The sequence below is a fragment of the Klebsiella sp. GN_Kp190 genome (assembly GCF_040061795.1).
Lineage (GTDB): Bacteria > Pseudomonadota > Gammaproteobacteria > Enterobacterales > Enterobacteriaceae > Klebsiella > Klebsiella michiganensis.
The window spans coordinates 1-96,827 of sequence record NZ_JBEAFN010000072.1 but is presented as its reverse complement, the minus strand read 5'-3'; the positions used below and the strand labels follow the sequence as shown (position 1 = coordinate 96,827).

86 protein-coding genes and 5 tRNA genes are annotated in these 96,827 nt (G+C 56.6%); 63 read left to right on the top strand and 28 right to left on the bottom strand.

Going from position 1 to position 96,827, the window contains the following annotated elements; all coding sequences use genetic code 11:
• Positions 1-106: 106 nt before the first annotated feature.
• A tRNA-Trp gene (locus ABLU67_RS26485) sits at positions 107-182 on the top strand.
• Positions 183-263: 81 nt separating this feature from the next.
• On the opposite strand, the gene hdfR is transcribed toward ABLU67_RS26485, so the two are convergent.
• Positions 264-1,085 carry an HTH-type transcriptional regulator HdfR gene (gene hdfR / locus ABLU67_RS26480; RefSeq protein ID WP_004097454.1) on the bottom strand — a complete coding sequence of 274 codons (822 nt, stop codon included), beginning with the start codon at positions 1,083-1,085 and terminating at the stop codon, positions 264-266.
• 118 nt (positions 1,086-1,203) lie between these two features.
• On the opposite strand from hdfR, the gene ABLU67_RS26475 reads away from it, so the two are divergent.
• A complete protein-coding gene (locus tag ABLU67_RS26475; RefSeq protein WP_004097464.1) occupies positions 1,204-1,542 on the top strand; it encodes a DUF413 domain-containing protein in 339 nt (112 codons plus the stop codon).
• Between the two features lie 23 nt (positions 1,543-1,565).
• Here ABLU67_RS26475 and ABLU67_RS26470 read toward each other — a convergent pair whose 3' ends face one another.
• Complete coding sequence (locus tag ABLU67_RS26470) at positions 1,566-3,086, bottom strand: YifB family Mg chelatase-like AAA ATPase (RefSeq protein WP_025108421.1); 1,521 nt, start codon at positions 3,084-3,086, stop codon at positions 1,566-1,568.
• Positions 3,087-3,436: 350 nt separating this feature from the next.
• Here ABLU67_RS26470 and ilvL point away from each other — a divergent pair, with 350 nt between their 5' ends.
• The 6 genes from ilvL to ilvA all read left to right on the top strand — a co-directional run bounded on the left by ilvL (position 3,437) and on the right by ilvA (position 9,980).
• Entirely contained in the window at positions 3,437-3,535 is a 99-nt protein-coding gene (ilvL, locus tag ABLU67_RS26465; protein WP_001311244.1) for an ilv operon leader peptide, read from the top strand.
• Positions 3,536-3,674: 139 nt separating this feature from the next.
• Positions 3,675-5,321, top strand: coding sequence for an acetolactate synthase 2 catalytic subunit (ilvG, locus tag ABLU67_RS26460; protein WP_025108420.1), 1,647 nt, complete (start codon positions 3,675-3,677; stop codon positions 5,319-5,321).
• Positions 5,318-5,575 (top strand): acetolactate synthase 2 small subunit, encoded by a 258-nt coding sequence (gene ilvM, locus ABLU67_RS26455; RefSeq protein WP_004097471.1) that lies wholly within the window; start codon positions 5,318-5,320, stop codon positions 5,573-5,575. The genes ilvG and ilvM overlap by 4 nt, the downstream gene beginning before the upstream one ends.
• Before the next feature lie 16 nt (positions 5,576-5,591).
• On the top strand, positions 5,592-6,521 hold the full coding sequence (locus ABLU67_RS26450; protein WP_004097473.1) for a branched-chain amino acid transaminase: 930 nt from the start codon (positions 5,592-5,594) through the stop codon (positions 6,519-6,521).
• Positions 6,522-6,582: 61 nt separating this feature from the next.
• Positions 6,583-8,433 carry a dihydroxy-acid dehydratase gene (ilvD, locus tag ABLU67_RS26445; protein ID WP_004097475.1) on the top strand — a complete coding sequence of 617 codons (1,851 nt, stop codon included), beginning with the start codon at positions 6,583-6,585 and terminating at the stop codon, positions 8,431-8,433.
• Between the two features lie 2 nt (positions 8,434-8,435).
• Positions 8,436-9,980 (top strand): threonine ammonia-lyase, biosynthetic, encoded by a 1,545-nt coding sequence (ilvA, locus tag ABLU67_RS26440; protein ID WP_014227448.1) that lies wholly within the window; start codon positions 8,436-8,438, stop codon positions 9,978-9,980.
• Between the two features lie 56 nt (positions 9,981-10,036).
• Here the strand turns inward: ilvA and ilvY are convergent, their stop codons facing one another.
• The gene (gene ilvY / locus ABLU67_RS26435; protein ID WP_004097479.1) at positions 10,037-10,927 is read right to left on the bottom strand and encodes an HTH-type transcriptional activator IlvY; all 891 of its coding nucleotides are present in this window, start codon (positions 10,925-10,927) and stop codon (positions 10,037-10,039) included.
• A gap of 153 nt (positions 10,928-11,080) precedes the next feature.
• Between ilvY and ilvC the strand changes: the two genes are divergently transcribed.
• Positions 11,081-12,556 (top strand): ketol-acid reductoisomerase, encoded by a 1,476-nt coding sequence (gene ilvC, locus ABLU67_RS26430; protein WP_003018001.1) that lies wholly within the window; start codon positions 11,081-11,083, stop codon positions 12,554-12,556.
• A gap of 170 nt (positions 12,557-12,726) precedes the next feature.
• Here the strand turns inward: ilvC and ppiC (ABLU67_RS26425) are convergent, their stop codons facing one another.
• Positions 12,727-13,008, bottom strand: a complete 282-nt coding sequence (gene ppiC, locus ABLU67_RS26425; RefSeq protein ID WP_004097481.1) for a peptidylprolyl isomerase PpiC — start codon at positions 13,006-13,008, stop codon at positions 12,727-12,729.
• Positions 13,009-13,060: 52 nt separating this feature from the next.
• On the bottom strand, positions 13,061-13,342 hold the full coding sequence (gene ppiC, locus ABLU67_RS26420) for a peptidylprolyl isomerase PpiC (RefSeq protein WP_004127352.1): 282 nt from the start codon (positions 13,340-13,342) through the stop codon (positions 13,061-13,063).
• A 194-nt stretch (positions 13,343-13,536) separates the two neighbouring features.
• Here ppiC (ABLU67_RS26420) and ABLU67_RS26415 point away from each other — a divergent pair, with 194 nt between their 5' ends.
• The 4 genes from ABLU67_RS26415 (at position 13,537) to rep (ending at position 17,864) form a co-directional block, all read left to right on the top strand.
• Complete coding sequence (locus ABLU67_RS26415; protein WP_004097483.1) at positions 13,537-14,241, top strand: Crp/Fnr family transcriptional regulator; 705 nt, start codon at positions 13,537-13,539, stop codon at positions 14,239-14,241.
• A 24-nt stretch (positions 14,242-14,265) separates the two neighbouring features.
• Positions 14,266-15,015, top strand: a complete 750-nt coding sequence (locus ABLU67_RS26410) for a nucleoside phosphorylase (protein ID WP_004097486.1) — start codon at positions 14,266-14,268, stop codon at positions 15,013-15,015.
• Positions 15,015-15,743, top strand: a complete 729-nt coding sequence (pnuC, locus tag ABLU67_RS26405) for a nicotinamide riboside transporter PnuC (RefSeq protein WP_004097491.1) — start codon at positions 15,015-15,017, stop codon at positions 15,741-15,743. Before ABLU67_RS26410 ends, pnuC begins: the two co-directional genes overlap by 1 nt.
• Positions 15,744-15,845: 102 nt before the next feature.
• Positions 15,846-17,864, top strand: coding sequence for a DNA helicase Rep (gene rep / locus ABLU67_RS26400; RefSeq protein ID WP_014227450.1), 2,019 nt, complete (start codon positions 15,846-15,848; stop codon positions 17,862-17,864).
• Positions 17,865-17,867: 3 nt separating this feature from the next.
• Here the strand turns inward: rep and ABLU67_RS26395 are convergent, their stop codons facing one another.
• The 3 genes from ABLU67_RS26395 to ABLU67_RS26385 are packed head-to-tail and all read right to left on the bottom strand — an operon-like array spanning position 17,868 to position 21,264.
• A complete protein-coding gene (locus ABLU67_RS26395) occupies positions 17,868-18,830 on the bottom strand; it encodes a PfkB family carbohydrate kinase (protein ID WP_348852597.1) in 963 nt (320 codons plus the stop codon).
• The gene (locus tag ABLU67_RS26390; RefSeq protein WP_014837065.1) at positions 18,814-20,229 is read right to left on the bottom strand and encodes a cytosine permease; all 1,416 of its coding nucleotides are present in this window, start codon (positions 20,227-20,229) and stop codon (positions 18,814-18,816) included. Before ABLU67_RS26390 ends, ABLU67_RS26395 begins: the two co-directional genes overlap by 17 nt.
• Before the next feature lie 18 nt (positions 20,230-20,247).
• Complete coding sequence (locus tag ABLU67_RS26385) at positions 20,248-21,264, bottom strand: ADP-ribosylglycohydrolase family protein (protein WP_348852598.1); 1,017 nt, start codon at positions 21,262-21,264, stop codon at positions 20,248-20,250.
• Between the two features lie 221 nt (positions 21,265-21,485).
• Between ABLU67_RS26385 and ABLU67_RS26380 the strand changes: the two genes are divergently transcribed.
• Positions 21,486-22,226, top strand: coding sequence for a GntR family transcriptional regulator (locus ABLU67_RS26380; protein ID WP_032720758.1), 741 nt, complete (start codon positions 21,486-21,488; stop codon positions 22,224-22,226).
• 64 nt (positions 22,227-22,290) lie between these two features.
• Here ABLU67_RS26380 and gppA read toward each other — a convergent pair whose 3' ends face one another.
• Both gppA and rhlB read right to left on the bottom strand, forming a co-directional pair.
• The gene (gene gppA, locus ABLU67_RS26375; protein WP_160743202.1) at positions 22,291-23,787 is read right to left on the bottom strand and encodes a guanosine-5'-triphosphate,3'-diphosphate diphosphatase; all 1,497 of its coding nucleotides are present in this window, start codon (positions 23,785-23,787) and stop codon (positions 22,291-22,293) included.
• 125 nt (positions 23,788-23,912) lie between these two features.
• Entirely contained in the window at positions 23,913-25,178 is a 1,266-nt protein-coding gene (gene rhlB / locus ABLU67_RS26370; RefSeq protein ID WP_004127388.1) for an ATP-dependent RNA helicase RhlB, read from the bottom strand.
• 341 nt (positions 25,179-25,519) lie between these two features.
• On the opposite strand from rhlB, the gene trxA reads away from it, so the two are divergent.
• From trxA to ABLU67_RS26285, 17 genes are all read left to right on the top strand, one after another.
• On the top strand, positions 25,520-25,849 hold the full coding sequence (gene trxA, locus ABLU67_RS26365; RefSeq protein ID WP_004097507.1) for a thioredoxin TrxA: 330 nt from the start codon (positions 25,520-25,522) through the stop codon (positions 25,847-25,849).
• Positions 25,850-26,178: 329 nt separating this feature from the next.
• Positions 26,179-27,438 carry a transcription termination factor Rho gene (gene rho / locus ABLU67_RS26360; protein ID WP_002883293.1) on the top strand — a complete coding sequence of 420 codons (1,260 nt, stop codon included), beginning with the start codon at positions 26,179-26,181 and terminating at the stop codon, positions 27,436-27,438.
• Positions 27,439-27,680: 242 nt separating this feature from the next.
• Positions 27,681-28,775, top strand: a complete 1,095-nt coding sequence (wecA, locus tag ABLU67_RS26355; RefSeq protein WP_004097511.1) for a UDP-N-acetylglucosamine--undecaprenyl-phosphate N-acetylglucosaminephosphotransferase — start codon at positions 27,681-27,683, stop codon at positions 28,773-28,775.
• A 21-nt stretch (positions 28,776-28,796) separates the two neighbouring features.
• Entirely contained in the window at positions 28,797-29,843 is a 1,047-nt protein-coding gene (gene wzzE / locus ABLU67_RS26350; RefSeq protein WP_014227454.1) for an ECA polysaccharide chain length modulation protein, read from the top strand.
• 56 nt (positions 29,844-29,899) lie between these two features.
• On the top strand, positions 29,900-31,030 hold the full coding sequence (wecB, locus tag ABLU67_RS26345) for a UDP-N-acetylglucosamine 2-epimerase (non-hydrolyzing) (RefSeq protein WP_004097518.1): 1,131 nt from the start codon (positions 29,900-29,902) through the stop codon (positions 31,028-31,030).
• Complete coding sequence (gene wecC, locus ABLU67_RS26340; RefSeq protein ID WP_014837068.1) at positions 31,027-32,289, top strand: UDP-N-acetyl-D-mannosamine dehydrogenase; 1,263 nt, start codon at positions 31,027-31,029, stop codon at positions 32,287-32,289. The genes wecB and wecC overlap by 4 nt, the downstream gene beginning before the upstream one ends.
• Positions 32,290-32,367: 78 nt before the next feature.
• The gene (rffC, locus tag ABLU67_RS26335; protein WP_109241202.1) at positions 32,368-33,042 is read left to right on the top strand and encodes a dTDP-4-amino-4,6-dideoxy-D-galactose acyltransferase; all 675 of its coding nucleotides are present in this window, start codon (positions 32,368-32,370) and stop codon (positions 33,040-33,042) included.
• Positions 33,043-33,046: 4 nt separating this feature from the next.
• The gene (rffA, locus tag ABLU67_RS26330; protein WP_004097526.1) at positions 33,047-34,177 is read left to right on the top strand and encodes a dTDP-4-amino-4,6-dideoxygalactose transaminase; all 1,131 of its coding nucleotides are present in this window, start codon (positions 33,047-33,049) and stop codon (positions 34,175-34,177) included.
• Between the two features lies 1 nt (position 34,178).
• On the top strand, positions 34,179-35,429 hold the full coding sequence (gene wzxE, locus ABLU67_RS26325) for a lipid III flippase WzxE (RefSeq protein WP_014227457.1): 1,251 nt from the start codon (positions 34,179-34,181) through the stop codon (positions 35,427-35,429).
• Positions 35,426-36,505 carry a TDP-N-acetylfucosamine:lipid II N-acetylfucosaminyltransferase gene (locus ABLU67_RS26320; RefSeq protein WP_048263614.1) on the top strand — a complete coding sequence of 360 codons (1,080 nt, stop codon included), beginning with the start codon at positions 35,426-35,428 and terminating at the stop codon, positions 36,503-36,505. The genes wzxE and ABLU67_RS26320 overlap by 4 nt, the downstream gene beginning before the upstream one ends.
• On the top strand, positions 36,502-37,848 hold the full coding sequence (wzyE, locus tag ABLU67_RS26315) for an ECA oligosaccharide polymerase (RefSeq protein ID WP_014227459.1): 1,347 nt from the start codon (positions 36,502-36,504) through the stop codon (positions 37,846-37,848). Before ABLU67_RS26320 ends, wzyE begins: the two co-directional genes overlap by 4 nt.
• A gap of 11 nt (positions 37,849-37,859) precedes the next feature.
• On the top strand, positions 37,860-38,600 hold the full coding sequence (gene wecG, locus ABLU67_RS26310) for a lipopolysaccharide N-acetylmannosaminouronosyltransferase (RefSeq protein WP_049102520.1): 741 nt from the start codon (positions 37,860-37,862) through the stop codon (positions 38,598-38,600).
• Positions 38,601-38,831: 231 nt separating this feature from the next.
• Positions 38,832-40,217 (top strand): amino acid permease, encoded by a 1,386-nt coding sequence (locus ABLU67_RS26305; RefSeq protein ID WP_014227461.1) that lies wholly within the window; start codon positions 38,832-38,834, stop codon positions 40,215-40,217.
• A 102-nt stretch (positions 40,218-40,319) separates the two neighbouring features.
• Positions 40,320-40,396, top strand: a tRNA-Arg gene (locus tag ABLU67_RS26300).
• A 55-nt stretch (positions 40,397-40,451) separates the two neighbouring features.
• Positions 40,452-40,527, top strand: a tRNA-His gene (locus ABLU67_RS26295).
• 22 nt (positions 40,528-40,549) lie between these two features.
• Positions 40,550-40,636 (top strand) — tRNA-Leu (locus ABLU67_RS26290).
• Between the two features lie 45 nt (positions 40,637-40,681).
• Positions 40,682-40,758 (top strand) — tRNA-Pro (locus ABLU67_RS26285).
• Between the two features lie 584 nt (positions 40,759-41,342).
• On the opposite strand, the gene hemY is transcribed toward ABLU67_RS26285, so the two are convergent.
• Genes hemY through hemC form a run of 4 tightly spaced genes read right to left on the bottom strand, consistent with a single transcriptional unit; the run spans position 41,343 to position 45,433 of the window.
• Positions 41,343-42,539, bottom strand: a complete 1,197-nt coding sequence (gene hemY, locus ABLU67_RS26280; protein ID WP_004097533.1) for a protoheme IX biogenesis protein HemY — start codon at positions 42,537-42,539, stop codon at positions 41,343-41,345.
• Positions 42,540-42,542: 3 nt separating this feature from the next.
• Entirely contained in the window at positions 42,543-43,733 is a 1,191-nt protein-coding gene (gene hemX, locus ABLU67_RS26275) for a uroporphyrinogen-III C-methyltransferase (protein WP_004097536.1), read from the bottom strand.
• A gap of 21 nt (positions 43,734-43,754) precedes the next feature.
• Entirely contained in the window at positions 43,755-44,495 is a 741-nt protein-coding gene (gene hemD, locus ABLU67_RS26270) for a uroporphyrinogen-III synthase (RefSeq protein ID WP_004097542.1), read from the bottom strand.
• A complete protein-coding gene (hemC, locus tag ABLU67_RS26265; protein WP_025108409.1) occupies positions 44,492-45,433 on the bottom strand; it encodes a hydroxymethylbilane synthase in 942 nt (313 codons plus the stop codon). Before hemC ends, hemD begins: the two co-directional genes overlap by 4 nt.
• Before the next feature lie 346 nt (positions 45,434-45,779).
• Between hemC and cyaA the strand changes: the two genes are divergently transcribed.
• Positions 45,780-48,329 carry a class I adenylate cyclase gene (cyaA, locus tag ABLU67_RS26260; RefSeq protein WP_009651720.1) on the top strand — a complete coding sequence of 850 codons (2,550 nt, stop codon included), beginning with the start codon at positions 45,780-45,782 and terminating at the stop codon, positions 48,327-48,329.
• A gap of 136 nt (positions 48,330-48,465) precedes the next feature.
• On the opposite strand, the gene cyaY is transcribed toward cyaA, so the two are convergent.
• From cyaY to ABLU67_RS26240, 4 genes are all read right to left on the bottom strand, one after another.
• Complete coding sequence (cyaY, locus tag ABLU67_RS26255; protein WP_134898920.1) at positions 48,466-48,786, bottom strand: iron donor protein CyaY; 321 nt, start codon at positions 48,784-48,786, stop codon at positions 48,466-48,468.
• Between the two features lie 44 nt (positions 48,787-48,830).
• A complete protein-coding gene (locus ABLU67_RS26250; protein WP_134898922.1) occupies positions 48,831-50,414 on the bottom strand; it encodes an MFS transporter in 1,584 nt (527 codons plus the stop codon).
• A gap of 86 nt (positions 50,415-50,500) precedes the next feature.
• Positions 50,501-52,177: an MFS transporter gene (locus tag ABLU67_RS26245; protein ID WP_348852596.1), complete on the bottom strand. Its 1,677-nt coding sequence runs from the start codon at positions 52,175-52,177 to the stop codon at positions 50,501-50,503.
• 204 nt (positions 52,178-52,381) lie between these two features.
• Positions 52,382-54,028, bottom strand: coding sequence for an amidohydrolase (locus ABLU67_RS26240; RefSeq protein ID WP_049084467.1), 1,647 nt, complete (start codon positions 54,026-54,028; stop codon positions 52,382-52,384).
• Between the two features lie 132 nt (positions 54,029-54,160).
• On the opposite strand from ABLU67_RS26240, the gene ABLU67_RS26235 reads away from it, so the two are divergent.
• The 8 genes from ABLU67_RS26235 (at position 54,161) to corA (ending at position 62,702) form a co-directional block, all read left to right on the top strand.
• Entirely contained in the window at positions 54,161-55,621 is a 1,461-nt protein-coding gene (locus tag ABLU67_RS26235) for a PLP-dependent aminotransferase family protein (RefSeq protein WP_009651706.1), read from the top strand.
• 163 nt (positions 55,622-55,784) lie between these two features.
• Positions 55,785-55,988: a lipoprotein gene (locus ABLU67_RS26230; protein WP_009651708.1), complete on the top strand. Its 204-nt coding sequence runs from the start codon at positions 55,785-55,787 to the stop codon at positions 55,986-55,988.
• 25 nt (positions 55,989-56,013) lie between these two features.
• Positions 56,014-56,838, top strand: a complete 825-nt coding sequence (gene dapF, locus ABLU67_RS26225; RefSeq protein WP_004127458.1) for a diaminopimelate epimerase — start codon at positions 56,014-56,016, stop codon at positions 56,836-56,838.
• The gene (locus tag ABLU67_RS26220; RefSeq protein ID WP_224266160.1) at positions 56,835-57,542 is read left to right on the top strand and encodes a DUF484 domain-containing protein; all 708 of its coding nucleotides are present in this window, start codon (positions 56,835-56,837) and stop codon (positions 57,540-57,542) included. The genes dapF and ABLU67_RS26220 overlap by 4 nt, the downstream gene beginning before the upstream one ends.
• Positions 57,539-58,441, top strand: a complete 903-nt coding sequence (xerC, locus tag ABLU67_RS26215; protein WP_048263609.1) for a tyrosine recombinase XerC — start codon at positions 57,539-57,541, stop codon at positions 58,439-58,441. Before ABLU67_RS26220 ends, xerC begins: the two co-directional genes overlap by 4 nt.
• Positions 58,441-59,157 carry a 5-amino-6-(5-phospho-D-ribitylamino)uracil phosphatase YigB gene (yigB, locus tag ABLU67_RS26210; RefSeq protein WP_014227468.1) on the top strand — a complete coding sequence of 239 codons (717 nt, stop codon included), beginning with the start codon at positions 58,441-58,443 and terminating at the stop codon, positions 59,155-59,157. The genes xerC and yigB overlap by 1 nt, the downstream gene beginning before the upstream one ends.
• 77 nt (positions 59,158-59,234) lie before the next feature.
• On the top strand, positions 59,235-61,397 hold the full coding sequence (gene uvrD, locus ABLU67_RS26205) for a DNA helicase II (protein ID WP_064378206.1): 2,163 nt from the start codon (positions 59,235-59,237) through the stop codon (positions 61,395-61,397).
• 354 nt (positions 61,398-61,751) lie between these two features.
• Positions 61,752-62,702, top strand: coding sequence for a magnesium/cobalt transporter CorA (corA, locus tag ABLU67_RS26200; RefSeq protein ID WP_004097564.1), 951 nt, complete (start codon positions 61,752-61,754; stop codon positions 62,700-62,702).
• A gap of 40 nt (positions 62,703-62,742) precedes the next feature.
• On the opposite strand, the gene rarD is transcribed toward corA, so the two are convergent.
• Both rarD and yigI read right to left on the bottom strand, forming a co-directional pair.
• Positions 62,743-63,636, bottom strand: a complete 894-nt coding sequence (gene rarD, locus ABLU67_RS26195) for an EamA family transporter RarD (protein WP_014227470.1) — start codon at positions 63,634-63,636, stop codon at positions 62,743-62,745.
• Between the two features lie 49 nt (positions 63,637-63,685).
• The gene (gene yigI, locus ABLU67_RS26190; RefSeq protein ID WP_004097567.1) at positions 63,686-64,150 is read right to left on the bottom strand and encodes an acyl-CoA thioesterase YigI; all 465 of its coding nucleotides are present in this window, start codon (positions 64,148-64,150) and stop codon (positions 63,686-63,688) included.
• A 155-nt stretch (positions 64,151-64,305) separates the two neighbouring features.
• On the opposite strand from yigI, the gene pldA reads away from it, so the two are divergent.
• The 3 genes from pldA to rhtC all read left to right on the top strand — a co-directional run bounded on the left by pldA (position 64,306) and on the right by rhtC (position 67,757).
• Positions 64,306-65,178: a phospholipase A gene (pldA, locus tag ABLU67_RS26185; protein ID WP_004097569.1), complete on the top strand. Its 873-nt coding sequence runs from the start codon at positions 64,306-64,308 to the stop codon at positions 65,176-65,178.
• 67 nt (positions 65,179-65,245) lie between these two features.
• Positions 65,246-67,072 (top strand): ATP-dependent DNA helicase RecQ, encoded by a 1,827-nt coding sequence (recQ, locus tag ABLU67_RS26180; protein WP_004097570.1) that lies wholly within the window; start codon positions 65,246-65,248, stop codon positions 67,070-67,072.
• A gap of 61 nt (positions 67,073-67,133) precedes the next feature.
• Entirely contained in the window at positions 67,134-67,757 is a 624-nt protein-coding gene (gene rhtC / locus ABLU67_RS26175; RefSeq protein ID WP_004097571.1) for a threonine export protein RhtC, read from the top strand.
• Between the two features lie 41 nt (positions 67,758-67,798).
• On the opposite strand, the gene ABLU67_RS26170 is transcribed toward rhtC, so the two are convergent.
• Positions 67,799-68,707: an Rpn family recombination-promoting nuclease/putative transposase gene (locus tag ABLU67_RS26170; RefSeq protein ID WP_032747368.1), complete on the bottom strand. Its 909-nt coding sequence runs from the start codon at positions 68,705-68,707 to the stop codon at positions 67,799-67,801.
• Positions 68,708-68,869: 162 nt separating this feature from the next.
• Positions 68,870-69,490, bottom strand: a complete 621-nt coding sequence (gene rhtB, locus ABLU67_RS26165) for a homoserine/homoserine lactone efflux protein (RefSeq protein ID WP_049084468.1) — start codon at positions 69,488-69,490, stop codon at positions 68,870-68,872.
• A 109-nt stretch (positions 69,491-69,599) separates the two neighbouring features.
• On the opposite strand from rhtB, the gene pldB reads away from it, so the two are divergent.
• The 3 genes from pldB (at position 69,600) to ABLU67_RS26150 (ending at position 72,424) form a co-directional block, all read left to right on the top strand.
• Positions 69,600-70,592 carry a lysophospholipase L2 gene (pldB, locus tag ABLU67_RS26160; protein ID WP_004097574.1) on the top strand — a complete coding sequence of 331 codons (993 nt, stop codon included), beginning with the start codon at positions 69,600-69,602 and terminating at the stop codon, positions 70,590-70,592.
• Positions 70,593-70,635: 43 nt separating this feature from the next.
• A complete protein-coding gene (yigL, locus tag ABLU67_RS26155; protein ID WP_025108397.1) occupies positions 70,636-71,436 on the top strand; it encodes a sugar/pyridoxal phosphate phosphatase YigL in 801 nt (266 codons plus the stop codon).
• Between the two features lie 88 nt (positions 71,437-71,524).
• Positions 71,525-72,424 carry a carboxylate/amino acid/amine transporter gene (locus tag ABLU67_RS26150; protein WP_025108396.1) on the top strand — a complete coding sequence of 300 codons (900 nt, stop codon included), beginning with the start codon at positions 71,525-71,527 and terminating at the stop codon, positions 72,422-72,424.
• Here the strand turns inward: ABLU67_RS26150 and metR are convergent.
• Positions 72,312-73,265, bottom strand: a complete 954-nt coding sequence (gene metR, locus ABLU67_RS26145) for an HTH-type transcriptional regulator MetR (RefSeq protein WP_004097578.1) — start codon at positions 73,263-73,265, stop codon at positions 72,312-72,314. The two genes, ABLU67_RS26150 and metR, sit on opposite strands and share 113 nt — an antisense overlap.
• Positions 73,266-73,497: 232 nt before the next feature.
• On the opposite strand from metR, the gene metE reads away from it, so the two are divergent.
• A complete protein-coding gene (gene metE, locus ABLU67_RS26140) occupies positions 73,498-75,759 on the top strand; it encodes a 5-methyltetrahydropteroyltriglutamate--homocysteine S-methyltransferase (RefSeq protein ID WP_025108395.1) in 2,262 nt (753 codons plus the stop codon).
• A gap of 206 nt (positions 75,760-75,965) precedes the next feature.
• Positions 75,966-76,655 carry a transporter substrate-binding domain-containing protein gene (locus tag ABLU67_RS26135; RefSeq protein ID WP_025108394.1) on the top strand — a complete coding sequence of 230 codons (690 nt, stop codon included), beginning with the start codon at positions 75,966-75,968 and terminating at the stop codon, positions 76,653-76,655.
• Between the two features lie 3 nt (positions 76,656-76,658).
• Here ABLU67_RS26135 and ABLU67_RS26130 read toward each other — a convergent pair whose 3' ends face one another.
• Complete coding sequence (locus ABLU67_RS26130) at positions 76,659-77,471, bottom strand: dienelactone hydrolase family protein (RefSeq protein ID WP_004097582.1); 813 nt, start codon at positions 77,469-77,471, stop codon at positions 76,659-76,661.
• A 267-nt stretch (positions 77,472-77,738) separates the two neighbouring features.
• On the opposite strand from ABLU67_RS26130, the gene udp reads away from it, so the two are divergent.
• The 9 genes from udp to tatD all read left to right on the top strand — a co-directional run bounded on the left by udp (position 77,739) and on the right by tatD (position 85,645).
• The gene (udp, locus tag ABLU67_RS26125; RefSeq protein WP_004097583.1) at positions 77,739-78,500 is read left to right on the top strand and encodes a uridine phosphorylase; all 762 of its coding nucleotides are present in this window, start codon (positions 77,739-77,741) and stop codon (positions 78,498-78,500) included.
• Positions 78,501-78,638: 138 nt separating this feature from the next.
• The gene (gene rmuC / locus ABLU67_RS26120) at positions 78,639-80,087 is read left to right on the top strand and encodes a DNA recombination protein RmuC (protein ID WP_046878124.1); all 1,449 of its coding nucleotides are present in this window, start codon (positions 78,639-78,641) and stop codon (positions 80,085-80,087) included.
• A gap of 70 nt (positions 80,088-80,157) precedes the next feature.
• Positions 80,158-80,913: a bifunctional demethylmenaquinone methyltransferase/2-methoxy-6-polyprenyl-1,4-benzoquinol methylase UbiE gene (gene ubiE, locus ABLU67_RS26115; protein WP_004097585.1), complete on the top strand. Its 756-nt coding sequence runs from the start codon at positions 80,158-80,160 to the stop codon at positions 80,911-80,913.
• A 13-nt stretch (positions 80,914-80,926) separates the two neighbouring features.
• Entirely contained in the window at positions 80,927-81,532 is a 606-nt protein-coding gene (locus ABLU67_RS26110; protein WP_014227479.1) for an SCP2 domain-containing protein, read from the top strand.
• Positions 81,529-83,169 carry a ubiquinone biosynthesis regulatory protein kinase UbiB gene (ubiB, locus tag ABLU67_RS26105; protein WP_025108392.1) on the top strand — a complete coding sequence of 547 codons (1,641 nt, stop codon included), beginning with the start codon at positions 81,529-81,531 and terminating at the stop codon, positions 83,167-83,169. Before ABLU67_RS26110 ends, ubiB begins: the two co-directional genes overlap by 4 nt.
• Positions 83,170-83,246: 77 nt before the next feature.
• Complete coding sequence (gene tatA / locus ABLU67_RS26100; RefSeq protein ID WP_025108391.1) at positions 83,247-83,501, top strand: Sec-independent protein translocase subunit TatA; 255 nt, start codon at positions 83,247-83,249, stop codon at positions 83,499-83,501.
• Between the two features lie 3 nt (positions 83,502-83,504).
• On the top strand, positions 83,505-84,044 hold the full coding sequence (gene tatB / locus ABLU67_RS26095; protein ID WP_014227481.1) for a Sec-independent protein translocase protein TatB: 540 nt from the start codon (positions 83,505-83,507) through the stop codon (positions 84,042-84,044).
• 2 nt (positions 84,045-84,046) lie between these two features.
• Positions 84,047-84,820: a Sec-independent protein translocase subunit TatC gene (gene tatC, locus ABLU67_RS26090; protein ID WP_004097593.1), complete on the top strand. Its 774-nt coding sequence runs from the start codon at positions 84,047-84,049 to the stop codon at positions 84,818-84,820.
• A gap of 30 nt (positions 84,821-84,850) precedes the next feature.
• Positions 84,851-85,645: a 3'-5' ssDNA/RNA exonuclease TatD gene (gene tatD / locus ABLU67_RS26085; protein WP_162934418.1), complete on the top strand. Its 795-nt coding sequence runs from the start codon at positions 84,851-84,853 to the stop codon at positions 85,643-85,645.
• Positions 85,646-85,651: 6 nt separating this feature from the next.
• On the opposite strand, the gene rfaH is transcribed toward tatD, so the two are convergent.
• Positions 85,652-86,140: a transcription/translation regulatory transformer protein RfaH gene (rfaH, locus tag ABLU67_RS26080; protein ID WP_004097595.1), complete on the bottom strand. Its 489-nt coding sequence runs from the start codon at positions 86,138-86,140 to the stop codon at positions 85,652-85,654.
• Positions 86,141-86,317: 177 nt separating this feature from the next.
• Between rfaH and ubiD the strand changes: the two genes are divergently transcribed.
• Both ubiD and fre read left to right on the top strand, forming a co-directional pair.
• The gene (gene ubiD / locus ABLU67_RS26075) at positions 86,318-87,787 is read left to right on the top strand and encodes a 4-hydroxy-3-polyprenylbenzoate decarboxylase (protein ID WP_014227483.1); all 1,470 of its coding nucleotides are present in this window, start codon (positions 86,318-86,320) and stop codon (positions 87,785-87,787) included.
• A 54-nt stretch (positions 87,788-87,841) separates the two neighbouring features.
• Positions 87,842-88,543 (top strand): NAD(P)H-flavin reductase, encoded by a 702-nt coding sequence (fre, locus tag ABLU67_RS26070; protein WP_014227484.1) that lies wholly within the window; start codon positions 87,842-87,844, stop codon positions 88,541-88,543.
• Positions 88,544-88,587: 44 nt separating this feature from the next.
• On the opposite strand, the gene ABLU67_RS26065 is transcribed toward fre, so the two are convergent.
• From ABLU67_RS26065 to fadB, 3 genes are all read right to left on the bottom strand, one after another.
• The gene (locus ABLU67_RS26065; RefSeq protein WP_025108389.1) at positions 88,588-88,899 is read right to left on the bottom strand and encodes a hypothetical protein; all 312 of its coding nucleotides are present in this window, start codon (positions 88,897-88,899) and stop codon (positions 88,588-88,590) included.
• 240 nt (positions 88,900-89,139) lie between these two features.
• Positions 89,140-90,303: an acetyl-CoA C-acyltransferase FadA gene (gene fadA, locus ABLU67_RS26060; RefSeq protein ID WP_004097616.1), complete on the bottom strand. Its 1,164-nt coding sequence runs from the start codon at positions 90,301-90,303 to the stop codon at positions 89,140-89,142.
• Between the two features lie 9 nt (positions 90,304-90,312).
• On the bottom strand, positions 90,313-92,502 hold the full coding sequence (fadB, locus tag ABLU67_RS26055; RefSeq protein WP_064358790.1) for a fatty acid oxidation complex subunit alpha FadB: 2,190 nt from the start codon (positions 92,500-92,502) through the stop codon (positions 90,313-90,315).
• 191 nt (positions 92,503-92,693) lie between these two features.
• Here fadB and pepQ point away from each other — a divergent pair, with 191 nt between their 5' ends.
• The 4 genes from pepQ to hemG are packed head-to-tail and all read left to right on the top strand — an operon-like array spanning position 92,694 to position 96,677.
• Positions 92,694-94,025 carry a Xaa-Pro dipeptidase gene (gene pepQ / locus ABLU67_RS26050; RefSeq protein WP_009652560.1) on the top strand — a complete coding sequence of 444 codons (1,332 nt, stop codon included), beginning with the start codon at positions 92,694-92,696 and terminating at the stop codon, positions 94,023-94,025.
• A complete protein-coding gene (locus ABLU67_RS26045; RefSeq protein ID WP_014227487.1) occupies positions 94,025-94,639 on the top strand; it encodes an IMPACT family protein in 615 nt (204 codons plus the stop codon). The genes pepQ and ABLU67_RS26045 overlap by 1 nt, the downstream gene beginning before the upstream one ends.
• Positions 94,640-94,680: 41 nt before the next feature.
• Positions 94,681-96,132 (top strand): Trk system potassium transporter TrkH, encoded by a 1,452-nt coding sequence (trkH, locus tag ABLU67_RS26040; RefSeq protein ID WP_004097624.1) that lies wholly within the window; start codon positions 94,681-94,683, stop codon positions 96,130-96,132.
• 11 nt (positions 96,133-96,143) lie between these two features.
• Positions 96,144-96,677: a menaquinone-dependent protoporphyrinogen IX dehydrogenase gene (gene hemG, locus ABLU67_RS26035; RefSeq protein ID WP_025108385.1), complete on the top strand. Its 534-nt coding sequence runs from the start codon at positions 96,144-96,146 to the stop codon at positions 96,675-96,677.
• Positions 96,678-96,827 lie beyond the last annotated feature (150 nt).

Sequence of the window (96,827 nt, the reverse complement as noted above, 5' to 3'; positions counted from 1 at the left end):
ATACCTGCCTGTCACGCAGGGGGTCGCGGGTTCGAGTCCCGTCCGTTCCGCCACTTATTAAAAAATTAAGCCTGCTGATTAAGCAGGCTTAATGATAAGAAACTTTAGGGGCGTAGCTCAGTTGGTAGAGCACCGGTCTCCAAAACCGGGTGTCGCGAGTTCGAGTCTCTCCGCCCCTGCCATATATAATCCTTTGCTCAGGCAAAGGATTTTTTTTGCTTTAAATTTCCCGCCGATCGTCCTCCATCCCTGGAGGAGTGCGTTTATCCCAATATATTGTGCTTCAGGATCTCCCGAATCTGCGCTTGTTTATCGCTGTTCTGTAGCCAAATCGCATAGAGAGGCCTTGAAAGCGTCGCACTGTCGGTCACCGTATGCAGATTATTTTTCCCCTGTGCCCAGAGCACGGGCAGCCATGTACAGCCCTTAAGCGCGCTGAGCTGTTGGTAAGCTAACTCGGCAGAACTGGTGGTCAGCAGAGGAATATCATCATTTCCGATCAATCCCGCTTCGTTTTGTTGGAAATCGGGCCCCCATTCCAGGCGTAAATAATTCAATTCATTTGTGTATTTAGCCGGAGAGGCACAATAAAGCGCCAGGGTAAAATTACCCAGCAACTGGCTGCTTAGTTCATCCATCTTCGGCGATTCTGTCGTGATCAGGAGATCAAGCTGACGTTCGTGCAGCTGTTTGACCAGCGATTGCCGCTGCGCAATCCGCGCCTCAAACTGTAGGTTATAGGGCTCTGTATAGAGCTTTCCCAGCCATCCATTAAGCAGGCATTCCCACAGAGAAGCGCTGGCACCGATCGAAAATTCATTATGGCGGGAAGCATTCGCGACCTCCTTGCGCGCAGCTTGCCAGGTATTCATCAGGGTTTCGGCGTAGGGTAGCAGTTTCTCTCCGGCTGAGGTCAGACGGATATTATTACGATGACGGGTAAAAAGATTTACCCCCAGCTGGTTCTCCAGCTGACGAATACGAAAGCTAACTGCTGACTGCGTCAGATAAAGCGCCTCTGCGGCTCGGCCAAAGTGGCGAGTTCTGCTCACCTCAAGGAAAGTCTTGAGCAATTCCGTATCCACACTCTTCTCCGCAAAATTATTTGTCGTGATGATTTAAATGTTTTGTTTGACGCTCTGTCAAGCGTAACTAATACTCCGCGCCATAATTAGCTCGGCCAAAGAATCAGGAGCGTGTAGGATGGCGGAAAGCTTTACGACAACTAATCGTTTTTTCGACAATAAAAATTATCCGCGCGGGTTTTCCCGTCATGGAGATTTCACCATCAAAGAGGCGCAACTGCTGGAACGTCATGGTTATGCCTTTAATGAACTCGAACTAGGTAAACGCGAGCCTGTCACCGACGATGAAAAACAGTTTGTTTCGGTATGCCGTGGTGAACGTGAGCCCGCAACGGAAGCAGAACGCGTCTGGATTAAGTACATGGCGCGCATTAAGCGTCCGAAGCGTTTCCATACCCTGTCCGGCGGCAAGCCGCAGGTGGAAGGTACGGAAGATTACACAGAAAGCGATGATTAAGAAAAAGGGCGTAAGCCCTTTTTTTACGCCATCATTTTTTGTAGATGGCTCAACATTCTGTCTATTGCCCGATAGCCGAGAGCCTCCTGCAAATGATGACGTTCGATGCGTTCGACTGCCTCAATATCGGCAATAGTTCGGGAAACTTTAATCAGGCGCTGCCAGGCGCGGATTGAAAGACCGAGCTGTATTAGCGTCTGCTCCAGCCAGACAGCGTCATCTTTATGAAGCCGGCAGCAGATTTTCATCTCATCATTTCCCAGATGCGCGTTAAGTTTTTTCTGCCGCGATAGCTGCCTTTCGCGTGCGGCCAGAACACGTTGGCGTACGCAGGCGCTACTTTCCTCTTCGTTTGTTCCCTGGCTGAGCACCCCCGGCGGCGGAAGCGGGATCTCCAGGGAGAGATCGAATCGGTCAAGAAACGGGCCGGATAAACGACCCAGGTAGCGTAGCGTCTGTTCCGGTGAAGCGCGATTATGCTGGCCCTGATAGTGTCCTGTCGGGCTGGGATTCATCGCTGCAATAAGCTGGAAACGGGCTGGATAATCGATTTTGGCGCGCGTGCGTGAGATATGGATAACCCCTGACTCAATGGGTTCGCGTAACGCATCCAGCACCCTGCGTTCGAATTCAGGCAGCTCATCCAGGAACAGGACTCCGTTATGGGCAAGGGAGATCTCTCCCGGTGCCGGAATTGAGCCTCCGCCCACCATGGCCGCCAGGGAGGCGCTATGATGCGGGGCACGAAAGGGCCTGCGGCGCCAATTTTTCATGGCATGCCTGGAATCGACCAGGCTAAGTATTGCCGCGCTTTCCAGCGCTTCCTGATTACTCAGCGGCGGCAGTAGTCCCGGTAATCGACTGGCGAGCATCGTTTTTCCTGTGCCGGGCGGGCCTATCATCAGCAGGTTGTGACCACCTGCAGCGATGATTTCCAGCGCTCGTTTCCCCTGCCGCTGGCCAATAACATCACGCAGATCAACCGATGTTTCATCCGAATATTCCCCTTCTGGAAGGGGGTTAGCCAGGGTATGTCGACCTTCGAGAAAAGCGCAGACTTCCTGGAGATCGGTGGCGATAAGGCAGTCACTGCCGCCGATTAACCCCACCTCTGGAGAATTCTCATTAGAGATAACAATCTTCCGCCCCGCTTTTATGGCCTCCATGGCGCTGGATATGGCCCCAGGAACGCCACGCAGAGCGCCTGTAAGCGCCAGCTCGCCGACAAACTCATATTGATTTAGCCTGGGGGCCTTTAGCTGCTCTGAGGCCACCAGAAGCGCGAGAGCGATAGGTAAATCATATCTTCCCCCTTCTTTTGGTAGATCGGCCGGGGCCAGATTGATGGTGATTTTTTTCGCCGGATAAGCGTAACCGCTGTTGATAATCGCACTACGTACCCGGTCACGCGCTTCTCTAACCGTTGTTTCAGGCAGTCCTACCATTGTCAGGCCTGGGAGCCCGTTGCTGATATGAACTTCAACCGTGATAAGCGGGGCACCGATCCCGAGAGCGGCGCGGGTGTAAACAATGGCGAGTGACATAACACCTCCTGAGAACCGGGATTATGTCGGGGATTTGCTGTTGAGTAATTCGGCAATATTAAATTCTGCATGCTTGCTCCCAGCCAATTTTCCGGCAATTTCCGCTTTGCACTGGTGATGGATGCCGGCTCGTAAAATGCTGTCATCAGGCAACAAGATGAGAAAGAGCTGTGGAGTACGCCACAAATTGAAATATTTTCATTTCATATTTTCCCCATTAAAAACAATTGTTTTTTCTTAAATGGTTAGCAAGGTAAGAAATGAGGTCATAAAAAAATCTTGTGTTTAACGCGAAGTCTGTGGTAACTCTTTAGGTATTCCTTCGAACATGAAGCCAGAAAGAACATAAAATGACAGCCCTTCTACGAGTGATTAGCCTGGTCGTGATTAGCGTGGTGGTGATTATTATCCCACCGTGCGGGGCTGCACTTGGACGAGGAAAGGCTTAAAAAACAAGCCTTAACGAACTAAGACCCCCGCACCGAAAGGTCCGGGGGTTTTTTTATAACTTAAAAACAGAAAAGAGGAGCAGACGATGGCTGGTAGCATAAAATTCTGTTTCTCTCGATCTACGACGGGGAAGTAACTATGAATGGGGCGCGGTGGGTGGTACATGCTTTGCGAGCACAGGGAGTCGATACCGTTTTTGGCTATCCGGGTGGAGCAATTATGCCGGTTTACGATGCATTGTATGACGGCGGCGTGGAACACCTACTGTGCCGGCATGAACAGGGTGCGGCTATGGCGGCTATTGGCTATGCCAGGGCTACCGGCAAAACCGGGGTGTGTATCGCCACTTCGGGGCCTGGCGCAACCAACCTGATCACCGGCCTCGCCGACGCGCTGCTTGATTCCGTTCCCGTTGTTGCTATCACCGGCCAGGTTGCGGCCCCGTTCATTGGCACCGACGCATTCCAGGAAGTTGATGTCCTCGGTTTATCGCTGGCATGCACCAAGCATAGTTTCCTGGTGCAGTCGCTGGAAGAACTGCCGCGCATCATTGCCGAAGCTTTCCACGTAGCAAACTCCGGGCGTCCCGGTCCCGTGCTGGTCGATATCCCAAAGGATATCCAGCTGGCTCAGGGCGATCTCGATCCGCATTTTTCCATGGTAGCCGACGACGTTGATTTTCCATATGCGGATATCGAATACGCTTTGCAGATGCTGACCCAGTCGCAGAAGCCGATGTTATACGTTGGCGGCGGCGTGGGGATGGCGCAGGCGGTACCGGCGCTGCGCGAATTTCTTGCCGTTACGCAAATGCCCGTGACGTCTACCCTGAAAGGGCTGGGTGCGGTAGCGGCGGATTATCCCTACTATCTGGGCATGCTGGGGATGCACGGTACTAAAGCGGCCAACCTTGCAGTACAGGAATGTGACCTGCTGATCGCGGTAGGCGCCCGTTTTGACGATCGCGTCACCGGCAAGCTGAATACGTTTGCCCCGCACGCTAAAGTTATCCATATGGATATCGATCCGGCTGAACTGAACAAGCTCCGTCAGGCACATATCGGCCTGACCGGCGATTTGAATGTGATGCTGCCCGCGCTCCAGCAGCCGCTGTCTATCGACGCCTGGCGCCAACGTAATGCGCAGCTGCGCGCTGAGCATGCCTGGCGCTACGACCATCCGGGAGACGCTATCTATGCCCCGCTGCTACTGAAGCAGCTTTCCGATCGCAAACCCGCAGACTGCGTCGTGACAACCGATGTGGGCCAGCATCAGATGTGGTCAGCGCAGCATATGACCTATACGCGCCCGGAGAATTTCATCACTTCCAGCGGATTAGGCACTATGGGTTTCGGCTTGCCCGCAGCGGTAGGCGCGCAGGTGGCCCGTCCAGACGATACGGTTATCTGTATCTCCGGTGACGGCTCCTTCATGATGAACGTGCAGGAGCTGGGCACCGTAAAACGCAAGCAGCTGCCGCTGAAGATAGTCTTACTGGACAACCAGCGTTTAGGAATGGTTCGACAATGGCAACAGCTGTTTTTTCAGGAACGTTATAGCGAAACCACCCTTACCGATAACCCCGATTTCCTTACTCTGGCCAGCGCCTTCGGCATCCCTGGTCAACACATCACCCGTAAAGACCAGGTTGAAGCGGCACTCGACACCATGCTTTCGAGCCAGGGGCCTTACCTGCTTCATGTCTCAATCGACGAACTTGAGAACGTCTGGCCGTTGGTGCCGCCCGGTGCCAGTAATGCAGAAATGCTGGAGAAATTATCATGATGCAACATCAGGTCGCCTTGCAGGCTCGCTCTAATCCAGAAACGTTAGAACGCGTGCTGCGCGTCGTGCGCCATCGCGGGTTCCAGATTTGCGCGATGAATATGGCAACCGCCGCCGATGCCCGGAATATTAATATTGAACTGACCGTTGCCAGCCAGCGGCCCGTCGAATTACTGTTTAGTCAATTAAGCAAACTGGTGGACGTCGCCTGCGTCGAGATCCAGCAACCTACATCACAACAAATTCGCGCCTGAGCGCAAAGGAAGAACAATGACGACGAAAAAAGCTGATTACATTTGGTTCAATGGTGAGATGGTTCCGTGGGGCGAGGCGAAGGTTCACGTGATGTCCCATGCGCTGCACTACGGGACTTCCGTATTTGAAGGCATCCGTTGCTACGACTCTCACAAGGGACCGGTGGTGTTCCGTCACCGTGAACATATGCAGCGTTTGCATGACTCAGCAAAAATCTATCGTTTCCCGGTTTCTCAGAGCGTTGATGAGCTGATGGAAGCCTGCCGTGAAGTCATTCGTAAAAACAGTCTGACCAGCGCCTATATCCGCCCGTTAGTCTTCGTCGGCGACGTGGGCATGGGCGTCAACCCGCCTCCGGGCTATAACACTGACGTGATCATCGCGGCGTTCCCGTGGGGCGCCTACCTGGGCGCCGAAGCGCTGGATCAGGGGATCGATGCGATGGTTTCTTCCTGGAATCGCGCGGCGCCAAACACTATTCCGACCGCGGCTAAAGCCGGCGGTAACTATCTCTCTTCGCTGCTGGTCGGCAGCGAAGCGCGTCGCCATGGCTATCAGGAAGGTATCGCGCTGGACGTGAACGGCTACATCTCTGAAGGCGCCGGTGAAAACCTGTTTGAAGTGAAGGATGGCGTGCTGTTTACCCCGCCGTTCACCTCTTCCGCGCTGCCTGGCATCACCCGCGACGCTATCATCAAGCTGGCGAAAGATCTCGGCCTGGAAGTCCGCGAGCAGGTATTGTCCCGCGAGTCCCTGTACCTGGCCGACGAAGTGTTTATGTCCGGTACTGCCGCAGAGATCACGCCGGTACGCAGCGTTGATGGTATTCAGGTGGGTGAAGGCCGCTGCGGCCCGATCACCAAGCGCATTCAGCAAGCATTCTTTGGCCTCTTCACCGGTGAAACCGAGGATAAATGGGGCTGGTTGGATCAGGTTAATCAATAAGCATAAAAAAATGGGGCGACACGCAACGCCCCATTTCACCGAAACTGGGAGTAACTAAAGCATGCCTAAGTACCGTTCCGCCACAACCACTCACGGCCGTAATATGGCGGGTGCCCGCGCGCTGTGGCGCGCCACTGGAATGACCGACGATGATTTCGGTAAGCCGATTATCGCCGTGGTGAACTCTTTCACCCAGTTCGTGCCGGGCCACGTTCACCTGCGCGATCTCGGCAAACTGGTTGCTGAGCAAATTGAGGCCGCTGGCGGCGTCGCCAAAGAATTCAACACCATTGCGGTGGATGATGGGATCGCGATGGGCCACGGGGGTATGCTTTATTCACTGCCATCCCGCGAACTGATCGCCGACTCGGTTGAGTATATGGTTAACGCCCACTGTGCTGATGCGATGGTCTGTATCTCCAACTGCGACAAAATCACCCCGGGGATGTTAATGGCGTCTCTGCGCCTGAATATTCCGGTCATTTTTGTTTCCGGTGGCCCGATGGAAGCCGGGAAAACCAAACTGTCCGATCAAATCATTAAACTCGACCTCGTTGACGCGATGATTCAGGGCGCTGACCCGAAAGTCTCCGACGATCAGAGTAATCAGGTTGAGCGTTCCGCCTGCCCGACGTGCGGCTCTTGTTCGGGAATGTTCACCGCGAACTCCATGAACTGCCTGACCGAAGCGCTGGGCCTGTCGCAGCCGGGCAACGGCTCGCTGCTGGCGACTCACGCCGATCGTAAACAGCTGTTCCTCAATGCGGGCTCACGTATCGTTGAGCTGACTAAACGCTATTACGAGCAGGACGATGCCTCTGCGCTGCCGCGTAATATCGCCAATAAGGCGGCGTTTGAAAACGCCATGACGCTGGATATCGCCATGGGCGGTTCCACCAATACCGTACTGCATCTGCTGGCGGCGGCGCAGGAAGCGGAAATCGACTTCACCATGAGCGATATCGATAAACTTTCCCGCAAAGTGCCGCAGCTGTGTAAGGTCGCGCCAAGTACGCAGAAATATCATATGGAAGACGTGCATCGCGCGGGCGGCGTATTGGGTATTTTAGGTGAACTGGATCGTGCCGGGCTGCTGAACCGCGATGTGAAAAACGTGCTTGGTTTGTCCCTGCCGCAGACGCTGGAGCAGTACGATATCACCGTCACGCAGGATGAAGCGGTTAAGAAGATGTTCCGCGCTGGCCCTGCGGGTATCCGCACAACGCAGGCTTTCTCTCAGAACTGCCGTTGGGACACCCTGGATGACGATCGCGCAGAAGGCTGTATCCGCTCGCTGGAACATGCTTACAGCAAGGACGGCGGTCTGGCGGTTCTGTACGGCAACTTTGCCGAGAACGGCTGTATCGTGAAAACCGCCGGCGTTGACGACAGTATCCTCAAGTTTACCGGCCCGGCGAAGGTATACGAAAGCCAGGACGCGGCTGTGGATGCGATCCTCGGCGGCAAGGTGGTCGCCGGTGACGTAGTCGTCATCCGCTATGAAGGGCCGAAAGGCGGGCCGGGGATGCAGGAGATGCTCTACCCGACGACCTTCCTGAAATCAATGGGCTTGGGTAAAGCCTGTGCGCTGATTACCGACGGACGCTTCTCCGGCGGTACCTCGGGTCTCTCTATTGGTCACGTTTCTCCGGAAGCGGCCAGCGGTGGCAATATCGCGATCATTGAAGATGGCGATATGATTGCTATCGATATCCCGAACCGCGGCATTCAGCTGCAGCTAAGCGATGCCGAGATTGCGGCGCGCCGCGAAGCTCAGGAAGCGCGCGGTGATAAAGCATGGACGCCGAAAGATCGCGAGCGTCAGGTTTCCTTTGCCCTTCGCGCCTATGCCAGCCTGGCAACCAGCGCCGACAAAGGCGCGGTGCGCGATAAATCGAAACTTGGGGGTTAATGATGGCCGAGTCTCAACCCCTCTCCGCCGCCCCCGAGGGGGCGGAATACCTCAGAGCGGTACTGCGCGCGCCGGTATACGAAGCCGCGCAGATCACGCCGCTGCAAAAAATGGAAAAGCTCTCGTCGCGCCTCGATAACGTTGTGCTGGTGAAGCGTGAAGATCGTCAGCCGGTGCACAGCTTTAAGCTGCGCGGAGCCTACGCGATGATGGCGGGCCTGACGGAAGAGCAAAAATCGCATGGCGTGATTACCGCTTCGGCGGGTAATCATGCGCAGGGCGTGGCTTTCTCGGCATCTCGCCTGGGCGTGAAGGCGCTCATCGTCATGCCAACCGCCACCGCGGATATCAAAGTTGATGCGGTGCGCGGCTTCGGCGGCGAAGTGCTGCTGCACGGCGCGAACTTCGATGAAGCCAAGGCCAAAGCCATCGAGCTGGCGCAGCAGCAGGGGTTCACCTGGGTTCCGCCCTTCGACCATCCGATGGTGATTGCCGGGCAGGGGACGCTGGCGCTGGAACTGCTGCAGCAGGATGCCCATATCGATCGCGTATTTGTCCCGGTCGGCGGCGGCGGTCTCGCGGCCGGCGTGGCGGTGCTGATCAAACAGCTGATGCCGCAGATCAAAGTCATTGCGGTTGAGGCCGAGGATTCTGCCTGTCTGAAAGCCGCTCTGGATGCGGGTCATCCGGTCGATTTACCCCGCGTTGGGCTTTTTGCCGAAGGCGTGGCGGTGAAACGCATCGGCGATGAGACTTTCCGTCTGTGCCAGGAGTATCTCGACGACATCGTTACCGTCGATAGCGATGCCATCTGCGCGGCGATGAAAGACCTGTTTGAAGATGTGCGTGCGGTAGCAGAACCTTCCGGGGCGCTGGCGCTGGCGGGGATGAAAAAATATATCGCTCAGCATAATATTCGCGGCGAACGCCTGGCGCACGTGCTTTCCGGCGCGAACGTCAACTTCCACGGCCTGCGCTACGTTTCCGAACGCTGCGAACTGGGAGAACAGCGCGAAGCGCTGCTGGCGGTCACCATTCCGGAAGAGAAGGGCAGCTTCCTCAAGTTCTGCCAGCTGCTGGGCGGCCGTTCGGTGACCGAGTTCAACTACCGCTTCGCGGATGCGAAAAATGCCTGCATTTTTGTCGGCGTGCGCCTGAGCCGGGGGCTGGAAGAGCGGAAAGAGATCCTCAACCTGCTGCACGACGGTGGCTACAGCGTAGTGGATCTCTCTGACGATGAAATGGCCAAGCTTCACGTGCGCTATATGGTGGGCGGGCGTCCGTCGCAGCCGCTGCAGGAGCGTTTATTCAGCTTCGAGTTTCCGGAATCACCCGGCGCGCTGCTGAAGTTCCTGCATACGCTGGGCACCCACTGGAACATCTCTCTGTTCCACTATCGCAGTCACGGTACCGATTACGGCCGCGTGCTGGCGGCATTCGAACTGGGCGATCACGAGCCTGACTTCGAAACCCGCTTGCATGAGCTGGGCTACGATTGCCACGATGAAAGCAATAATCCAGCGTTCAGGTTCTTCCTCGCCGGTTAAGAAGCGCTGTGCTTGTCAGGCCTGCGGTCGGGCTGTAGGCCTGAGCAGGCCCGGCATTAGTGGCCAGGCAGCAAATTCCAGAACGCATTAATCAGCGGCTCATGCAGCCGCTTTTTTGGCGCGCAGACGCCAAGCTCAAACGGGGTTTTCTCGTCGCTACGCTCCAGAATCATCACGCGATTGCGCACTGGCTCAGGGCTGTTTTCCAGCACCACCTCCGGCAACAGCGCGACGCCGCAGCCGAGCGCCACCATGGAGACCATGGCTTCATGCCCGCCCACCGTGGCGTAAATTGACGGATTACTGATTTTATGGCGGCGAAACCATAGCTCAATGCGGCGACGCACGGGGCCCTGGTCGGCCATAATAAAGGGTACCGTTGCCCAGTCAGGCTTCTCCACTGAGACCTGGTTACGAACCGGACAAGGCAGCGCCGGGGCGATCAGCACCACCGCCAGATTCTCCAGCATGGAAAAAGCCACCGCGCCGGGCAGCGTTTCCGGTTTCCCGGCAATCGCCAGATCGGCCTCACCCGTCACCACTTTTTCCATCGCATCAGCGGCATCGCCGGTGGTGAGCTTTATTTCCACCGAGGGATGCTCGGCGCGGAACCGATCGAGAATCGGCGGCAGATGGCTATAAGCGGCCGTCACCGAACAGAAGATATGCAGTTCGCCCGACAGCGACGGACCTTGCTGATCGATAGTGTGGCGCAGCTGCTGATACTGCAACAGCGTCTGCTGGGCAAACGTTCGTAGCTCTTCTCCCGCTTCGGTAAGCGTTACCGTGCGGTTATCACGGACAAACAGCGGCTGCCCGAGGTCTTCCTCCAGGCGCTGAATTTGTCGGGAAAGCGTGGAGGGGCTGACGTGCATCGCCCGCGCGCTGCGGCCAAAATGGCGGCTTTCAGCCAGATGCAGGAAGGTTTTCAGATCGCGTAAATCCACCGGCGGCACTCCACGATTTTACATTGCAGAAATTGCAACGTGACGTTGTGAATATATCAATTTCCGCAATAAATTTCCTGTTGTAATGTGGGTACATTCTCGCTGAAAGGCGAACCGAACAAAATAAGACACACAACATCACGAGGTATCACCATGGCTAACTACTTTAATACACTGAACCTGCGCCAGCAGCTGGCGCAGCTGGGCAAATGTCGCTTTATGGGTCGCGACGAATTCGCCGATGGCGCAAGCTACCTTCAGGGTAAAAAAGTGGTCATCGTCGGCTGTGGCGCTCAGGGCCTGAACCAGGGTCTGAACATGCGCGACTCCGGTCTGGATATCTCCTACGCGCTGCGTAAAGAAGCGATTGCCGAAAAGCGCGCATCATGGCGCAAAGCAACCGAAAACGGCTTCAAGGTGGGTACCTACGAAGAGCTGATCCCGCAGGCCGATCTGGTGGTTAACCTGACGCCGGACAAACAGCACTCTGACGTTGTACGTTCCGTTCAGCCGCTGATGAAAGACGGCGCGGCGCTGGGCTACTCTCACGGCTTCAACATCGTGGAAGTTGGCGAGCAGATCCGTAAAGATATCACCGTTGTGATGGTGGCGCCGAAGTGCCCGGGTACCGAAGTACGTGAAGAGTACAAACGCGGTTTCGGCGTTCCGACCCTGATCGCGGTTCACCCGGAAAACGATCCGAAAGGCGAGGGTATGGCCATTGCTAAAGCCTGGGCTGCGGCGACCGGCGGTCACCGTGCGGGCGTGCTGGAGTCGTCCTTCGTTGCCGAAGTGAAATCCGACCTGATGGGCGAGCAGACCATCCTCTGCGGTATGCTGCAGGCCGGTTCTCTGCTGTGCTTCGATAAGCTGGTGGAAGAGGGTACCGACCCGGCATACGCCGAAAAACTGATTCAGTTCGGCTGGGAAACCATCACCGAAGCGCTGAAGCAGGGCGGTATCACTCTGATGATGGATCGTCTGTCTAACCCGGCTAAGCTGCGTGCTTACGCGCTGTCCGAACAGCTGAAAGAGATTATGGCGCCGCTGTTCCAGAAGCATATGGATGACATCATCTCCGGTGAATTCTCCTCCGGCATGATGGCTGACTGGGCCAACGACGATAAAAAACTGCTGACCTGGCGTGAAGAGACCGGCAAAACCGCGTTCGAAACCGCACCGCAGTTTGAAGGTAAAATTGGCGAGCAGGAGTACTTCGATAAAGGCGTTCTGATGATCGCAATGGTGAAAGCGGGCGTTGAGCTGGCGTTTGAAACCATGGTGGATTCCGGCATCATCGAAGAGTCCGCTTACTACGAATCACTGCACGAGCTGCCGCTGATCGCCAACACCATCGCTCGTAAGCGTCTGTACGAAATGAACGTGGTTATCTCCGATACCGCTGAATACGGTAACTACCTGTTCTCTTACGCTTGCGTACCGCTGCTGAAAGAGTTCATGACCACCCTGCAGACCGGCGACCTGGGCAAAGCGATTGCCGAAGGCGCGGTAGACAACGCTCAGCTGCGCGACGTGAACGAAGCCATTCGCAGCCACGCTATCGAGCAGGTTGGTAAGAAACTGCGCGGCTATATGACCGACATGAAACGCATTGCGGTAGCGGGCTAATTCCCCGTCGTCTTTCAACTTGCAGATGCGTTGGTTGCGTTCGTACACCCCAGTCACATAGTTATCTATGCTCCTGGGGCTGTACTCACTTGCCGCCTTCCTGCAAGCTGAAATCCTTAGGGGAAAGCTGTGAGATAAAAAACCGGTGCAATTCAAAGACACCGGTTTTTTTAATTGCGGTACAGCACCTTGATGATGTGATAACCAAACTGGGTGTGCAGCGGGCCGGTCGGCTCCAGCACCGGGCAGGAGAAGACGACTTTATCAAACGCCGGCACCATCTGGCCCTGGCGGAATTCACCTAAATCGCCACCGCGTTTGCCTGACGGGCAGATCGAGTGCTTCTTCGCCAGTTTACCGAAATCGGCGCCGTTTTTAATTTGCTCCAGAAGATCCAGTGCCAGCTGCTCTTCTTTAACCAGGATATGCAGTGCTGCTGCCGTTTTTGCCATGATCGTACCTTGATGGAATAGGAGATGAATCAGGGCGCAATAGTAGCATGGGCTAGCGGCGATACAGCACCTTAATGATGTGGTAGCCGAATTTGGTTTTGACCGGTCCGTAAGGCTTGAGCAGCGGGCAGCTGAAGACCGCCTTATCGAACGGCCCGACCATAACGCCTTGATTAAACTCCCCGAGATCGCCGCCGTTGCGTCCGGATGGGCACTTTGAATAGCGCTTTGCCAGATGATCGAAGCTCACGCCACGTTCCAGTTTGGCGAGGATCTCTTGCGCCAGCTTCTCTTCTTTTACCAGGATATGCAGGGCTGCTGCGCTCTTTGCCATTATTTTGCTCTCATGTCTCAAAGATATCCCGTTACTTTACCATCCGCTTTGGTCGCGGACCTATACTCTTCGCCATCGCGGGACAGGTGTCTCGCCTGATAGACGGAAGCGGGAGATGGGCAACACTTTTCTTCGGCGTTTTCCCTCTGGCCGGGGACAGCCGTCCTGTCCTTATCGTCGTGGAGCGAGATAACATGGATACAATGAAAAAACCTGAATTTTCAGTCGGCTGGCTTTCCGGGCTGAGCGAGATTGTGCGCGATCCGCTGCTCTATGAATTACTGAAATATTGTCCTCTGGAGATCATGCGGCGCTGGCGCTTCGAAGACATTCCGCGCGGTGATTTTATCTGCCGACAGGGGGAAGTGTGCCAGCGTTTTTCGCTGATTATCGCCGGTGAGGTAGACGTTTTCTATGAGGCTGAAGACGGGCGCCGCTACCGCCAGGCCCGCTACCGTAAAGGCGACATGGTGGGCGAACTCGAGATCTTTGAGTCGCGTCATTACATCTGCTCGGTGGTGGCGGTGGACCATGTGCAGCTCCTGAGCCTGTCGCAGGAACATTTCTGCCGCTGGCTGGCGCTGGATAACCACTTTAACCAGCGGATGCTGCGCTTCTTTAGCCAGCAATATTATCAGCTATCGAAAAAGGCCAGCAGCGACAATCTCTACTCGCTGCATCAGCGGGTGTGTCAGGCGCTATGGCTGCGTTATCAACAGGATGGCGCGAATGAAATCTTGCTGGATAAGCAGAATCTTAGTCAGGAGTTCGCGGCGACGACCCGCAGCATTAACCGTATTTTGCATGACCTGAAAGCGCTACAGATTATTGATACCGATGGTGAACGCATTGTGTTGTTAGCTCCTGAAAAACTGAAGCAGGAGGCTGATATCGGATAACCGCAAGAGTAAGGAGGCGGGAGAATGTCGCTGCAACCCCATATCCAGTTAAGCAAAGAGATGACCGGCGCGCGGTACGCGCTGCTGCCGGGCGACCCGCAGAGGGTCGACCGCATCGTCAATTTTCTTGATAATCCACAGCTGCTCGGTCAGAACCGGGAGTTTCGCGCCGCGCGCGGCTGGTATCAGGGCATCGAGATTTTGGTGCTCTCCACCGGCATCGGCGGACCCTCCACGGCGATCGCCATTGAAGAGCTGCGCCAGATTGGCGTAACAACCCTGATTCGTATCGGCAGCTGCGGCGCATTGCAGGATAATCTTGCGCTCGGCGATGTGATTATCGCTCACGCTGCGGTGATGGATGATGGTACCAGCCGAACCTATGCGCCGGCGGGCTATCCGGCCTGCGCCGACCCGCTGCTGACCTGGGAACTGGTGGCGCAGGCGCGGCAAATGAACATCCCCGCCGCGTGCGGGCTGGTGCGCAGCCACGACAGTTTCTATACCGATCGTGAGGCGGAACTGGATGCGCAGTGGTCGGCGCGAGGCGTTCTGGGTGCGGATATGGAGAGCGCCGCTCTGATGACTATCGGCGCGCTGCGCGGCCTACGTACGGCATCATTACTCAACGTGGTTGTTGCCCACAACGGTTGCCTGGATAGCAGCATCAATGATTATGTCCAGCAGGAGGCGCTGTGCCAGCAGGGCGAAGAACGGCAAATTACCCTGGCGCTGCGCGCCATTTATTCCGCTAGCCAGCAAGGAGGTTTGTGATGGACTTTTTTAGCATTAACAATGTGATGGTCAACATTCCTCTCGGCGAAGGCGGCTATGCGCTATCGTGGATTGAGGCTATCGGTACCGTATTCGGCCTGCTGTGCATCTGGTGCGCCAGCCGGGAAAAAATCATCAACTATCTGTTTGGCCTGATTAACGTCACGCTGTTTGCGGCGATCTTTTTCCAGATCCAGCTCTATGCCAGCCTGCTGCTGCAGGTCTTTTTCTTCGCTGCCAATATTTACGGCTGGTACGCGTGGAGCCGGCAAAACGAGGCGCAGGAGGCCGCGCTCAAGGTACGCTGGCTTTCCCGTCAGCAAACGCTGGCGCTGGGCGGCGTCTGCGCGGTGGCGATTGTGCTGATGACGCTGTTTATCGATCCGGTGTTCGCGACGCTCACTCGTATCATGATTGCTCTGCTGCAAACGTTCGGTATGCAGGTCGCGATGCCCGACCTCCAGCCCGACGCCTTCCCGTTCTGGGATTCCACCATGCTGGTGTTGTCGATTGCCGCCATGGTGCTGATGACGCGTAAATTCGTCGAAAACTGGCTGCTGTGGGTGGTTATCGACGTGATTAGCGTGGTTATCTACGCGGTACAGGGCGTTTACGCCATGTCGCTTGAGTATGTCCTGCTGACGGCGATCGCGGTAATGGGTTCATACAGCTGGATCAAAAGCGCACAGCGTAACGGCTATACGCCGCTTGCCGCGGCCGCATCCTGATTGACCGATTTCCAGGCTGCCTGAATGGGCAGCCTGTTGCTCTCTGTGCCCCTCTTTCTGCTACAATCCCCACCCCGTTCGAAGATTGAGCAAAAGACTCCCATGCGTTTAAATCCTGGCCAACAACAAGCCGTCGAATTCGTTACCGGACCGTGCCTGGTGCTGGCGGGTGCCGGTTCCGGTAAGACCCGCGTGATTACCAATAAAATCGCCCACCTGATCCGCGGCTGCGGCTATCAGGCGCGTCATATCGCGGCGGTCACCTTTACCAACAAGGCGGCGCGCGAAATGAAAGAGCGCGTCGGGCAAACGCTGGGACGCAAAGAGGCGCGCGGCCTGATGATTTCCACTTTCCACACGCTGGGGCTGGATATCATCAAACGCGAATACGCCGCGTTAGGGATGAAATCAAACTTCTCGCTGTTCGACGATACCGACCAGGTGGCGCTGTTAAAAGAGCTCACCGAAGGGCTGATCGAAGACGATAAAGTGGTGCTTCAGCAGCTGATCTCGACGATCTCCAACTGGAAAAACGATCTGCAAACCCCTGCTCAGGCCGCCGCTGGGGCGAAAGGGGAGCGGGATCGGATCTTTGCTCACTGCTACGGGCTGTACGACGCGCACATGAAAGCCTGCAACGTACTAGACTTTGACGATCTGATCCTGCTGCCAACGCTGCTGCTGCAGCGCAACGAAGAGGTGCGGGAGCGCTGGCAGAATAAGATTCGCTATCTGCTGGTGGATGAATACCAGGACACCAACACCAGCCAGTACGAGCTGGTGAAACTGCTGGTGGGACAGCGGGCGCGCTTTACCGTGGTCGGCGATGACGATCAGTCGATCTACTCCTGGCGCGGCGCGCGGCCGCAGAACCTGGTCCTGCTAAGCCAGGATTTCCCGGCGCTGCAGGTGATCAAGCTGGAGCAAAACTACCGTTCTTCCGGGCGCATCCTGAAGGCGGCTAACATCCTGATTGCCAATAACCCACACGTTTTCGAGAAGCGTCTGTTTTCCGAACTGGGCTATGGCGTAGAGCTGAAGGTGCTCTCTGCCAATAACGAAGACCATGAGGCGGAGCGCGTTGCCGGTGAACTGATCGCGCATCACTTTATTAATAAAACTGCCTATAAGGACTACGCGATTCTGTATCGCGGCAACCATCAGTCGCGGGTTTTTGAAAAGATGCTGATGCAGAACCGCATCCCGTACAAAATTTCCGGCGGCACGTCGTTCTTTTCCCGCCCGGAAATTAAAGACCTGCTGGCCTATCTGCGCGTGCTGACTAATCCCGATGATGACAGCGCTTTCATGCGCATCGTCAATACGCCAAAGCGTGAAATCGGTTCGGCGACGCTGAAAAAGCTGGGTGAATGGGCGATGGGGCGCAATAAAAGCATGTTTACCGCCAGCTTCGATATGGGCCTGACCCAGACCCTGAACGGACGCGGCTATGAGTCTTTGACCCGCTTTACCCACTGGCTGCGGGAGATCCAGCAGCTTTCAGAGCGTGAACCGATTGCCGCCGTCCGCGATCTGATCCGCGGCGTGGATTATGAATCCTGGCTCTATGAGACCTCGCCCAGCCCGAAAGCCGCCGAAATGCGGATGAAAAACGTCAATACGCTGTTCACGTGGATGACCGAAATGCTCGAAGGCAGCGAGATCGATGAACCGATGACGCTCACTCAGGTCGTTACCCGCTTTACCCTGCGCGATATGATGGAGCGCGGCGAGTCGGATGAGGAGACGGATCAGGTGCAGCTGATGACGCTTCACGCGTCAAAGGGGCTGGAGTTCCCCTACGTCTACCTGGTTGGTATGGAAGAGGGGCTGCTGCCGCACCAGAGCAGCATTGATGAAGACAACGTCGATGAAGAGCGCCGTCTTGCCTACGTAGGTATCACCCGCGCGCAGAAAGAGCTGACTTTTACCCTGTGCAAAGAGCGCCGTCAGTACGGCGAGCTGGTGCGGCCGGAGCCGAGCCGTTTCCTGCTGGAACTGCCGCAGGACGACCTGATTTGGGAGCAGGAGCGCAAAGTGATTTCGCCGGAAGAGCGCATGCATAAAGGCCAGGCGAACGTCGCCAACATCAGGGCGATGCTGGCGAAAGCGCGTAAATAGCGGCTAGCGGCTGTTTTGCTGTTGAATCTGGAACTGACGTAGCGCTTTGCGACCGGGTGCGCCGTCTGAACCGGGTTGACTGACGACAATGGCCGCCACTTCATTGCCCAGCCGCGTTGCCTGCTGCAGATCCATCCCGCAGGCCAGCCCGGCGATCGTACCGGCACAGTGGCTGTCTCCTGCGGCAATCGTGTCGTGGACCTTCACGCGGCAGGCCGGAATATGCTGCGGTGCTGCGTCAGGTTCAACCACCCATGCGCCATCCTTATCAAACCGACAGATCGCCCGAATATGCCAGTCGCTGGCGAGCCGTGAGGCGGCATCAAGGGTCGCGCTATCCAAATCGTATAAACGCGCGCACAGCACGCTGAGTTCATCGCGATTCAGGGTGAGCAGGGGGCGTTTGCGCAGCAGCGCCTGGATAAAGTGAATATCCAGGTCGCACAGACGCGGGCCAAAATCGACGAACAGCGTTTTATCTTCCGTCTGGGCAAGGATCCACTGGCGCAGCGCTTCGCTGGCCAGTTCGTATCCCGAGACGTAAATAATCGCCTCCCTCGGCAGCGGTATTTGCGCTAATAGTTCATCAGTCCAGTGCTGTTCGCAGCCCTCAATGGTGATAAACGTCCGCTCTTTGCTGGCTTCGACAAGAGCCAGACACCAGCCGTTATCGTGGGTGGGATGGCGCAAGAGGACGGGCAAGTTTTCCAGCGCCATTTTTTGCGCAACGGCCTGCCCCCAATCGCCATTGCCTACCGGTATGGCGTTAATGGGAAACAGTTCGAGGCGCGAGAGCGCGCGGGCGACGTTGAACGCACAGCCGCCAATCTGCCGTCCGCCGTCGCGGGCGGAGACATCGCTACCGCTTTGCGGCAGCGCATCGAGATGGAGAATAATGTCGCCAAAAGCGGCGCCGATAACCACGATCGGCCGCTGAGGCGATAGCAGGTCAGCGCTGATTGTCACGGCAGGCCCCCTTTCTCGTTCCGAAGGCGAGATACAGCGCCAGGCTCAGAATAAAAGAGACGAATAACCCGAGGCTGGAGTCCGCGAAAATACCGACCGCGAAAGGTCCGTCGATAAAACCGGTTTTAGAGACCATCAATCCTGCCAGCGCACCGACAATCCAGCAGCCCAGCGCGGTACGGTTTGCGCCGCTCTCCCTGAATAAATCAGCTTCAGGATATCCGGCACGGCGGCGCAGCCGATAAAAATCGACCATAAAGATGGCGGCCCAGGCGGCCAGAAATACGCCGCAGAAAATCAAAAACGCGATGAACGGCCCGAGAAAATCTTTCGAGACAAACAGCACGTAGAGGGCAATCCCCAGCACCAGCACGGCGTCGAGGGCCACGGCGGAACGCTGCTGTAGCTTAATCCCCATGCTTAACAGGTTAAGGCTGGCGGAATAGAGGCTCAACACGGCGATGGTCACGACCCCGGCGGTAGCCGCGGCCAGATAGGGGATTGCCATCCACGAAGGCAGCAGTTTACCGATCGCTGAAATGGGGTTCTCGCTGGAGGCCAGATCGGGGATCTGCGCGGTAAGCAGTATTCCGGTGAGCATCAGCAACAGCAGCGGGAGGGCGGCGCCGCTGACCACGGCGAGAAAAATAGGCTTTTCCCCGGAGTCAGGGCGCTGATCGCGACTATAGTCGGCGCCGGCGATAGCCCAGCTGATGCCGGTGCCTGCGGCAATAATAGACACGGCAGGCAGAAAGCCGGTCAGCCAGCTGCCTGAAGGCAGCGCGAGGATGGCCTGCCAGTCCGCGGTGAAGAGTAAATAGATCACCACCAGCAGCGTCATGGCGCCAAAGATCCGGGTGATCCATTTTTGCATCATCAGCACGGCGTTTTGCCCGAGCACGCTGACCAGTACGGTCAGCCCGCCAAACAAGAAAAGCGACAGCGCGGTGGTGGTCAGACTCTCTTCAAAACCCATGGCGGCAAACAGCGCGACGAGGGTGAGCGTGCCGGTAATGATATTGACTGCTTCCCAGCCCATCAGATTCACCCAACAGAAGCTGGTGGGGGCGATATTACCGCGTTTGCCAAAAATGACGCGGGAGAGGGTTAGCGTCGTCGTACGACCAATTTTCCCGGCGATGCTGGTGATGCCGACCAGCGCAAAGGAGGCGACGCCCGCCACGGCGGCCAGAATCGCCTGCCAGAATGAGAGGCCGAACGACACTATCACCGCGCCGTAAACGACGCCAAGAATGCCAATATTCGCGGCGCACCAGACGAAAAACAGCTGGACCGGTTTCTGGGTCTGGTGGACCGGGGGGACCAGACCGATCCCTAATTCTGCCATTCCGGGATCTGCCGCCTGGATATTTCCATCGTATGAAGCTTTGCTGTCCATAGTGATACCCTCTGTGAATTATGCTAAGCGGTAGCCTGCAAGCCGCTGTGCGTAAGGCGTGAAGTCGATGCTGTTGGCCTGCTTAATCCGTTGTATATGTTCTTCAGGAAAAGCCTCTATGCCATGAAGCGCGCCGCAGATGGCGGTGGCCATCGCGCCAATGGTGTCGGTGTCGCCGCCTAAATTGGCTGCCAGCATAGCGCATTTCATAGGCTGCGTTTTTGCCAGCTCAACCAGAGCAATCGCTGCGGGGACGGACTCGATAATATCCATACCGGCGCCGATGTCCTCATAAATCCGTTCAATACCCGTCAGATGGTCAGTCTCCCCGGCGATCGTTTCCAGCGCCAGGTGGATACGGTTTCCCAGTAGTGGACTAAAAGTGGACTCATAATGGCGCTGCGTCTCATTGGCGAGCGACGCCAGCTCCGTTTTAATTAACGGCCATTCGGCCCCTTCAATGGCGCGGCCGATCGCCCAGGCAATGACCACCGCGCCGGCGATAGCGATATCTGATTTATGCGTCGGCAGGCAGGATAGCCGCACTTGCTCAATGAAAAACGTTCTGTCCCCGGTGGGCAGTAGACAGCCCATCGGCGCCACGCGCATTGCCGCGCCGTTGGTTACGCCGTTGGCCGCGATCTCCTCCAGCGGCTGCCCCTGTTCAAGCGCGATCAGGGAAGCCTTCGAGGTCGGGCCAAGAATATTTTTTTCAAAGGCCTGACAGCGTCTGGCCCACAGCAGAATATGCCTGGCGATGACCAGTGGATCGGTCACGCCGTTGGTTTCATTCAGGGCATCCATGAGTGCGATGCACTGATGGGTATCATCGGTGAACTCAGCGGCGCGAAATTCGCAGGCCGCAATATTCTCTTTCGGTCCGGGGAGGAAGCGCTCAATCCAGCCAAAATGGTTGATAATTCGGCGCTTAGGCCACAGTTCGGAAGGCATACCCATCGCATCACCAATGGCTTGCCCATAAAGGCAGCCGAGGATGCGGTTTTGGGTGGTATAGGTAGGGTGAATAGCAGACATCATCGGCTCCCTGGAAGAAATGAATAAAAGTTATACTAAAAGTAGATCCAGATTAAGTCCAGTTAAAGTCCTTTGTGGCCATGCTGTGATCGAAGACGCATTCTGAAAGAAAAGTGAGAAGCTAAAAAAGGGTGGGGAGACGTTATGAGGGGGCTATTGATTCCAGTATGGATCCACTATGATAAATCCACTGCCACTGAATTCCGGAAGACTACGACATTATGCCGCAATCGCTGCTTGAGTATATAAAAGGGCGTCTGAATGCAGAGGCTCCCGCGCCGCTTTATATTCAACTTAAACAAGCTATTGAAGCGGCAATGACCGAGCGGTTGCTGACGCACGGCAGCATCCTGCCTTCCGAACGCAAAATGTCGCAGACGCTTGAGCTATCGCGCGTGACGGTCGTGAAGGCGCTTGATGCGCTGCTGGAGGCCGGGCTGGTTATTAAACGCCACGGAAAAGGGACCGAGGTGAATCTGCCGGTAAGCTATAACCTTGCCAGCGGCGGATTTTCTGCCCAGCTACAAAATTCAGGCACGGTGTCCAACCGATGGCTGGTGAGGGAAAAGCTGGCGGCGGATGATTTTCTGGCCCGTGAGCTGGAGATCGCGGTCGGCGATCGGGTGGCGAAAATCAAACGCGTCCGTCTGGTCGATGCCCTCCCGGTGTCTCTCGAAACCATGTTTATCCCCGAGCGTTTCTTACCCCGCCCGGATCTACTTGAAGGTTCGCTGTACGCGCACTGGGCGGAAAATGATATTTATCCCGATCTTCAGGATTACTCACTGACGGTGCATATTCCTTCGGCGGAAGAGCTGAATTTGCTCGACCTGCCGCAAGGCGTGCCATTGATGAAAATTACGCTGAAAAGCCGCAATGCTCAGGGAGAGGTGCTTGAGTACGGAACCGCATTCTGCCTGAGCAATTACTTTAATTTTGATTTCAGAGTGAAGCTGCAATAAGCGCTTTGGCATGGCCGGTGTATAAAACCCGCCATCGCTTTATGCGAGAGCGGATCGTAGCCGACTACTGCTCGTTAAGCCGCAGCGGCCAGTGAACGTAGCTCTGCCACTGGCACTCCTGTTCGACCATTTCCCGGCCCAGCGGATGATTCTCCAGCCAGCCCTGCGGCAGCGTTAACGTCAAATTTTCATCTTCGGCAGCCAGCGTAAGCATCGGCAGCAGATCGTCGCGTCGGCGGCTGGCAAACAGAATCGCCAGACGCAGCAGACGGCACATATGCTCCGCGACTCTCGGAGGCACCGCGTTTTGTTGATGAATGGATGAAAGGTCGACGGCGTTGGTTTGGTTTAACAGCAGCGTCGCCAGCAGCTTCTTTTGTGCGGGGGTAAAGCCGGGCAGGTCAAGATTGCGCACCAGCCAGGCGGCGTGCAGGGGGGCCTGCTTGTACTCCACGCTCAGACCAATTTCATGCAGCTGGCAGGCACTTTGCAGCAAATCGAAGCATAGCGGCTCAATTTCCCAGCTGTTTTCCACCTGATGAACGAAATGGGCGGCCAGTTGGGCAACGCGCTGTGCCTGTTCAGTATCAACCAGAAACCGGCGCTGAATATTGCGTAAGGTACGACTGCGAATATCCTGATCGATCGACAGGTGCAGCATGCCGTAGACCAGACCTTCACGCAGCGCGCCGCCGGCGAGCGTCATACACTGAATATTCAGCTCGCTGAAGATGGCCATAAGAATCGCCAGCCCGCTGGGAAAGACGAGCGCCCGTTCAAGCGTCAGGCCTTCGATCTCCAGCTCTTCCAGACGACCGCACTGAATGGCGCGCTGTTTGAGCTGCTGTAGCTTGGCTAAGGTGATGCGTTCATCCATCCCCTGCGCCATCATGATTTCCTGTAACGCCTGAACCGTACCGGACGCCCCGACGCACACTTTCCAGCCGTGATAGCGCAGCACATCGGCGACGGGACGCAAAACTTCACGCGCGGCGGTTTCGGCCTGGTCAAAGTTCTCTTTGGTCAGGCTGCGATCGGCAAAGTAGCGTTCCAGCCAGGTCACGCAGCCCATGGACAGGCTGAAAAGCGAGGTGGTTTGCGCACCGGTACCGGTAACCAGTTCGGTGCTGGCGCCGCCAATATCCACGACCAGACGCTGATCTGCGCCGCCTGTTGTATGCGCAACGCCCTGATAAATCAGGCGCGCTTCCTCTTCACCGCTGATAACCTGAACCGCGCAGCCGAGAATTTCCCGCGCTTTCTCCAGAAACTCACCGGCGTTAACCGCCAGGCGCAGCGTCGCTGTGGCGACCACGCGGATTTGCGTCGGGGGGATATCCTGCAAACGCTCGGCAAACAGGCGTAAACATTGCCAGCCGCGCTCCATGGCTTCCGCCGAGAGCGTATTGTCGCCGCTGAGTCCAGCGGCCAGACGGACTTTGCGTTTGATACGACTCAGGGTCTGGATGCTTCCGGCAACCTCGCGTACAACCAACATATGAAAACTATTGGAGCCAAGATCGATAGCGGCATAGAGCGAGGTGGAGCTCATACACTTCATCCTTCAAGTTGCCTCTGTGTTGGCTGCGTTCTCTTACCCGAATCACTTACCAGCGTCAGCTTGCCGCGATTCGCTTTCCTGCGGCCTTGATGCAACTTGAATGATTTTGTGTATGGCATAGTGCTTTAACCTGAACGACGACGATTACGTGGCGGACCGTTACGACGCGGGCCGTTGCCTGGGCGCGGGCGCGTAAGACGTAGAGGTCTGGGCAGTTCAGTCATCAGCGCGTCCGAATTATATTTGCTGACCGGAATTGAATGACCGATATAGGTTTCAATTGCCGGCAGATTCAGCGCGTACTCTTCACAGGCCAGGCTGATGGAGTGACCGCTGGCGCCAGCGCGGCCGGTACGGCCAATACGGTGAACGTAGTCTTCGCAATCGTCCGGCAGGTCGTAGTTAAAGACGTGCGTAACGGCCGGAATATGCAGACCGCGGGCGGCAACGTCGGTTGCGACCAGAATGTCGATATCGCCGCGGGTAAATTCATCGAGAATGCGCAGGCGTTTTTTCTGCGCAACGTCGCCGGTTAACAGACCAACGCGATGGCCGTCCGCCGCCAGGTGACCCCAGATATCTTCACAACGATGTTTGGTGTTGGCGAAAATAATCGCGCGATCCGGCCACTCTTCTTCCAGCAGCGTCTGCAGCAGGCGCATTTTTTCTTCGTTGGAAGGATAGAACAGCTCTTCTTTAATACGGTGGCCCGTTTTCTGCTCAGGCTCAACTTCGACGTACTCGGCGTTGTTCATTTGTTCGAACGCCAGTTCACGGACGCGATAAGAAAGGGTGGCAGAGAACAGCATGTTCAGGCGCTGATTCGCTGGCGGCATACGGCGGAACAGCCAACGGATATCTTTAATAAAGCCGAGATCGTACATACGATCGGCTTCGTCAAGTACGACAACCTGAATGGCGCCGAGGTTAATATGGTTCTGTTTGGCGTAGTCGATAAGGCGACCGGTGGTACCGATCAGAATATCCACGCCGCTTTCCAGCACTTTCAGCTGCTTATCGTAGCCGTCGCCGCCGTAAGCCAGGCCGAGTTTCAGACCGGTAGCCTGCGCCAGCGGTTCGGCGTCAGCGTGGATCTGAACCGCCAGTTCACGCGTCGGCGCCATGATCAGCGCGCGCGGCTGGTTGACCTGGCGGTCAGCGATCGCCGGGTGAGTGAGAAGATAATGAAACGTTGACGTCAGAAACGCCATCGTTTTACCGGTACCGGTTTGCGCCTGCCCGGCGACATCGCGACCTTCCAGCGTAAGCGGGAGGGCGAGTGCCTGAATGGGTGTACAATTATGAAACCCTTTCTTTTCAAGGGCTTCAATCACTGCCGGGTGCAGGGCGAAGTCGGAAAACTTCTGTTCTGTTAAATGTGTTTTGCTCATAGTGTGGTAGAATATCAGCTAACTATTGCATTAAGAAAGCGTATCCGGTGAAATAACGTCAACCTTTCGTTGGCTATGTATGAAATTATTCAAGGTGCGTCTGCGGCAACTGAACGAATCTTCGAAAGCTTAGACTACTAAGCGAGGCGAGGGTGACAAATCTGCGATAAGCCGGTTTGAACGCTGGTTGCTTTATCTTTTGCGGGGCAAAGTTCATGATGGGCATTGTGATGCAGAGAGATAAAAGAGGCATTCTGAAGAACAGCGTGCATAACGTAGCATCGACACGTCGTTGATGGCCGCGACACCAACACACCAGGCTTATTCCTGTGGAGTTAAATATGAGCGATAAAATTATTCACCTGACTGACGACAGTTTTGACACGGACGTACTCAAGGCTGACGGGCTAACCCTCGTCGATTTCTGGGCAGAGTGGTGTGGTCCGTGCAAAATGATCGCCCCGATTCTGGATGAGATCGCTGAAGAGTATCAGGGCAAACTGACCATTGCGAAACTGAACATCGATCAGAACCCGGGTACTGCGCCGAAATACGGCATTCGCGGCATCCCGACCCTGCTGCTGTTCAAAAATGGCGAAGTGGCGGCGACCAAAGTTGGCGCGCTGTCCAAAGGCCAGCTGAAAGAGTTCCTCGACGCCAACCTGGCGTAAGCGGCTTGTTCTCCCGGCGTCCAGCGTCCAATTTTTTGCGGATCTCTGGACGCCCGGCGAGAGTCGTGCTAAGTTAATCTCAGACTTCGTTTTAAACATACCTTTGTTTGAATCTTGTTTTACCCAAAGCGTCCCGCAAAAATGCGCGTGAGGCTTATAATCCGGGCTTATCACTCATTCCGTTTAGTCGTTTCAGTTCTGCGTTCTTTCCTGTGACCAGGCAACGTACAGACACGAGATGAAGGCCGTTAACAGGCATGGATGTTCCTGCCATACCATTCACAACATTAAGTTCGAGAATTACCCCGAGTTTAAGAACCCACACCATTATGAATCTTACCGAATTAAAGAATACGCCGGTTTCTGAGCTGATTACTCTCGGCGAAAATATGGGGCTGGAAAACCTGGCCCGTATGCGTAAGCAGGATATTATTTTTGCCATCCTCAAGCAGCATTCGAAGAGTGGCGAGGATATCTTTGGCGATGGCGTACTGGAGATACTGCAGGATGGATTTGGTTTCCTCCGTTCAGCAGACAGCTCCTACCTCGCCGGTCCCGACGACATCTACGTATCCCCCAGCCAAATCCGCCGCTTCAACCTCCGCACTGGTGACACCATTTCCGGTAAGATTCGTCCTCCTAAAGAGGGTGAGCGTTACTTTGCGTTGTTGAAAGTTAACGAAGTTAACTACGATAAGCCGGAAAACGCGCGTAACAAGATTCTGTTCGAGAACTTAACCCCTCTGCACGCAAATTCACGTCTGCGTATGGAGCGTGGTAACGGCTCAACGGAAGACTTAACCGCTCGCGTCCTGGATCTGGCATCGCCGATCGGCCGCGGCCAGCGTGGTCTGATTGTTGCGCCGCCGAAGGCCGGTAAAACCATGCTGCTGCAGAACATCGCGCAGAGCATTGCGTACAACCATCCTGATTGCGTTCTGATGGTACTGCTGATCGACGAACGTCCGGAAGAAGTGACCGAGATGCAGCGTCTGGTTAAAGGTGAAGTTGTCGCTTCTACCTTTGACGAGCCGGCATCTCGCCACGTTCAGGTTGCCGAGATGGTTATCGAGAAAGCGAAGCGTCTGGTTGAGCATAAGAAAGACGTTATCATCCTGCTCGACTCCATTACCCGTCTGGCGCGTGCCTACAACACCGTCGTCCCGGCTTCCGGTAAAGTGTTGACCGGTGGTGTGGACGCTAACGCCCTGCATCGTCCGAAGCGTTTCTTCGGTGCCGCGCGTAACGTGGAAGAGGGCGGCAGCCTGACGATTATCGCTACGGCGCTGATCGATACCGGTTCTAAAATGGACGAAGTTATCTACGAAGAGTTTAAAGGCACCGGTAACATGGAGCTTCACCTCTCTCGTAAGATCGCAGAAAAACGCGTCTTCCCGGCTATCGACTACAACCGTTCCGGTACCCGTAAAGAAGAGCTGCTCACCACTCAGGAAGAGCTGCAGAAGATGTGGATCCTGCGTAAAATCATTCACCCGATGGGTGAGATCGACGCGATGGAATTCCTCATCAATAAACTGGCGATGACCAAAACTAACGATGACTTCTTCGACATGATGAAGCGCTCGTAAGCTAAAAACGCCAGAGAACGCCACGCTATTGCGTGGCGTTTTGTTTTCCGGGTTTGTATGATCCAGGAAGGGAAAACAAAATGGGTCTTAACGTATGATATGCGCAGGATGATGGCAGGCAGAGACGGCTTTAACAGTCTAAAATTTCTACAATAAATTTGTAATGTTCTGCTTTGCCCCTTCTGGAGTTGAGGCATCATCGTTATACTTCCCGGATTAACTATGCTGAGAGCACATGCGTTGTGAATTTACTCACTGCTATTACTGAATTAATCAGTATTTTCTTATTCACCACCCTGTTTATATTTATCGCTCGCAAGGCGGCAAAAAGAGTTGGGCTGGTGGATAAACCTAACTATCGCAAACGGCATCAGGGTTTGATTCCGTTAGTCGGTGGTATTTCAGTTTTCGCAGGTATTTGTTTTACGTTTGCTATCGCCGATTATTACATTCCCCACGCTCGGTTATACCTGGGATGTGCCGGGGTGCTCGTGCTGGTCGGTGCGCTGGACGACCGCTTTGATATCAGCGTAAAAATTCGCGCGGTTATTCAAGCCGCTATCGCCGTCATTATGATGATGGTGGGTAATCTTCATCTTAGTAGCCTCGGTTTTATATTCGGCTCATGGGAGCTGGTGCTCGGCCCTTTTGGCTTCTTCCTCACGCTGTTCGCCGTCTGGGCGGCGATCAACGCCTTCAATATGGTTGATGGTATCGATGGGCTGCTTGGCGGTCTGTCGTCAGTCTCTTTCGCGGCAACGGGCATTATCCTGTGGTTTGATGGCCAGTACAGCCTGGCGATGTGGTGTTTTGCCATGATCGCCGCCATTTTGCCCTATATTTTACTTAACCTCGGTGCGCTTGGTCGTCGCTATAAGGTCTTTATGGGTGATGCCGGCAGCACCATGATTGGCTTCACTATCATCTGGATCCTGCTGGAGACCACGCAGGGAAAAACGCATCCTATCAGCCCGGTCACGGCGCTGTGGATTATCGCTATTCCGTTGATGGATATGGTGGCGATTATGTACCGTCGCCTGCGCAAAGGGATGAGCCCATTCTCCCCGGACCGTCAGCATATTCATCATTTAATCATGCGCGCCGGGTTTACTTCCCGTCAGGCGTTTGTGCTGATCACCCTGGCCGCCGCGCTGCTGGCCCTGGTTGGCGTGGTGGCGGAATACACCCGCATTGTTCCTGAATGGGTGATGTTAATACTCTTTTTGTTAGCCTTCTTTCTTTATGGCTACTGCATTAAACGCGCCTGGAAAGTGGCGCGCATGGTTAAGCGCATTAGACGCAGAATACGGCGACACAGCGGCAATAATCCAAATTAACCAAGTCAATCTGGGGACGTGATGACTCAACCATTACCGGGAGCACAAACAGTGAACGTTGAGAACGAGCTGGATATTCGCGGGCTGTTTCGCGCCTTATGGGCCGGAAAAAGCTGGATAGCAGGTATCGCAGTGCTCTTTGCACTGATTGTTCTGGTTTATACCTTTTTTGCTCGTCAGGAGTGGAGCGCGACGGCGATTACCGACCGACCGACGGTGAACATGCTGGGGGGATACTATTCACAACAGCAGTTCTTACGCAATCTCGATATCAAGGCCAATCTCGTCTCTGTCGATCAGCCTTCGGTCATGGACGAAGCATATAAAGAGTTCATCATGCAGCAGGCGTCGTGGGATACCCGCCGCGACTTCTGGTTGCAAACGGACTACTACAAGCAGCGCCAGTCGGGTAACGCTCGCGCCGATGCCGCGCTGTTGGATGACCTGATTAACGATATCCAGTTCATGCCCGGCGATGCGCTAAAAAGCATCAACGATAGCGTGAAGCTGACGGCAGAAACCGCGCCTGATGCCAACAATCTGCTGCGCCAGTATGTGGCTTTCGCCAGCCAGCGTGCGGCAGGGCATCTGAATGATGAGCTCAAAGGCGCCTGGGCCGCGCGTACCGTACAGATGAAAGCGCAGGTGAAGCGCCAGGAAGAGGTGGCGCGAGAGATTTTCAATCGCCGCATGCACAGCGTGGAACAGGCGCTGAAAGTCGCGCAGCAGCACAACATCTCCCGCAGCGAAACCGATATTCCACCAGACCAGCTGCCGGATTCCGAGCTGTTTTTACTGGGGCGTCCAATGCTGCAGGCCCGGCTGGAAAATCTGCAGGCGGTGGGGCCGCAGTACGATCTTGATTATGACCAAAGCCGCGCCATGTTAACGACGTTGAACGTGGGGCCGACCCTGGACCCGCGTTTTCAGACTTACAGGTATTTGCGAACGCCTGAAGAACCGGTAAAACGCGATAGCCCGCGCCGCGTGTTTCTGATGGTGATGTGGGGGATTGTGGGCGCGCTCATCGGCGCAGGCGTTGCGTTATCGCGTCGCCGTGTCCAGTGAATGCGGCCTGTGGTGAAGGACATTCAGCCTTTATCACCTAATCGAAGAGAATCGATGTGAAAGTACTAACGGTATTTGGCACGAGACCAGAAGCTATCAAGATGGCGCCTCTGGTTCATGCGCTGGCAAAGGATCCTCATTTTGAGGCGAAAGTTTGCGTGACCGCGCAGCATCGGGAGATGCTCGATCAGGTGTTGAAACTTTTTTCTATTGTTCCGGAATACGACCTTAACATTATGCAGCCGGGTCAGGGATTGACGGAGATTACCTGTCGCATCCTTGAAGGTTTAAAGCCGGTGCTCGAGTCGTTTAAACCAGACGTGGTGCTGGTGCATGGCGATACCACCACGACGATGGCGGCAAGTCTGGCCGCTTTCTATCAGCGGATCCCGGTAGGACACGTGGAAGCCGGGCTGCGCACGGGCGATCTGAGCTCGCCGTGGCCGGAAGAGGGGAACCGTACGTTGACCGGGCATCTGGCGACGTACCACTTTGCGCCGACGGAAACCTCAAGGCAGAACCTGCTGCGGGAAAACATCGCCGACAATCGGATCACGGTAACCGGTAATACGGTTATTGACGCGCTATTCTGGGTGCGCGACCGGGTGTTGAGCGATGAAGCCCTGCACAACGAGCTGACTCAGCGTTATCCCTTCCTCGCCAACGGCAAGAAGATGATTCTGGTCACCGGACACCGTCGGGAAAGCTTTGGCCGCGGTTTCGAGCAAATCTGCCATGCGCTGGCGGAGATCGCCGCGAACAATCCGGACGTACAGATCGTCTATCCGGTGCATTTGAATCCGAACGTCAGCGAACCGGTGAAGCGCATTCTCGGCCACGTTGAGAACGTCATACTTATTGAGCCGCAGGATTATTTGCCGTTTGTCTGGCTGATGAACCGCGCGTGGTTGATCCTGACCGATTCCGGCGGTATCCAGGAAGAGGCGCCCTCGCTCGGGAAACCGGTGCTGGTGATGCGTGAAATGACCGAGCGCCCGGAGGCGGTCAGCGCGGGCACCGTGTGCCTGGTGGGTACCGATAGCCAGCGCATCGTCAATGAGGTCACGCGCCTGCTGCAAGATGAGTCCGCGTATCAGGCCATGAGCCGGGCGCATAACCCGTATGGCGATGGACATGCGTGTCATCGTATTTTGTCTGCACTTAAAAATAATCAGGTAACGCTATGAATTTTTCTACCATTTCAGTGATTGGCCTTGGATATATTGGCCTGCCAACCGCTGCCGCGTTCGCCTCCCGGCAAAAGCGGGTGGTCGGCGTTGATATCAATCAACACGCCGTGGAGACCATTAACCGTGGTGAAATTCATATCGTGGAGCCGGATCTGGCGAGCGTCGTCAAAACAGCGGTCGAGCAGGGCTACCTGAGCGCCACTACCGCGCCGGTAGAAGCCGACGCTTACCTGATTGCGGTGCCGACGCCGTTTAAAGACCTGCATGAACCGGATATGGTTTTCGTCGAGTCGGCGGCGAAATCTATCGCACCGACGCTGAAGAAAGGGTCGTTGGTTATCCTTGAGTCCACCTCGCCGGTGGGTTCAACCGAGCAGATGGCGGGCTGGCTGGCGGAAATGCGCCCCGATCTGAGCTTCCCGCAGCAGGTTGGCGAAGCGGCGGACGTCAATATCGCCTACTGTCCGGAGCGCGTGTTGCCGGGACAGGTGATGGTTGAGCTGATTAAAAACGATCGCGTGATTGGCGGCATGTCGCCGGTTTGCTCAGCCCGCGCCAGCGAGCTGTATAAAATTTTCCTCGAAGGCGAATGCGTGGTGACCAACTCGCGCACCGCCGAAATGTGCAAGCTGACTGAAAACAGCTTCCGCGACGTTAATATCGCTTTTGCCAATGAACTTTCGCTAATTTGCGCCGATCAGGGGATCAACGTCTGGGAACTGATTCGCCTGGCGAATCGTCATCCGCGCGTCAATATCCTCCAGCCGGGGCCGGGCGTTGGCGGCCACTGCATCGCGGTCGACCCGTGGTTTATCGTGGCGCAAAACCCGCAGCAGGCGCGGCTTATCCGGACCGCGCGTGAAGTCAACGACCACAAACCAGAATGGGTGATTGATCAGGTCAAAGCGCGGGTCGCCGACTGCCTCGCCGCCAGCAACAAACGCGCCAGCGAGCTAAAAATCGCCTGTTTTGGCCTCGCGTTTAAGCCGAATATTGATGACCTGCGCGAAAGCCCGGCCATGGCCATTGCCGCGCAGATCGCCCGCTGGCACGGCGGCGAAACCCTGGTCGTTGAGCCAAATATTCATCAGCTGCCGAAAAAGCTCGACGGACTGTGCGCTCTGGCGTCGCTGGACGAGGCGCTGGCGAGCGCCGATGTGCTGGTGATGCTGGTCGATCATAAAGAATTTAAAGCGGTTGGCGGGGAGAGCGTTAGCCAGCAGTTTATCGTCGATACCAAAGGGGTGTGGCGGTGAGAGAGCGTCTGGTAAAAGATGAAAGTGTTCGCAGCTTCGCGCGCTTTCATCGTGACCAAAACTTAACAGATCTATTTTATGTTCGCCCGCGCCAGTATTGAGCCCCTTGAGTGGGAAAACCGCTTCTTCGGCGTCAATAGCGCCATTCTCCGCTTTGGCGACGATGCGCCGCCGCTGACGGTGCAAGCGCTGGCGGGATGGTCGCGGGTGCAGGCGAAAGTCGCGGCGGATGATGCCGCGCGCCTGGATGCGCTGCAGGCATTAGGCTTCCGGCTGGTGGAGGGCGAGGTCGATCTTGCGCTTTCGCCCGCGGCTTCTGATGATATCGGCGCCGAGCCGGCGACTGAGGTGGATATCCCCCGGCTGCGCGAACTGGCGGCGCTGGCCTTTGCGCAGAGCCGTTTTCGTGCCCCCTGGTACGCAGCCGATGCCAGCGGTCGTTTCTACGCCCAGTGGATTGAAAATGCGGTGCGCGGAACCTTCGATCACCAGTGTCTGGTGCTTCGCGCCCCTGACGGCGATATCCGCGCGTTTGTCTCCCTGCGCCAGCTCAGCGAGCGCGAGGCGAGGATTGGCCTGCTGGCCGGACGCGGCGCCGGAGCGGAATTAATGCAGGCGGCGCAGCGCTGGGCCGCGCTGCGCGAGCTGACGACACTGCGGGTGGCGACCCAGATGGGCAACACCGCCGCGCTTAAACGTTACATTCTTAGCGGTGCCAATGTCGAAAGCACCGCGTACTGGTTATACAGGTGACATGATGATTCCATTTAACGCGCCGCCGGTGGTGGGTACCGAGCTTGATTATATGCAGTCCGCGATGGGGAGCGGCAAGCTGTGCGGCGATGGAGGTTTTACCCGCCGCTGCCAGCAGTGGATGGAGCAGCGTTTCGGCACCGCGAAAGCGCTGCTGACGCCATCCTGCACCGCTTCGCTGGAAATGGCCGCGCTGCTGCTGGATATTCAGCCGGGCGATGAAGTGATTATGCCGAGCTATACCTTCGTCTCCACCGCCAACGCCTTTGTGCTGCGCGGCGCGAAAATCGTCTTCGTTGATATTCGTCGCGATACCATGAATATCGATGAAACGCTGATTGAAGCGGCCATCACCGAGAAAACCCGCGCGATTGTACCGGTCCACTACGCCGGCGTGGCCTGCGAGATGGACACCATTATGGCTATCGCCAGCAAGCATAATCTGTTTGTGGTGGAGGATGCCGCTCAGGGCGTGATGTCGACCTATAAAGGCCGGGCGCTCGGCACTATCGGCCATATTGGCTGCTTCAGCTTCCATGAAACCAAAAACTACACCGCGGGCGGTGAAGGCGGCGCAACTCTGATTAACGATCGCACGCTGATAGAGCGCGCGGAGATCATTCGTGAAAAAGGCACCAACCGCAGCCAATTTTTCCGTGGCCTGGTGGATAAATATACCTGGCGCGATATCGGCTCCAGCTACCTGATGTCCGATTTACAGGCGGCCTATCTGTGGGCGCAGCTGGAAGCGGCGGAGCGGATTAACCAGCAGCGTCTGGCGCTGTGGCAGAACTACTACGACGCCCTGCTGCCGCTGGCGCGCGCCGGGCGTATCGATCTGCCCATCGTGCCTGCCGACTGCGGGCAAAATGCGCATATGTTCTATATCAAGCTGCGCGATATTGACGATCGCAGCAAGCTGATCGCCTGGCTGAAAGAGGCGGAAATTCTGGCGGTATTCCACTATATCCCGCTGCACAGCTGCCCGGCCGGGGAGAACTTCGGCGAGTTCCACGGGACGGATCGCTACACGACCCAGGAGAGCGAACGCCTGCTGCGCCTGCCGTTATTCTACAATTTGTCGAACGTTAACCAGCGCACGGTGATTAACTCGCTGCTGAGCTATTTCTCCTGATATGTCGCTGGCAAAAGCGTCTCTGTGGACCGCGGCGTCCACGCTGGTCAAAATCGGCGCCGGTCTGCTGGTGGTAAAACTGCTGGCCGTGTCGTTCGGCCCGGCTGGCGTGGGGCAGGCGGGTAACTTCCGCCAGCTGGTGACCGTGCTTGGCGTGCTGGCGGGGGCCGGGATATTCAACGGCGTCACGAAGCTGGTGGCCCAGCATCATGACGATCGCCGGCAGTTGAACAACGTAGTTGGCACCGCTTCAGCGATGGTACTCGGTTTCTCCACCCTGCTGGCGCTGATCTTCCTGCTGGCGGCCGCGCCAATAAGCCAGGGGCTATTCGGTCATCAACATTACCAGAATCTGGTACGGCTGGTGGCGCTGGTGCAGATGGGGATTGCCTGGGCGAATTTCCTGTTAGCGCTGATGAAAGGCTTTCGCGATGCGGCGGGTAATGCGCTGTCGCTTATCGCCGGGAGCCTGATTGGCGTGGCGGCGTACTATGCCTGCTACCGTTTTGGCGGTTATCAGGGCGCATTGCTGGGGCTGGCGCTGGTGCCGGCGCTGGTGGTGGTGCCGGCTGCTATCGTACTGTGGCGTCGCGGCAATATTCCGCTAAGCGCGCTGCGCCCGCGCTGGGACAACGGCCTGGCGGGGCAGCTGTCGAAATTTACCCTGATGGCGCTGATTACCTCGGTGACGCTGCCGGTCGCCTACGTGATGATGCGTAACCTGCTGGCGGCCCACTATGGCTGGGACGCGGTGGGGATCTGGCAAGGGGTGAGCAGCATCTCCGACGCCTATTTGCAGTTTATTACCGCGTCATTTAGCGTTTATCTTTTACCGACGCTGTCCCGTCTGACGGCGAAAGCGGATATCACCCGCGAGATTGGCAAATCGTTAAAATTTGTCCTCCCGGCGGTGGCGGCAGCGAGCTTAACGGTGTGGCTGCTGCGTGATTTCGCTATCTGGCTACTTTTTTCCGACCGCTTTACGGCGATGCGCGATCTGTTTGCCTGGCAGCTGGTGGGCGATGTGTTAAAGGTCGGGGCTTATGTTTATGGCTATCTGGTGATCGCCAAAGCCTCGCTGCGTTTTTATATTCTGACGGAAATCAGCCAGTTCACGCTGTTGACCGCATTCTCGCACTGGCTTATCCCGGCGCACGGCGCAATCGGCGCGGCGCAGGCGTATATGGCTACCTATATTGTTTATTTCGCCCTCTGCAGCGGCGTGTTTTTACTTTGGCGTAAACGGGCATGACAGCACTGATACATGTACTGGGATCGGATATCCCGCACCACAACCAGACCGTGCTGCGGTTCTTTAATGATGAGCTGGCCGTGGATGACGAACAGGCTCGCCTGTTTATGGTCGTCGGTGATGCGACAGAAATTTGCGCCGCTTATCCCGCACTCTCCATTCGCTGCTATCCGGGGAAAAAGTCGCTGGCAAAGGCGGTTATCGCGCTGGCAAAGGCGAACCGGCAGCAGCGCTTTTTCTTTCACGGCCAGTTTAATACCGGCCTGTGGCTGGCGTTGCTCAGCGGCGGGATCCGCCCGGCGCAGTTTAACTGGCATATCTGGGGAGCGGATCTGTACGAGAACTCCGCCAGCCTGAAGTTTCGCCTGTTTTATCCCCTGCGGCGCCTGGCGCAGGGCCGGGTAGGTCGTGTGTTTGCGACCCGGGGCGATCTGAGCTGGTTCGCCGCCCGCCATTCTGGCGTAGCGGGAGAGCTGCTCTACTTTCCGACCCGCATGGATCCGGCGCTGAATTCGCTCGCCGATAGCGCACCGCGCGGCGACACGCTGACTATCCTGGTGGGTAATTCCGGCGACCGTAGCAACGAGCATATTGCGGCGCTGCGTGCGATTCGCCAGCAGTTTGGCGATACGGTTAACGTTGTCGTGCCGATGGGTTATCCGGCAAATAATGGCGACTACATCAACGAAGTCCGCGCGGCCGGCGCGGCGCTGTTCAGCCCGCAGCATTTCCAGGTATTGAGCGACAAGCTGGCGTTTGATGACTACCTTGCCCTGCTGCGCCGCTGCGATCTTGGCTACTTCCTGTTTGCCCGCCAGCAGGGTATCGGCACGCTGTGCCTGCTGATTCAGGCGGGGATCCCCTGCGTACTGAACCGGGAGAATCCCTTCTGGCAGGATATGTCGGAGCAGCATATTCCGGTACTCTTTACCAGCGATACGCTGGACGTGAGCGTTGTGCGTGAAGCGCAGCGCCAGCTGGCTGGCGTGGATAAAAATCAAATCGCCTTCTTCCGGCCGAATTACCTGACGGGCTGGCGACGAGCGTTGCGAATTGCTGCGGGGGTGGACGCATGACATTAATGCAATTTAGCGGGCTGCTGCTGGTCTGGCTGCTGTCGACGCTATTTATCGCCACCGCCACGTACTTTGAATTTCGTCGCGTACGCTTCAACTTCAACGTCTTTTTCTCGCTGCTGTATCTGCTGACGTTTTTCTTTGGCTTCCCGCTGACCAGTATTCTGGTGTTCCGCTTTGACGTCGCGGTCGCCCCGCCGGAAATTCTGCTGCAAACCCTGCTGGTTTCCGTCTGCTTTTATGCGGTTTATTACGTGACTTATAAAACGCGGCTACGGTCGGCGACGCACGGTCATCCGCATCGTCCGCTGTTTACGATGAATCGCGTGGAGACCCACCTCACCTGGGGCATTTTGCTGGGGCTGGCGCTGCTTTGCGTCGGCATCTTCTTTGCGCATAACGGCTTCCTGTTATTCAAGCTCAACTCCTACAGCCAGATCTTCTCCAGCGAAGTCTCCGGCGTGGCGCTAAAGCGCTTCTTCTACTTTTTCATCCCGGCAATGCTGGTGGTCTATTTTCTGCGTCAGGATTATAAAGCGTGGATATTCTTCCTTGTCAGCACCGTCGCCTTTGGCCTGCTGACCTACGCCATCGTTGGTGGCACCCGGGCGAATATCATCATCGCGTTTGCCATCTTCCTGTTTATCGGCATCATTCGCGGCTGGATTAGCCTGTGGATGCTGGCGGCGGCGGGCGTGCTGGGCATCGTTGGTATGTTCTGGCTGGCCCTGAAGCGCTATGGCATGAACGTCAGCGGCGATGAGGCGTTTTATACTTTCCTCTATCTGACCCGCGACACCTTCTCGCCGTGGGAGAATCTGGCCCTGCTGCTGCAAAATTACGACAAGATTGAGTTCCAGGGGCTGGCGCCAATCATCCGGGATTTTTACGTCTTTATCCCCAGCTGGTTGTGGCACGGTCGTCCGACAATGGTGCTCAATACCGCGAACTATTTCACCTGGGAAGTATTGAATAATCATTCTGGTCTGGCGATTTCGCCGACCCTGATTGGCTCGCTGGTGGTGATGGGCGGCGTCTGGTTCGTCCCGCTGGGCGCGGTGGCGGTTGGGCTGATTATTAAATGGTTTGACTGGTTGTACGAGCTTGGCAACCGGGAAACGAACCGCTATAAAGCGGCGATTCTGCACAGTTTCTGTTTTGGCGCTATCTTCAACATGATCGTGCTGGCGCGTGAAGGGCTGGATTCATTTGGCTCTCGCGTGGTTTTTTTCCTCGTTATCTTTGGGATCTGCCTGCTGGCGGCAAAACTGCTGTACTGGTTCCTTGATAGCGTGGGGCTGATTCACCGGCGGGCCAAACCGCTGACGCAACCTCAAGTCTGATAAGGGTGTACATGACTGAGACCACATCCGCGCCGTTGTACCTGCTGAGAGGGCTACAACTCATTGGTTGGCGCGATATGCAACACGCTCTGGATTATCTGTACGCCGATGGTGAGATCCGCACGGGAACGCTGGTGGCGATTAATGCAGAGAAGATGCTGGCGGTAGAAGACAGCCCCGAAGTCCGGGCGCTGATTGAAGCGGCAGAATTCAAATACGCTGATGGCATCAGCGTAGTACGTTCATTACGTAAAAAATACCCTCAGGCTCAGGTGTCGCGCGTCGCCGGCGCCGATTTATGGGAAGCCCTGATGGCGCGCGCAGGCGCTCAGGGAACGCCGGTATTTCTGATCGGCGGCAAGCCCGAGGTGCTGGCGCAGACGGAGCAGCAGCTTCGCCAGCGCTGGAACGTGAATATCGTTGGAAGCCAGGATGGCTATTTTGCCGCTGACCAGCGTCAGGCGCTATTTGAGCGTATCCGCGATAGCGGGGCGAAGATCGTCACGGTGGCGATGGGCTCGCCGCGTCAGGAGATCCTGATGCGCGACTGTCGGGACGTTTATCCGCAGGCGCTGTATATGGGCGTGGGCGGCACCTACGATGTTTTTACCGGCCACGTTCAGCGGGCGCCGAAGTTCTGGCAGGACCTGGGTCTGGAGTGGTTCTATCGCCTGGTTTCGCAGCCGAGCCGCATAAAAAGGCAGGCGCGCCTGCTGCGCTATTTACGCTGGCATTACACCAATAAGCTGTGACATTCCACTGCAAGCGGGCGGGTTTACCTGGGTATTCTGTGTAATGTCTTCACTCGCCTGATACTTTATTTGCCATTTCCCTCAAATTCATTAACCATTCGCATGCTTAAAACGCGACGGTCAGTTTACCGTCGCGCAGGCAGGGCTATTCATTCAATAAAAATAACCGGCATAGACACATCCCTGTTGGGATGCGCTTAAACCCGGAGCAGGGCAAACACAAGAGGCTATATGACTGAGAAAAAAGCGGAACTTCAGCGGGGACTGGAGGCGCGGCACATTGAGCTAATCGCTCTTGGTGGGACAATTGGCGTCGGGTTATTTATGGGCGCGGCCAGTACGCTGAAGTGGGCCGGACCTTCAGTTCTGCTGGCGTATATTATCGCCGGGCTCTTTGTCTTCTTCATCATGCGTTCGATGGGCGAAATGCTGTTCCTCGAACCGGTAACCGGATCGTTCGCCGTTTACGCACACCGCTATATGAGCCCATTTTTCGGCTATCTCACCGCCTGGTCCTACTGGTTTATGTGGATGGCGGTCGGGATATCGGAGATTACGGCTATCGGGGTTTATGTGCAGTTCTGGTTCCCGGATATGGCGCAGTGGATACCGGCGCTGATTGCCGTCGGGCTGGTGGCGCTGGCGAACCTCGCGGCGGTACGGCTGTACGGCGAAATTGAATTCTGGTTTGCCATGATTAAGGTCACCACCATTATTGTGATGATCGTGGTGGGGCTGGGCGTTATTTTCTTTGGCTTTGGCAACGGCGGGCACGCCATTGGCTTTGGCAATCTGACCGAGCACGGTGGCTTCTTCGCCGGCGGCTGGAAGGGCTTCCTGACGGCGCTGTGCATCGTGGTCGCGTCTTATCAGGGCGTCGAGCTTATCGGGATTACCGCCGGTGAAGCGAAGAACCCGCAGGTTACGCTGCGTAGCGCGGTTGGCAAGGTACTGTGGCGAATCCTGATTTTCTATGTAGGGGCGATTTTTGTGATCGTCACTATTTTCCCGTGGGATCAAATTGGCTCCAACGGCAGTCCGTTCGTACTGACCTTTGCCAAAATCGGCATCACCGCGGCGGCGGGCATTATTAACTTTGTGGTGCTCACGGCGGCGCTTTCCGGCTGTAACAGCGGTATGTACAGCTGCGGCCGCATGCTCTACGCGCTGGCAAAAAACCGTCAGCTGCCCGCGGCCATCGCCAAAGTCTCGCGCAACGGCGTGCCGTCAGCGGGCGTGGCGCTGTCGATCCTGATTCTGCTGGTCGGCTCGTGCCTGAACTACATTATCCCTAATCCACAGCGAGTTTTCGTCTACGTTTACAGCGCCAGCGTGCTGCCGGGGATGGTGCCGTGGTTTGTGATTCTGATTAGCCAGCTGCGTTTTCGTCTCGTGCATAAAGAAGCGATGGCCAGCCATCCGTTTCGCTCGCTGCTGTTCCCGTGGGCGAACTATTTGACCATGGCGTTCCTGATTTGCGTGCTGATAGGGATGGGATTTAACGACGATACGCGTATGTCGCTCTTTGTCGGAATGATTTTCCTCGCCGCCGTGACGCTTATTTATAAGGTATTTGGCCTTGGCCGACGCGGAAATGTTGATAATGTGGCGCAATAAGCAACAAAACGCACAAAGCATGAGCAAACAATAATTTTCTTTAAAAAGGCACTAGACAGCGGGGTAGGAAGTCCGTATTATCCGACCCCGCAACGGCGCTAAGCGCCCGTAGCTCAGCTGGATAGAGCGCTGCCCTCCGGAGGCAGAGGTCTCAGGTTCGAATCCTGTCGGGCGCACCATTTACCCGGTGCTGGAGCTGCGGTGGTTTCAATACCGCGTAAAAGATTTGCAGTGGTGGCTATAGCTCAGTTGGTAGAGCCCTGGATTGTGATTCCAGTTGTCGTGGGTTCGAATCCCATTAGCCACCCCATTATTTAGAAAGTTGTGATATTGCGAAGGTGGCGGAATTGGTAGACGCGCTAGCTTCAGGTGTTAGTGTTCTTACGGACGTGGGGGTTCAAGTCCCCCCCCTCGCACCACGACTTTATAAAGAATTGAACTAAAAATTCAAAAAAGCAGTACATCGGCGAGTAGCGCAGCTTGGTAGCGCAACTGGTTTGGGACCAGTGGGTCGGAGGTTCGAATCCTCTCTCGCCGACCAATTTTGAACCCCGCTTCGGCGGGGTTTTTTGTTTTCCGCTTCTGCAAAAACGTTCCTATCTCCCTGATATCGCAAAAAATATCTCGCTAATCAGCATGCGATTTATTGTCCAGAATAGTCCCAATTCCTTGTGCGGATAGATGCATTTTCTACCGATCCTGTGCGATAATAAACGGGTAGATGCTCATTCCATCTCTTATGTTCGCCTTAGTGCCTCATAAACTCAGGAATGATGCAGAGCCGTTTTACGGTGCTTATCGTCCACTGACAGATGTCGCATTTTATATGCTAAATCATTCATGATGTGTCGAGACGGCCAGCACGGGAATCCCCCGGAGCTTACAAAGGTAAGTGACTGGGGTGAGCGTGTGCAGCCAACGAAGAGACAGCGTGAAGGATGAAGCATATAGCCTCATCAAACACCATGGACACTACGTTGAGTGAAGCACCCAATTTGTTGTCAAACAGACCTGTTTTAACGCCTGCCCTGGTTTCAGAGCAGGCGTTTTTTTCTTTTCAGGGATAGAGAAACGCTCAGGCGGGAAGAGAAGAGATTCTCGCCCCCGATGGAGGCGAGAAGGGCATTACTGCTGCGGGTTGTTTTGCAGGGTTAACAGCAGGCCGTCGCGACGCATCGTCGCCGCTTCTTCCGGCTGATGCAGGCGGTCAAGTGTATCGGCCAGCCACGCGTAGTCAAACGCATCTGGGCGCTGCTTGAGCGCTGCGCGGAACGCGATGCTGGCTTCCTGCCACTCGCCGTGACGCATGAGCGATTGTCCCAGCGTACTCCACAGCAGCGGACGGTCGCCGACCGTTTTGATCTGCTGGCGCAGCACCTTTTCCAGCTGTTCCGGATTATTCGTTTTCAGCCGCGGGATCGGCATCACCAGACGATCGTCGTAGTGCTTTTTCAGACCTTCGATAATAATCTGCTGCGCGGTATCATGGTCGTCGCTTTCGATAAGGCGATTAGCCATTGCCACCTGTAGCGCCACCTGGCTGCGGGTTTTTCGGTTCTGGCTTTTCCACCAGTCGCGCAGACCTTCGCTGCCGCCGTCGGCCAGCGTTTTATCCATCAGGCCAATCCACGCCAGCTGTTCCAGTTCGGCACGGTGCTCCTCATCGCTGACGTTGGCTTTCGCCATTGATGGAATGATATCCAGCAGCGAATTCCAGGCGCCGGTACGAATGTAGGCCTGCTCGGCGAGGCGCAGGACCTCCGGATGACGCGGCGTGATCTCCAGCAGCTTGTCGATGCCGTGGCGGGCGGCGTGGTTTTCATTACGCGCCAGCTGCAGGCGTACGCGGGTGATTTCGACAGGTATCAGGTCGTCGCCGGCGAGCTCTGTCGCGCGCTCCAGATGCTGGTTGGCGCGGGCTTCATCGCCACGCTGCTGGGCGGCTTCTGCCGCCAGCAGGTAGTTCACAACGGGCTGCTCAGCGTGATCGGCATTTTTCGCCATCAGCTTCTCAACCTGCTGATAATCGCCCTCCGCCAGCTTCAGCAGCGCCTGCTCGGTTTGCTTACGCGCGCGGCGACGCTTGCGGCCCACGAACCAGCCGCGGGTATGCGCGCCGGTGCGGAAAATGCGCCGCAGCAGCCACTCAATGGCAAACAGCACCACCATGGTGAGGATCATGATGATCGCTAACCCGGTGACGCTGGTTTCAATGTTGTAATTATCGGTCTGGATCAGGACGTAGCCCTGATGACCCGCGATCATCGGACCGACCACGATCCCGGCAAGCAGCAGCGCGAAGAGTAAGAGAATTTTCAACATGCGTTACTCTCCTTGTGGCGCAGGCGTTGGCGCGTGGGCAGCAGGTGCCGGCGCGGGAGCCGGGGCGCTGGCCTGGGTTTCAGCCGGCTGCGCCATCAGATTACGTACCCGCGTTTGCATCAGTTTCTCAAGCAGCGCCTGGCTCTGCAGGCTCTCCGGTACGTTCATGGTGATGCTTTGCTGGCTGAGCTTATCCACGTCCTCAAGGAAGGCTTTGGTGGTGGCATCTTCAGTGTCGTAGTAAGCACGAACCCACGTCGAGACGTTATCCAGAGCCTGTTTGTAGGTTTCTTCCTGATGACGCGGAACCGCCTGCGCCGCGACCAGCAGACGGGAGCGGATGTTTTCGCGCAGATAGACGTCCTGGTTTGGCGCCAGCAGCGGCACGGCGGTCTCATCGCGGCGGCGAACGGTAATAAAGCTGTCCATAAAGTTCTGCCAGCTTTTTTGCAGGTTTACCCGCCACTCGCTAATGGAGCTGGATAGCTCATCGCTATCGGAATCCATCGGGGTGTCATCGTCGTTGTTGTCCGCCAGGCGTAAATTATCAATCTGGTTGGCGAGCTGGTTCACTTTCAGAATGATGCCGTCGTAGTCGACCTGGCTCACGGCGGAAAGCGAAGCAATATCGTCGGTAATGGCGCGACGGGCGGAAATCAGGCTCGGATCGTTCATATCGGCGAGGCTGGCATCGGCGCTTTTCAGCAGCGCGGCGGCGGTCGTCACGTCCTGATCGCTCCACAGCTTACGTCCGGCCAGTTTTACGAGGAAATCAGCCTGCGCGAGCAGCCAGGTTTTTGCATCGCTGCCGGAAATGACCGCGACCTTCTCCTGCACTTCTTCCAGCTTCTTCGCCAGAGAATCCTGCTGACGCTGCGCTTCCGTCAGCTGATCGGCCTGCTGCTTGATGATGCCTTCAAGCTCGCTTTTTTGGCTCTCCTGCGCTTTTTGCAGCGCGGCGATCTGGCTGGATAGCCCGGCGCTGGCTTCGCTCTGGCGGGTTGCCTGAGTCTTCGTCAGACCATAAAGGCCTACGCCAGCGGCGAGGGCGATAGCGATAGCTATTGCGCTCAGGGCGAGGCTGGTTTTACTGCCGCCGTTTTTCTTTTCGACATTCTTCTCTGGCTGTGGCGTCGTTTCCACGGCCTCCCTGGTCTCTTCAACCACGGCGGATTGATTCTGTTGTTCCGTCATTATGGCTTCCAATGTTGAGAGTTATTGTAATGCGCGTAGCAGCGCATCGTTGTCGGCGCTATCGGCAACCTGGATATCCTGCCAGCCCAATTCCCTGGCCTGCTCGGCCAGACGTTCACTGACAACGAAAATGCGACAGCTCAGGAGCCAACGTTCGCGATACCACTGTGGTATTAGCGTCCAGAGCTGCTGCAGCATCTCGCCGCTGGTGATGACCAGCGTCGAAACCCCGCGAGACTGCCAGCGCATTGCTTCTTCTGCGCCATCGTAGTGCCTTGCACTACGTTGATAACATTCACAAAAAGTGACATCAGCACCGCGTTCGCGAAGCGTGTCACCGAGTAATTCCCGCCCGCCGTTGCCGCGCAGGATGAGCGCTTTTTTCCCCGCAATGTTTTGTAATTCAGGTAATTGTAGCAAGACTTCGCTGATTTCCCGATCTAACGGGTAGCGAACTTGTCGATTACTGACCTTATGCAGGGCCAGCGCGGTGGTGCGGCCAATGGCAAAATAGTCGGGCGCCGTGGGCCAGCGCAGCCCCTGCTGCTGGAGGCGAGCGTGGGCAAACTCGACGGCATGCTGAGATAGCGCGAAGAGCAAATCGCCTGCGGCGAGGCTTGCCAGCTGGCCGCCCAGCTCAGGGAGCTGACGGCCCGGGGTAAACTCAATGAGCGGAAAGCTCCAGGCCACGCGTCCCAGCGCGCGCAGGCGGCTGACTAACTCTTCGCCTTGCGGCAGCGGACGGGTAACCAGAATGCTCATTGAGGCGCTTCTCCTGCGTAGACGACGGCGAGAATGTCGCGAGCGCCGTTATCCAGAAGTTCTTCGGCAAGGGCGACGCCCAGCGTTTCGGCATCTTCCGGGCGACCGCGCCGCTCGCCGCGTACCGTGTGTGAGCCATCCGGCGCTCCAACCAGCGCGCGCAGCCATAGCTCACCGTCGATCAGTTCGGCATAGCTGCCGATAGGTACCTGACAGCCGCCTTCAAGCCGGGTGTTCATCGCCCGTTCAGCGCGGACGCGGATGGCCGTTTCCGTATGATTCAGCGGGGCCAGCAGCGTTTTGGTCCATTCGTCGTCAAGGCGACACTCAATGCCGACCGCGCCCTGGCCGACGGCGGGCAGAGATTGCTCCGGGGACAGCGGTTGACGAATACGCGCCTCAAGGTTCAGGCGCTTAAGCCCTGCGGCGGCCAGAATAATGGCGTCGTACTCGCCGCTATCAAGCTTGCCCAGACGCGTGCCAACGTTGCCGCGCAGGGAGCGGATCGTGAGATCCGGCCGCGCGGCGGCCAGCTGACACTGACGGCGTAAACTTGAGGTGCCAACGATGCTGCCGTGGGGGAGTTCATCAATGGAAGCGTAGTGATTCGAGACAAAGGCATCGCGCGGATCTTCGCGTTCACAGATGGTCACCAGCCCCAGCCCTTCGGGAAACTCCACCGGCACGTCCTTCATAGAATGGACGGCAATGTCGGCGCGACCTTCCAGCATGGCCAGCTCTAACTCTTTCACAAAGAGGCCCTTACCGCCCACTTTTGCAAGGGGCGTATCAAGGATCACGTCGCCGCGGGTGACCATAGGCACCAGCTCAACGGAAAGTCCCGGATGACAGGACTCCAGGCGCTCTTTCACATAATGTGCCTGCCATAGCGCAAGCGGGCTTTGCCGTGTGGCAATTCTCAAAACTTTGTCTAACATGCTTGTTACCGTCATAGTCGACCACTAACCATCCTAACATTGTTGTCTTAGGGATGTTAGTTTTGTGGGGTTAAGGGTCGCGGCCATTTTTTTAGCCTTTCATGCGTTTGCGGGTTGCCGCAAACGTAGTGAAGAATTTACACGTAGTAAAGGGTGCTACACTTGTATGTAGCTCATCTTTCTTTACGGTCAATCAGCAAGGTGTTAGATTGATCACGTTTTAAACCATTTGTCAGTCAGCAGTTCATCACAACCACACCGACGACGAATGGTGACGGTTTTTGTTGAAATACTGAAACTCTCCGTACTATTGTACGTCGGGTTTTTGAACATCAGGCGATATGTCTTGTACCTCTATATTGAGACACTGAAACAGAGACTGGATGCCATCAACCAATTGCGCGTGGATCGCGCCCTTGCTGCCATGGGACCCGCTTTCCAGCAGGTTTACAGTCTACTGCCGACATTACTACATTATCATCATCCGCTGATGCCGGGTTACCTTGACGGTAACGTTCCCCGTGGCATTTGCCTCTACACGCCTGATGAAACCCAACGTCACTATCTTGATGAACTCGAGCTCAACCGTGGAATGCTGGCCAAAGAGCCGCCGAAAGGCGAGCTGCCGATCACCGGCCTTTACTCTATGGGTAGTACTTCTTCCGTCGGCCAAAGCTGCTCTTCCGACCTGGATATCTGGGTTTGCCACCAATCCTGGCTGGATAGCGAAGAGCGCCAGCTGCTGCAGCGCAAATGTAGCCTGCTCGAGAGCTGGGCGGCGTCGCTGGGCGTTGAGGTCAGCTTCTTCCTGATCGACGAAAACCGCTTCCGCCATAACGAAAGCGGCAGCCTGGGCGGTGAAGACTGCGGCTCAACCCAACACATCCTGCTGCTGGATGAGTTTTACCGTACCGCGGTGCGCCTTGCCGGGAAACGTATTCTGTGGAATATGGTGCCGTGCGATGAAGAAGAGCATTACGACGATTACGTGATGAGCCTCTACGCGCAGGGCGTGCTGACGCCGAACGAATGGCTGGATCTCGGCGGCCTGAGCTCCCTCTCGGCAGAAGAGTACTTCGGCGCCAGCCTGTGGCAGCTGTATAAAAGTATCGACTCGCCCTATAAGGCCGTGCTGAAGACGCTGCTGCTGGAAGCGTACTCCTGGGAGTACCCCAACAACCGTCTGCTGGCGAAAGATATCAAGCAGCGCCTGCATGATGGTGAAATCGTATCGTTTGGCCTTGACCCTTACTGCATGATGCTGGAGCGCGTCACGCTCTATCTGCAGGCCATCGAAGATGAAACGCGCCTCGATCTGGTGCGTCGATGTTTCTATTTAAAAGTGTGCGAGAAGCTGAGCCGCGAGCGCGCCTGCGTCGGCTGGCGCCGTGAAGTCGTCAGCCACCTGGTGAAAGAGTGGGGCTGGGATGAAAAGCGTCTGATGATGCTCGATAACCGGGCCAACTGGAAGATTGACGAAGTCCGTAAAGCGCACAACGAACTGCTTGATGCGATGATGCAGAGCTATCGCAACCTGATTCGCTTTGCGCGCCGTAATAACCTGAGCGTTTCCGCCAGCCCGCAGGATATTGGCGTGCTGACGCGTAAGCTGTACGCCGCCTTTGAAGCGCTGCCGGGGAAAGTGACCCTGGTAAACCCGCAAATTTCGCCGGATCTGTCTGAGCCGAATCTGACTTTCATCCACGTGCCGCCGGGCCGTGCCAACCGTACCGGCTGGTATGTCTATAACCGCGCGCCGGACATGGAATCGATCATCAGCCATCAGCCGCTGGAATATAACCGTTATCTTAATAAGCTGGTGGCCTGGGCCTGGTTTAACGGCCTGCTGACGTCACGCACACGCCTGTTTATTAAGGGCAACGGGATTGTCGACCTGGCGAAACTGCAGGAGATGGTGGCCGATGTGGCGCATCACTTCCCGCTGCGCCTGCCGTCTCCGACGCCGAAAGCGCTGTATAGCCCCTGCGAAATTCGCCACCTGGCGATTATCGTCAACCTCGAATATGACCCGACGGCGGCCTTCCGCAATCAGGTGGTGCATTTCGACTTCCGCAAGCTGGATGTTTTCAGCTTCGGCGAAGAGCAAAAGTGCCTGATTGGCAGCATCGATCTGCTGTATCGCAACTCGTGGAACGAGGTGCGCACGCTGCACTTTAACGGCGAGCAGGCGATGATCGAAGCGCTGAAAACCATTCTTGGCAAGATGCACCAGGACGCCGCGCCGCCGGATAGCGTGGAAGTTTTCTGCTATAGCCAGCATCTGCGCGGCCTGATCCGCACTCGCGTGCAGCAGCTGGTGTCTGAATGCGTTGAGCTGCGTCTTTCCAGCACCCGCCAGGATACCGGCCGTTTTAAAGCGCTACGCGTTTCCGGGCAGACCTGGGGACTCTTCTTCGAGCGTCTTAACGTCTCGGTACAGAAGCTGGAAAACGCCATCGAATTCTACGGCGCGATTTCGCATAACAAACTGCACGGCCTGTCGGTGCAGGTGGAAACCAACCACGTCAGGCTGCCGCAGGTGGTGGATGGTTTTGCCAGCGAAGGGATTATTCAGTTCTTCTTTGAAGATGCGGATAACGATAACGGATTTAACATCTATATCCTTGATGAGAGCAACCGCGCCGAGGTGTATCACCACTGCGAAGGTAGCAAAGAAGAGCTGGTACGCGACGTCAGCCGCTTCTACTCTTCGTCGCATGACCGCTTTACCTACGGCTCCAGCTTTATCAACTTTAACCTGCCGCAGTTTTATCAAATCGTCGACGTCGACGGCCGCGAACAGGTGATCCCGTTCCGCAGCCAGGTGATTGCCGCGGCCACCCTTGCTGCAGGTGAGGATTCCGCGACATCATCGATGTTGCAGCACTACTCATGACCCGCCGCGTAGACCTGTCATTCGGCGCAGGTCAATTTCCCGGAGGCGCTTCGCTTGCCCGGGCTTTGGGGTGATATGGGTTTTGTCGCCCGGATACGGCGTTAGCCGCAATCCGGGGAACTCGAATCACGCGCGTTTAGCGAAAACTCACCGCTTCACTGGCCTGCGCGGTCGCCGCCTGTTCCAGCAGATCCCAGAAGGTTTCGCCGCTGCGGTCGCATACCCACTCGTCGCCTTTCAGGTCGAAATGGTAGCCGCCTTGTTTTGTCGCCAGCCACACCTGGTGCAGCGGCTCCTGGCGGTTGATAATAATTTTGCTGCCGTTTTCAAAGCTGATAGTCAGCACGCCGCCGTTGATTTCGCAGTCGATATCGCTGTCGCCATCCCAGTCGTCGAGACGCTCTTCGATGGTCATCCACAGGGTATCGGCCAGGCGATGGAATTCACTGTCGTTCATGGTTCTTTCCCGCTTTTTTGATCGTGGCGGCAGTATAGCGCAATCTACGATGACTTCGGCAGATGGCGAAGGCGGATCAGCAGTAGAGACGTCACGATCGCCATCGCCAGCAGCCCGTAACGCGCGCTCAGCATCCGGCTCTGTTGATAATGCTGAAGAAGGCCAGAGAGATCGCCGGGCGCCAGGTTTTGTGTCTGGATAAGCTGATGGAAAGTCCGATCGCTCGTCCAGGGGATAAACGTGAGATGGCCGATGACCTGTCGGGCGGCCAGGCCTATTGCCGGGTCGTGCTGTACCTGATATTTCATCAGGAAGGTCAACACCGTGAGCATGACGGTACTGATTAACGCCATTCCTAATGCCTGCCCGATATCGCGCGAGGCGGCCTGAACGCCGCCGGACTGTTCGGCGTGCCGATTCCCTGCGCCAGTGGTGACCAGTATCGGGGCATTGGCCGCGATGGTGCCCATCCCCGCGCCGATTAAACAAAGCCCTGACGCCATCAGTACAGGGGTAAACCCCGTTACGTGCAGCGCCGCGGCGGCGACCAGAGCGCCGGCGATTCCCGCCGTCAGCCCCATCTGGCACTGGCGGCGAGGGTTTCGCTGCTGAATAAACAGCGGCAGGCCCAGCGAACAGGCGGCGAGACATATCGCAAAAGGGAGTATCAGCAGCCCTGTTTCCATCGCCGATACGTTTTTAACAATCTGCGCAAAACTCACCACGGTAAAAATAGCCGAACTGTAGGCAAAAAATATCCAACCGGTGAGATAGAGCCCGTGGCGCACCAGGCGGGTTTTCAGGAAAACCGCGGGGAGCAGAGCGTGGCCGGTCGTGGCTTCAAAATAACGTTCCCAGCGCAGCATCATCATCAGCACCATCAGGCCGCAGAGAATAACGAAAGGGGCGGGGCTCAGGCCGAGAACGCTCACTGCCGGGTCGAAGGGCATAACCAGTCCCCAGACCGGGATGCGCAGAATACCGAAAATCGTCAGGAACAGCCCCAGGGTGCCTAACAGAAAGCCCGGGGTATCGAAGGCGATAGCGGCGCGTTTGTTTTCTGATGCCGGGATGATGACGGAGCAGAGCAGGATAAGCAGCGCCAGCAGGCCAAGCGAGGCAAACGCGATGCGCCAGCCGACGTGGTCCAGCAAATATCCGCATACAATTGGACCACAGGCGAACGAAATGCCGCTGGAGGCGCCCAGCGCGCCAAAGGCGGCAACCCGTCGTCGCTGCTGATACAGGGCAGAGATCAGGCCAAAAACGGCGGGGATCATCAGGCTACCGCCTATCCCGGCGGTCAGACGCGCGCCCCAGGTGAAGAGCGCGATCGATGGCGAAAAAAAGGCGCAGGCTTCGGCGAGGATAAAAATCAGACAGCCGATGCGAAACAGCATCCGCCAACCCCAGATACACCCCAGCATTCCGCCTGCCACCATAAACGTGCCCGCAATCAACGGATACATGGTATTCGCTGTACTGACCTGCCCAAGCGTGGCGTGCAGATCGTTCATTAGCGCCTGCGTGGCGATACTTAACGTCACGTTATCGGCGGAAGCCAGAAACTGTGCGCAGCATAAGACAACCAAAGGTAACCAGTTTGTCGGTGCAGGGTTGGTGGTCACAGCGTGTTCCTTTTTGATAGAAACGACAAAACGCGCCCTTCCTCGCGGGAGGGGCGCGTTATTGTTAGTTATCTTTCGATCTTAACTCAGATTTTCGACTTCTTCGCACGCGGCTCTTCTCCTGCTGCGTCATCAGAACCCCTGGCGCGGACGGGAAGATTGCGCGTCCCGAATAAAAACAGCAGCGTCATGACCGCGGTGGCGACCATACCCGCTCGCGTGGCTTTCAGGCGGGCGGTTTTATAGACCTGGTTGAGTTCCGTTACATCCTTCTGATTCACGCCCTGGTCCAGCATCAGCGTTGAGAAACCCGTATCGCTGAGATAAGGAATAACGGAAAGATTTGCCACCTTCTGCTGTGTATCCTGGCTTAGCGAAGCGTCGTGGCTGGCCATATCCTGTACCGTCATGGTGACCGCCGTTAGCATCACCATACCGCAAACCGCCACGCCGATTGCCTGGCCGACGTTACGCGAAGTCGCCTGCACGCCGCCGGACTGCTGCGCATCGCGCGCCGGCAGGGCGCTGGTAACAATATAGCTGGAATAGGCGGAAACGATGCCCATACTGATGCCAATCAGACACATCCCTACCGGCACGATCATGCTGAAATCGGACGGGCCGAAGCCGAAGATGCACAACACGGAGCCCAGCGTGCCGATGAGCAGCGCGCTCTGGCACATCCGTTTCGGATTCGCGTTTTTCCAGACGATCGGCAGCCCCAGCGAAAAGACCACGACGCCCAGCGCAAACGGCAGAATGAGCAAGCCGGTTTCAATACCGTTCAGCCCGGCAACCACCTGTACAAAGCTCACGGTCACAAAAATACCGGAACCGTAGGCAAGGAAGATAAACGCCGTCAGATAGAGACCGTTACGCACCTGCGGCGTTGCGAGGAACGACAGCGGGATCAGCGCGCTGCCGGTGGTGGCTTCGCGATGGAGCTCCCACTTCAGCATAATTGCCAGCACGATCAGGCCAAACAGGACGAGGAACGGCGCCGGGCTAAGACCCATGACGGTGAACGGCGCGTTAAACGGCGTAAACAGACCCCAGCTTGAGACTTTCAGGAAGCCGAGGATCACACTGAACAGGCCGATAACCGTCAGGACGACGCCCGGCAGATCGAACACCACTTTGCGTTCAGGTTTTGCCGGCGTAGGGACGAGGAAAGAGCCGCTGAAGATCACGATGCACAGGCCGGCGATAGCGGCAAACGCCGCACGCCAGCCGAGGTGGTCAACCAGCAGGCCGCAAATCAGCGGGCCGGCGGCGAAGGAGACGCCGCTTGCCGCGCCGATAGCGCCAAAGGCGATCGCCTGCTGGCGGCCTTTATAGTTACTGGCGATAAGCCCCAGCACCGAAGGGATCATAAAGCTTCCGCCAATACCGGAAAGCAGACGGGCGCCGTAGGTGAAGACCAGCATGTTCGGTGAGAAATAAGCGGTCAGCTCGGCAAGAAATAGCAGCGCGCAGCCGATGCGGAAGGTTTTCTTCCAGCCGACGATAAGCCCGGCCATCCCGGCGGCGACCATCAGAGAGCCTGCGGCCAGCGAATACATCGCGTTGGCGATGCTGATGAGATCCATTGAGGCGTGCAGGTCTTTGACCAGCGCGCCGGTAGCGATGCTCAGCGTGGCATTATCGCCGGATGTCGAGAGCTGAGCGAGGCACAGCACCAGCAGCGGCAACCATTTCATCGCCGTATCGGCGGCCGCGTTGCGCGACATGCCGGGAGAGTTAATTACTGAATTTGTCGTCATGATCGTGTTCTGTGGTTAATTTCAGGCAATCTACACATCATCCTTCAAGCTGCCTCTGTGCTGGCTGCCTGCGTTCACCCCGGTCGCTTACTGTAATAAGTGACCGGGGATTCTCTCAGGTGCCGCCTTGATGCAATGTGAATGATTTTGTGCAATAGCTATCCGCCCGACGCCGCCGCCGGGTGGATAATGTTCGCAACAGGATTACTGGATTTGCTGTTTCTTACCGCCCAGCACGGTGCCCCATACCTTCACATCTTTAAGCTGAACCGGCTCGATGGCCTGCGGATCGTCTTCCAGCACGGTGAAGTCGGCATATTTACCGCATTCGATGCTGCCGATCAGATGATCCATTTTCATGGTCCATGCCGCGCCGAGGGTCATCGCGTGCAGCGCTTGATCGACGGAGATTTTTTCCGCTTCGCCCAGTACGCGCCCGGATGCCGTCAGGCGGTTCACCGCGCACCAGCCGGTGAACAGCGGGTTGATGGGGGTGATGCCGCAATCGCTGTGGAAGGCGAAAGGAATACCGTGGCGCACCGCGCTGCCGCAGGCGTCCATACGCATTGCGCGCTCCGGGCCCATGGTTTTGCTGTAGTGCTGATCGCCCCAGTAATAGACGTGGTTGCTGAAAAAGTTCACGCCCATGCCCATCTCTTTGATGCGTTTGAACTGATCTTCACGCAGCATCTGCGCGTGCTGCATCACCGCGCGGTGGTTCACTGCCGGAATACGATTCAGGGTTTTCTCGACGGCTTTAATGAACGCTTCCGAGGCCTCGTCGCCGTTACAGTGGCAGTGAACCTGGTAGCCGCGGGACATGATGTCGTAGACCTGCTGCTCCACCTCTTCCGGCGTGGCGTTCCACGCGCCGTTGTGGCCATCCAGATAATAGAAGGGCTCCAGCATCCGTCCTGACCCACCCTGGATAGAGCCGTCGAGGAAGATTTTCATCGGGCCGAAGTGCATTTTTTCGTGCCCGTGACGCATGACGTCCGGGGCGAAATCCAGCGCTTCCTGGAAGGGTTTTTTGACGAAAGGAGGACCGTAGGCCACCAGCAGACGAATCGGGAAGTCCTCTTCACGGGTCATGCGGATGTAGTTGGTCATCAGCTCGGGATTGCTGAAATCGGTCAGACCCATATCGGCTGCGCTGGTGCAGCCTGCGCGAAACGCTTCCTGGCCGAAATTGGCGATGGCGATTTCGGTGGTGAGTTCGTCCCAGAAACCATATTTATTCAGGATTGGCCCCATGGCGGCGAACTCCACCAGCTCGCCGTGCAGCGTACCGTCCTGATTTTTCACCACGCCTTCAATCTGGCAATCGTCAAATATTCCGCAGTCGTGCAGCGCGGCGGTATTGGCGCCCATCAGGTGGATGCTCATATGGATAACCGCGACCGGACGGGTGGTTGAGACGCGGTCCAGGTGTTCGCGCCCCAGCTTTTCGCTGCCGAAATAAATGGGATCAACGCCCCATGCGATCAGCGGCGCGTGCGGATCGGTCATCTCACGTTCCACCGCCTGCAGCGCGCTGACGACGTCGTCAAAAGAGCGGCAGCCTTTCCAGACTTTACCGGTATGGTCCGGGCGATCGTAGTAACCCACATAGGGGAATTGCCACATACCGCCGCCGGTGACGTGCGAGTGGGCTTCAATCAGGCCGGGCATTAACACTTTATCGGCAAAGGTCTCGTCCAGCAGGTATTCGCCAAAGCCGGTGAGTTCTTCAAGCGTGCCGGTGCCTAAAATACGGTCGCCGCGCACCGCGACATGGGTGGTCTCCGGGCGGTTCGGGCACATCGTAATGATTTTTTTGGCGGCAAAAATCGTGATTTCTGATGCTGACATAGTAGGCTCAATCATTCAGGGTTCAGAGAGCGATGAAAGGCGTCGCTTTCATCATGAGTATTAATGCGCCTATGCTAATTGTCATATTGGATGTATAACAGGACCAAAAACCCACGATATTAAGGTGCCAATTTGTCGGTTGCTCTGCCTTTTGATTTAACGGGTATAAAGCTGGATGCTGGCAGAAAGCGTAGCGAGCAGCTTTATCGCGCCCTGAGAGAGAAGATGGTGAATACGCCCGGTCTTCACGGGGCTAAACTACCCGCGACGCGTGAGCTGGCGCGGCTGCTGGGGGTTTCTCGCAATACGGTGGTCTCGGTCTACGAGCGTTTATATGCCGATGATTTGATTGAAACCCGACAGGGCGACGGCACCTATATACGTTATCGCGGGCAGGAGGTTGACGAAGGCCCCGACGTCCCTGAAATTCCTGCCTTACGCGTCGACTCGCGCCTGCCGCTGACGGCGCGGTTTAATCGCCATTTTGTGCACGATGGCCCGCCGAAGGCTTTTCGCATCGGCATGCCCGCGATTGACCATTTCCCGTTTGACACCTGGTCGCGCCTGCAAAACCGCTTCTGGCGGCGGCGACCTATTGCGCAAATGGGTTACGGCGTTCCGGCGGGCGATTTACAGCTGCGCGAGCTTATCGCCAGCTATCTGCATACCTCGCGCGGCCTGAAGTGCGATCCGGCTCAGGTGATTATTACCCTTGGCGCACAACAGGCGATTATGCTCTGTTCAGCGCTGCTGCTGCGCGCCGGGCAGGACGTCATTATGGAAAACCCCTGCCACTGGGCGGCGGCGGGCGTATTCTCCTGCCTTGGTTTGAATATTAAAGCGATTAACGTTGATGATGAGGGGCTTCAGACGGCGCAGTTGACGGATTATCCCGACGCCCGGATGGTCTACGTGAGCCCGTCATGTCAGTACCCGACGGGCGCGACGCTCTCGCTATCGCGGCGGATGACGCTGCTGGAGTGGGCCAGAAAGCATCAGGCGTGGATTATGGAGGATGATTACGACGGCGAGTATCGCTATAACGGCACGCCGCTGATGCCGCTCGCCGCGCTGGATAACCGCCATCGGGTGATTTATATCGGTTCGTTTTCCAAAGTGATGTATCCCGCGCTACGCCTGGGCTACATGGTGGTTCCGCAACAGCTGGTGGAACCGCTGAACCTGCTGCGTACGCTATCCACCCGCCAGCCGCCAATGAACGACCAGCAGGTGATGGCGAGCTTTATTTCGGAGGGGCATTTCCAGCCCCATATCCGGCGAATGCGCAGAATCAGTAAAAGTCGTCGCGATCTGCTGCTGGCCGAGTGGAATCAGCATCTGAGCCATATTGGCGTGATGCCGGAAGTGGCCTCGGGGCTACATGCGGCGATTACGCTGGATGATGCTGAAACAGAAACCCGTCTCGTTAGCCAGGCCCAGGCGGCAGGCGTGGAAATTACGCCGCTGAGCGCATTGTGGATCCCCGGTACGCCTGAAAGCCGCCATCATTACGGGGTGGTGCTGGGATTTGCCGGCGTGATGGAAGCGGATATTGTGCAGTCGATACAGGTGCTAAAAAAATGCTGGCAGTGACCCTGCTAAAATGAATACTCAGCGTATCTCTACCAACGCGTTTGCGCTGTAACCCTGGTGGAAAGCCGCTTTTCAGATGTCATAAAGCTGCCCTAAACGCTTGCTTTTACGTCTTCTCCTGCGATGATAGAAAACAGAAAGAATGAATTACGGGCTACTATCCATGAAAAACGTTTTCCCAGCGCTTGCCGTTTTATTTGCGGTCCTCAGCCTCACCGGCTGTGGTCTGAAAGGGCCGCTCTATTTCCCGCCAGCGGATAAAACGGCGCCTCCGCCGACTAAACCGGTTGATAGCGGTATCCAGAGCTCTACGCCGGATCGTAACGATCGCGGTGATAGCGGTGGTCCGACCCAGGTGAATTACTGACAGTTCCGCGCTGCTGGAGTAGATGATGCAGTTCTCTAAAATGCATGGCCTTGGCAATGACTTTATGGTTGTTGACGCGGTAACTCAGAATGTTTTTTTCTCACCGGAACTGATTCGTCGTCTGGCGGATCGGCATCTTGGCGTGGGCTTCGATCAGCTGCTGGTGGTTGAGCCGCCCTACGATCCGGAGCTCGACTTCCACTATCGCATCTTCAATGCCGACGGTAGCGAGGTGGCGCAATGCGGCAACGGCGCGCGCTGTTTCGCCCGCTTTGTGCGCCTGAAAGGCCTGACCAATAAACGTGACATCCGCGTCAGTACCTCGAACGGCCGTATGGTATTAAGCGTAACGGAAGACGATCTGGTGCGCGTGAATATGGGTGAGCCAAACTTCGAACCGTCGCAGGTGCCGTTCCGCGCCAACAAAGCGGAAAAGACCTATATCATGCGCGCCGCTGAACAGACAGTATTATGCGGCGTGGTGTCGATGGGCAACCCGCACTGCGTTATTCAGGTCGATGATGTGGAAACCGCGACGGTGGAAACGCTCGGCCCGGTGATGGAAAACCACGAGCGCTTCCCGGAGCGGGCGAACATCGGCTTTATGCAGGTGGTCAGCCGCTCCCATATTCGCCTGCGCGTGTATGAACGCGGCGCGGGTGAAACGCAGGCCTGCGGTAGCGGCGCCTGCGCGGCGGCGGCAGTCGGTATCCAGCAGGGGTTACTGGGCGAGGAGGTCCGCGTGGAATTACCCGGCGGGCGTCTTGATATCGCCTGGAAAGGTCCGGGCCAACCGCTGTATATGACTGGCCCGGCGGCACATGTCTATGACGGATTTATTCATTTATGAAACAAGTCGGGGAAGAACAGCAGGAACTCGCCAGCGAGCTGAACGATCGCGCAGTGGTGGACTATCTGTTGCAAAATCCTGAATTCTTTATTCGTAATGCGGCGCTGGTGGAGCATATGTCGGTGCCGCATCCGGTACGTGGTTCGGTCTCGCTGGTGGAATGGCATATGGCGCGGGCGCGGAACCATATCAACGTGCTGGAAGAGAATATGACGCTGCTGATGGCCCAGGCGACGGCTAACGAAAGCCTGTTTCAGCGCCTGTTTGATCTCCAGACGCGGCTGGCGGCGGCCGATAGCCTTGATGAAATGCTGAACCGCTTTCATCGCTGGGCGCGCGAGCTGGGCCTGGCGGGCGCCACGGTGCGCCTGTTTCCCGACAGCTGGCGGCTCGGCGCGCCCTCCAAATTCACTCATCTGGCGATAAGCCGTCAGGCGTTTGAGCCGATTCGCATTCAGCGTCTTGGGCAACAGCGCCATTATCTTGGCCCATTAAACGGCCCGGAACTGCTGGTGGTGCTGCCGGAAGCAAAAGCCGTGGGTTCGGTGGCGATGTCGCTGCTGGGAGGAGATGAAGCGCCCGGCGTGATGCTGTTCAGCAGTCGCGACCCTCAGCACTATCAGCAAGGTCAGGGAACGCAGCTTTTGCATGAAATTGCGTCGATGCTCCCGGGGTTGCTGGAGCGCTGGATCGAGCGCGCATGACCGACTCGCCGCTGTTTACGCCCGTAGAACGCTTTTTACGCTATCTCGGCGTGGAGCGTCAGCTGAGCCCGATAACGCTGTTGAACTACCGCCGCCAGCTTGAGACGCTTATCGCGCTGGCGGATAGCGCCGGGCTGAAAAGCTGGCAGCAGTGCGATGCTGCCCAGGTCCGTAGCCTGGCGGTGCGCAGCCGTCGCCAGGGGCAGGGGCCAGCCAGCCTGGCTTTACGTCTCTCCGCCTTACGCAGCTTCTTTGACTGGCTGGTGAGCCAGGGCGAACTGGCCGCGAATCCGGCGAAGGGGATTTCGGCGCCGAAAACACCGCGCCATTTACCGAAAAATATCGACGTCGACGACGTTAACCGACTGCTGGATATCGATCTTAACGATCCGCTGGCGGTACGCGACAGGGCGATGCTGGAAGTGATGTACGGCGCGGGACTGCGTCTCTCGGAGCTGGTGAATCTCGACATTAAGCACCTCGATCTGGAATCCGGCGAGGTGTGGGTGATGGGCAAAGGCAGCAAAGAGCGACGCCTGCCGATTGGCCGCAACGCGGTGGTGTGGATTGAGCACTGGCTCGACCTGCGCGGCCTGTTCGGCGCTGATGAAGACGCCCTGTTCTTGTCAAAGCTGGGTAAGCGAATTTCCGCGCGTAACGTGCAAAAGCGCTTTGCCGAATGGGGCATTAAGCAGGGCCTCAACAGCCACGTGCATCCGCATAAGCTGCGCCACTCTTTCGCGACCCATATGCTGGAGTCGAGCGGCGATCTGCGCGGGGTGCAGGAGCTGCTGGGTCATGCGAATCTGTCCACCACTCAAATTTATACCCATCTTGATTTTCAACACCTTGCGTCGGTGTACGATGCGGCGCATCCGCGCGCCAAACGGGGGAAATAATGCGTTTTTACCGACCTCTGGGCCAGATTTCAGCACTGACATTTGACCTGGACGATACCCTTTATGACAACCGTCCGGTGATTGACCGAACGCTGCATGAGTCGCTGAGCTTTGTGCGCAGCTACCACCCGTCGCTGAGTCAATTTGACGCCAGCGAACTCAACCGGCTGCGCCAGACGCTGCTGGCGTCAGAGCCGGAAATTTACCACGATGTCACCGAGTGGCGCCGCCGCGCGCTGGAGCTGGGGATGATCAACGCCGGGCTTTCTGCAGCGCTGGCGAAAACGGGGGCCGAGGAAGCGATGGCGAACTTCGCCCACTGGCGCAGCCTGATCGATGTCCCGCAGGAGACGCACGATACGCTGGCGCAGCTGGCGGAAAAGTGGCCGCTGGTGGCCATTACCAACGGGAATGCCCAGCCGGAGCTTTTTGGCCTGAGCGACTACTTCCGCTTCGTGCTGCGCGCCGGTCCGGACGGGCGCTCTAAGCCTTTTGCCGATATGTATCATCTCGCAGCCGAGCGGCTGGCGCTGCCGCTGGGGCAGATTCTGCACGTTGGGGACGATCTGACGACCGACGTGGCGGGCTCCATTCGCTGCGGCATGCAGGCCTGTTGGATCAAACCGCAGGGCGCAGACCTGATGCGCACCGCCGACAGCCGCCTGTTACCGCACATCGAAATTTCACGGTTGGCATCTCTGACCTCGCTGATATAATCGTCAGTAGTTCTGTATAAATTAACAGTAGCCCGGTGGACTGAACGTTGCCGGGCGTCTCATTTCCGGCGGTGCCAATGGACGTTTCTTATCTGCTCGACAGCCTTAATGACAAACAGCGTGAAGCCGTTGCGGCATCACGTACTAACATGCTGGTTCTGGCAGGCGCGGGCAGCGGTAAGACGCGCGTACTGGTACACCGCATCGCCTGGCTGCTGAGCGTTGAGCACTGTTCCCCTTACTCCATTATGGCGGTGACCTTTACCAACAAAGCGGCGGCGGAAATGCGCCATCGTATTGGCCAACTGATGGGTACCACCCAGGGCGGTATGTGGGTCGGTACTTTCCACGGGCTGGCGCACCGGCTGCTGCGCGCTCATCACCTTGACGCCAACCTGCCGCAGGACTTCCAGATCCTCGACAGCGAAGACCAGCTGCGCCTGCTCAAGCGTCTGATTAAGGCGATGAATCTCGATGAGAAGCAGTGGCCGCCGCGTCAGGCGATGTGGTACATCAACGGCCAGAAAGATGAAGGGCTGCGCCCACACCATATACAGAGCTACGGTAACCCGGTTGAGCAGACCTGGCAGAAGGTTTACCAGGCCTACCAGGAGGCCTGCGATCGGGCGGGGCTGGTGGATTTCGCCGAACTGCTGCTCCGCGCCCACGAGCTGTGGCTCAACAAGCCGCACATTCTTCAGCACTACCGCGAGCGCTTTACCAATATCCTGGTGGACGAATTTCAGGATACAAACAACATTCAGTACGCGTGGATCCGCCTGCTGGCGGGCGATACCGGCAAGGTGATGATCGTCGGCGATGACGATCAGTCCATTTACGGCTGGCGCGGCGCGCAGGTGGAGAACATCCAGCGCTTCCTCAACGATTTCCCCGGCGCGGAAACTATCCGCCTCGAGCAAAACTATCGCTCGACCAGCAATATCCTCAGCGCGGCCAACGCCCTGATTGAAAACAACAGCGGGCGCCTGGGGAAAAAGCTGTGGACCGACGGCGCCGACGGCGAGCCGATTTCGCTCTACTGCGCGTTTAACGATCTTGATGAGGCGCGCTTTGTCGTCAACCGCATCAAAACCTGGCAGGAAAACGGCGGGGCGCTGGAGCAGTGCGCGATTCTGTATCGCAGCAACGCCCAGTCGCGCGTGCTGGAAGAGGCGCTGCTGCAGGCCAGCATGCCGTATCGTATTTATGGCGGCATGCGCTTCTTCGAACGCCAGGAGATCAAAGATGCGCTCTCCTATCTGCGCCTGATCGCCAATCGTAATGACGACGCGGCCTTTGAGCGCGTGGTGAATACCCCGACGCGCGGTATCGGCGATCGCACGCTGGACGTGGTGCGCCAGACCTCGCGCGACCGTCAGCTGACGCTGTGGCAGGCCTGTCGCGAGCTGTTAAAAAATAAAGTGCTTGCCGGACGCGCCGCCAGCGCCCTGCAGCGTTTTATGGAGCTCATTGACGCCCTGGCGCAGGAAACCGCCGATATGCCGCTGCACGTGCAGACCGATCGGGTGATTAAAGACTCCGGCCTGCGCATGATGTACGAGCAGGAGAAAGGCGAGAAAGGCCAGACGCGCATTGAAAACTTAGAGGAGCTGGTGACGGCAACGCGCCAGTTCAGCTACAACGAAGAAGATGAAGATTTGATGCCGCTGCAGGCGTTCCTCTCGCATGCGGCGCTGGAAGCGGGAGAAGGGCAGGCGGATACCTGGCAGGATGCGGTACAGCTGATGACCCTGCACTCGGCGAAAGGGCTGGAGTTCCCGCAGGTCTTTATCGTCGGCGTGGAAGAGGGGATGTTCCCGAGCCAGATGGCGCTTGATGAGGGCGGCCGCCTGGAAGAAGAACGCCGTCTGGCCTACGTCGGCGTCACCCGTGCGATGCAGAAGCTCACGCTGACCTATGCGGAAACCCGTCGCCTGTATGGCAAAGAGGTTTATCACCGTCCGTCGCGTTTTATCGGCGAGCTGCCGGAGTCGTGCGTGGAAGAGGTGCGGCTGCGCGCCACGGTGAGCCGTCCGGTCAGCCATCAGCGGATGGGGACGCCGATGGCGGAAAACGACACCGGCTATAAGCTGGGCCAGCGCGTGCGCCATGCCAAGTTTGGCGAAGGCACGATCGTGAACCTCGAAGGCAGCGGCGAACACAGCCGCCTGCAGGTTGCGTTTCAGGGGCAGGGGATTAAATGGCTGGTCGCGGCGTATGCCCGGCTTGAAACAGTGTAACAGTAAGAAAAGTATCATTATTTTGTAATATTCTGCTACCTTTATACGTTAAGGAGCTTGATTTGCTCTTTAGCGTTCCGTTGCGTGTTGACGCCGTTTTTGCGCTGGCGTAACATGCGCGCACGATTACGCTAAGAGGACATTCGCCTTGGACACACCCAGTAGATGCTGGCTCAATTTCCTGCCCATCAGGAACAACTCCTAAGGCTATCCTCTTATGCTGATAGCCTTAGCGGTTGTCGGCGACCCGTTCTATTCCCGTCGCTCTGAGTCAGGCTTAATGGTCTGAAACCCAAATTGTTTCTGTGTGCCCACCGAACTGTCCGATAATTTTTTGCATTGGGAGTCCCGGTCATGCTGAGCGCATTTCAACTGGAAAACAATCGTTTAACGCGTCTGGAAGCCGACGAGATCAAGCACCTCGCCAGTTCGGTGTGGGTCGATCTGGTCGAGCCTGACGACGATGAACGAAGCCGCGTGCAAACGGAATTGGGCCAGAACCTGGCGACGCGCCCGGAGCTGGAAGACATCGAAGCGTCAGCGCGTTTCTTTGAGGATGAAGACGGCCTGCATATCCACTCATTTTTCTTTTTTGAAGATGCTGAGGATCACGCCGGTAACTCTACCGTCGCGTTTACTATCCGCGAAGGGCGTCTGTTCACCCTGCGCGAACGGGAGCTGCCCGCTTTCCGCCTGTATCGCATGCGCGCCCGCAGCCAGTCGATGGTGGACGGCAACGCTTACGAGCTGCTGCTGGACCTGTTCGAAACCAAAATCGAGCAGCTGGCGGATGAAATTGAAAACATCTATAGCGACCTGGAAAAGCTCAGCCGGGTGATCATGGAAGGTCGTCAGGGCGATGATTACGATGAGGCGCTCTCGACGCTGGCGGAGCAGGAAGATATCGGATGGAAAGTCCGCCTGTGTCTGATGGATACCCAGCGCGCGCTGAACTTCCTCGTGCGCAAAGCCCGCCTTCCGGCCGGTCAGCTGGAGCAGGCGCGGGAGATCCTGCGCGACATCGAATCCCTGCTGCCGCACAACGAGTCGCTGTTCCAGAAGGTTAACTTCCTGATGCAGGCGGCGATGGGTTTTATCAACATTGAGCAGAACCGCATCATCAAGATCTTCTCGGTGGTCTCCGTGGTGTTCCTGCCGCCGACGCTGGTGGCTTCCAGCTATGGGATGAACTTTGAGTTTATGCCCGAGCTGCACTGGAGCTTTGGCTATCCCGGCGCGATTGTCTTTATGATGCTCGCCGGCCTGGCGCCGTATCTGTACTTTAAGCGTAAAAACTGGCTGTAAAAAAGGAGCTTCGGCTCCTTTTTTGCGTACCAGCTTGGCTTTATGCCCTACGCGTACGGCGTATTGTGTAAACCGCATCCATCACGAAAATCGCCAGCGCCACCCAGATAAAGGCGAAGGTTACCATTTTATCCGCGCCCGGCACTTCGCCGTAGAAGGTTACCGCCAGCAGGAACATCAGCGTCGGGCCGATATACTGGAAAAATCCCAGCGTGGAGAGGCGCAGACGCGTCGCCGCGCCGGTAAAGCACAGCAGCGGGATGGTGGTGACCACGCCCGCCGCCATCAGCAGCAGGTTCAGCGACCACGGATTCTGCCCCATGTGGCTGGTCGGGCTATCGGCAATACCAAACAGATAAATCGCGGCGACCGGCAGCAGCCAGAGCGTCTCAAACAGCATCCCGGTTTGCGCATCCACGGCGATCTTTTTACGCAGCAGGCCGTAAAAAGCGAAGCTGAACGCCAGGCCCAGCGCGATAATCGGCAGCGAGCCGAAGGTCCAGAGCTGTACCAGCACGCCGCAGGCGGCCAGCAGCACCGCCAGCCACTGCATCCGGCGAAAGCGCTCCCCGAGGAAGATCATCCCCAGCAGAATATTCACCAGCGGATTGATAAAATAGCCCAGGCTGGCTTCCAGCATATGATGGTTATTCACCGCCCAGATAAACAGCAGCCAGTTGCCGCCCACCAGCACCGCAGAGAGCGCCAGCAGGAACACCTTTTTCGGCGTTTTCAGCAGCCTTTTGACCTGTGGCCACTGACGGCTGATGCTGATCAGCGCGACCATGAAGAAGAAGGACCAGATCACGCGGTGAGTCAGAATTTCATCGGCGGGAACATAGTAGATAAGCTTGAAGTACGCCGGCGCGATACCCCAGATAAAATAGGCGGCCAGGGCCAGAAGAATCCCCACCCGCGTTTGTTTAGCGTCCATCGGTACAAATCCATTGCCAAAGAGAGAGATGTTACTCGATTTAGGCCGATCAACCCACCATATACGTCGCCGTGGCGCTGGCGATATACACCTGCTCTTCGTTATGCAGCTCGACGCGGGCCACCGCCACTTTATTACCGGCGCGCAGCAGGCTGCTGGTGGCGGTAAAGCGTTCCCCGCGGCCCGGACGCAGGTAGTCGACGCGCAGATCGATAGTGCCCATCCGCGACAGGCGCTGGCGCAGCTCTTCTTCATTGATGGTGTCGTGGCGAGTCAGCGTGCTGCCGACGCATACCAGCCCCGCAGCGACGTCCAGCGCTGAGGCGATCACGCCGCCATGTAAAATGCTCTGCGCCCAGTTGCCCACCATCATCGGCTGATTGTTGAAACTCAGCTGGGCAAACTCCTTTTCATAGCGCTCCAGCTCCAGCCCTAAGGCACGATTAAACGGCATATGGTAGACGAAGATCTCTCCCACCAGCTTCAGGGCGGCGGCGGCGGTCAGTTCAGACATAACAACACTTCCATAAGTTAATGAAATGTTGATTTTATGCTTCTAAAATATTGATTTCTACTTTAAGAACGGATAACAGGTCAGATGCCGCATAAATAGGTAGAATGCTGCCTGGGTTAAACAGAAATAATAAATATCCATCCAGGAGAACAGCAATGCGTATCTCTTTGGCCTGCCTGCTGGCGCTTGTTGCGCTTCCGGCCGGCGTTCTGGCGCAGGACGCGCCGGTGAATAAACAGGTCCACGACGCTCCGGTCGTTCGCGGGAGCATTATCGCCAACCTGTTACAGGACCATGATAATCCGTTCCTGCTCTATCCCTACGAGAGCAACTATCTGCTCTATACGTGGACCAGCGATCTCAATAAAGAAGCGATTCGTAGCTACGACTGGGCCGAAAATGCGCGTAAAGATGAAGTGAAGTTCCAGCTCAGCCTGGCGTTTCCGCTGTGGCGAGGGATCCTCGGTGAGAATTCGCTGCTGGGCGCTTCTTATACGCAAAAATCCTGGTGGCAGCTCTCCAACAGCAAAGAGTCCGCGCCGTTTCGCGAAACCAACTATGAGCCGCAGCTGTTCCTCGGGTTTGCGACCGATTACTCGTTCGCCGGCTGGACGCTGCGCGACGTTGAGATGGGTTATAACCACGACTCTAACGGCCGTTCCGATCCCACCTCCCGCAGCTGGAACCGCCTCTATACCCGGCTGATGGCGCAAAACGGCAACTGGCTGGTTGAGGTGAAGCCCTGGTACGTGATTGGCAGCACCGACGATAATCCGGATATCACCAAATATATGGGGTATTACCGGCTGAAAGTGGGCTATCAGCTGGGCGACGCCATCCTCAGCGCCCAGGGGCAATATAACTGGAATACCGGCTACGGCGGCGCCGAGCTTGGGGTGAGCTATCCGATCACCAAACACGTGCGCGTCTATACTCAGGTCTATAGCGGTTATGGCGAGTCGCTCATCGATTATAACTTCAATCAGACCCGCGTCGGCGTCGGGCTGATGCTCAACGATCTGTTTTAATCGTTGCACTCTGGCTCTCAGGCGCTGAAAATAGCGCCTGTTTTCTTTTCAGGCATATGGGGTCAACGTGGCGCAGGCGGAAGTATTGAATCAGGAATCGCTGGCTAAGCAGGTTTTACAAGAGACCTTCGGCTACCAGCAGTTTCGCCCGGGCCAGGAAACCATTATCGATACGGCGTTGGCCGGGCGCGATTGCCTGGTGGTGATGCCAACCGGCGGCGGCAAGTCGCTGTGTTATCAGGTTCCGGCGCTGGTACTGGGCGGTCTCACCGTCGTGGTGTCGCCGCTTATTTCCTTGATGAAGGACCAGGTCGATCAGCTGCTGGCTAACGGCGTGGCGGCGGCGTGCCTGAACTCAACCCAGAGCCGGGAGCAGCAGCAGGAGGTGATGGCCGGCTGCCGCAGCGGGCAGATTCGCCTGCTGTATATCGCCCCGGAGCGCCTGATGCTGGATAACTTCCTTGAGCATCTTACGCACTGGAATCTGTCGATGGTGGCGGTGGACGAGGCGCACTGTATTTCCCAGTGGGGGCACGATTTCCGTCCGGAATACGCCGCGTTAGGGCAGCTGCGCCAGCGGATACCGCAAATCCCGTTTATGGCGCTGACCGCTACCGCCGATGACACGACGCGTCGCGACATTGTTCGCCTGCTGGATCTAAACGACCCGCTCATTCAGGTCAGCAGCTTCGACCGACCCAACATCCGCTATATGCTGATGGAGAAGTTTAAGCCGCTGGATCAGCTGATGCGCTACGTGCAGGATCAGCGCGGTAAGTCGGGCATTATCTACTGCAATAGCCGCTCAAAAGTGGAAGACACCGCCGCTCGCCTGCAAAGCCGCGGCATCAGCGCCGCGGCCTATCACGCCGGGCTGGAAAACCATATCCGCGCCGACGTGCAGGAGAAATTCCAGCGCGACGACCTGCAAATCGTGGTGGCGACGGTAGCCTTCGGTATGGGTATCAACAAACCGAACGTCCGTTTTGTGGTGCATTTCGATATCCCCCGCAATATTGAATCCTATTACCAGGAGACCGGGCGCGCCGGGCGCGATGGGCTGCCTGCCGAGGCGATGCTGTTTTACGATCCGGCGGATATGGCGTGGCTCCGACGCTGCCTTGAGGAGAAACCCGCCGGGCCGCTGCAGGACATTGAACGCCATAAGCTCAACGCGATGGGGGCCTTTGCCGAAGCGCAAACCTGCCGCCGTCTGGTGCTGCTCAACTACTTTGGCGAGGGGCGCCAGGAGCCCTGCGGCAACTGCGATATCTGCCTCGATCCGCCGAAACAGTACGACGGTTTAATGGACGCGCGTAAGGCGCTGTCGACGATTTACCGCGTCAATCAGCGCTTTGGTATGGGCTACGTGGTGGAAGTGCTGCGCGGCGCCAATAACCAGCGTATTCGCGATATGGGGCACGACAAGCTGCCGGTCTACGGCATTGGGCGCGAACAGAGCCACGAGCATTGGGTCAGCGTGATCCGTCAACTTATTCATTTAGGCCTGGTTACGCAGAATATAGCCCAGCACTCTGCGCTACAGCTTACCGAGGCCGCGCGTCCGGTCCTGCGCGGCGACGTGACGCTACAGCTTGCCGTGCCGCGTATTGTGGCGCTGAAGCCGAAAGCGATGCAGAAATCCTTTGGCGGTAATTACGATCGCAAGCTGTTCGCCAAGCTGCGCAAACTGCGTAAGGCGATTGCCGACGAAGAGAATATCCCGCCCTACGTGGTGTTTAACGATGCGACGCTAATTGAAATGGCTGAGCAAACGCCGCTGACGGCCGGGGAGATGCTCAGCGTCAACGGCGTTGGCACGCGTAAGCTCGAGCGTTTTGGTAAAGAGTTTATGGCCCTGATTCGCGCGCACGTGGATGGCGATGATGAGTAGTCAGCCAGACGAAAAAGTGTAAATATAGTTTTCGTCCTGACTATTTCCCTGCGAGTTAATTATGTTGACGCTTTTTTTCACCGTGGCGCTGGTGCATATCATTGCGCTGATGAGTCCTGGCCCGGACTTCTTCTTTGTTTCACAAACCGCCGTTAGCCGCTCCCGCAAAGAGGCGATGATGGGCGTGCTGGGGATCACCTGCGGAGTGATGGTATGGGCGGGCGTAGCGCTGCTCGGCCTGAACCTGATTATCGAGAAGATGGCCTGGCTGCATACCATTATTATGGTCGGCGGCGGTCTGTATCTGTGCTGGATGGGCTTCCAGATGCTGCGCGGCGCGCTGAAAAAAAGCGAAGCGGCAGCGGCGGTAGAGCCTCAGGTCGAACTGGCGCGCAGCGGCCGGAGCTTCCTGAAAGGGCTGCTGACCAATCTGGCTAACCCAAAAGCGATTATCTATTTTGGCTCCGTGTTCTCGCTGTTTGTCGGCGACAGCGTCAGTTCCGGCGCGCGCTGGGGGATTTTCCTGCTGATTGTTCTGGAGACGCTGGCCTGGTTTACGGTGGTCGCCAGCCTGTTCGCCCTACCGGGCATGCGCCGCGGCTATCAGCGGATGGCGAAGTGGATAGACGGCATTGCCGGTACTCTGTTTGCCGGGTTTGGTATTCACCTGATTATTTCGCGCTAAGCGTTCTGCGGCCCGCCCAAGGGTTATGGACGGGCCGGATATTAATGACGCAGCTGCTGCAAATCGTCGGACGTCAGACCGGTCATTTCCATAACCGCAGTAGTATCAATGCCCCGCTCGAGCATGGCCTTTGCGACGTTAAGAAGCGCAGCGCGTTTGCCCTCTTTTATGCCTTCCTTAATGCCCTTCTGCATACCTTCCTCAAGCCACTTTTCTGCCAGAGTCATCAGTACACCTCCATGTTGCGGCACCCGCTGTGCCAGCTCATATAATAGCGGCCGAACATCCTGCTCTTCTCCCGCCTGGGCCATATATTTTATCAGTACGGTAATTTGTTGTCTGCTCATCTGTTCCAGCAACAGCAGGCTGGTGAGCTTGTCGACGAGCTCGGCCATATCGCGCTGCCATATATGCTTTTGTACCAGCGTCAGGGCCGCCATACTCCGGTGCTCCATGATTTCGTCATCGGGAATAACGGTGATGTCCACCAGCGGAAAGGCGGTGGAGTAAATCTGGCGCGCAGTATCCGGATCGGCAAAGTTCTCCAGCCAGTCCAGCGACCAGGGATAGGGGCTTCGCCGTCCCTGATAAAAAAGAATCGGGATCACCAGAGGTAGCGTTTTATGCCCTTCTTCTATGTGCCGCTGCATAGCAGCGATGGCATAGCGCATTAAACGAAACGCCATTAATTTATCTGGCGAACTTTGATGTTCAATCAGAACGTGAACATAGCCGCAACCACTGGTCGTTTCCAGAGAATAGAGGATATCGCTGTAGTAGGGGCGCAGATCATCTTCAATAAAGCTTCCTGACTCAAGGCGTAGGGTATCCAGTTTGCAAATTTGCATGAGTGAGGGGGGCAGATGGATCTCGATAAAATCCCGTGCGGTTTCCACACGGGAGAGAAAAGTTCTGAATACCGCATCGTGAGGGGTTGCCGCTTCCGCCATCGTTTTCGTCCATGAAGAAGAGAATCTGGCGGCATTCTGGCACTGGCGCTGCGAGTTCAACAGCGGGCAAAAAAATTATCTTTGTTCTTTGCCCGCCTGCTCGGCTGAGGATGTCGCTATACCCGCAAAGCTAACGATAATTTGCGAGCGTGCTTCCATCCATCAGGCGTGGCGCGCGGAGGCCAGCAGGGCGCCGACCAGCATAAACAGCGATCCAAAAACCTTGTTTAGCGCCTTCATCTGTTTGGGCCCTTTGATCCACGCGGCGATGCGCTGCGCCAGCGTGGCGTAGCCAATCATCACGATAATATCGACCACGATGGTGGTGACGCCGAGCACGAGGTACTGCATCACCTGGGGCTGGTGCGGTACGATAAACTGCGGGAAGAGCGCGGCGAGGAACACGATGCTTTTTGGGTTGGTCAGGTTGACGAACACCGCGCGCTTAAAGAGTTTGCCGCGGCTCTGCGCTTGCGCAAGGGTATTCAGCTCGAGAGAACCCGCGGCTCGCCACTGCTGAATGCCGAGCCAGATAAGATAAGCGGCGCCCGCCCATTTCAGGATTTCAAAGGCCAACAGCGAACGGGAAAAAAGCGTACCCAGGCCAACGCCCACCAGCACGATATGAATGCCGAGCCCGGTCTGTAGCCCGGCAATAGAAGCCGCCGCGCCGCGATAACCGTGGTTGATTGAGGTGGTCATGGTATTTATCGCCCCGGATCCCGGCGACAGGCTGAGAATAAGAGATGTCAGCAGATAGGCAAACCACCACTCGAACGTCATGAGAAACTCCCTGATTGTCTGTTTTTATGCCACAATACGCTATTGTGTAAGCATTGTGTGATGCACGATAAAAAAACGATTTTCAGCGGTTATCAGGGGTGTAAGCCCGATGTTTTTGCAGCAAAAGGACTGGGAAACACGAGAAAACGCGTTTGCGGCCTTTACCATGGGGCCACTGACCGATTTCTGGCGTCAGCGGGAAGAGGCTGAATTTACGGGCGTGGATAACGTTCCGGTGCGCTTTGTTCGCTTCTGCGCCAAAAGTCATGACCGGGTCGTGGTTATTTGTCCGGGTCGCATTGAAAGCTACGTTAAGTACGCCGAACTGGCTTACGATCTTTTCCGCAGCGGTTTTGACGTGATGATTATCGATCATCGCGGCCAGGGGCGCTCCGGACGCATGCTTTCAGATACCCACCGCGGGCACGTCGTTAATTTCAGCGATTACGTCGACGATCTCGCCGCGTTCTGGCAGCAGCAGGTGGCGCCCGGACGCTGGCGGAAACGGTTTATACTGGCCCACTCCATGGGCGGCGCCATTGCGACGCTATTTTTGCAGCGCTACCACCAGCATTGCGACGCGATGGCGCTCTGTGCGCCGATGTTCGGCATCGTTATGCGCCTGCCTGACTGGATGGTGCGCCATATTCTCGATTGGGCTGAGGGCCATCAGCGCATTCGTGAAGAGTATGCCCTCGGTACCGGCCGCTGGCGGGCGCTGCCCTTTGCGGTTAACGTACTGACGCACAGCCGTCAACGCTATCGCCGCAACCTGCGCTTTTACGCCGATGAGCCGCAGCTGCGGGTCGGCGGGCCGACGTTCCACTGGGTGCGCGAGGGGATCCTCGCCGGCGAAGAGGTGCTGGCCGGTGCGGAGAAAGACGTCACGCCAACATTATTGCTCCAGGCGGAAGAAGAGCGGGTGGTCGATAACCGTATGCACGATCGCTACTGTGAACTTCGCGCCGCTGGCGGTCATCCCTGTGAAGGGGATAAGCCGTTTGTCATAGAAGGGGCATACCATGAGATCCTTTTTGAAAAGGACGCAATGCGCTCGGTCGCGCTAAACGCTATCGTCGATTTTTTTGGTCGACACACTTAATCCGGCGAAACGCTCGTCGCCCTGCTTAGAGGTTAAAATTTTTATGTACCAGGTTGTTGCGTCTGATTTAGATGGCACGCTGCTTTCTCCCGATCACTGCTTAACTCCTTACGCCAAAGAGACGCTGAAGCTGCTTACCGCACGCGGTATCAACTTCGTGTTCGCGACCGGCCGCCACTACATCGATGTTGGGCAAATTCGCGATAATCTCGGCATTAAATCCTATATGATCACCTCAAACGGCGCTCGCGTACACGATAGCGAAGGGAAGCAGATCTTCGCCCACAACCTTGACCGCGATATCGCCGCCGACCTGTTCGAAATGATGCGTAACGATCCGGCGATTGTGACCAACGTCTATCGCGAAGATGAGTGGTATATGAATCGCCATCGTCCGGAAGAGATGCGCTTCTTCAAAGAGGCGGTGTTTAACTACAAGCTGTACGAGCCGGGTGAGCTGGATCCTGAAGGGATCAGCAAAGTCTTTTTCACCTGCGATAAGCATGAGCATCTGCTGCCGCTGGAGCAGGCGATCAACGCCCGCTGGGGCGATCGGGTGAACGTGAGCTTCTCTACCGTTACCTGCCTCGAAGTAATGGCGGGCGGCGTGTCTAAAGGGCATGCGCTGGAGGCCGTGGCGAAAATGCTCGGCTATAGCCTGAAAGAGTGTATCGCCTTCGGCGACGGTATGAACGATGCGGAAATGCTGTCAATGGCGGGCAAGGGCTGCATTATGGCCAACGCGCACCAGCGGCTGAAAGACCTGCATCCTGAGCTGGAAGTGATCGGCAGCAACGTCGATGACGCCGTTCCCCACTACCTGCGTAAACTCTATCTTGACTAAAAAAGATTGACGATTGTTTAATTAATGAGCAGTCGTCAACCTATCACTCCGCTACAATGCGTGTTCTTTACTCTATGAGACATTCATTGTGGCGCTACTGATTATCACCACCATTCTGTGGGCCTTTTCCTTTAGCCTGTATGGCGAATACCTGGCAGGCCACGTCGACAGCTATTTTGCGGTGCTGGCGCGCGTTGGCCTGGCGGCGCTGGTGTTTTTGCCCTTCCTGCGCACCCGCGGGCAGAGCCTGTCAACCATCGGCCTGTATATGCTGGTGGGGGCGATGCAGCTCGGCATTATGTATATGCTGAGTTTCCAGGCCTATCTGTACCTGACGGTATCGGAGCTTCTGCTGTTTACCGTCCTGACGCCGCTCTATATCACGCTGATTTACGATGTGATGAGCCGCCGTCGCCTGCGCTGGGGCTACGCCTGCAGCGCGCTGCTGGCGGTAATCGGCGCGGGCATCATCCGTTATGACCAGGTGACCAACCATTTCTGGACCGGTTTGATCCTGGTTCAACTCTCCAATATCAGCTTCGCGATTGGCATGGTGGGGTACAAGCGCCTGATGGAAACGCGTCCGATGCCGCAGCATAACGCCTTCGCCTGGTTCTACATCGGGGCGTTTCTGGTGGCGGCGGTTGCCTGGTCGATGCTGGGTAACGCGCAGAAAATGCCGGAAACTTCGCTACAGTGGGGCATCCTGGCCTTTCTTGGCGTGGCGGCATCCGGGATTGGTTACTTTATGTGGAACTACGGCGCCACCCAGGTGGATGCCGGTACGCTCGGCATCATGAACAATATGCACGTGCCTGCCGGGCTGCTGGTAAACCTGGCCATCTGGCAGACGCAGCCCCGCTGGCCGAGCTTTATTATTGGCGCTCTGGTGATCCTGGCCTCGCTATGGGTCCATCGACGCTGGGTCGCTCCGCACTCCGCACAAACGGTAAATGATCGCAAGCGTGGTTCCGCGCTGAGCGAATAAACGCCTCGGTAACCGGCTGGCGCTGCTCGCCGTCGCGCACCGCGGCGTACAGTCGGCTCCACAGTCCCTCGCCCAGGGTTTTGGTCACCACCAGGCCCTGGCGCTCAAAGCTTTCCACGACCCAGTGCGGCAGGGCGGCGATGCCCATTCGCGCCGCCACCATCTGAATTAACAGCAGCGTATTGTCGACGCTCTTCAGCTGCGGGCTAATCCCGGCAGGCTGCAGGAAGTGACGCCAGATATCCAGACGTGCGCGCTGGACCGGATAAATCAGCAGCATTTCAGTCGCTAAATCCTCGGGCGCGATGCGCGCCTTTGTCGCCAGCGGATGATCCGGCGCCATCACCAGGCGTACTTCGAAATCAAACATTGGCGAATAGTGCAGTCCGCTGCGCGGCAGGATATCGGAGGTCATCACTAGATCCAGCTCGCCCTGCTGCAGGCCCGGCTGCGGGTCGAAGATCACCCCGGACTGAAAGTCCACCTCCACATGCGGCCAGCGGGCGCGGAAACTCTCCAGCGCCGGCGTGAGCCACTGAATACAGCTATGGCATTCGATGGCGATACGCAGCCGGGTTTGCTGCGGCTCATTGCAATCCTGCAGGGCGCGGCTGATTTGCGGCAGGACCTGATTGGCCAGCTGCAGCAGGATCTCTCCCTGCGGCGTAAAGCGCAGCGGCTGACTTTTACGTACAAACAGACGGAAGCCGAGGCGCTGTTCCAGATCGCTGAACTGGTGGGACAAGGCGGATTGGGTCTGGTGCAGGGCCGCCGCCGCGCCTGCCAGAGAGCCGCTATTCCGCAACGCCTGGAGCGTTTTCAGGTGTTTAATTTCGATCATGAAAGTCCTTCACTTCGGCATGAATAATTTGCGCTTGAGGAATATACAGTAACTGCCAATTATGGATGTGTAAACATCTGGACGTCTAAATCCTTTATCTTTCGAATTTATGGCAGCGTTGGCTGCACTTCCTCACCCCCGTCACTTACTTCAGTAAGCTCCTGGGGATGAGCAAGTTTGCCGCCTTCCCTAAATCCGAAATCTTTCGGATTGCAATTATGAGGCTCAAAAAATGACAATTATTAACCACACCCTCGGTTTCCCTCGCATTGGCCTGCGCCGCGAGCTGAAGAAAGCGCAAGAAAGCTACTGGGCGGGCAATACCAGCCGCGAAGAACTGCTGGCCGTTGGCCGCGAACTGCGCGCTCGCCACTGGGAACAGCAGAAGCAGGCGGGCATTGACCTGCTACCGGTGGGCGATTTCGCCTGGTACGACCATGTTCTGACCACCAGCCTGTGGCTTGGCAACGTGCCGGCTCGTCATCAGAACAAAGACGGCTCCGTTGATATCGATACCCTTTTTCGCATAGGCCGCGGCCGCGCGCCGACCGGCGAACCGGCCGCGGCGGCGGAAATGACCAAATGGTTTAACACTAACTACCACTACATAGTGCCGGAATTTGTGAAGGGCCAGCAGTTCAAACTGAGCTGGAACCAGCTGTTGGATGAGGTGGACGAAGCGCTGGCGCTGGGCCACAAAGTGAAGCCCGTCCTGCTTGGGCCAGTCACCTATCTGTGGCTCGGTAAGGTGAAAGGCGAGCCGTTCGACCGCCTGAACCTGCTGCACGATATTCTGCCTGTTTACCAGCAGGTGCTGACTGAACTGGCAAAACGCGGCGTTGAGTGGGTGCAGATTGATGAACCGGCGCTGGTGCTCGAGCTGCCGCAGGCGTGGCTGGATGCCTTCAAACCGGCTTACGCGGCCCTTAGCGGTCAGCTTAAGCTGCTGCTGACTACCTACTTTGAAGGCATTACCGATAACCTCGACACCATTACCGCACTGCCGGTACAGGGCCTGCATGTGGATCTGGTCCACGGCCAGGACGATGTCGCCGAACTGCATAAGCGCCTGCCTGCCGACTGGCTGCTCTCCGCGGGGCTGATCAACGGCCGCAACGTCTGGCGCGCCGATCTGAGCGAGAAATACGCGCAGGTTAAAGATATCGTCGGCAAACGTGAACTGTGGGTAGCCTCTTCCTGCTCCCTGCTGCACAGCCCGATCGATCTGAACGTGGAAACGCGGCTCGATGCCGAAGTGAAGAGCTGGTTTGCCTTCGCCCTGCAAAAATGCCGGGAGCTGGCGCTGCTGCGCGATGCGCTGAACAGCGGCGACACCGCGGCGATTGCTGACTGGAGCGCGCCGATCCAGGCACGTCGCCAGTCAACCCGCGTGCACAACGCTGCGGTAGAGAAGCGTCTGGCGGCCATTACCGCTCAGGACAGCCAGCGTCAAAGCGTCTACGAAGTTCGCGCCGAAGCGCAGCGCGCCCGCTTTAAGCTGCCGGCCTGGCCAACCACCACCATCGGCTCCTTCCCCCAGACCACCGAGATCCGCGGCCTGCGCCTGGACTTCAAAAAGGGCAATCTCGATGCTAACCGCTACCGCACCGGCATCGCCGAACACATTAAGCAGGCGATCGTTGAGCAGGAGCGACTGGGGCTGGACGTGCTGGTACACGGTGAAGCCGAGCGTAACGATATGGTGGAATACTTCGGCGAACACCTGGACGGCTTTATTTTCACGCAGAACGGCTGGGTACAGAGCTACGGCTCCCGCTGCGTCAAACCGCCGGTGGTCATCGGCGATATCAGCCGCCCGGAGGCGATCACCGTCGAGTGGGCAAAATACGCTCAGTCCCTGACCGACAAACCGGTAAAAGGCATGCTGACCGGCCCGGTGACCATTCTTTGCTGGTCCTTCCCGCGTGAGGACGTCAGCCGTGAAACGATTGCGAAACAGATAGCCCTCGCGCTGCGCGATGAAGTGGCGGATCTGGAAGCCGCCGGTATCGGTATCATCCAGATCGACGAACCGGCCCTGCGGGAAGGCCTGCCGCTGAAGCGTAGCGACTGGGATGCGTATCTGGCATGGGGGGTGGAAGCTTTCCGTATCAATGCCGCGGTGGCGAAAGACGACACGCAGATCCACACCCATATGTGCTATTGCGAGTTCAACGACATCATGGATTCCATCGCCGCGCTGGATGCGGACGTGATTACCATCGAAACCTCGCGTTCTGATATGGAGCTGCTGGAGTCGTTCGAAGCGTTCGACTACCCGAATGAAATCGGGCCGGGCGTGTACGACATTCACTCCCCGAACGTGCCGAGCGTGGAGTGGATTGAAGGGCTGCTGGAAAAAGCCGCGCAGCGTATCCCGGCAGAGCGCCTGTGGGTGAACCCGGACTGCGGCCTGAAAACCCGCGGCTGGACGGAAACGCGCGCCGCGCTGGCCAACATGGTCAAGGCCGCGCAAAACCTGCGCCAGGCGTAATATAAATCACACTTGTGGGAGGCCCCGGCCTCCTTTTTTGGTTTCTTCTCTTCGCTGGCAAAACCGAATGTGAAGAACTGTTCGGCGTGAAGCGGCAGCGTCTGGATAACGTCCACCCGCTCCCGGCTGTTGCTCAGGACGGATGTCTTTGACTACAGTTAAGCGTTCCCTGAACCGAAGCTGTGATAACTCTCCTGAGGTGAAAGATGATTGAACACCACGATCAAAAAGGGTATTTGCGTTTTGCCATTAATCTGGGTAATCCGGTGCTTACGACACTGCTGCCGGATGGGTCTCCGGGGGGGATTACCGTCGAGCTGGCAAAGAAACTGGCTGCAGAGAGCCAGCGCGAAGCGCGGTTTGTGACCTGGCCGACGGCCGGGCAGGTAGTGGACGCGGCGCTGCAGGATCAATGGGATATCGCCTTTCTGGCTATCGACCCGGCGCGGGAAGATAAGCTTCGCTTTACGCCATCCTACGTCACTATCGAAAGCTCGCTGATGGTGAAAAAAGAGAGCCAGATTCAATCGGTTCAGGAGATGGACCGCGCAGGCGTGGTAATTAACGTGGGCAAAGGCGCGGCCTACGAGCTGTATCTGATTCGCACGCTGCAGCATGCGACGATGCGCCAGTACGCCACCTCACAGGAGGCTATTCAGGCGTTTATCAACGGCGAAGGCGATTGGGTGGCCGGTATTCGCCAGCCTCTGGAGAAAGCCGCGCAGGAGAATCCGCAGTTTCGCGTTCTGCCCGACAGCTTTAGCCAGATACACCAGGCGATATGCGTACCGCGCAATGCGACGCAGCACTATGAATTTATTTGCCGCCGCCTCTCTTCCTGGATAGCGGACGGTACTATTGCCGGGATGGTGAGCCGCCATATCGGCAATAGCTGATCGTTAACCGCGCTTACCGCCATACTGCGCAAACCAGGCCAGCATCCGCTGCCAGCCGTCTTTTGCCGACTCTTCATGATAGCTGGCGCGATAGTCGGCATTAAAAGCGTGGTCGGCGTGCGGGTAAACCACGATTTCCGCCGTGGCGTTGGCCGCCCGCAGCGCCTGACGCATCGTTTCCACCGTGTCCTGCGGGATGCTGTCATCTTTCGCGCCATAAAGCCCTAACACCGGCGCGTTAAGATCGACGGCAATATCGACCGGATGCTTCGGCGAATTCAGCGTTTTCTCGCCGACCAGCTTGCCGTACCAGGCGACGGCGGCTTTTAACTGCGGATTATGTGCAGCGTACAGCCAGGTAATACGCCCGCCCCAGCAGAAGCCGGTAATCAGCAAGCGATGGGCATCGCCGCCGTGGCGGTAGGCCCAACTGGCCACGTGATCGAGGTCGGCCAGCACCTGAGAATCCGGCACCTTTTTGACCAGTCCCTGGAACAGAGAAGGGATGTCGCTGTAATCATTAGGATCGCCCTGGCGGAAGTAGAGCTCCGGTGCGATAGCCAGATACCCCTCCTTTGCCAGACGGCGGCAGATATCGCGGATATGTTCATGCACGCCGAAAATTTCCTGGACCACGATAACGACCGGCAGCGGACCGTCGACGCCGCGCGGGCGAGCATGGAACGCCGGCATGTTGTCTCCCTGTGAAGGGATGGATGTCTCCCCGGAGACGATGTTCTCATCTGATGTGTGAACGGCAGTTGAGGCGTGCGGCGTGGCTGCAGGTGCAAAGCCGGTTTGCTTAATTGTCGTCATGGTATTCTCCGTACCCTCAATTTATTAGCGCATCAATAACTATAGCTGCTCTGGACAGGACGTTAATCAAACACAGTGCCCGAAACAGGCTATCTTTTGTTCAGGCTTCTGCGATTTAGCTTGTTAATGTGATGTATATCACTATTTTATGGAAAGTTATTGCAATGAATTTCATTCATGGTGATTGTGGTCACAAAATTGAGCCGACAGCTTCTGTAAAGTACCGTTTTGCTTCTGCTGATAATTCGACCCACAGAGGAGTTTTTTATGTCCAAGTCTGATGTTTTTCATCTCGGCCTCACCAAAAACGATTTACAAGGGGCTACGCTGGCTATCGTCCCTGGCGATCCGGAGCGTGTGGAAAAGATCGCCGCGCTGATGGATAAGCCGGTTAAGCTGGCATCTCACCGTGAATTCACCACCTGGCGCGCTGAGCTGGATGGTAAAGCAGTGATTGTCTGCTCTACCGGTATCGGCGGCCCATCGACCTCTATCGCCGTGGAAGAGCTGGCCCAGCTGGGCATCCGTACCTTCCTGCGCATCGGCACCACCGGCGCCATTCAGCCGCATATTAATGTCGGCGACGTTCTGGTGACGACCGCGTCCGTCCGTCTGGACGGCGCAAGCCTGCACTTTGCGCCAATGGAGTTCCCGGCGGTGGCTGACTTTGAATGTACTACCGCGCTGGTTGAAGCGGCGAAGTCTATCGGCGCGACCACCCATATCGGTGTCACCGCCTCTTCCGACACCTTCTATCCGGGCCAGGAACGTTACGATACCTTCTCCGGCCGCGTTGTTAGCCGTTTTAAAGGCTCGATGGAAGAGTGGCAGGCGATGGGCGTGATGAACTATGAAATGGAATCCGCCACGCTGCTGACGATGTGCGCCAGCCAGGGCCTGCGCGCCGGGATGGTTGCCGGAGTTATCGTCAACCGTACCCAGCAGGAAATTCCGAACGCGGAAACCATGAAGCAAACCGAAAGCCACGCGGTGAAAATTGTCGTGGAAGCGGCGCGCCGCCTGCTGTAGTTACCCTTTCTTCTGCCAGGGGTCGGACTCTCCGGCCCTTCTTTTTTGCGTAGCGCCTCGCAGGAAAACCCTTTCAAACTGGACGTTTGTACAGCACAATTCTATTTTGTGCCGTAAGTCGTTGCCGCAGGGGGCGTTGTGGATATCTCAATTATTATTAGTGCCGTTGTGGCGCTGGCCGTCGGGCTGATTGTCGGCTGGCTGGCGACCAAAGCGCACGCCGATCAAATTCGCGCCGATCTTATCGATGAGCGGCGCGAGCTGGATATTGAGCTGAGCGCGGCCCGCCAACGTCTGGTGCAGGAGTCACACTGGCGAGAAGAGTGTGAACTGCTCAATAACGAACTGCGCAGCCTGCGCGATATCAACGCCTCGCTGGAAGCCGATCTTCGCGAAGTGACCACCCGACTTGAATCCACTCAGCTGCATGCGGAAGACAAAATTCGCCAGATGGTGAACAGCGAGCAGCGTCTTAGCGAACAGTTTGAGAATCTGGCAAATCGCATTTTTGAGCACAGCAACCGGCGGGTGGATGAGCAGAATCGCCAGAGCCTGCACGGCCTGCTGACGCCGCTTCGCGAACAGCTGGATGGCTTTCGTCGGCAGGTGCAGGATAGCTTTGGTCAGGAAGCGCGGGAGCGCCATACTCTGGCCCATGAAATCCGCAATCTTCAGCAGCTGAATGCGCAAATGGCCCAGGAGGCGCTAAACCTGACGCGCGCGCTCAAAGGCGATAACAAAACCCAGGGCAACTGGGGCGAGGTGGTGTTGACCCGCGTGCTGGAAGCGTCCGGACTGCGGGAAGGATATGAATATCAGACCCAGGTCAGCATCGAAACGGACAACCGCGCGCGGATGCAGCCCGATGTGATTGTCCGTTTACCGCAGGGGAAAGACGTGGTGATCGATGCCAAGATGACCCTGGTGGCCTATGAGCGCTATTTCAACGCCGAAGATGATTACACCCGTGAAGCGGCGCTGCAGGAGCATATCGCTTCGGTACGCAACCATATGCGCCTGCTGGGGCGTAAAGACTACCAGCAGCTGCCGGGGCTGCGTTCGCTCGACTACGTTCTGATGTTTATCCCGGTGGAGCCCGCCTTCCTGCTGGCTATCGATCGTCAGCCAGAACTCATTAGCGAAGCGCTGAAGAACAACATCATGCTGGTGAGCCCAACCACGCTGCTGGTGGCGCTGCGGACTATCGCCAATCTCTGGCGCTATGAGCATCAGAGCCGTAACGCGCAGAAAATTGCCGAAAGAGCGGGGCGGCTGTATGACAAGATGCGCCTGTTTGTCGATGATATGTCCGCCATCGGACAGGGCCTGGATAAAGCTCAGGATAACTACCGCCAGGCGATGAAAAAGCTCGCCTCCGGACGAGGTAACCTGCTGGTACAGGCGGAATCATTCCGTGAGCTGGGCGTGGAGGTTAAGCGTGAGATTAATCCTGAGTTAGTTGAACAGGCGACGGCCCAGGATGAAGAATACCGCCTTGCGCAGGGGGGTAACCCGCCGGAAGATAACGATATTTCATCCGATCCTACGGCTACTGCCATGTTTGGGGGCGGCTCCCGGCCACGTTGAAGCGTATGGGAAGTGCGCTAAACCTGTTACACTCAACGAACATTTTCTTGATAAGCAAGCAGGCATTGAGATGGTTGAGGATTCACAAGAAACGACGCATTTTGGCTTTCAGACTGTCGCCAAAGAGCAGAAAGCTGACATGGTGGCGCATGTATTTCATTCTGTGGCCGCAAAATATGACGTAATGAACGACCTGATGTCGTTCGGTATTCATCGTTTGTGGAAGCGTTTCACCATCGACTGCAGCGGCGTCCGCCGCGGGCAAACCGTATTGGATCTGGCTGGTGGTACCGGCGATCTGACGGCGAAATTCTCTCGCCTGGTGGGTGAAACCGGCCGCGTGATGCTGGCGGACATCAACGACTCTATGCTGAAAATGGGCCGCGAAAAGCTGCGTAACATTGGTATTGTCGGCAACGTGGAATACGTCCAGGCAAACGCTGAAGCGCTGCCTTTTGCAGACAACACCTTTGATTGCATTACGATTTCTTTCGGTCTGCGTAACGTGACCGACAAAGAAAAAGCGCTGCGCTCAATGTATCGCGTATTAAAGCCGGGCGGCCGCCTGCTGGTGCTGGAATTCTCAAAACCGATTATTGAGCCGCTCAGTAAAGCCTACGACGCCTATTCCTTCCATATCCTGCCGCGCGTGGGTGAGCTGGTTGCTAAAGATGCCGAAAGCTATCGTTATCTTGCTGAATCTATTCGAATGCATCCCGATCAGGACACGCTGAAAGGTATGATGCAGGACGCAGGGTTTGAAAGCGTCGACTACTACAACCTGACGGCAGGTATCGTTGCGCTACACCGCGGATATAAGTTCTGACAGGAGGGACGCTATGCCTTTCAAACCACTGGTTACCGCCGGTCTTGAGACGGTCCTTAACACCTTCCTCTGGCGCGATCGGGCGCTGAAACCCGCGCGCCAGCGACTGCTGGGGAAAGTACTGCGCATCGAGCTGCAAGAGCTTTCCGATCCTGTGGTGCTGGTTTTTAGCGAACGTCAGCTGGACGTGCTGGGCGCGTGGGAAGGTGAGGCTGATTGCACCGTACGTACCCGCCTTAGCGTGCTTCCGCAATTGCGCAATCGCCAGCAGCTTACCGCGCTGATTCGTAGCGGCGATCTTGAAGTGCAGGGCGACCTGCAGGTGGTGCAAAATACCGTCACGCTGTGCGATCTGGCAGAGTTCGATCCGGCTGAACTGCTTGCCCCGTATACCGGTGATGTGGTTGCGGAAGGCTTTAGTAAAGTATTCCGCGGCGGCGCTCGCTTTCTTCTGCATGGCGCTCAACGCCAGCAGCGCTATGTCGCGGAAGCGATTACCGAAGAGTGGCGCCTGGCGCCGGGGCCGCTGGAGCTGGCCTGGTTTGCAGAGGAAACCGCTGCGGTAGAACGAACCCTGGCCGCGCTGGAAAAACGGCTGGACACGCTGGAGGGCAAATGACGCCAGGAGAATTACGGCGCCTGTATTTTATCGTCCACACCTTTTTGAGCTACGGGCTTGATGAGCTCATTCCCAAAATGCGTATCACGCTGCCGCTGCGAATCTGGCGGCGGATGCTGTTCTGGATGCCCAACCGCCATAAAGATCGTCCTCTTGGCGAGCGACTGCGCCTCGCATTACAAGAACTGGGGCCGGTGTGGATCAAGTTTGGCCAGATGCTCTCGACCCGTCGCGACCTGTTTCCGCCGCACATTGCCGATCAGCTGGCCATGCTGCAGGATCGCGTCGCGCCCTTTGACGGTCTGCAGGCCAAAAAGCAGATTGAGCAAGCCATGGGCGGCCTGCCGGTAGAAGCCTGGTTTGATGACTTCTCTGTTGAACCGCTCGCTTCCGCTTCTATTGCCCAGGTGCATACCGCGCGTCTGAAAGAGAACGGTAAAGAGGTGGTCATTAAGGTGATCCGCCCGGATATCGTGCCGGTTATCAAAGCGGATATGAAGCTTATCTACCGTCTTGCCCGCTGGGTGCCGCGTCTGTTACCGGACGGCCGTCGCCTTCGCCCGCAGGAAGTGGTTCGCGAATATGAAAAAACGCTGCTGGATGAGCTCAACCTGCTGCGTGAATCGGCTAACGCTATCCAGCTTCGCCGCAACTTCGACGAGAGCCCAATGCTTTATGTCCCGGAAGTTTATTCGGACTACTGTAGCGAAGGCATGATGGTGATGGAGCGGATTTACGGGATCCCGGTGTCCGACGTCGCCGCGCTGGAAGCGCAGGGGACTAACATGAAGCTGCTGGCCGAGCGTGGCGTGCAGGTCTTCTTTACGCAGGTTTTCCGCGACAGCTTCTTCCATGCCGACATGCATCCGGGCAATATTTTTGTCAGTCGTCATCATCCGGAAGATCCGCAGTACATTGGTATTGACTGCGGTATTGTCGGTTCGCTGAACAAAGAGGATAAGCGCTATCTGGCGGAGAACTTCATTGCCTTCTTCAACCGCGATTATCGCAAAGTTGCGGAGCTGCACGTTGATTCCGGCTGGGTTCCCGCGGATACCAACGTTGAAGAGTTCGAGTTTGCTATTCGTACCGTCTGCGAGCCTATCTTTGAAAAACCGCTGGCGGAAATCTCGTTTGGCCACGTGTTGTTGAACCTGTTTAATACGGCGCGACGTTTCAATATGGAAGTGCAGCCGCAGCTGGTTCTGCTGCAGAAGACATTACTTTACGTAGAAGGTGTAGGTCGCCAGCTCTATCCTCAGTTAGACTTGTGGAAAACGGCGAAACCGTTCCTTGAATCGTGGATCAAAGATCAGGTGGGCATTCCGGCTCTGGTGCGGGCGTTTAAAGAAAAAGCGCCGTTCTGGATCGAAAGAATGCCGGAAATACCGGAGCTGGTTTACCAGAGCCTGCAGCAAAGCAAGCAGCTGCAGAATAGCGTCGATACCATCGTGCGCGACATCCAGGTGCGGCACGTGCGCCAGGGTCAGTCCCGCTATTTGTTCGGTATAGGCGCGGTTTTATTACTGAGTGGTACGCTGCTATTCATTCATCGTCCCGAGTGGGGCATGATGCCAGGCTGGCTGATGGCCGCTGGGGTCGTAACCTGGCTTATCGGCTGGCGAAAGACGAACTGACGGCGGCCGCCTTTATCACTGCGCATAATGTGTATAATGCGTCCTAATAATTCATCATCTGTCATAGGGGAATGTGTATGGGTGGTATCAGTATTTGGCAGTTACTCATTGTTGTCGTCATCGTGGTTCTGCTTTTTGGGACAAAAAAGCTGAGCTCGCTCGGTTCAGATTTAGGGGCGTCGATCAAAGGCTTTAAAAAGGCCATGAGCGACGAAGAGAAACCGGAAAAATCCTCCGCGCCGGATGCAGATTTCGCGGCGAAGACCCTTGCTGATAAGCCGGATGATGCAAAGAAAGACGAGACTAAACGCCACGACAAAGAGCAGGTGTAATTCGTGTTCGATATCGGTTTTAGTGAGCTGCTGCTGGTATTCGTGATTGGCCTCATCGTTCTGGGGCCACAGCGACTACCGGTAGCGGTAAAGACGGTGGTGAGCTGGATCCGCACGCTGCGGTCGCTTGCGGCTACCGTACAAAATGAAATTACCCAGGAATTAAAACTGCAGGAGTTTCAGGAAAGCCTTAAAAAGGTGGAAAAGGCCAGCCTGGACAACCTGACGCCCGAGCTAAAAGCTTCAATGGATGAACTGCGTGAAGCGGCTGAATCTATGAAGCGATCCTACTCCGCCCACGATCCTGAAAAAGCCAGCGACGAAGCCAATACCATTCACAACCCGGTCGTAAAAGGGAGTGAAGAGCAGCGCAAGGACGTGACGCCAGCGACGGCTGAACATCAGGCCAGTGCGCCAGAGCATGCGCCTGACTCCGTGTCTGAAGAACTCCCCGCTTCGCAGAGTGAAATCCCGGCAGCGAAAGTGAAAGCTGCCGTGTCGGCTTCCGATTCCTCCTCCCCTGTACCGAGTGATAAACAGTAAAAATGGGCGTAGACGATACTCAACCGCTAATTACGCATCTGATTGAGCTGCGCAAGCGCTTGATCAACAGCATTCTTGCGATTCTGGTGATTTTCCTGGCGTTAGTCTATTTCGCCAACGATATCTATCAGCTGGTTTCCGCGCCGCTGATTCGGCAGATGCCGGTCGGTGCGACCATGATCGCCACGGATGTGGCCTCGCCTTTCTTCACGCCGATCAAGCTGACCTTTATGGTATCGATAATTTTGTCGGTCCCGGTCATTTTGTATCAGGTCTGGGCCTTTGTGGCGCCAGCGCTGTATAAGCATGAACGTCGGCTGGTTATGCCGCTGCTGGTCTCCAGTACGCTGCTGTTCTATATCGGCATGGCCTTTGCCTACTTCGTCGTTTTCCCGCTGGCGTTTGGTTTTCTGACCCACGCGGCGCCGGAAGGCGTACAGGTCTCTACCGATATTCGCAGCTACCTCGACTTTGTGATGGCGCTGTTTATCGCCTTTGGCGTCTCATTCGAGGTTCCGGTGGCCATCGTCCTGCTGTGCTGGATGGGCGTCACCACGCCGGACGACCTGCGTAAGAAACGCCCCTACGTACTGGTTGGCGCATTCGTTGTCGGGATGCTGCTGACCCCGCCGGACGTGTTCTCGCAAACCCTGCTGGCGATTCCGATGTACTGTCTGTTTGAGGTCGGGGTCTTCTTCGCGCGGTTCTACACCGGTAAACGCCTGACGCGTGATGAGGATGCCGCTGCCGAAGAGGCGCAGGGCAAAGAAGAATAACGTTCAACCGCCCGCCAGGGCGGTTGCCGTATGGGAGCGATGATGTTTGATATCGGCGTAAATCTGACCAGTTCGCAGTTTTCCCGCGATCGCGACGAGGTGGTTTCCCGGGCCCGGGCGGCGGGCGTCAGCGGGATGCTATTGACGGGAACCAACCTGCATGAAAGCGCGCAGGCGCAGCAGCTGGCGCGCCGTTATTCCGGGTGCTGGTCAACGGCCGGCGTTCATCCCCACGACAGTCGCAGCTGGACGGACTCGGCGGCGGCAGCGGTCTATGCGCTGGCTCGCGAGCCGGAAGTCGTTGCGGTGGGTGAGTGCGGGCTGGATTTCAACCGCAATTTTTCGACGCCTCAGGAGCAAGAAGCGGCGTTTAGCGCTCAGCTGGCGCTGGCCGCGGAGCTGTCGATGCCGGTATTTCTGCACTGCCGCGATGCGCACGAGCGCTTCCTGGCCCTGCTGGTGCCCTGGCTTGATAAGCTCCCGGGGGCCGTTGTGCATTGTTTTACCGGTAGCCGCGAAGAGATGCGCGAATGCGTGGAGCACGGTTTATTTATTGGTATCACCGGCTGGGTATGCGATGAGCGTCGGGGGCTGGAGCTGCGAGAGCTGCTGGTCGATATTCCGGCAGAGCGCCTGCTGATTGAGACCGATGCGCCGTACCTGTTGCCGCGAGATATGCTGCCAAAACCCGCTTCTCGCCGCAATGAGCCCGCCTACCTGCCGCATATTCTGACCCGCATCGCGCAATGGCGTGGGGAGGAGGCGCAATGGCTGGAAGACGTGACTGATGCTAACGTCAGAAGACTTTTTGGCGTGGGTTTTTAAGCGCCGTCAGATTTTATAAAAGTCAGTATTTTTAACGCTCTGGAGCACCTGCTTGTTAAGCAGATTCAGCAGCAGCATCGAGCGGGCTTCGCCGTCCGGTTCGGTAAAAATAGCCTGCAGACCCTCAAAAGCGCCATCGGTAATCAGCACGCTGTCGCCTTCGTGCGGCGTTTCAGGATCGGTGATACCTTCCGGTTTGTAGATGGAAAGCTGATGAATGACGGCAGATGGCACGATAGCGGGCAGCGCGCCGAAACGCACAAAACTGTTCACACCGCGCGTGGCGCTGATGGTAGTGGTATGAATCACTTCCGGGTCGAACTCGATAAACAGATAATTTGGGAACAGGGGCTCGCTGACCGTCGTGCGTTTACCGCGGACGATTTTTTCCAGCTCGATCGTTGGCATCAGGCAATTGACGGCCTGCCGTTCAAGGTGTTCCTGGGCTCGTTCAAGCTGCCCACGTTTGCAATAAAGTAAGTACCAGGCTTGCATAATGACTCTTTCCAATGCTACTAGCTGCAAGCATAACAAAAGCCCGGTACGATCGCGAAATCATTGCGGGTGAAAACTAAATTTCAGCGTTCTTTCACGCTAATTTAACAAAAATACAGCATAGCTCCGGCGAACGCCGTATAATCACCCGCCTGTATAGAGGTCAATAACAACTCCATGAAATACCACGATCTACGCGAATTTCTGACATTACTGGAGCAGCAGGGGGAATTGAAACGGATCTCCCTGCCGGTCGATCCTCACCTGGAAATCACCGAAATTGCCGACCGCACTTTGCGAGCTGGCGGTCCGGCGCTGCTATTCGAAAATCCCAAGGGCTACGCCATGCCGGTGCTGTGTAATCTTTTCGGCACGCCGCGGCGAGTCGCGCTGGGGATGGGGCAGGAGGATGTCAGTTCTCTGCGGGAAGTGGGTAAGCTTCTGGCATTCCTGAAAGAGCCGGAACCCCCAAAAGGCTTCCGCGATCTGTTTGATAAGCTGCCGCAGTTCAAACAGGTGCTGAATATGCCGACTAAGCGTCTGCGCGGAGCGCCGTGCCAGCAAAAAATCATTCAGGGTGATGAAGTTGATTTGACCCGTATCCCGATCATGACCTGCTGGCCGGAAGATGCCGCGCCGCTGATCACCTGGGGTCTGACGGTGACCCGCGGCCCGCATAAAGAGCGGCAGAATCTGGGCATTTATCGCCAGCAGCTGATTGGCAAGAACAAGCTGATTATGCGCTGGCTATCGCATCGCGGCGGCGCGCTGGACTTCCAGGAGTGGTGCGCGGCGCGTCCTGGCGAGCGTTTCCCGGTCTCCGTCGCGCTGGGCGCCGATCCGGCAACCATTCTCGGGGCGGTGACTCCGGTTCCGGATACTCTTTCCGAATATGCTTTTGCCGGGCTACTGCGCGGCACCAAAACCGAAGTCGTGAAGTGCATCTCTAACGATCTTGAGGTGCCCGCCAGCGCGGAGATCGTGCTGGAAGGGTATATTGAAGCCGGAGAAATGGCGCCGGAAGGCCCCTATGGCGACCATACTGGCTACTACAATGAAGTGGATAACTTCCCGGTCTTTACCGTTACCCACATTACTCAGCGTGAAGATGCCATCTATCACTCGACCTATACCGGGCGTCCGCCGGATGAGCCGGCGGTACTGGGCGTTGCGCTGAACGAAGTGTTCGTCCCCATTCTGCAAAAGCAGTTTCCTGAAATCGTGGATTTCTATTTGCCGCCTGAAGGCTGTTCCTATCGCCTGGCGGTCGTCACGATGAAGAAGCAGTACGCCGGTCACGCGAAACGCGTCATGATGGGCGTCTGGTCGTTCCTCCGCCAGTTCATGTATACCAAGTTCGTTATTGTCTGCGATGACGATGTCAACGCGCGCGACTGGAATGATGTGATTTGGGCGATTACTACCCGTATGGACCCGGCGCGTGATACGGTACTGGTAGAAAATACGCCAATTGATTATCTGGATTTTGCCTCACCGGTTTCCGGTTTGGGTTCAAAAATGGGGCTGGATGCCACAAATAAATGGCCTGGAGAGACCCAGCGCGAGTGGGGTCGTCCGATCAAGAAAGATCCTGAGGTGACGGCGCGCGTCGACGCCATCTGGGATGAACTGGCTATCTTCAAATAACAGTAAGCGGGGCTACGCCGCTGTTTTGCACAATAGACCCGACAGAGGGGACGCATGACAACCTTAAGCTGTAAAGTGACCTCAGTGGAGGCGATTACCGATACTGTGTATCGCGTTCGATTAGTGCCGGAAGCGGCGTTTTCCTTCCGTGCCGGTCAGTATCTGATGGTCGTGATGGACGAACGCGATAAGCGCCCATTCTCGATGGCCTCCACGCCGTCGGAACAGGAGTTTATCGAGCTGCATATCGGTGCATCTGAACTGAACCTGTATGCGATGGCGGTGATGGATCGAATCCTGAAAGAGCGTCAAATCGAGGTCGATATGCCGCATGGCGAAGCCTGGCTGCGCGATGATGAAGAACGTCCTCTGATTTTAATCGCCGGGGGAACGGGCTTCTCTTACGTGCGTTCGATTCTGCTCACCGCGCTGGCGCGCAATCCGAATCGCGATATCGCCATCTACTGGGGCGGGCGCGAAGCGAAACATCTCTATGACCTGGCCGAGCTCGAAGCGTTAAGCCTGCAGCATCCGGGCCTGCGCGTCGAACCCGTTGTTGAGCAGCCTGACGCCGAGTGGCGTGGCCGTACCGGAACCGTACTCACGGCGGTTCTGCAGGATTACGGTACGCTGGGCGAGCATGATATCTATATCGCTGGCCGCTTCGAGATGGCGAAAATTGCCCGCGACCTGTTCTGCAACGAGCGCGGCGCGCGCGAAGATCGCCTGTTTGGCGATGCCTTTGCGTTTATCTGATAGCCGCTCTGCCGGCATCCGGGCTTTTGGCCCGGATGCTGTTGTTACCGGGCATCGCTGAAGTAAACGTACAGCGGTCGCTCGTTTTCCAGCAAACAGAGCATTTTCCCTACCGGGTTCCCTTCTTTTTCCAGCGTGGCGGCTAGCTGCGTCGCGATATGCTGGCTGCCTATCTTCTCATCATAGCGTTCGGTAGTGATATCGGTGACGGTCAGATCCTTGAACCGCTCGCTTTGCGGATCCTGCGCCATTTTACCGATCCCCCATGAGAGGCAGGCCTGAGCGTTATCCTGTTCGCTGGCGAGCGCTGCGGCAGGGAACGTCGTTAGCAAAAAAATGATGGGGATTATTTTCATGACTCTTCATTATCCTTAATGAGCGTGACGTATCCGGTGATAATAACCGAATAGCGGAAATAAAAAACCCGCCCCTGACAGGCGGGAAGAACGGCAACTAAACCCTCTCTCTTCGCCATTGTCACCATAACTGCGTTGGCTGCATTCATTCACCCGAATCACTTACTATATGTAAGCTCATCGGGATTCATTCACTTGCCGCCTTGTTCTGGCACCAATGGCTTTGAGATGACTCTTTGATTAAACCCGCTCGAATACCGTCGCGATACCCTGACCTAAACCAATACACATCGTCGCCAGGCCGAACTGCGCGTCTTTGCGCTCCATCTGATTGATCAATGTGGTGCTAATGCGCGCGCCGGAACAGCCGAGCGGATGACCCAGGGCGATCGCGCCGCCGTTGAGGTTGATCTTCTCGTCGATCTGTTCCATCAGTCCCAGATCTTTAATGCACGGCAGGATCTGCGCGGCAAAAGCTTCGTTCATTTCGAACACATCAATATCGCTGGTGGAGAGCCCGGCTTTTTTCAGCGCCAGTTTTGACGCGGGAACCGGACCATAGCCCATTATTGACGGGTCGCAGCCAACGACAGCCATCGAACGCACGCGAGCGCGGGGCTTCAGGCCCAGCTCGCGGGCGCGGCTTTCGCTCATTAACAGCATGGCTGCGGCGCCATCGGAGAGGGCGGATGAGGTTCCCGCCGTCACGGTTCCGGTTACCGGATCGAAAGCGGGTCTAAGCGCGGCCAGCGCTTCAACCGTTGTCTCCGGGCGAATCACTTCGTCGTAGCTGTAAGACTTCAGCACGCCGTCGGCGTCGTGACCGCCGGTTGGGACAATTTCCGCTTTGAATGCGCCGGATTGCGTCGCAGCCCAGGCGCGGGCGTGGGAGCGAGCCGCAAACTGGTCCTGCATCTCGCGGCTGATGCCGTGCAGGCGCGCCAGCATTTCTGCCGTCAGCCCCATCATTCCGGCGGCTTTGGCGACGTTACGGCTCAGGCCCGGATGGAAATCTACGCCGTGGCTCATCGGGACGTGGCCCATATGCTCTACGCCGCCAATCAGGCATACGCTGGCGTCGCCGGTCATGATCATGCGTGCCGCGTCGTGAAGCGCCTGCATGGAAGAACCGCACAGCCGATTGACCGTGGTGGCGGGTACCGAATGCGGGATTTCCGCCAGCAGCGCCGCGTTGCGGGCAATATTGAAGCCCTGTTCCAGAGTCTGCTGAACGCAGCCCCAGTAAATATCGTCAATCGTGCTGGCTTCAAGGGATGGGTTGCGTGAAAGCAGGCTACGCATCAGGTGCGCGGAGAGATCTTCTGCGCGCACGTGGCGAAAGGCGCCGCCCTTTGAACGGCCCATCGGGGTACGAACTGCATCGACAATGACAACCTGTTCCATTGTGACTCCTTAAGCCTTTTTCAGGTCGCCTGGCGCACGGGCAGGCTCAACCGGTGGATAGTACGGTTCGTTATGACGCGCTTTGCTGCGCAATCCTTCCGGCACGTCGTATAGCGGGCCGAGATGCTGATACTGCTGGGCCATATCGAGATATTTTGCGCTACCGAGCGTATCCAGCCAGCGGAACGCGCCGCCGTGGAACGGAGGGAAGCCCAGGCCATAAACCAGCGCCATATCGGCTTCTGCCGGGGTGGCGATAATGCCCTCTTCGAGACAGCGCACCACTTCGTTGACCATGGGGATCATCATGCGGGCGATAATCTCTTCATCGCTGAAATCACGCTTCGGCTGGCTGACTTCCGCCAGCAGGCTATCGACTGCGGTATCCTCTTCCTTCTTCGGCTTACCTTTACTGTCTTCTTTGTAGCGCCAGAAGCCGAGGCCATTTTTCTGGCCGAAACGGTTAGCGTCGAACAGCGCATCGATCGCATCGCGATAATCTTTCTGCATCCGCTGCGGGAAGCCCGCCGCCATGACCGCCTGCGCGTGATGCGCGGTATCAATGCCAACGACGTCCAGCAGATAGGCCGGGCCCATCGGCCAGCCAAACTGCTTCTCCATCACTTTATCGACTTTGCGGAAGTCCGCGCCGTCGCGCAGCAGCTGGCTGAAACCGGCGAAGTAGGGGAACAGCACGCGGTTAACAAAGAAACCGGGGCAGTCGTTGACCACAATCGGCGTTTTGCCCATTTTGCTGGCCCAGGCGACCACTTTCGCAATGGTTTCGTCCGAGCTTTTCTCGCCGCGAACGATCTCGACCAGCGGCATCCGGTGTACCGGGTTAAAGAAGTGCATACCGCAGAAGTTTTCCGGGCGCTTCAGTACGCTGGCCAACTCGCTGATGGGAATGGTGGAGGTATTCGAAGCCAGCACGGTATCCGGGCGGACTTTGTCTTCCGTTTCCGCCAGCACCGCTTTTTTCACTTTCGGATTCTCAACAACGGCTTCGACCACGACGTCCACGCGTTCAAAGCCGGCGTAATCCAGGGTTGGCTGAATAGTAGAAATGACGCCAGCCATCTTAAGACCGTCGATTTTGCCGCGCTCAAGCTGTTTATTCAGCAGCTTGGCCGCTTCGGTCATGCCCAGCGTCAGCGATTTGTCGTTGATATCTTTCATGACGACCGGCACGCCTTTCCAGGCTGACTGGTATGCAATGCCGCCGCCCATAATTCCCGCGCCCAGCACGGCCGCGTGTTTTGGCGTGTCGATATCTTTCGTCAGCTTCTTCGCTTTTGCTTTGACGTACTGATCGTTAAGGAAGATACCTACCAGCGCACGCGCCTCGTTGGTATGCGCCAGCGGGACGAAACTTTTATTTTCCAGATCCAGCGCTTCTTCGCGGCCAAAGCGGGCGGCGGCTTCGATGGTTTTAACGGCGGTAATCGGGGCCGGGTAGTGCTTCCCGGCGGTTTGCGCCACCATGCCTTTGGCGATGGTAAAACTCATCGCGGCTTCAATTTTACTCAGATGCAGCGGCTCCAGCTTCGGCTGGCGCTTCGCCTTCCAGTCCAGGTCGCCTTTAATAGCCTGACGCAGAATCGCGACCGCGCCATCGATCAGTTTTTCATGCTTAACCACGCCATCGACGAGGCCGATTTTTAAGGCCTGTTCGGCGCCAACGTCTTTGCCGGCGGCAATGATTTCCAGCGCGCTGTCCGCGCCAAGCATCCGCGGCATCCGCACCGAGCCGCCAAAGCCCGGCATGATGCCCAGCTTCGTTTCCGGCAGACCAATGCGCAGATCCGGCGTCGCCAGGCGATAATCGGTCGCCAGCACGCATTCGCAGCCGCCGCCCAACGCATAGCCGTTGACGGCGGAGATGGTCGGAAGCGGCAAATCTTCCAGGCGATTAAATACGCTATTAGCGAAATGCAGCCACTGGCTGAGCTGTTCTTCGGGAACCAGGAACAGAGAAAGAAATTCGGTGATATCCGCGCCGACAATAAAAGCGGCTTTCTCGGAGCGTAGCAGCAGCCCTTGCAGATTTTTTTGTTTTTCAAGTACGTCCAGCGCTTCACCGAGGCTGGCTACGGTTGCGGTATCGAGCTTGTTGACCGAGCCGGGGGCATCAAATACCAGTTCGGCAATGCCGTCTTCCCGCCAGTCGAGGTACAGGGTGTCGCCTTTGTAGAGCATGTCAGTCTCCTGAATCCAGCAATATGATCTGGTCGTACCAGATGAGACGGAGTGTGGATTTTATGTTAAGAAATTGCAAATAAGACTTTAAATAAATGCTGGTCGGATCACACCCGGTAGAGATCACCCCGTTTGAGGTCATTGTGCTAAGATGCGAAGCATCACGATCTCATAAAATCAAAGGATAAATGATGGAATCCCTTGCCGGTCTCTATAAAAATCATATCGTTACCTTACAAGAACGCACCCGCGATGTTCTGGCCCGCTTTAAGCTGGATGCCCTGCTGATCCACTCCGGTGAACTGGTCAACGTCTTTCTTGACGATCATCCGTATCCGTTCAAGGTCAATCCCCAGTTCAAAGCCTGGGTGCCGGTTACGCAGGTCCCTAACTGCTGGCTGCTGGTGGACGGCGTCAACAAACCCAAACTGTGGTTCTATCTGCCGGTCGACTACTGGCATAACGTGGAACCGCTGCCGACCTCATTCTGGACCGAAGAGGTGGATGTGATTGCCCTGCCGAAAGCGGATGGTATCGGCAGCCAGCTGCCTGCCGCGCGCGGCAATATTGCCTATATCGGGCCGGTGCCGGAACGTGCGTTGGGGTTAGATATCGCGGCGGATAAAATCAACCCGAAAGGGGCGATCGATTATCTGCACTACTATCGTTCTTATAAAACTGACTATGAGCTGGCCTGCATGCGCGAAGCGCAGAAGTCAGCGGTTAACGGTCATCAGGCCGCTCATGAAGCGTTCCTCTCCGGGATGAGCGAGTTTGATATCAACCAGGCCTATCTGACCGCGACCGGCCATCGCGACACCGATGTACCGTACAGCAACATTGTGGCGCTGAACGAACATGCCTCCGTGCTGCATTACACGAAGCTGGATCATCGCGCGCCGGCGGAATTGCGCAGCTTCCTGCTGGATGCGGGCGCGGAATATAACGGCTATGCGGCGGATCTGACGCGTACCTGGGCGGCGCATGGCGATAGTGACTATGCTCAACTGATTAAAGACGTTAATGAGGAACAGCTGGCGCTGATTAGCACCATGAAGGCGGGCGTGAGCTACGTGGATTATCATGTCCAGTTCCATCAGCGTATTGCCAAACTGCTGCGCAAACATCAGATAGTCAAAGATATGAGCGAAGAAGCGATGGTGGAAAACGACCTGACCGGACCGTTTATGCCACACGGCATTGGTCATCCTTTAGGTCTCCAGGTTCATGATGTCGCGGGTTTTATGCAGGATGATTCGGGTACCCATCTGGCCGCGCCGGCAAAATATCCTTACCTGCGCTGCACGCGCGTACTGCAGCCGCGGATGGTATTGACGATTGAACCGGGCATCTACTTTATTGAATCGCTGCTGGCGCCGTGGCGCGAAGGGCAGTTCAGCAAACACTTCAACTGGCAGAAAATTGAAGCGCTGAAACCGTTTGGCGGTATTCGTATTGAAGACAACGTTGTGATCCACGAAAACAGTATTGAAAACATGACGCGCGATCTGAAACTGGCGTAATGGAAAGCTGGTTGATACCGGCCGCGCCGGCCACCTTTGTGGAAGAGATCAAAAAGAGCCGCTTTATCACGCTGTTGGCGCACACCGACGGCGTAGCGGCGGCAAAGGCGTTTGTCGAGTCAGTCAGGGCGGATCACCCGGATGCCCGTCACCACTGCGTGGCGTGGGTCGCCGGGCCTCCGAATGACTCGCAGCAGCTGGGGTTTTCCGACGATGGCGAACCGGCGGGGACGGCGGGTAAACCGATGCTGGCGCAGCTGATGGGTAGCGGCGTCGGCGAGATAACCGCTGTCGTCGTGCGCTACTACGGTGGTATTCTGCTGGGCACCGGCGGCCTGGTCAAAGCGTACGGCGGCGGTGTGCACCAGGCGCTTGCGCTGCTGACAACACAGCGCAAGACGCCGCTGACCGCGTATACTTTGCAGTGTGAATACGGGCAGTTGGCCGGGATTGAAACGCTGTTGGCTCAGTTCTCAGGGAAAATTGTCGAAAGCGAATATCAAGCGTCTGTTCAGCTGCGCGTGGCGCTTCCTCAGGCTGAAGTGGCGCTATTTTCAGCAAAACTGGCTGATTTTAGTCGCGGTTCGTTGCAATTACTGAAGATTGACGAATAATCCCCACCTGATTTTTTTGCATATCAAAGGAAGCGCCAGAGATGCATTTTCGCGCGATAACCCGAATCGTTGGACTGCTGGTCATTTTGTTTTCGGGGACAATGATCCTCCCGGGATTAATAGCCCTGATATATCGCGATGGTGCGGGGCGGGCGTTTACCCAGACCTTTTTTGTTGCCCTGGCGATCGGCTCGCTGCTGTGGTGGCCCAACCGTCGTGAGAAGGGTGAACTGAAATCCCGCGAAGGGTTTCTCATCGTCGTGCTGTTCTGGACGGTGCTCGGAAGCGTCGGTTCGCTGCCCTTTATCTTCTCTGAACAGCCCAACCTGAGCATTACGGATGCCTTCTTTGAATCCTTCTCGGGTCTGACAACGACCGGGGCAACCACGCTGGTTGGATTAGATTCGTTACCCCACGCCATTCTTTTCTATCGTCAGATGCTGCAATGGTTTGGCGGGATGGGGATAATCGTGCTGGCGGTAGCGATACTGCCGATACTGGGCGTCGGGGGGATGCAGCTGTATCGGGCGGAAATGCCCGGGCCGCTGAAAGATAACAAGATGCGGCCGCGCATTGCTGAGACGGCGAAAACGCTGTGGCTTATCTATGTCTTACTGACGGTGGCCTGTGCGCTGGCGCTGTGGTTTGCCGGCATGCCGGCGTTCGACGCCATCGGGCACAGTTTCTCGACGATTGCGATTGGCGGATTCTCCACCCATGACGCCAGCGTGGGCTACTTTAATAGCCCAACGATTAACTCCATTATTGCGATTTTCTTGCTGATATCGGGCTGTAACTACGGCCTGCACTTTTCATTACTCAGCGGGCGTAGCCTGAAAGTGTACTGGCGCGATCCCGAATTCCGCATGTTCATCGGCGTGCAGCTCACGCTGGTGGTGGTATGTACCCTGGTGCTGTGGCTGCATGACGTCTACAGTTCGGCGCTCATGACGGTGAATCAGGCGTTCTTTCAGGTTGTATCGATGGCGACAACGGCGGGCTTCACGACCGACAGCATTGCGCGCTGGCCGCTATTTTTACCGGTCCTCCTCCTCTGTTCGGCTTTTATCGGCGGCTGTGCCGGGTCGACTGGCGGTGGTTTGAAGGTTATCCGTATTCTTCTGCTTTTCAAGCAGGGTAACCGTGAGCTTAAACGGCTGGTACATCCTAACGCGGTATACAGTATTAAACTGGGGAACCGCGCGCTGCCGGAACGTATCCTGGAAGCCGTCTGGGGATTCTTCTCCGCCTATGCGCTGGTGTTTATCATTAGTATGCTGGCGATTATCGCCACCGGCGTGGATGATTTCTCGGCCTTTGCTTCGGTCGTTGCGACGCTGAATAACCTTGGCCCTGGGCTGGGCGTGGTGGCGGATAACTTTGCGACGATGAACCCTGTCGCAAAATGGATCTTGATTGCTAATATGCTGTTTGGTCGTCTGGAAGTGTTCACCTTGCTGGTGCTATTTACTCCGACTTTCTGGCGCGAATAACAGGAGTGCCTGTGAAAACTTTGATTCTCTTTTCTACCCGCGACGGACAGACGCGTGAAATAGCTTCCTATCTGGCATCTGAATTAAAAGAGCAGGGGATTGATGCGGACACGATCGATCTCAACCGCACCAATGAAGTGGAGTGGCCCTTATACGATCGTGTCGTCATCGGCGCATCAATCCGCTATGGTCATTTTCATCCCGCCTTAGAACGGTTTGTAAAAACGCATCTTCAGTCGCTGCAGGCGCTACCGGGCGCCTTTTTCTCGGTCAACCTCGTCGCGCGTAAGCCAGAAAAACGAACGCCGCAGACCAACAGCTACACCCGCAAGTTTCTGCTTAACTCGCCGTGGCAGCCGCAGCACTGCGCGGTGTTTGCCGGCGCGCTCCGCTATCCACGCTATCGTTGGTACGATCGGTTTATGATTCGCCTTATTATGAAGATGACCGGCGGCGAAACGGATGTCACTAAAGAAGTGGTGTATACCGACTGGCAGCAGGTGGGCAGATTTGCGCGGGAAATTGCGCAAATGACCAGCAAATAGCGCGTTAAATCACCCTGGTGATGGAAAGTTGAGCGAACGAAAAGTTTTTTGAAATTTCCCCTTGTCACTTCGGAATTACTCCCTATAATGCGCTCCCACTGACACGGAACAACGGCTTACAGCCCGCCGGGTCAGCGGGATTCAGCGATG

Excerpts from the sequence above, each read along its gene's own strand:
- rhlB (WP_004127388.1), bottom strand. The coding sequence starts at position 25,178 with ATGAGCAAAACACATTTAACAGAACAGAAGTTTTCCGACTTCGCCCTG.
- hemX (WP_004097536.1), bottom strand. The coding sequence starts at position 43,733 with ATGACGGAACAACAGAATCAATCCGCCGTGGTTGAAGAGACCAGGGAG.
- corA (WP_004097564.1), top strand. The coding sequence starts at position 61,752 with ATGCTGAGCGCATTTCAACTGGAAAACAATCGTTTAACGCGTCTGGAA.
- trxA (WP_004097507.1), top strand. The coding sequence starts at position 25,520 with ATGAGCGATAAAATTATTCACCTGACTGACGACAGTTTTGACACGGAC.
- trkH (WP_004097624.1), top strand. The coding sequence starts at position 94,681 with ATGCATTTTCGCGCGATAACCCGAATCGTTGGACTGCTGGTCATTTTG.
- wecG (WP_049102520.1), top strand. The coding sequence starts at position 37,860 with ATGACTGAGACCACATCCGCGCCGTTGTACCTGCTGAGAGGGCTACAA.
- metR (WP_004097578.1), bottom strand. The coding sequence starts at position 73,265 with ATGATCGAAATTAAACACCTGAAAACGCTCCAGGCGTTGCGGAATAGC.
- ilvA (WP_014227448.1), top strand. The coding sequence starts at position 8,436 with ATGGCCGAGTCTCAACCCCTCTCCGCCGCCCCCGAGGGGGCGGAATAC.
- rffC (WP_109241202.1), top strand. The coding sequence starts at position 32,368 with ATGTTCGCCCGCGCCAGTATTGAGCCCCTTGAGTGGGAAAACCGCTTC.
- ABLU67_RS26065 (WP_025108389.1), bottom strand. The coding sequence starts at position 88,899 with ATGAAAATAATCCCCATCATTTTTTTGCTAACGACGTTCCCTGCCGCA.
- ABLU67_RS26230 (WP_009651708.1), top strand. The coding sequence starts at position 55,785 with ATGAAAAACGTTTTCCCAGCGCTTGCCGTTTTATTTGCGGTCCTCAGC.
- pldB (WP_004097574.1), top strand. The coding sequence starts at position 69,600 with ATGTTTTTGCAGCAAAAGGACTGGGAAACACGAGAAAACGCGTTTGCG.
- ABLU67_RS26305 (WP_014227461.1), top strand. The coding sequence starts at position 38,832 with ATGACTGAGAAAAAAGCGGAACTTCAGCGGGGACTGGAGGCGCGGCAC.
- ABLU67_RS26240 (WP_049084467.1), bottom strand. The coding sequence starts at position 54,028 with ATGTCAGCATCAGAAATCACGATTTTTGCCGCCAAAAAAATCATTACG.
- tatC (WP_004097593.1), top strand. The coding sequence starts at position 84,047 with ATGGGCGTAGACGATACTCAACCGCTAATTACGCATCTGATTGAGCTG.
- fre (WP_014227484.1), top strand. The coding sequence starts at position 87,842 with ATGACAACCTTAAGCTGTAAAGTGACCTCAGTGGAGGCGATTACCGAT.
- wzzE (WP_014227454.1), top strand. The coding sequence starts at position 28,797 with ATGACTCAACCATTACCGGGAGCACAAACAGTGAACGTTGAGAACGAG.
- ABLU67_RS26320 (WP_048263614.1), top strand. The coding sequence starts at position 35,426 with ATGACAGCACTGATACATGTACTGGGATCGGATATCCCGCACCACAAC.
- rfaH (WP_004097595.1), bottom strand. The coding sequence starts at position 86,140 with ATGCAAGCCTGGTACTTACTTTATTGCAAACGTGGGCAGCTTGAACGA.
- tatD (WP_162934418.1), top strand. The coding sequence starts at position 84,851 with ATGGGAGCGATGATGTTTGATATCGGCGTAAATCTGACCAGTTCGCAG.
- rho (WP_002883293.1), top strand. The coding sequence starts at position 26,179 with ATGAATCTTACCGAATTAAAGAATACGCCGGTTTCTGAGCTGATTACT.
- fadA (WP_004097616.1), bottom strand. The coding sequence starts at position 90,303 with ATGGAACAGGTTGTCATTGTCGATGCAGTTCGTACCCCGATGGGCCGT.
- ABLU67_RS26380 (WP_032720758.1), top strand. The coding sequence starts at position 21,486 with ATGCCGCAATCGCTGCTTGAGTATATAAAAGGGCGTCTGAATGCAGAG.
- ABLU67_RS26450 (WP_004097473.1), top strand. The coding sequence starts at position 5,592 with ATGACGACGAAAAAAGCTGATTACATTTGGTTCAATGGTGAGATGGTT.
- ubiB (WP_025108392.1), top strand. The coding sequence starts at position 81,529 with ATGACGCCAGGAGAATTACGGCGCCTGTATTTTATCGTCCACACCTTT.
- wzxE (WP_014227457.1), top strand. The coding sequence starts at position 34,179 with ATGTCGCTGGCAAAAGCGTCTCTGTGGACCGCGGCGTCCACGCTGGTC.
- rarD (WP_014227470.1), bottom strand. The coding sequence starts at position 63,636 with ATGGACGCTAAACAAACGCGGGTGGGGATTCTTCTGGCCCTGGCCGCC.
- cyaY (WP_134898920.1), bottom strand. The coding sequence starts at position 48,786 with ATGAACGACAGTGAATTCCATCGCCTGGCCGATACCCTGTGGATGACC.
- ilvD (WP_004097475.1), top strand. The coding sequence starts at position 6,583 with ATGCCTAAGTACCGTTCCGCCACAACCACTCACGGCCGTAATATGGCG.
- ABLU67_RS26245 (WP_348852596.1), bottom strand. The coding sequence starts at position 52,177 with ATGACGACAAATTCAGTAATTAACTCTCCCGGCATGTCGCGCAACGCG.
- rffA (WP_004097526.1), top strand. The coding sequence starts at position 33,047 with ATGATTCCATTTAACGCGCCGCCGGTGGTGGGTACCGAGCTTGATTAT.
- dapF (WP_004127458.1), top strand. The coding sequence starts at position 56,014 with ATGCAGTTCTCTAAAATGCATGGCCTTGGCAATGACTTTATGGTTGTT.
- wzyE (WP_014227459.1), top strand. The coding sequence starts at position 36,502 with ATGACATTAATGCAATTTAGCGGGCTGCTGCTGGTCTGGCTGCTGTCG.
- ABLU67_RS26385 (WP_348852598.1), bottom strand. The coding sequence starts at position 21,264 with ATGTCTGCTATTCACCCTACCTATACCACCCAAAACCGCATCCTCGGC.
- ilvL (WP_001311244.1), top strand. The coding sequence starts at position 3,437 with ATGACAGCCCTTCTACGAGTGATTAGCCTGGTCGTGATTAGCGTGGTG.
- metE (WP_025108395.1), top strand. The coding sequence starts at position 73,498 with ATGACAATTATTAACCACACCCTCGGTTTCCCTCGCATTGGCCTGCGC.
- gppA (WP_160743202.1), bottom strand. The coding sequence starts at position 23,787 with ATGAAGTGTATGAGCTCCACCTCGCTCTATGCCGCTATCGATCTTGGC.
- xerC (WP_048263609.1), top strand. The coding sequence starts at position 57,539 with ATGACCGACTCGCCGCTGTTTACGCCCGTAGAACGCTTTTTACGCTAT.
- uvrD (WP_064378206.1), top strand. The coding sequence starts at position 59,235 with ATGGACGTTTCTTATCTGCTCGACAGCCTTAATGACAAACAGCGTGAA.
- ubiD (WP_014227483.1), top strand. The coding sequence starts at position 86,318 with ATGAAATACCACGATCTACGCGAATTTCTGACATTACTGGAGCAGCAG.
- rep (WP_014227450.1), top strand. The coding sequence starts at position 15,846 with ATGCGTTTAAATCCTGGCCAACAACAAGCCGTCGAATTCGTTACCGGA.
- tatA (WP_025108391.1), top strand. The coding sequence starts at position 83,247 with ATGGGTGGTATCAGTATTTGGCAGTTACTCATTGTTGTCGTCATCGTG.
- fadB (WP_064358790.1), bottom strand. The coding sequence starts at position 92,502 with ATGCTCTACAAAGGCGACACCCTGTACCTCGACTGGCGGGAAGACGGC.
- hemD (WP_004097542.1), bottom strand. The coding sequence starts at position 44,495 with ATGAGCATTCTGGTTACCCGTCCGCTGCCGCAAGGCGAAGAGTTAGTC.
- yigL (WP_025108397.1), top strand. The coding sequence starts at position 70,636 with ATGTACCAGGTTGTTGCGTCTGATTTAGATGGCACGCTGCTTTCTCCC.
- rhtC (WP_004097571.1), top strand. The coding sequence starts at position 67,134 with ATGTTGACGCTTTTTTTCACCGTGGCGCTGGTGCATATCATTGCGCTG.
- ABLU67_RS26130 (WP_004097582.1), bottom strand. The coding sequence starts at position 77,471 with ATGACGACAATTAAGCAAACCGGCTTTGCACCTGCAGCCACGCCGCAC.
- ABLU67_RS26110 (WP_014227479.1), top strand. The coding sequence starts at position 80,927 with ATGCCTTTCAAACCACTGGTTACCGCCGGTCTTGAGACGGTCCTTAAC.
- ABLU67_RS26410 (WP_004097486.1), top strand. The coding sequence starts at position 14,266 with ATGTCGCTGCAACCCCATATCCAGTTAAGCAAAGAGATGACCGGCGCG.
- ppiC (WP_004127352.1), bottom strand. The coding sequence starts at position 13,342 with ATGGCAAAGAGCGCAGCAGCCCTGCATATCCTGGTAAAAGAAGAGAAG.
- pldA (WP_004097569.1), top strand. The coding sequence starts at position 64,306 with ATGCGTATCTCTTTGGCCTGCCTGCTGGCGCTTGTTGCGCTTCCGGCC.
- ABLU67_RS26135 (WP_025108394.1), top strand. The coding sequence starts at position 75,966 with ATGATTGAACACCACGATCAAAAAGGGTATTTGCGTTTTGCCATTAAT.
- ABLU67_RS26045 (WP_014227487.1), top strand. The coding sequence starts at position 94,025 with ATGGAAAGCTGGTTGATACCGGCCGCGCCGGCCACCTTTGTGGAAGAG.
- ilvC (WP_003018001.1), top strand. The coding sequence starts at position 11,081 with ATGGCTAACTACTTTAATACACTGAACCTGCGCCAGCAGCTGGCGCAG.
- ABLU67_RS26415 (WP_004097483.1), top strand. The coding sequence starts at position 13,537 with ATGGATACAATGAAAAAACCTGAATTTTCAGTCGGCTGGCTTTCCGGG.
- ABLU67_RS26390 (WP_014837065.1), bottom strand. The coding sequence starts at position 20,229 with ATGGACAGCAAAGCTTCATACGATGGAAATATCCAGGCGGCAGATCCC.
- ABLU67_RS26220 (WP_224266160.1), top strand. The coding sequence starts at position 56,835 with ATGAAACAAGTCGGGGAAGAACAGCAGGAACTCGCCAGCGAGCTGAAC.
- ilvM (WP_004097471.1), top strand. The coding sequence starts at position 5,318 with ATGATGCAACATCAGGTCGCCTTGCAGGCTCGCTCTAATCCAGAAACG.
- ABLU67_RS26170 (WP_032747368.1), bottom strand. The coding sequence starts at position 68,707 with ATGGCGGAAGCGGCAACCCCTCACGATGCGGTATTCAGAACTTTTCTC.
- yigI (WP_004097567.1), bottom strand. The coding sequence starts at position 64,150 with ATGTCTGAACTGACCGCCGCCGCCGCCCTGAAGCTGGTGGGAGAGATC.
- yigB (WP_014227468.1), top strand. The coding sequence starts at position 58,441 with ATGCGTTTTTACCGACCTCTGGGCCAGATTTCAGCACTGACATTTGAC.
- pepQ (WP_009652560.1), top strand. The coding sequence starts at position 92,694 with ATGGAATCCCTTGCCGGTCTCTATAAAAATCATATCGTTACCTTACAA.
- udp (WP_004097583.1), top strand. The coding sequence starts at position 77,739 with ATGTCCAAGTCTGATGTTTTTCATCTCGGCCTCACCAAAAACGATTTA.
- hemY (WP_004097533.1), bottom strand. The coding sequence starts at position 42,539 with ATGTTGAAAATTCTCTTACTCTTCGCGCTGCTGCTTGCCGGGATCGTG.
- ABLU67_RS26470 (WP_025108421.1), bottom strand. The coding sequence starts at position 3,086 with ATGTCACTCGCCATTGTTTACACCCGCGCCGCTCTCGGGATCGGTGCC.
- ilvG (WP_025108420.1), top strand. The coding sequence starts at position 3,675 with ATGAATGGGGCGCGGTGGGTGGTACATGCTTTGCGAGCACAGGGAGTC.
- hemC (WP_025108409.1), bottom strand. The coding sequence starts at position 45,433 with ATGTTAGACAAAGTTTTGAGAATTGCCACACGGCAAAGCCCGCTTGCG.
- wecC (WP_014837068.1), top strand. The coding sequence starts at position 31,027 with ATGAATTTTTCTACCATTTCAGTGATTGGCCTTGGATATATTGGCCTG.
- pnuC (WP_004097491.1), top strand. The coding sequence starts at position 15,015 with ATGGACTTTTTTAGCATTAACAATGTGATGGTCAACATTCCTCTCGGC.
- ppiC (WP_004097481.1), bottom strand. The coding sequence starts at position 13,008 with ATGGCAAAAACGGCAGCAGCACTGCATATCCTGGTTAAAGAAGAGCAG.
- ubiE (WP_004097585.1), top strand. The coding sequence starts at position 80,158 with ATGGTTGAGGATTCACAAGAAACGACGCATTTTGGCTTTCAGACTGTC.
- ABLU67_RS26475 (WP_004097464.1), top strand. The coding sequence starts at position 1,204 with ATGGCGGAAAGCTTTACGACAACTAATCGTTTTTTCGACAATAAAAAT.
- rhtB (WP_049084468.1), bottom strand. The coding sequence starts at position 69,490 with ATGACGTTCGAGTGGTGGTTTGCCTATCTGCTGACATCTCTTATTCTC.